We start from the raw sequence: 97,591 nt of genomic DNA, 5'->3' as shown, positions 1-97,591 counted from the left end.
CCCGTTTGCTTCGTCTGCTTTTGTCCGAATGGACTGGGCTTTTGAAGCGACTCCCTGAGTTTACATGGCCCGAACAGTGCTCGAACCGCGAGGCTCGAAAGTTCGTTCTGGTGAAAACCGGGGTTCCGGCACGGCCGCGAGTGCGTCCGTTTCGCCGGAGGGGAGTGCCGCCGCTCCTCGTGGCCTTGGGCCGGTCGGAGGCGACTCGGAGAACATTACCCTCGGACGAGGGGGCTGGCAACCTGACGGGGGCGTGTCCTGGGTCACATCAGTTGAGCAGGATGCCCGCGCCCGTTCCGGGCGCCGCGTAGAGCCACTCGACCTCCAGGTCCACGGCCGCGATCGTGCCGGGAGCGTAGGACACGAGGGCCTCGTTCCCCGCGAAGCCGGCGGCCACCTGGGCCACGGTGGGGTTGTGCGCCACGACCAGCAGGGTGCGCACTCCGGCGTCGACCCGGTTCACGAGTTCCAGGAGCGTGTCCACACCGGCCGAGTACGCCTCCTCCGAGTAGTCGACCTCGGGCCGGGGCCCCGGCTCCATCGCGCCGAGGACGCCGTCCAGGGTCTGCCTGGTGCGCCTGGCGCCGGAGCAGATGACATGGTCCGGCGCGTATCCCCGCCGGGAGAGCATCCGCCCGACCGCGTCCGCCTGAGCCCTGCCCAGATCGGTCAGGCCCCGCTCGTAGTCGGCGCCGTGCCCGTTCTCCGCCTCCGCGTGCCGCATCAGCAGCAGTGTGCGCGCCCCGCTCACGGCATCAGGCTGGTCGCGACGACGGCGAGAACGCCGATGAACCCCACCATGACCGCCAGGATGGCGAGCAGGCCCTTCAGCCCTGACATCACAGAACCCCTTTTCTGCCTCGTCCGCGCGGGCAGCACACCCGCGGAACCAGGTTAGGCGCCCTCCCGCACACGGCGGCGGCCGCCCGGGTTCCCGGGCGGCCGCCATCTGGGGATCGCGCTACTTGCCGTCTCCGGCGTGCGCCTCCTCCCTGCGGTCGGACTCCTTCTGGTCCGTCCCCTCGTCCTGTGCGGCTCCCTCCGTCGCCGGGGTCCCCTCTCCCGGAGCCGAGGCGCCGCCGCCCCCGGCCTCGGGGGCGTCCTTGGGGGCGGACTGCCCGCCCAGCTCCGCGAGCTGCGTCTCGGTCCCGGAGCCGCGGCTCTTGGACCAGAGGATCGCGCCGACGAGCACGCCCACGGCGAGCACGGTCACCACGGTCCGGAGGACCACATTGTCCGCGTAGATCACCACGCTGGGCGCCACGATCAGCGCGACGAGGTTCATGACCTTGAGCAGGGGGTTGATGGCCGGCCCCGCGGTGTCCTTGAACGGGTCGCCGACGGTGTCCCCGATGATCGTGGCCTCGTGGGCGGCCGAGCCCTTGCCGCCGTGGTGGCCGTCCTCGACGAGCTTCTTGGCGTTGTCCCAGGCCCCGCCGGAGTTGGACAGGAAGACGGCCATGAGCACGCCCGCGGCGATGGCGCCGCCGAGGAACGCGCCCAGGGGGGCGTAGCCGAAGGCGAACCCGACCGCGATCGGCGCCAGGACCGCGAGGAGGCCCGGGGTGACCAGTTCGCGCAGGGAGTCCTTGGTGCAGATGTCGACCACCCGCGCGTACTCCGGCAGCTCGGTGCCGTCCATGATCCCGGGGCGCGTGCGGAACTGGTCGCGCACCTCCATGACGACGCGGCCGGCGGCGCGGCCGACCGCCATGATGGCCAGGCCGGAGAAGAAGAACACCACGCTGGCGCCGATGATGACGCCGACGAGCACGTCCGGCTGGTCGATGGAGAGCGAGAACGCCTGCTCGCCTTCGCCGAGCTGCTCCTGGACGGAGGTGCGGAAGGCGCCGAACAGGGCGGTGGCGGCCAGCACGGCCGTCGCGATGGCGATGCCCTTGGTGATCGCCTTGGTCGTGTTGCCGACGGCGTCGAGCCCGGTGAGGATCTCGGCGCCCCTTCCCTCCACGTCGCCGGACATCTCGGCTATGCCCTGGGCGTTGTCGGAGACCGGGCCGAAGGTGTCCATCGCGACGATGATGCCGACGGTGGTGAGGAGCCCGGTGCCGGCGAGGGCGACGGCGAACAGGCTCAGCGTGATGGAGCCGCCGCCGAGGAGGAACGCCGCGTACACGGCCCCGGCGATGAGCAGGGCGGAGTAGACGGCGGACTCCAGGCCGACGGAGATGCCGGAGAGGATGACGGTGGCCGCGCCGGTCTCGGAGCTCGCGCCGATGTCCCGGACGGGGCGCTTGTCGGTCTCGGTGAAGTAGCCGGTGAGCAGCTGGATGGCCGCGGCGAGCACCAGGCCGATGAGGACCGCGGCGATCGCGACGAACCTCGGGTCGGGGGCGGTGCCCGCGGCCTCGATCTCGGCGAGGACCTGCGGACTGACCCCGGACAGCTCCTCGAAGCTGCCGGGCAGGTACCAGAGGGAGGTGCCGACGACGAGCAGGGCGGAGATGCCCGCGGAGATGAAGAAGCCGCGGTTGATCGCGGTCATCGCCGACCGGTCCCGCGCTCGGGGGGCGACCAGGAAGATGCCGATGATCGCCGTGATGACGCCGATCATGGGGACGAGGAGCGGGAACACCAGGCCCTCGGTGCCGAACGCCACCCGGCCGAGGATCAGCGAGGCGACGAGCACGACGGCGTAGGACTCGAAGAGGTCGGCGGCCATGCCGGCGCAGTCGCCGACGTTGTCGCCCACGTTGTCGGCGATGGTGGCGGCGTTGCGGGGGTCGTCCTCGGGGATGCCCTGCTCGACCTTGCCGACGAGGTCGGCGCCGACGTCGGCGGCCTTGGTGAAGATCCCGCCGCCGACACGCATGAACATGGCCAGGAGGGCGGCGCCGAAGCCGAAGCCCTCCAGGACGATGGGGGCGTCGCCCCGGTAGAGCACGACGACGAGGGCCGCGCCGAACAGGCCGAGGCCGACGGTGATCATGCCGGCCACGCCGCCGGTACGGAAGGCGATCCGCATGGCCCTGTGGTTGGACGCCTCGTCGCCGCCGCGGGCCGCCGCCGCGACCCGTACGTTGCCGCGCACGGCCAGCCACATGCCGATGAAGCCGGTGGCGGACGACAGCACGGCGCCCAGGGCGAAGAAGACCGACCGGCCGATCCGGATGTCCCACGAGTCGGCGGGCAGCAGGAGGAGCAGCAGCGGGATGACGACGACGAAGACCGCGAGGGTGCGGAACTGTCGTGTCAGGTACGCGCTCGCGCCCTCCTGCACTGCGAGCGCGATGTTGCGCATCCGCTCGGTGCCCTGTTCCGCGGCGAGGACCTCACGTACCAGCATCCCCGCGACGGCGAGGGCCAGAAGTGCCACCACCATGACGATGATGACGAGTGTGAAGTCGGTGCCTGCCAGCGATAGGGCCGTGCCGCTTGGCGCGGCGAGGTTGAGCCCAGACAATCCGTCCTCCTTGAGACGGGCACGACCTTTTCGGCCCCGTCCATGGGAAACGCGGGGGAACGGTTCGCCGCGTGGACGCCGGACCAGCGCGCCGCCGTGGACGTACCGCCGTCCGGAAGGAGCCTGAGCTGGCCCGACAGCACGCTTGGCGGGGTCGAAGCGGTGCCACCTTTGGTTGTGGTGCACACCGTCCGCGCTGCTCGCTCACGGGCGGTGATCCGGGGATTCTACGCACGATCCCGAATAAAGGTGAGTGTCGTTTCGGGATTTCCCCAAGACAAACCAAAGATGTGATCTTACGGTGATCCCAGAAGCGGGATAATTTTCCTTATCAGGGATTTTCAGCTTGGATAACATCGCATAATGCATTAATGCTATGTTAACGCTAAAACACACATAAAGGAATGAAACGGGAAGCAGCCTCATCAGCCACACTGGTTATCCCCAGCCACGAGAGAACACGGTTCTCCCTCGGAGGGCCTCCGTGCCGTCGTGCGCCGTCCGGGTCGGCGCGGTCCCGACCCGCAGCCCCCGGCGCCGCCCGCCTACTCCCCGAGCAGGCGCATCCCCGCCGGGTCGATCGCGTCGCCCCGCTCCGCCCGGCCGGCGTCCAGGTCGTCCGCCAGCCCCCGGGCGAAGGCCGCCACGCCGGCCGTGTCCACCCCGTGCGGGGCGTCCGGACCGAACCCCTCCACCCGGTCCGCGCCCCGCCTCAGCAGGCGCGCGGCGCCGACGCCGTTCCCGCGCTGGGCGTGGGTGACGCCCACGGCCACCTGGGCGAGGCCCCGCCACAGCTCCCTCTCGGGCTCGGGCGAGGACTTCCACACGGCTTCGAGAACCTCGTGTGCGGTGAAGGCGTACCCTCCGTCGAGCAGCCGCTGGGCCTCCGACAGGCCTTCGGCCGCGGAGAACACGGCGTCGTCGGGCACCCGGTCGACCTCGCCCGCGCTCCCGTGCGGCAGCGGCCGCCCGTAGCGGTCGCGGGGACGCTGGTTCTGCGCGCGCCCGGTCTCGTCGCGGTCCCGGCCGGACCTGTCCCGGCCCTCCGACGCGGATTCCGTCGCCATCACTGCCTCACCGCCGTTCCCCGTCGCCCTTCCGGGCTCCGTCGACCTGTCCGCCGCCGAGCCGCCCCAGCCACCCCACGAGCTCGCGGGAGACCTCCTCCGGGCGTTCCTCGTGCGGGAAGTGTCCCGCACCCGGGATCTGCGCCCAGCGGTGGGCCCCCGCGACGGCGCGACGGGAGGCGCGGGCCGCCTCGGGGGGGCACACCGGGTCGAGCTCGCCGTGGAGCTGGAGGACGGGGACGCGGACGGGCGACCGCATGCGCGCGTTGTAGCGGAGCCCGTCCGGGCGCCACCGCGAGCGGAAGATCCAGCGGTGGTACTCCAGGGAGCAGTGGGAGACCTTCGGGATGGCGAAGGCCTGCCGGTAGGCCTCCTCGGCCTCGGCGCCGGGCCAACCGGGGGCCGACCACTCGCGCAGGAGGTCGCCCACGCGGACGCACCCGTCGGCCAGGAGCCTGTGCTCCGGAAGGATCGGCACCTGCGCCCGGAGCATGTGCCGGACACCGGGTCCGCCCGAGGCGACGATCCGCGCGGTGCGCAACGGGTGCGGGGCGGAGACCGCCGCCAGGGCGCGTACCGCGCCGGGGTGGTAGGCCGTCATCGTCCAGCCGACGAGCCCGCCCACCCCGTGTCCCACCACCGCGGCGTCCTCGTACCCCAGGGCCCGCACCAGGCCGGCGGCGTCCTGGGCGAGGGTCACGAGGTCGTAGCCGCGGGGGGTCTTGTCACTGGCCCCGTAGCCGCGCATGTCGACGGCGACGGCGCGGAACCCGGCCTCGGCGAGCGGTCCCAGCTGGTGCCGCCACGCCCACCAGAACTGGGGGAAGCCGTGCAGGAGGAGCACGAGGGGGCCCTCACCGGCCTCCGCCACGTGGAAGCGCGCGCCCGCGGCCTTGACGGTCCGGTGCGTCCACGGGCCGGCGAGGTAGGCGGCGGAGTCGTCCAACACCGTGTGCGGCTAGCGCGGCGCCGCCGCGGTGGCCCCGGCCGTGTCGGCGCCCCCGGCGGTGTCGAGGTCGTCACCGGTCCTGGGCGGCCGGATCTCGCCGCGCAGGATGCCGGCGAGGCGGGAGGTGGTCAGCGCGGTGCGCTGGAGGCCCTGGCGCTTGCGGAAGTTGACGAGGCCGTACAGCCCGAAGACCACCGCGAGGAGCAGGTAGAACAGCGTGACGATGCCGAGGCACGCCCAGGCCGGGAGCGCGAACAGCTCGTAGAGCGCGAAGGCGATGGTCACCGAGAGCAGGATGACGAAGATGTGGGCCAGGACCGCGACGACCGCGAACCCGGCGACGCCCTTGCCGATCCTGGCCGCGTCGGCCTTGGCCTCCAGCTTGGCGAGCTGGATCTCCAGCCGCACCAGCCGGGAGAGGTTGTCGGTGGCGTCGGAGACCAGCGCGCCGATGGAACGGTCGGTGCCGGCGGCGTCGGGCTCGCCGGTACCCGGCTTGTCCACCATCGTGGGGGTTCCCTTCTCTCGGTCCGAACACGCGGATGATCCTCCGCATCCTCGCACATGCCCCGCCACCCATGTCCCTCACGGCACGCACAACGGCAGAGGTCCGTTTCGTCACGGGGGTGAGTGCGCGCCCGGCCGCGCCGCCGGGCAGTGCGACCGGAAGGCGGCGGCGCCCCGGCCCTCGTCCGGGCCGGGGCGCCGCGTCCGCCGGAGCGCCTCGCCGCAGGTCCTGTGACGGGCCTGCGGCACGTGTCCTAGTCGTCCCCGCGGGCGGACGGCAGCTGCTTGGCGATCACGTCCATGATGGAGGAGTCGGTCAGCGTCGAGGTGTCGCCGACCGCCCGCTCCTCGGCGATGTCGCGCAGGAGCCGCCGCATGATCTTGCCGGAGCGCGTCTTGGGCAGCTCCGGCACCGCCAGGAGCCGGGCGGGCTTGGCGATCGGGCCGAGCGAGGTGCCGACGTGGTTGCGGAGTTCCTTGACCAGCTCCTCCGGAACCTCCTCGCCCCCGTCGCGGAGGATCACGAAGCCCACGATCGCCTGGCCGGTGACCTTGTCCGCGGCGCCGACGACGGCGGCCTCGGCCACCCTCGGGTGGGAGACGAGCGCCGACTCGACCTCGGTGGTGGAGATGTTGTGGCCGGAGACGAGCATGACGTCGTCCACGCGGCCCAGCAGCCACAGGTCGCCGTCCTCGTCCTTCTTCGCACCGTCGCCGGGGAAGTACAGGCCCTCGAAGCGCGACCAGTAGGTGTCCTCGTAGCGCTGGGGGTCGCCCCAGATGCCGCGGAGCATCGCCGGCCACGGCTCACGGATGACGATGAAGCCGCCGTCACCGTCGGGAACGGACCGGCCCGCCTCGTCCACCACGTCGGCCACGATGCCGGGAAGGGCGCGCATGGCCGCGCCGGGCTTGCCGGAGGTCACGCCGGGCAGGGGGCTGACCATGATGGCGCCGGTCTCGGTCTGCCACCAGGTGTCCACGACCGGGGTGCGGTTGCCCCCGATGTTCTCCCGGTACCAGATGTAGGCCTCGGGGTTGATGGGCTCGCCCACCGAGCCGATGACGCGCAGGCTGGACAGGTCGAATTCGGCGGGGATGTCGTCGCCCCACTTCATGAAGGTGCGGATCGCCGTGGGCGCCATGTAGGCGATGGTGACCCCGTACTTCTGGATGATCTCCCAGAAGCGGCCCCGGTGCGGCGTGTCGGGGGTGCCCTCGTACAGCACGGTGGTCGCGGCGTTGGCGAGCGGCCCGTACACGATGTAGGAGTGGCCGGTCACCCACCCGATGTCGGCGGCGCACCAGTAGACGTCGGTCTCGGCCTTGAGGTCGAACACCGCCCAGTGGGTGTAGGCCGCCTGGGTGAGGTAGCCGCCCGTGGTGTGGAGGATGCCCTTCGGCTTCGCCGTGGTGCCGCTGGTGTACATGATGTACAGCGGGTCCTCGGCGTCGTGCGCCTCCGGGGTGTGCTCGGTGCTCTGGGACTCCACGGCGTCGTGCCACCACACGTCGCGGTCGGTCCACTCGACGTCCTGGCCGGTGCGGCGGACGACGAGGACGTTCTCCACGGCGGGCCGGTCGGCGACCGCGGCGTCCACGGCGGGCTTGAGGGCGCTGGCCTTGCCGCGCCGGTAGCCGCCGTCCGCGGTCACGACCAGCTTGGCCCTGCTGTCGTCCAGCCGCTGGCCGAGCGCGTCCACGGAGAAGCCGCCGAAGACGACCATGTGGACGGCCCCGATGCGGGCGCAGGCGAGCATCGCGACGACGGTCTCGGGGATCATCGGCATGTAGATGGCGACGCGGTCGCCCTTGCCGACCCCGAGGCCGGTCATCGCGTTGGCCGCCTGGGAGACCATGTCCTTCAGCTCCGCGTAGGTGATGCTGCGGGTGTCGCCCGGCTCGCCCTCCCAGTGGTAGGCGACCCGCTCGCCCAGCCCGTTGGCGACATGGCGGTCCACGCAGTTGACGGAGGCGTTGAGCTTGCCCCCGACGAACCACTTGGCGTAGGGCGGGTCCCAGTCCAGGACGGTGTCCCAGGGGTGTTCCCACTGCAACCGGCGGGCCTGCTCCTCCCAGAAGCCGAGGCGGTCCTCGGCGGCCCGCTCGTAGGCCTCGGCCTTCACGTTGGCCTCGGCCGCGAGTTCGGGCGGCGGGGGGAAGCTGCGCGTCTCGTGGAGAAGGTTGGACAGTGTCTCCTGGCTCGGGGGAGTGCTGTCGGCCACTGTGATTCTCCTTACGTCGACTGGTTCACACCCAATTAATCATGCGGTCCATACCGCGTGAACAGCCGGGGTGCAGCGCGTCGCCGGGGACCGGCGGGCGAGCGGCGAACGGCCGGTGAACGGTCGCCGGTCAGCGACGAGCGGTCGGTGCGCTCCTACCCGCCGGGGAGGGGGCGGCCGGTGTTACCGGCGCGTAGTGTTGTTCTCCGTGAGCGAATCGACTTCTGCCTCCCCTTCCGACCCCCTGGCCCGCGTCGCGGCCCTGCCCGGTGTGAGCGACGCGGTCGCCGAGACGCGGACCCTGGTCGACCGGCTGCTGGGGCACCGCATCCTGCGACGTCGCAGCAGCGACGTGTCCATGGAGTCCGCACTGCGCGGCGCGTGCGCGTCGGCGGCACTGGAGGGCGCCGAGGTCTCGATGGAGGAGATCCGCGAGGGGCACGTGTACGACACGCGCATCAAGGGGGCCCTGCGGGTGTCCGGCGAACTGGGGTCCCTCGTCGACACCTGGCCGAAGGCGCCGCGCCAGGCCCTCGCCCGTCTGCACACGCTCGCCGCGACCGAGGCGGTCTCCGAGGACGCCCTGGGGCGGCCCCGGCTGGCGGGGGAGCGCGTCGAGGACCCGCTCTCACTCGGTCCCGCCCCCGCGCCGGAGGCGGCGCTCGCCCGGCTGGAGGGCCTGTACGCGCTTCTGGGCGCGCGCACGTCCGTCCCGGCCCTGGTGACGTCGGCGCTGGTCCACGGCGAACTGATGGCGATCCGGCCGTTCGGGTGGGGCGACGGCCTGGTGGCGCGCGCGGCCGAGCGGCTGACCCTGGTCGAACGGGGCCTGGACCCGAAGTCGCTGGTGCCGTCCGAGCTGGGCCACCAGACCCTGCGGGACGAGTACGGACCGGCCCTGCGCGGCTACATGGGCGGCACCCCCGAGGGCGTCGCGGAATGGGTCGTCTACTGCTGCCGGGCGGTGCGGGCGGGGGCCCAGGACTCACTGGCGACCTGCGAGGCCCTCAAACGCGGGTGAGCCCCCGAAAAGGTTGAATCGTCGACCATTCCTTTATCGACCAACAGTGACACAATCGTTGTTGGCCACGGGCGACACGGCCGGGCGCGCATTTCCGCGGGTCGCCCGGCGCGTCCGGACGAGCACGTGGAACGGCGCCCCGCGTGACTCTCGGGGCGCCGTCTGCGACACGTTCCACCGGGTTAGCAAGCGACCATTTCCATAGTCTGGCCAGGCAGTACATCCGGTTGTCCGACCTAGACGGGCCACACGCGGCCGGGTGGTGCGTGGGTTCCCGGGTGCCGTGTCGGGGTGGTTCTCAGCCACCGTCTGCTTTCTTTGTACGCCCGCCACCCCTCTGGGAAAAGGTGGTTGACCCGACTTTTCCGCCTGGATTCCCGAACCAATACGCGGCACCGCGTGGTAGCGTCTGTTCCGTCGTCGACCAGGGGTTCCGCCGTACCGGAAGAACCCCGCCGCGAAACCCGCCCCGGTTCCCCGGTGCCCGGTTTCCGGGAGGCGCCGACGACAAAGGTCTTTCGGCGGTCGTGGGAGCACGTCTCTCCACAGGCCCTTCCGGAGGACGGGCCCGGTCCTCCCCCCAGGGCCGGAACTCGCGTGGCGGCCTTCGCTCCCCCTGCGGAGGCGGACCCCGCGCCCGCTCCTCACCGCCTGCCGGGCGGGCATGCGTATTCGCCCCCGTGTACGCACCCCGCCCGCCAGGTGGGCCTCCTCCGCCCCGCCGTGGCACCCCCGCACGCCCCGCTCGGGGCTTCTGCGCTCCGCGCCCCGACGACGTCGCACGCCGCCGTCGGCTCCCCCGCATCGCCCCGCTCGGGGCTTCTGCGCTCCGCGCGCCGCCGACGGCGTTGTCCACAGCTCCGGACCGGGGCTTCTCACGAGCGCTCCGGTCGGGGAGGGTCGAAGAAAGACCCCACCCCCCGGAGAGTCCGATGGACACCCGTCCCCTGCCGCTGATCGCGACCGCCGACCCCCTCCTCCTCGACGACCTGCTCAGGCTGGCCACCGCCGCCGCCACCGAGGTCGCCGTCGCCCGCACCCCCGACCGGGCGCTGAGCCTGTGGCGGCACGCCCCGCTCGTGGTGGTGGGCGCCGAGCTGCGCGCCTCCCTGCGCACCGCCGACCCTCCCCCGGGGCGCCACGTGTTCGTGTCGCGCACCGACGGGGGCGAGGACCCGCACGGCCGGGAGGGCCGCCCGTACGGTCAGGACCCGGTCCACGGAGGCGCAACGGCCACCGAAGGACCCGGCACGCTCCTCCTGCCCAGGGACGAGCCCGTGCTGGTGGACCTCCTCACCCGGGCGGCGTCGCCCACCTCCGCCCCGGCCCCCACCGTGTCGGTGATCGGAGGGCGCGGCGGAGCCGGTACCAGCCTCCTCGCGGTCGCCCTCGCCCTCGCGGGCGCCCGCGCCGACCGGGACACCGCCCTCCTCGACGCCGACCCCCTCGGATGCGGATCCGACCTCTACCTCGGCTGCGACGGCGCCCCGCCGCGCACGCCCGAGCGGCGCACCGGCTGGGGCGACCTCGTCCGGCGCCGCGGCCGCGTCCGCTGGCAGGACCTGCGGGCGGGGCTGCCCGGCACGCCCGGGGTCTCGGTGCTGACCTGGTCCCGCGAGCCGGGACCCGCCGCCCCTCTGCCCGTCGGCGCGGCCCGCTCCGCCCTGTCCAGCGCGCGGGACGGCGCCGACCTGGTGGTGGCCGACCTGCCGCGCTCGTTCGACCCCGCCACCGTCGTGTTCCTCAACCGCTCCGACCTCGTGCTCGTCGTGGTCCCGGCCGACGTGCCCTCGGTCGTGGCGGCGACCCGGGTGGTCTCCCGGCTGCGGGAGGAGGCCGCGGCCGTCCGGGTCGTGGTGCGCGGTGCCCGCGGCGACCTGAGCGCCGACGTGGTGGCGTCCACCCTCGGCCTCGACCTCGGCGCGGACCTGCCGCAGGAACCCAGGCTCGACCGGATCCTGGCGGCCGGAGACGTCCCCGCGCGCCACCCCAGGTCCCCCCTGGCCCGGTTCGCCGACCTCGTGGTGGCGTCCCTCCCGTTCCCGGAGCCCGTCCCGTGAGCCCGCTCGTGGAGGCGGTGCGCAACCGCCTCGTGGCTTCCGGGGCGCCGGTGAGCCCGGCCAACGTCGCGGCGGCACTGAGGGCCGAAGGCGGCCTGCTGGGCGACACCGAGGTGCTGTCCATGACCCGGCGGCTGGCGGCCGACCTGTCCGGGGCGGGGCCGCTGGAGGAGCTCATGTCCTCCTCCGGGGTCACCGACATCCTCGTCAACGGGCCCGACGAGGTGTGGGTGGACGACGGCGGCGGCCTGCGGCGGGCCGGGGTGCGGTTCGAGTCGGCGGACGCGGTCCGACGGCTGGCCCAGCGGCTGGCCGCGCAGGCGGGTCGGCGGCTGGACGCCGCCGTCCCCTACGTGGACGCCAGGCTCCCGAGCGGTGCCCGCCTGCACGCGGTGCTGCCCCCGGTGTCCCCCGCCGGAGCCTGCGTGTCCCTGCGCCTGCCGCCCCGGCGGGTGTTCTCCCTGGAGCGCCTCACCGAACACGGCACTGTCACCGGTCGCGGCGCGGCCCTGCTGCGGGCGCTCGTGGCGTCCCGTGCGGCCTTCCTCGTGAGCGGCGGAACGGGTACCGGCAAGACCACGCTGCTGTCGAGCCTCCTGTCCCTCGTGGACCCGGGTGAGCGCCTCGTGCTCGCCGAGGACTCCCCCGAGCTCCGCCCCGACCACCCGCACGTGGTGCGGCTCCAGACCCGCCCGGCCAACATCGAGGGGAGCGGAGAGGTGTCCCTGGAGGTCCTGGTGCGGCAGGCCCTGCGGATGCGGCCCGACCGGCTGGTGGTGGGCGAGGCGCGCGGGCCGGAGATCGTGTCCCTGCTGGGAGCCCTCAACACCGGTCACGAAGGCGGCGCCGGCACCCTCCACGCCAACGGCGCCGGGGACGTCCCCGCCCGGGTGGAGGCGCTCGGCTGCGGTGCCGGGCTCGACCGGGCCGCGGTGCACAGCCAGCTGGCCGCCACCAGGGTCATGGTCGTGCACCTGGTCCGGGACGCCGGAACCCGTCGCCTCGCCGAACTCCGGGTGCTGCGCCGCGACCCGGCCGGGCTCGTGCACGCGGTGCCCGCGGTGTCGTTCGGCCGGGACGGCTCCTGCCGGGAGCACCCCGGGGCCGAGGAGGTGGCGGCCCGGCTGGGCGACGGGTGGCGACAGCGGTGACCGCGCTGGCGGTGTGCGCGGCGTGCGCGGGGCTCCTGGTCCTGCTGTTCGCGGTCCCGGCGCCTCAGCGCATCCGCCTGGGCGCCGTACTGGACCGACCGCGGCGCCCTGTGCGCGGGGAGGGCCCGCGGTCCCTGGTGCCCCGTCCCGGGAAGGCCTCCGAACGCCGGCGGTCCGTGGTCGTGCTGTGCCGGGTCCTGGCCGCCGAACTGCGTGCCGGGCAGCCCCCGCAGGAGGCGCTGCGGATCGCCGCCGCCGAGGCCGGACCGCTGGTGGGCGCGGTGGACGACGCGGAGTCGCTGCGCCGCGAGGCCGCCCGTGATCCGGACCTGCGCGCGCTGGCCTACCTGGCCGTGTGCTGGGAGGTGGCGGCCGACACCGGCGCCGGGCCGGCCGAGGTGGTCGACGCGCTGGCCGCCAACCTCACCGAACAGGAGGAGCAGCGGGCCGAGGCGGAGGCGCGGACGAGCGGTCCGCGCACGACCGCGATCGTCCTGACGTGCCTCCCGGTGGCCGGGGTGCTGATGTCCTCCGGCCTCGGCGGGTCGCCGTTGGAGTTCCTGTTCACGACGCCGCTGGGGGTGGCCTGCCTGGTGTGCGGCGTGTTCCTCGACCTCCTGGGTTTCTGGTGGGCGCTGCGCATGCTGCGCTCCGCGACAGCTCCACCGTGACCGGGCGCGGAGAGGGGGAGGACGACCGCGACCGCCGGGGGCGGAGGCGGTGTGGGGGCCGGCTGAGGGGCGGGGCGGCCACGGCCCCGTACGGGAAACGGTGTGGAAGGGGAGTGGACGTGATGACGGTGGTGACCGCGGCACTGTTCGGCGCCGCCGCCGCGTGGGTGGCGACGGGCCGGGGAGGCGCCCCGGGGACACGGCTGGCGGGCGCCGGGCCGGAGGGCGGGCCGCCCCTCCGTACCGGTCTGCCTCTGCGGGCCCTGGCCCTGACGCTGGCGGGCGTGCTCGCGGTGGCCGCGTCGGCCACCCTGTTCGGCCCGGTCGGCGGCGTCGTCGCGGTCGGGGGGTGCGCCGTGCTGTGGGTGCGGGCCCGCCGTGCCGGGGAACGACCCGACCGGCTCCCGGTGACCTCCGATCTGCCCGTGGTGATCGGGCTCATCTCCTCGGGGATCCGAGCCGGGGCGACCCTGCCCGTCTGCCTCACGGCGGTCTCCGGGGCGGCGGGCGGAAGGCTGGGCGGGGAGCTGTCAGCGGTCGCCGAGCAGCTGCGGCTGGGGGCCGATCCGGCGTCGGCCTGGAGCCGCTCCTCCCTTCCCGCCCCGCTGGCCGCGGCGGGAAGGGACCTGGCCCGGGCCGCCGACACCGGCTCGCCGGTCGCCGACCTCCTGGACCGCCACGTGGTCGACCTGCGGCGGGCCCTGCGCACCCGCGCGACAGCGCGGGTGGAGCGGTTGGGGGTGCTGGTGGTCGCGCCGCTGGGCCTGTGCTTCCTTCCCGCCTTCGTGCTGATCGGCATCGTCCCGATGGCCGCCGAGCTGCTCTCCCGGGCACTGGGGGGCTGACTCTCCCCCGAGCGCGCTGCCGCCCCGGCAGGAAGCCCTCCCGGAAGCCCGGGGCGGACCACCGGGACCGCGCGTCCGAGGACGGCGGCCGCGCCGGACCCCGCTCGGGTCACCCGTCCCGGCCCCTCGTCCGGCGCCCCGCCGGGCCCCGTGAGGGTCCGCGGTCCCCACCTCAGGCCTCGTCCTCGCAGAGGCCGTCGATGACGTCGTCCAGGACGGACGCGCGGTCGGCCGTGGACATCAGCCGGAGTTCGCGGAGCGCGGGCACGGTGTCCACACTGCTCCCCCGTGCTCCCGCGACCGTGCACACCCTCATGCAGTGCTGGGTGGGCTCCCGCCAGAAGTCCCGTTCGTCGACGGGCGCGAGGCGGTACACCGTGGCCGGGTACCGGGGGGGTCGGCCGGGCACACGCCACTGCTGCACACGCGCGAGCACGAAACCGGTGAGCAGCGAGTCGAAGACGCCCTCCGAGGCCAGGTCGGCCAGCGCCTCCCGGTCGCCCTCCCCGCGGCACTCCTCGCACCCGGCAAGCTCGGCCCGCAGGAGCCAGCGGGCGCGCGCGTGGCCCACCTCGGAGTTCTTGAGCCTGCTCGGGTGTCGGTGTCCCATACACCGGAGGGTACGAGGGTTCCGCACCCGCTGTGCGGGGGGTGTGCGCAGGTCGTCCGGACGGGGGCGGCGGTGCGGGGCACACGCCCGGGCGGGACCCGACCCCAGGACCCGTCCGCGGGGTCCCGCCCGGGGCCGACCCGGACGGGACCCCGCGGTGTCAGTACTCCTCCCGGTCGAAGCGCCGCTGGCCGAGGTACGGGGTGGGGAAGCGGGGCCAGCCGACGGACAGGCGCATCGCCAGCACCGCGATGCCCAGCAGAACCAGGACCACGGTGGAGGTGTGTCCCACGGCACGCGCGAAGGTCGCGGCGGGGGGTGCGGCCTCCGCCGTGTAGTGGACGACGGGTTCGTGCACGGGCGGCGGAGCGGCCGCCGCCCGGCGGGCGGAACCGACCGAGGCCTCCGCCGGGCGGGCCCCGGCGGCGGGCGAGGGCGTGGGGCTCGCCGATGGGGAGGCGCAGGGGTCGGGGTCCTCGGCACCGCCGTCGCGCACGGCGGGTTCGGCGGGTTCGGCGGGTTCGGCGGGTTCGGCGGAGGCCGCGCAGGGCGGAGGGACGTGGTCGTCGGACTGGGGAGGAGCTCCCAGCAGGAGGGCGCACAGCAGTACGGAGACGGGGGCGGGGCTCATTCCACTTCCTCGCTGGAGACGGCTTCGTGGACCGGCCCGGCGCGGGCGCGCGCCAGGACGTCGCGGTCCGCCAGTGACGACGGGACCGAGACCACCACCTCTGCGGTGGAGCCGGTGATGACGCAGGATTCGAGGGAGGCCTCGTTGGCCTCTGCGGTGTCCCGGGCCTCCGCGCAGGCTCGTTCCGTGCCGTGGACGAGTCGGGCGGCGGCCGCGAGTGCGGCGAGATCGGCGGCGGTGGTGGCGCGGTCCCGGTCGAGTCGTGCCGCCGCCGTCACGAGGACGGCGAGGGTGACGAACCAGAGCAGGGCCCCCAGGCTCGCCCACCAGACGGTGGCTGAGCCGGAGTCGGAGTGCACGTGGTCAGCTCCCCGGTTCGAGGAGGACGGCGGCGCTGCCGTCCACCCCCAGGGGAGGCGCCAGTGGGCCGAGCCGCAGCTCGACCCGTACGGTGACGCGGGCTGTGTGCCCGTCATCGGCCAGGCCGACGTCCGCGCCCCGGGGCGCGGCGGTCAGCGCCAGGCTCCGGGCCCGGTCGTCGGGTTCGCCCCGGGCGAGGGCCCGCGCCCCCACCCGCGCGGCGTCCGCGCAGGCGAGCTGGGCCGAAGCGGCCTGGACGGCCCCGAAGGACACGGCCAGGACGAGCAGCAGGGAGGGCAGCGTGAGCGCCGCCTCCACGGTGACCGATCCGCGGTCAGAACCCCGAGCTGAGCGCATCGACCACGAGCGCGGTGAGGGCCTCCCTGACCTCACCGCTGGTGATGATGACGTAGAGGACGCCGGCGAACGCGGCGCCGATGACCGCGCACAGCGCGTACTCGGCGGTGGCCATCCCGTCGTCGCCTCCGGGCTGCGCGGTGCGAGCGGGTGGCGGGCCGGTGAGAGCGAACATGGAACCTCCCTGGTGAGGGGCGGACGGGGTGTCGGCGCCCGATTCCAGGTTCCGGTGGCGGAGTGCGGTCCCGAAAGCCCCTTTCCCAGCCTGTGGAAAACCCCGGGTGCCCCGCACCGGCTGCGGGAGCCCCATTCCCCGGCGCCCGGCCGCCCGTGGCCCCGCACCGGCGGGCGGCGCACGGCCCCCCGCCTGTGGCGTGCCCCTCGCCCCGGCACGCGGGATCCGCGGGCTGTCGGCACGGCGCTCCCCGGTCCCGTCTCGGACGGGCCGGTCCTGCGACCCGGTCCCCGGACGGCACCGCGGAGAACCCGGCGCCCTCAGCCCGCGGACGGCCCGCACCTCCTCCGGAAGGCGGCTCTCAGGCGCCCTCCGCGCCCGTGCCGCCGTCCCCTCCGAGGACCTCGTCGAGAAGCCTCAGCGCACCGGACTTGCTCAGGGGCTCGTTGCCGTTGCCGCACTTGGGCGACTGGATGCACGAGGGGCACCCGTGGTCGCACTCGCAGTCGGCGATCGCGGCCCGGGTCGCGGTGAGCCACTCGCGCGCCGCGGAGAAGCCCCGCTCGGCGAAGCCCGCGCCGCCCTCGTACCCGTCGTAGACGAACACCGTCAGCCTGCCCGTGTCGCCGTGGACGGCGGTGGACACCCCGCCGATGTCCGAGCGGTCGCAGGTCGCCAGCAGCGGGAGCATGCCGATCGCGGCGTGCTCGGCCGCGTGGGCGGCGCCCAGCAGGCCCACGTCCTCCTTGCGCAGCCGGGCCTCCCCCTCCGCGGGCAGGGTCCACCACACCGCGCGGGTGTGGAGCGTGCGCTCGGGGAGTTCGAGCGGCTGCTCCCCGAGGACGGAGCCGGTGCGCACGTCCCGCTTGAGGAAGCCCACCACCTGGCGGACCACCTCCACCTCGCCGAAGTACGCGGTCGCGCCGCTCGGCCACTCCTCCCGGCGCAGCACCGAGCGCACGGTGATGTCCGTGGTGTCGCGCGCCCAGGTGCTGTACGGCGGTTCGGCGCCGTGGACCAGTGCGACCCCCTCGTCCAGGTCGAGGTCGTCCACCAGGTACGTGGAGCCCTGGTGGAGGTACACCGCGCCCGGGTGCACGGTGCCGTGGGACGCGGCCTCGTCGATCTCGCCGAGGAGCTGCCCGCTCCCGGTGTCCACGATCTGCACGGGGGGACCGCCCGCCCCGCGGATATCGGCCAGGTCGCTGGCCCGTTCATTACTGGTCCAGAACCAGCCCCGTGGGCGCCTCCGCAAGAGTTTCCGCTCCACGAGATCGGCCAGGCGCTCCTCGGTGGTTTCTCCGAAGAGGGCGAAGTCGTCCTTCGTGATCGGTAGCTCCTGGGCGGCCGCACACAGGTGCGGACCCAGAATGTGGGGGTTTTCCGGGTCAAGGACGGTGGTCTCCACAGAGCGACCGAAAATCGCCTCCGGGTGGTGTGCGAGGTACGTGTCCAACGGGTCGTCCCGGGCGATGAACACCGCCAGGGCGTCGTCGCCGCGCCGCCCCGCCCGTCCCGCCTGCTGCCACAGGGACGCCAGGGTCCCCGGCCATCCGGCGATGAGGACGGCGTCGAGCCCGCTGATGTCCACGCCCAGTTCCAGGGCGTTGGTGCTCGCCAGCCCCAGGAGCTCCCCCGTCCTCAGGGCCTCCTCCAGCTCCCTCCGCTCCGAGGGCAGGTAGCCGCCCCGGTAGGCGGCAACCCGGGCGGCCAGGTCGTGGTCGCCCCGCTCCGACAGGAGCCGCTGAGCGGTCAGCGCGACCACCTCCGCGCCCTGCCGCGAACGCACGAACACGAGGGTCCGCACCCGGTCCCGCACCAGGTCGGCGAGCATCTCAGCGGCCTGGGACGGCGCCGTCCGCCTGATGGGCGCCCCCTGCTCCCCGGTCAGGTCGGTGAGCTCCGGCTCCACGAGGGCGACGGACAGCCCCGGGCGCGGGGACCCGTCCTCGCTGACCGCGGTGACGGGCACGCCGGTCAGCCGGGTCGCGCTCTGCGCGGGGCTGCCGGAAGTGGCCGAGGCCAGCACGAACACCGGTTCCGACCGGTAGCGGGCGCAGATCCTGCGCAGCCGCCGCAGGATCTGGGCGACGTGCGAGCCGAAGACACCGCGGTACCGGTGCGCCTCGTCGACCACCACGTAGCGCAGCCTGCGCAGGAAGCGCGACCACGCCCCGTGGCGGGGGAGGATCCCGTGGTGCAGCATGTCCGGGTTGGTGAGCACGTAGTTGCCGTGCTCGCGTACCCAGGACCGCTCCTCGACGCTCGTGTCGCCGTCGTATACGGCCGCACGCATGCCCGCGAGACCCAGGTCCGATATCCACCGCAACTGGTCCTGGGCGAGCGCCTTGGTCGGGGAGAGGTAGAGCACGGTCCCGCCCGCGTCGACGGCGTCCACAGCGGGTATGAGGAAGCCGAGTGACTTCCCCGAGGCGGTACCCGTGGCTATGATCACATCACGGCCCGAGCGTGCGAGGTCGGCGGCTTCAACCTGGTGGGACCACGGTCGTGTGATCCCCAGCTCGGAGAGCCGTCCGACCAGGTGGGGCGCGGCCCATTCCGGCCACTCCCCGCCCACTCCCTCGTTGCGGGCCACATGCTCGATGTGGGTCACCTGCGGGTACCGGGTATCGTCACGCCACACACCGGGGAGCACGGGCTCCGATCGCCTCATCCGAGACCCCTCCTCACAGGCGCGTGTTCGGTAGTCATGACGCCCTCAGACGAAGGGTGTCGCACTGGGACATCGGTTTCAGTGTGACATCCGGGGGAAGAGTGGCGCGGTGTCACGGTTTTTCTGTGCATCACAGGAAGACGCACTCGACACCCGTGGTTGAATGCGTGCTGGTGGGGTAACGCCCGGCAGAGATCATTCGCGATTTTTTCGCGGTTCGGCGCTGGAGGACTAGTGGACTTGAAGCTTGATCATTACACCGAGGGCGACACCGAGATCGTCGTCGTTGAGGGTGAGATCGATGTCTATACCGCGCCCCGGCTCCGCGAGCTGCTGATCGACCTGGTCAACAAGGGCAACTTCCACCTCGTGGTCAACATGGAGAAGGTGGAGTTCCTGGACTCGACAGGCCTCGGTGTGCTTGTGGGCGGGCTCAAGCGCGTCCGGGCCCACGACGGGACCCTCGACCTGGTCTGCACCCAGGAGCGCATCCTGAAGATCTTCCGGATCACCGGTCTGACCAAGGTCTTCGGTATCCACGGCTCTGTTCAGGAAGCCATCGACAAGCGTTCCGCGAAGTAGCCCAGAGCGAGCGATGGCAACCATCACGCTCACGATCAGCGCGCTTCCCGCCCACGTGCGCACGGCGCGGCTCATGGCCGCGACCGTGGCACGGCGGGCGGGTATCGCCGCCTCAGCGATCGACGAGATCAGGCTGGCGGTCGGTGAGGCGTGTTCCCGGGCGGTGGCCGCACACAAGCTGCACTGCCCCACACAGCCGATCCTGCTCCAGCTGATCGACGGCAACGGGCCTGACCCGGGGCCGGACTCCCGCACCGACGCCACGAGCCCCGCCTTGCGCGCCAACGGGAGCGCGACACAACGTTTCGAGGTCGTCGTCTCCGACCGTGCCCCCGCGAAGGACACGGTGGAGACCGTCAACCCGTCCATGCTGGACGGGCTCTTCCTCGACGGTGAGGACACCCCTCCCGGCGGAATCTCCGGGTTCTCCCCCGGCCTCGGCCTGGCGGTCATCACCGGTCTCGCCGACGAGGTGAAGATCGACCCCAGCGACAGGGGCACCGTCGTGCGCATGAGCTGGCCGTTGACGAACGAGCACACGCCGGACCCCAGCTCCAACTAGGGCCGGTCCACAGACGTCCGAACGGGCGCCCTCCCCGCGGGGAGGGCGCCCGTTCGCGTGCGGGGGCGCGGGCGCCGGAGCGAGTGACGGGTCGGGGCCCGGGGTCGCCCGCCCCGCGTGGCGCCTCCGCCGCGCGGGGCGGACGGCCCCGCGGACGGCCCTGGGGACGGCCCGCGGATCCGCGGACCCCGGGCAGCACCGTGCCGGCCGCCGCGGCGGTCCCCCTGTACATCCAGTGAACCGTGGGGGGCGGGTCCTGTGAAGGCCCGGCGTCCGCCTGTGGACGGGGGTCAGTCGCAGGTCTGGGAGGAGACCTCCGCCGCGGACTCCAGACCCGAACCCGCGTTCTCCGCCACCTCGTCGGCGGTGAGCACGTAGCCCGTCTCCGGCTCGTTCGTGGCCGCGGCGAACACGACCCCGTAGACGGTGCCGTCCGGGGCGAGGAGCGGGCCTCCGGAGTTGCCGGGGCGCACCACCGCGCGCACCTGGTAGATCTCCCGGCTCACCTGCTGCGAGTGGTAGAAGTCCGGCCCCTGCGCCGTCTGGCGGGCCCGTACGCGCGCGGGGACGGCCGTGAAGCCGCTGTTGCGGGGGAACCCGGCCACCACCGCGTCCCCGCCCTGCGGGGCCTCGTGCGTGAACTCCAGCGGCTCCAGGTCCAGCCCCGGGACGTGGAGGACCGCCAGGTCCTGCTGCGCGTCGAACAGCACCAGGGTGGCGTCGAGCTGGTAGCCCTCCCGGGTGACGATCCGCAGGTCGTCGGTCACCCCGGCGACGACGTGCGCGTTGGTCATGATCCGGTCTTCGGCGTAGGCGAAGCCGGTCCCCTCCACACGGCGCTGGCAGGACGGGGCGGTCCCCAGGACCTTGACCACGCTGCGGCTTGACTCGATCAGCTCCGGGGTGGTGAGAACGTCCGGGTCCGGCGGCTCGACCTCGGCCAGCTCACCGGTCCCGAGGCCGCTGAAGACCTGTGGGAACGCGCTCTGGTCCACGACCCTGCGGAACGTGGAGAAGCCGCTGTGGGCCGACTCCGGCATGAGCGCGTCCACCGACTGGAGGATGCGCGAGTCCTTGACCTGGCCGGCCACCAACGGCAGCGCCGAGTTCGCGACCGTGCTGCCGATGAACCAGGCGACGAGCAGTACCGAGAGCCCGCTGACCAGGGCTCCGCCCACGGCGTCCACGACGCGGGCGGAGTCCCACGTGACCCTGTTGCGGACGAGGGTGCCCAGGTAGGAGCACAGGAACTGGCCGAGCGCGGCGGCCAGGAAGACCACGGCGATGGCCAGGAGCGCCTGTCGGCCGGGATCCTCCACCCACGCCTGGATCAGGTCCGGGGCGGCCAGGGCGGCGAGGACGCCCCCGCCGATGAAGCCCACGAAACTGAAGACACCGACGATGAAACCCTGGCGGTACCCGGTCACCGCGAACAGCAGCAGCAGGACGATCAGGACCACGTCGAGCACAATGCCCTCCAAGAATGAGCGCTACCCGACCGGCCGCAGGCCCTGCGGGGTGGCTTCGAACACGTCGGTGAGACCCTCGTGGCGCCAAGGAAGTTCCCAGCCGCCCATGGTGAGCAGGCTGTCGATGATCGCACCGGTGAAACCCCACACGAGCATGCCGTCGACCCGGAAGCCCGGCCCCCACCGGGTCCCGCCCCCGTAGCGCACCATGACCCGGTTGGCCGGGTCGGCGAGGTCGGCGACCGGGACCCTGGAGACCGCGGCGACCTCGCCGAGGTCGGTGGGGCGCACCTCGGAGGGCTCGCGCCACCAGCCCAGGACGGGGGCCACCCGGAAGTTGCTGAAGCTCAGGTACAGCTCGGGGAGGCGTCCCACGACGTCGACGCCCGCGGGGACCACCCCGGTCTCCTCCTCCGCCTCCCGGAGGGCCGCGGCCTCGACGGAGGCGTCCGTGGGCTCGATCCGGCCGCCGGGGAAGGCCGGCTGCCCGGCGTGGCGGCGCAGTCCGGCGTTGCGCTGGATGAGGAGCAGGTCCGGCCCCTTGTGTCCGACGCCGAAGAGGATGAGGACGGCCGACTCGCGGCCGCCGTTCGCGGGGGGCCGCATGGGGCCCGGCACGGTCATCGTCTCGGCGGCGTCCGCGAGCGCGGCGAGCCAGAGCGGGATCGGGTTCATACGTGAAGCCTGTTCCGGGGGTTGTCGCGCCGTCGGTGGACCGGTGCGGCCGCTGGCGCGGGCCGCACCGGGATGTTCCCGGGATTTCCTGGGCGGGCCGGGAGCGCGGGGCCCGGGGCCCGCACCGCTCCCTCGGGTCGTCATGCGGTGGAACCGTGTCCGGCGGTCCCGTGCGGGGACTCCCTCGCGGGAACCGCTCCCGGGGGCGCCGCGTCCCCCGCGGGGCCCCGGTCTCCGGGTCCGCCGGCCGGCGCGGCGTCCCCGGAGGCGGTGGGACCGCCGGGGTCGTCCCGGCAGGGGGCCGCCGCCGCGTCGCGGCGGTACCGCGGAGCGGCGCGGCGGAGGCGTCCGCGCGGACGCGGCGGCCGTGTCGGGACGCCGGTGTCAACGATCACACCATCAGAGTACAAAGCGCCGCAGGCGCCCCCGCCGTCCGCCGCCTCCGGGCCGGCCGCCGCAGGGGCGGGGTCAGGCGAAGGAGCGCATCCGCAGCAGCCCGGCGGCCGTGTCCGGATCCGTCGGGCCCTCCCCGAACGAGGGGCACCAGCGGGCCAGGTCGCAGGCGCCGCAGGCGGGCTTGCGGGCGTGGCAGACCCGCCGCCCGTGCCAGACCACCCGGTGGGAGAGCATCGTCCAGTCCCTCGGGGGGAACAGGTCGCCCACCGCGTGCTCGACCTTCACCGGGTCGACCTCGTCCGTCCACTTGAAACGGCGGACCAACCGCCCGAAATGGGTGTCCACGGTGATCCCGGGCACATCGAAGGCATTACCGAGCAGTACATTTGCGGTTTTTCGTCCTACACCGGGTAGTTTGACCAGGTCGGAGAGGTTCCCCGGAACCTCTCCGCCATGCTGTTCGCACAGCGCCTGACCGAGCCCGATGAGACTGTTCGTCTTGGCGCGGAAGAAGCCGAGCGGACGGATGACCTCCTCCATCTCCTCCCGCCGGGCCGAGGCGTAGGCCTCGGCGTCGGGGTAGCGGGCGAAGAGCGCCGGAGTGACCTGGTTGACCCGTTTGTCCGTGCACTGCGCGGACAGGATGGTGGCGACCAGCAGTTCCAGCGGGGTCGTGAAGTTCAGTTCGCAGTGGGCGTCCGGGTAGAGCTCGACGAGTTCCCGGTACATCCTGCGCGCGCGGCGGACCAGCGCGAGTCGGCTCTCGCCGGTGGGCGTGGGGTTCTCCGCGGGCGCGGACGGCGCGTCTGGCGTGTCACGGGGCATCGTCACAGGGTAGGCGTCCCGACGGGGCGGGCCTCCGTGTTCACCGAAAGTTCGGCATGCTTCCGGGAGCCGGCCGTCGTTTCGGCCGGTGACCGGGATTATGTAACCAATGTCCGATGGCGCGGCGCGGACAGCCCTTGATACAGGCTGATTACGACTAAGATCGCATGGGCTGACGTCGGCTGTTGTGGGCACGTGGTCTCCCGGCGGCAAGCCGCGGTAACGACCTGGTTTCACACCCGGGTGCGATATACGTCACACTGTTGACGGTCAGGTTCTGAGGAGGACGTGTGGTGGACGAGATCAACGAGGTGCTGCGGAAGGCCCCTCTGTTCGAGGCTCTCGACGAGGAGGACACGGCGGCGCTCCGCTCATCGGTGAGCGAGGTACGCCTCGGACGCGGGCAGACCCTGTTCAGCGAGGGCGACGAGGGCGACCGCCTGTACGTGATCCTCAGCGGGAAGGTCAAGCTGACCCGTACGGCCGTGGACGGCCGCGAGAACCTGCTCGGGGTGCTCGGCCCCAGTGAGATGTTCGGTGAGCTGTCGCTGTTCGACCCGCGCCCGCGCACCGCGAGCGCCGTCGCCGTGACCGACTCGGTGCTCGCCGGGCTGGGCCACGACGACCTGCGCCCGTTCCTGTCGAGCCGTCCGCACGTCTCGCTCCAGCTGCTCAAGGCACTGGCGGCCAGGCTGCGCCGGACCAACGACGTGATGGCGGACCTCGTCTTCACCGACGTGCCGGGCCGTGTGGCCAAGGCGCTCCTGGAGCTCGCCGACAAGTTCGGCAAGGAGGGCGAGGACGGCCTGCACGTCCACCACGACCTCACCCAGGAGGAGCTCGCCCAGCTGGTCGGCGCCTCGCGCGAGACGGTCAACAAGGCGCTCGCCGAGTTCGCGCTGCGCGGCTGGCTGCGCATCGAGGCCAAGGCCGTCGTCCTGCTCGACGTCGAGCGGATGCGCCGCCGGGCCCGCTAGAACCTCCGGCGCCCGGACGGGCGCCCGGCGGACACGCTGTGTGGCCGCTCTCCCCCCGGGGTGGGCGGCCACAGCACTGTCCGGACCCCGCGGCGCGCCGCCCCTCGGCGGCGGCTCGGAAGGCCCCGTGCGCGCGCCTGCCGGGCGGTGCCCGTCCGCCCGGGGCTACGGCTCGTTGCCGGCCGGGAGCTCACCGCGCGAGGCCAGGTAGCGCAGCTGGGCGCGCACCGACGACTCCGCGGCGAACCGGATCTGCTCGTCGACGTCGGGGTAGACACGGTCCACGACGGCGCCGACCCCGGTCGCGCCGGCGTTCACGGCCTCCCGGACCTGCTCCAGGCGCGACTCGCGGTGCGCGATGTAGGAGGACAGCGCCTCCGCGGGCGCGGTCAGGATCGGTCCGTGCCCGGGCAGGAGTGTGCGCACACCCTGCTCCCGCACGAGGTCCCGCAGCCTGTACAGCGAGTCCATGTAGGGGCCGAGGCCGTCGTCGCCGTCGATCACGGTCGTGCCGTGCCCCAGGACCGTGTCCCCGGTCAGGACGGCGTTGTCCGCGCCGACCAGGAGGCACACCGAGTCGTCGGTGTGCCCGGGGGTGGCGACGACCGTCAGTACCAGGCCGTCGGCCTCCAGGGTGTCGCCGTCGGACAGGCCGTGGCCGCCGACCCGCGCCTCCGGGTCGACCGCGTGCACGGGGGCCCCGGTCAGCTCGGCGAAGTAGCGGGCGCCCTCGGCGTGGTCGGGGTGCCGGTGGGTGACCACCGCCATCTGTACCTGCGCGCCCTGCTCCTGCACGGTCCGCGCCACCCTCTCCAGGTGGCGCTCGTCGTGGGGGCCGGGGTCCACGACCACGACCCCGCGGGCGCCGGGCTCGCGCAGGATCCAGGTGTTGGTCCCCTCCAACGTCATCGGGCCAGGATTGGGGCACAGCACACAACTGGCGCGCAGCGTCCCGGAACCGTCGATCCTCATCGCACCTCGCTTCGATCGCCGAGACCGGACCGGTCCGGAGGACCGCGGGCGGCGAACCCCGGAACCCGTCCCGCGGCCACGCGGTCCGCACGGTGACGTGCGCACCCTCACGGGGCCGCACCGGGATTCGGCAGGGGGTACTCCACCCCGTCGGGGGCGACGACGCGGATCCGACCGTTGACTTCCCGAACTTCCGGTTCAAAGGGGACGATATCCCGTCGCGCCTTCCGTACACCCTCCAGGGTCCGGCACTCGGCGAGCTCGGCGCACGTGACCACCGTGGGCGGCAGCATGGGCATGCGCCCCGCCGCCCATTCCGGGGCGACCAGGGACGGATCGGTCCAGGCCGTGAGGTCGGCCTCGCCGCCGACGTCGCGCGAGGCCTGGCCCGGCGGAAGCTCCGCGGCGAAGAACCAGGTGTCGTAGCGGCGCGGCTGGGCGCGGGGCGTGATCCAGCGCGACCACGCCCGGAGCCACTCCGACCTGAGCACCAGCCCGCGCCGGGAGAGCACCCCCGTGAAGGAGCGGGAGCGGTCGATCAGCCCCAGCCGGTCCCGCTCCCACTCCTCGGACGCCGTGTCGAGGGTGATGGCCGGCTCCCCGGCGCGCTCCGGCGCGCTCGCCAGCAGCACGCCGGTCTCCTCGAAGGTCTCGCGGACGGCGGCGCACACCAGCGCACGCGCCATCCGCACGTCGGTGCCGAGTGTCCGCGCCCACTCCCGCGGGGACGGACCGGTCCAGGGAAGATCCCCGTCGGCGTCCCTCTCGTCCACTCCTCCGCCCGGGAAGACGTAGGCGCCCGGCGCGAAGCCCATGGAGCGGACCCTGCGCATGAGCAGGACCTCCATCGGCCCCTCCCCGCGCCCGCCCCGGGCCGGGCCGCCCCGCGCGGGGCGCAGCAGCATCACCGTGGCGGCCGGCCTGGGCCGGGCGGCCCCTCCCTGCTCCGGCATCGGCATACCCTCCCGGGTCTCGGGGCCGGAGGCCGCGCCGCCGACCGGCGCGGCCTGCCCGGCCTCACGGGGAACCGCTCAGCGGACCTCGACGATCATGTCGACCTCGACCGGGGAGTCGAGCGGCAGGGCCGCCACCCCGACCGCCGCGCGGGCGTGCACCCCGGCGTCGCCGAAGACCCGGGCGAGCAGGTCGCTGGCGCCGTTGATCACACCGGGCTGGCCGGTGAAGTCGGGGGTGCTGGCCACGAAGCCGCCCACCTTGACGATCCTGACCACGTCGGACAGCTCGCCGACCTCGGCGCGCACCGCGGCGATGGCGTTGAGCGCGCAGAGCGCGGCCAGATCGCGGGCGGCCTCCGGGGTGACCTCCGCGCCGACCTTGCCCGTGGCGGGCAGCTCGCCCTCCACGAACGGCAGCTGGCCGGACACGTACACGTGGGCCCCGCTGCGCACCGTCGGCGTGTAGGAGGCCACCGGGGCCGCCACCTCCGGCAGGGTCAGGCCCAGCTCCGCGATCCGCTCCTCGGGGGTGGCCATCAGAGCTGGCGCTTCATGTAGGCGACGTACTGCTGGTTGCGCGGGTCGGTGCCCTCCGGGAGCGGGGCGGGCACGACGGAGACGAGCTCCCACCCGTCGGAACCCCAGTTGTCGAGGATCTGCTTGGTGGCGTGCGACAGCAGCGCCACCGTCTGGTACTCCCACTTGCTCATGCGTCCAACCCCTATCGGTCACCGGCGTCCCGCCACCGAGGCGGGGCGCCGCACGTCAACGCCGCCACACTACTCACCCGTGCTCCTCCCCGCCCACACAGACGCCTCTTCCCACCCGCCCCCGGAGGCCCACATAGACTCCCTGGGGTGAGTGATCGTGAGCACGGACCACAGCATCCGGGGGATGCGTGCGCGGGAGCGCGACTGCACATCGTCACCGGGAAGGGCGGGACCGGCAAGACCACGATCGCCGCGGCGCTGGCCCAGGCGCTGGCCGCGGACGGTGGCCGCGTGCTCCTGGTCGAGGTGGAGGGGCGCCAGGGCGTCGCGACCCTCCTCGGCAGCCCGCCGCTCCCCTACGAGGAGCGCGAGATGCTCTCCGTCCCCGGCGGCGGGAGCGTGTCCGTCCTGGCGGCCGACGCCGAGGCGGCGCTCCTGGAGTACCTGGAGATGTTCTACGGCATGCGCCGGGCCGGGCAGGCGCTGAACAGGCTCGGGGCCGTGGACTTCGCCACCACCATCGCCCCCGGGCTGCGCGACGTCCTGCTCACCGGCAAGGCGACCGAGGCGGTGCGGCGCCGCCGGGGCGCGCGCCGCAGGCCCTCCGCCGCCGATCCGGCCGCGCCCTTCCACTACGACGCCGTGGTGATGGACGCCCCGCCGACGGGGCGGATCTCCCAGTTCCTCAACGTGAACTCCGAGGTGGCGGGGCTGGCCCGGGTGGGCCCGATCCGCAACCACGCCGACAAGGTCATGGAGGTCATCCGCTCCGACCGGACCCTGGTGCACTTCGTGACGCTCCTGGAGGAGATGCCCGCCCAGGAGACCCGGGACGGGATCGCGGAGATCTCCGAGCTGGGGCTCGCGGCGGGGATGGTGCTGGTGAACATGGCACGCCCCCCGCTCCTCGACGACGCGTCCCTGGAGGCCGCCGCGAGCGGCGGCCCGGACCTCAACGCACTCGCCGCCGGGTTCGGGGAGGCACGTGTGGAGAACCCGCGGGAGCTCGCCGCCTCCCTGGCCGGCGAGGTGCGCGGGCACGCCCTGCGGGTCCGGTTGGAGCGACGCGTGCGGTCGGACCTGGAGGACCTGGGCCGCCCCCTCCTCGAGCTCCCCCTCCTCACGGGGGGCGTGGACCGGGCGGCCCTGGACGAACTCACACGGCGGCTGGCCGAGCAGGGGGTGCGCCGGTGAACCCGGGACCGGAGGACGACGGCCGCGCGAACCGCGGGGGGACCGGTGCGGAGGCACTCGACACCGACGCGCTCCTGGACGACCCGGGGACGCGGATCATCGTGTGCTGCGGGGCCGGCGGGGTCGGCAAGACCACCACCGCCGCCGCACTGGGGCTGCGCGCCGCGGAGCGCGGGCGCCACCCCGTCGTGATCACCGTGGACCCGGCGCGGCGCCTGGCCCAGTCCATGGGAGTGGAGGCGCTGGACAACACCCCGCGCCCCGTCCCCCTGCCCGAGGGCGCCCGGGGCAGCATGCACGCGATGATGCTCGACATGAAGCGGACCTTCGACGAGGTCGTGGAGGAGCACGCGGACCCGGAGCGGGCCCGGCAGATCCTCGCCAACCCCTTCTACCAGACCCTCTCCACCAGCTTCTCCGGCACACAGGAGTACATGGCCATGGAGAAGCTGGGACAGCTGCGGCAGTCGGGGGACTGGGACCTGATCGTGGTGGACACCCCGCCCAGCAGGTCCGCGCTGGACTTCCTCGACGCGCCCGAGCGGCTGGGCCGGTTCCTGGACGGCAGGCTCATCAGGTTCCTGAGCGCCCCGGCGAGCACCGGCGCCTTCCGGCTGCTGGGGGCCGGGTTCAACCTGGTGACCTCGACGATCGGCAGGATCGTGGGGAAGCAGTTCCTCGACGACCTGCGGTCGTTCGTGTCCGCCTTCGACACGGTGTTCGGCGGGTTCCAGAAACGGGCGGAGCGCACCTACCGCCTGCTCCGGACACCGGGGACGGCGTTCGTGGTGGTCGCCGTCCCCGACACGGACGCGATGCGCGAGGCCTCCTACTTCGTGGACCGGCTGGCCGGCGACGCCATGCCGCTGGCCGGGGTCGTCGTCAACCGCACCCACCCCCTGCCGGAGGGCGCGGGCTCGTCGCTGGGCGCGGCGGACGCCGAGTCCGCCGCCGCCTCGCTGGAGGAGGGGGGCGTCCACCCGCTGGCGTCCGCCGCACTGCGCCTGCACGCGGAACGGGTCCGTGTGCGCGGGCGCGAGGTCGGGCTGCGCGACGCCCTGCTGTCCTCCCACCCGGACCTGCGCGTGGCCGAGGTGGCCGCCCTGCCGGAGGACGTGCACGATCTGGAGGGGCTGCGCCGGATCGGCGGCGCCCTCGCCGCCGCGGCAGGAGGACGCTAGCGCCGGGGTTCAGGCGGAGGGCTCGCCGACGCCCGCGCCGAGGGTGTCCGCGTAGTGGGAGAGGTCTCCCCCGCCCTCACGTCGGGCCTCCTCCAGGAGCGGCCCCCAGTCGGGGACGCCGGGGTGCTTGCGCAACAGGGCCCGCCGCTCGCGTTCGGTCATCCCGCCCCAGACACCGAACTCCACCCGGTTGTCGAGGGCGTCGGCCAGGCACTCGGTGCGCACCGGGCACTCCTGACAGATGAGCTTGGCCCGGTGCTGCGCCGCCCCCTGGACGAACAGAGCGTCCGGGTCGACCTCTCGGCAACGTGCCATCGTCGTCCACTGGTTGGTCCACATGTGCCCTACTCCCCTGTGTGCGCACCCGAATCGTGCGTCAGCGGGGTTCCCGGGGTTCCAGACACTCGCGTGCTCTGGTTGGGTGGGAAGAACACGGTACGCTCCCGCTGCCGCGTGGGGTGCGGTGGTTCCACGCCCACCCCTGCCGTCTAGAAATTACGGATCCGGACGCCGCACCAACAGAACCCACTCGACCCACTTCCCATCCCACTGAAGATGGCCCGCTCGGGCCATTGCGTAAGGACGCGGTAGCGCTCCGCGTCGGATGGGCGGCATCCCCTGCTGCGTCGAACCGCGCAACGAGTGGTCAGCGATAACCGTGAAAAGATGGCATGGGGGCACCGCTCGCACGACAGTGCGGGCATCTCAGCGCGCTCGCGCACAAACCGGTTCAGATCGCACCACTGTGCGCGTCCGTGGTCACTTAGTCTGATGGGGTGGGTCAGGGGACATTGCTTCAAAGAATCAGCCAACTGGTCGTCGTAGGCGTCATCGCGGGCCTCCTCGTCGCCGCGCTCGCCCTTCCTGCCGTCGGTGGTCTGGGCATCACCGCGCGCAACGTCGCCAGCGGCTTCCTGGACATGCCCAGCAACCTCGAGACTCCGCCGCCCCCTCAGCGGTCCACGATCTACGACAGCGAGGGCGGCGTCATCGCGGAGATCTTCGACCAGAACCGGGAGCTCGTCGAACTCGACGACGTCTCACCGCTCATGGTCGACGCCATCCTCGCCATCGAGGACGCCCGCTTCTACGAGCACGGCGGCCTCGACGTGTCCGGCACCCTGCGCGCGGCAGTGCGCACCATGGGCGGCAACACCGAGGGCGCGTCCTCCATCACACAGCAGTACGTCAAGAACGTGCAGATCGAGGCGGCCACCTCCCAGGAGGAGCTCGACCACGCGCGTGAGGAGTCCATCGCCCGCAAGATCCGGGAGCTGCGCTACGCCGTTGCCCTGGAGCAGAGGATGTCCAAGGACGAGATCCTCGAGGGCTACCTGAACATCGCCTACTTCAGCGACGGCGCGTACGGGGTCGAGTCCGCCGCCCAGCACTTCTTCCAGGTGCCCGCCAGCGACCTGGAGCTGCACCAGGCGGCGACCATCGCCGGCCTGGTCCGCTACCCCTACCTGTACAACCCCCGGTTCTTCCCCGACCAGACCATCGAGCGCCGCAACGTGGTCCTGGACCGCATGGTGGCGACCGGCGCCGTCACCGAGGCCGAGGCCGAGGAGGCCAAGGCCGAGGGCATGGACCTGGATCTGGACACCCCGCCCAACGGGTGCGTGCCCAGCGACCAGCCCTTCTTCTGCGACTACGTCGTCCAGGAGATCGAGCAGGACGAGCGCTTCGGCCCCAACGAGACCGAGCGGGCGCGCTGGCTGCGCACCGCGGGCCTGGAGATCCACACCACCCTGGACCCGCAGACCCAGGAGGCCGGGCAGGCCGCCGTCGACAAGTGGGTCCCCCGCGAGAACGAGTCGCGCAAGGTGGCCGCCGAGGTGGTCATCGAGCCCGGCACCGGACACATCCTCGGCATGGTCCAGAGCCGCAACTACGGGCCGGACGAGAGCAAGCTCGGCGAGACGTCCATCAACTTCGCGACCGACGCCGACCGGGGCGGCAGCAGCGGCTTCCAGGCCGGGTCGACCTTCAAGGCGATCACCCTCGCCGCGGCACTGGACGAGGGGCTCCCCTTCAGCACCTCGTTCAACTCGCCCACCAGCGTGTCCGTCTCCGGCCAGCGCAGCTGCAACGGCGGCACCCTGGCCACGTGGACACCGAGCAACTCGGGCGACACCAGGTCCAACACCACGCACAACATGGTCTCCGGGACCAAGGCGTCGTCCAACACCTACTTCGCCCAGCTCCAGAGGCAGGTGGGGATCTGCGACGTGATGGAGATGGCCGAGACGCTCGGACTCCAGCGCGCCGACGGCACCAAGTTCACGGAGAACGAGAACTCGCTCGCCAACAGCAGCTTCACGCTGGGCAGCGAGGAGGTCTCCCCGCTCCGGGTGTCCAACGCCTACGCGACCTTCGCCTCCGGAGGGATGTACTGCGAGCCGCAGGCCATCTCCCAGATCGAGGACCGCCAGTCGGGCACCACGATCGACATCGAGCCGGAGTGCTCGCGGGCGATCGACGAGGATGTCGCCGACGGCGTGGCCTACCTGCTGTCGCAGACCTTCAACGGCGGCACGGCGAGCTCGCTCGGCATCGGCCGTCCCACGGCGGGCAAGACCGGTACCACCGACGGTTCGGCGGCGGCCTGGTTCGCCGGGTTCACCCCGCAGATGGCCGGCGCCGTCTTCGTCGGCGACCCGCGCGGCCCGCAGCAGCACCCGCTGCGCAACGTCACCATCGGCGACCGGCACTTCGGCGTGGTGTACGGCGCCACGATCCCCGGGCCGATCTGGCAGGAGACCATGCGCGGCGCCCACGAGGGCGTCGAGGTGGAGCAGCTGCCCTCGGCTCCCGGCAGGTTCGGATCGACCTCCGGACCCAGGGCTCCCGAGCCGGACGACGAGGCCAGCCCCGCCAGCGACGACGGCGGGGTGCCCAACGTGGTCGGCCAGCCGGAGAACGACGCGGTGGCCGCCCTCCAGGCCGCGGGCTACTCGGTCAACGTGTCCCAGACCCGGGTCCGGTCCGGCGAGCCCGAGGGCTCGGTGGCCGCGGTCAACCCCGACCCGGGCACGCGGCTCCCGGAGGGGGCCACGGTCAACGTGTTCCTGAGCAACGGCGGCGGTACCGCCAGCGGCACGGGCCCCGACGAGGACTGGCTCCCCGTGCAGCCCGCGCACCTGCCCCACGGCAGGGACGGGGACTGACCCGGGCCTGTGACGGAACGAGGGGGCGGCGGTGGAGACACCGCCGCCCCCTCGCGCGTCCACGGGGCGGACGGACCCGGCCGCGGGGGCCCGCCCGCGTCGAGCGGGCCGCACCCCCGGCGGGGAACCGGTCAGCCGGCGAGCCGGCGCTTGACCTCGGCCGCCACGCGGGAGCCCTCGGCCCGGCCGGCGATCCTCGGGTTGAGGACCTTCATCACCTGGCCCATCGCACGGGGGTTGTCCGCGCCGGTCTCGGCGACGGCGTCCGCCACCAGCGCGGCGAGCTCGTCGTCCGTCAGCTGGCGGGGCAGGTACTCGGAGATGACCGCGCTCTCGACGCGCTCGGCCTCGGCCTGGTCGGGCCGACCGCCGGTGTCGAACGCCTCGGCCGCCTCCCGGCGCTTCTTCGCCTCGCGGGTCAGCAGCTTGATGATCTCGTCGTCGCCGAGGGAGCGCTGCGAGGAACCCGCGGCCTCCTCGGTCGAGATGGCCGCCAGGACCATGCGGAGGGTGCCGGTGCGCACCTTGTCACGCGCCTTCATGGCGGTGGTCAGGTCGTTCTTGAGGCGGTCTTTGAGTTCGGACATGCACCGATCCTACGGCGGTATCCGGCGGCGCCACCAACGGTTTGCGCGCGGGGGCGCCCCGGGTCTGCGACGATCGGTCCTACAACGAAGGAGGGCCGGATGGGCGTCGACAACAGACAACTCCTGCGCCGCGTGGGGCGCGCGGCGGCGATCACTGGCGCGGTGGGGGTCGCCGGCTTGACCTATGCCTCGGTGATCGAGCGCAATTGGTTCCGGCTGCGCCGCTACGAACTGCCCCTGCTCCCCCCGGGGAGCCCGCGCCTGCGCATCCTGCACCTGTCCGACGCGCACCTGACGCCGGGCCGCAGGATGCTCATCGACTGGATCCGCGGGCTGGACGCCTACGAGCCGGACCTGGTCGTCAACACGGGCGACTCACTGGCCCACCCGGACGCGGTGGGACCGTTCATCGACGCCCTGGGGCCGCTGCTGGACCGGCCCGGGGCATTCGTGTACGGGTCCAACGACCTGTTCTCCCCCCAGCTGAAGAACCCGGCCCGCTACCTCTGGCGGACCAGCAAGACCGACTACAACAAGCGCCGCGTGCCGGACCTGCCCTGGCGCGAGCTCGGCGCGGCCATGTCCGCGTCCGGCTGGCTGGACCTGAACAACCGCAAGGGCTCGCTGAAGGCGGGCGAACTCGACGTCGCCCTCGCCGGCGTGCACGACTCGCACATCAAGCTCGACCGCTACGAGAAGGTCGCCGGGGCGGCCGACCCGACGGCGCACCTGCGCCTGGGCGTGCTCCACTCCCCCGAACCGTCCAACCTCGACCGGTTCGCCGCCGACGGCTACCAGCTGCTCCTGGCCGGGCACACCCACGGCGGCCAGCTGTGCCTGCCGTTCTACGGGACGCTCGTCACCAACTGCGGGATCGACCGGCGGCGGGCGTGGGGCCTCCACGAGTACGCGGACGCGTGGCTGCACGTGTCCGGCGGCCTGGGCACCTCCCCGTACGCCCCCGTGCGGTTCTGCTGCCGCCCGGAGGCCTCCCTGCTGGACATCGTGGCCCCCTCCTGACCCACGGCGGGCCCCTCCCCCGTCCCGACCGCAACCCGTTCGCGCGCACTCCGTACGTCCGCTAGACTTGGGCTCGTTGCTTCGGGGTGTAGCGCAGCTTGGCAGCGCGCTTCGTTCGGGACGAAGAGGTCGTGGGTTCAAATCCCGCCACCCCGACAAAGGAACGGGTGTCCACGCAGGTGGGCACCCGTTCTTCGTTGTGTGGGCATGGAGCCATCAGAGCCGCAGTGCACATTCATTGCACATGGTGGGGGGCGGGGCCGAGTGGCCGGTCCGGCGATCAGGCGGCGAGCACCCGCAGTCGAGCCGCGTCCATGGCTTCGGCGACCTCGTCCAGGCGGTCGGGGAAGAGGTGCCCGTACCGATCCAGGGTCATGGTCGCGGTGGCGTGCCCAAGCATCGCTTGCACGACCTTGACGTCCGCGCCGGCCGCGATGGCGAGTGACGCGGCGGTGTGCCGGAGCTTGTGCGGAGTCAGGCCCTTCCCGTCGAGCCCAGCGGCCTTGAGCGCTTTGCTGAACTCTCGGTTGCGCCAGTTGCGTAGCCGCACCTCGGCCCCCCGCTTGGTAGTGAACACGAGCGACGAGTCCGGCCGCCCCTGCACGAGCGGAAGCAGCTCGGCGACGAGGGACCTGGGAATGGGCACGGTCCGGCTCTTGCCCGTCTTGGGCGACTGCTCGACCAGCTTGCCCTCCACCTCGGCGAAGGCGGTCGTGATCCGGATGCGCCGTGTCTCCAGATCCACCCTGCCGACCCGCAGCGCGGCGGCTTCGTTGAAGCGGAGTCCCGTGTAGGCCAGGAGGAGGATGAGCGGCCGGTTGATGTTCGCAGCGGCGGCGATCTGGCCGTACTTGGTGCGAAGCGATCCGGCCGCGTCCGCCAGCGCCTCCACCTGGAGGTGATCGAGGTAGACGTGTTCGGCCTCACTCGGCTTCGGAAGCGGCACCCCTCGTGCGGGATTGGCGGGGAGACGACGCGGCACACACCATTCCAGGACCATGGAGAGAACGCCGTAGGCGTGCCGAGTCTGGGAGGCGCCCAGGTTGGCCCCGCCCTCGTCCCGCGGCTTCTGGAGTTCGGCCACCCACACGGCGACGTCTTCGGAGTACACCCCCGAGATCGGAAGCTCTCCCCAGCGAGGCAACACGTGCGCGTCCAGGAGGCCCCGGTACTTCCACCAGGTCGACCGCTTGATGTCGGTCCGCGTGCTCAGCCACTTCTCGGCCATCTCGGCCACGGCGACCTTGGCGTCGTGGGGGTTGCGGTAGGAGCCTTCGTGAAGGCTGTTCTCGATCTCGGTCTGCTTCTTCTCTGCGTCCGGCTTCTTCTTGAACGTGCCCCCGCTCTTGATCCGGCCGGAGGGATCGTAATAGCGGACCATCCAGCGCGCGGGAGGCGTGCGCTTGGTCGCCTTGGCCTTCTTCACCGCCTCCACGTACGCCTTGTCCTTGGTGCGGTCGTAGACCCACGCGCGAGCCATAGGGAGTATTCCTCTCGGGGGTTGGAGGGTTACTGGGATCGGACCCAGGCATGGACCTCTGCGGGCACGTAGCGGACGTAGCGGCCCACCCGGTAGGAGGGAGGACCGTCGCCCTTGTAGCGCCATTCGTAGAGCGTCTTCGCGGGAACGCGGAGGTAGGCGGCGGCGTCCTTGACCGACCACAGAATGTCGGCCCGACGCTGTTCGGGGACGTCCACACTGGCCGTCGCTGCACTCATGCCACCCTCGTCTCTGGAGTTGCCGAAAGATCCGTCTGCCGAGCCGCGTCGAGCTGTGCACGGCGTTTGAGCGCTTCGCCTACGGCTCGGAGGAGGCGTTGTTCGCGGGGAGCGACGTCAGGGTCAGTGGGTCGGGCCAGCTCCCAGGCGAAAGAGCCGCTAGCCACGGACAGCAGCGGAGGGCGAGGGTTCTTCTCGTCGCCTTGGCCGTCGTCGGTGGGGTCGATACCGAGGGCGTCCAGGACCCAGGCCAGCCGGTCCGCCTTGTGATCGGCCAGGGTCTTGCCCGACCACTTCCGGGAGACGAGCACCCGGCGACCCGCGTAGCCCAGGTGTTCGCGTCGGTGTGCCTTGGACCGGCAGAATCCGGGACGCATCCCCGCCTTGGCGTTCTCGGGTTGGATGCCGTAACGGAGCCAGTTCGAGCAGCGGGGCGAGCACGGTTCGAAGCGGAGCGCGTCCAAGAGTCGGTCCACGTGCTGTTCTTGCCGGACCGTCTCGGCGGCATGGCAGTCGGCGATGTCCTTGGTCAGGTACTTGGCCAGGTACCGCACGCACCGGTCAGCATCAGCCGAACCAGCCACCACTCCCTTGGCATCGACTTGTCGACCGAACCGGACCACGTGATGGGGTTCGGCGTCGGGATCATCGTCGAGTTCATCCAACGCCTGATCCCAGGTGGGTAGGACTTCGCCTGTCGACGGGTCGACAAAGACACCTATCGCCTCGTCCCAGACGGGAAGGTGATCCCCCTCGAAGCGAACCGTGTCGGCACTCGGCCACCACACTTGGTGGTACGTCGCCGCAGCGATCTGCCGTAGCTCGGCCCGCGGAATCGTGCCCCGGGTGGCCATGTGCAGGTGCGGGGCCAGACGGCGTTGGGGTTCCACCGCCGCGAAGTACTGCACATCGAACCCGGCCACCCGTCGAAGGTTCTGCACGAACCGATCCACGAGCTTGGAGAAGTGCAGCGCGTCCCGAGCGGCGCGGCGGTAGTCGTAGGTCGAGAAGTCCACCGGGGTTCCGTCCGAGCGCACCCGCCCGTACGAGTCCAGGGTGAGTGTGATGAACAGGGAGGGCCGGAACACCTTGCCCGATGCCGGATCGGTGAACGCGCGTCCGACCGTCTTCCTGGTCATAGGCCGCTTGGGAAGGTCCGGGATGTCCTGCCGGCGCTTGGTGGAGCGGACCCGACGCGGTCCCGACGACGAGGAGGTATCGGCCGAGCGGGTCACCGACCCCCGCAACCCCGAAGCGGTGATCTCCTCGTCCAGGTCAGCGATCACTGCGTCGAGTCGTGCCAGGTCCTCAGCCGATGCCGCGCCCGTGGAGGCGAGGCGGTCCCGTTCGGCGGTCACCATGGCCCGCTGTTCCACCCAGCCGCGCTGTTCCTCGGAGGGAGGGTCAGGCTGCACGACGGGTTCGGTGGCGAGGTGCCATCCCTCTTCGCATTGTGTCCGCCGAAGCGACCTCTTCCGTTTGGCGCAGGCCGGGCACCGGGATTCGAGTGTGGAGCCGCACGGAACATCGATGACCTCGGTGGCACCGGTGGTGATGTCGGTGCGTCGAAGGGAGACCGGACGGATGCACACCCCGTGGTCGGCGGCGACCTGTTCGGCCACCTCACGCGCCAGGGGTTGCGCGAGCCGTTCAGCCCGTGTCGACTTACCGGTGAGCGTAGGCATCAGCCCACCCCCACAACCACAGAGCGGGAGTCCCCACCGCATGTACACCAAGCGCCCAAGTAGGAGGAACCTGTTCGTCAGCGGTGGCCTGATCGCCTTCGCCTGTGCCGAATTCGCGTACGGCCTCCTGTTCACCGTGTGGTTCGCGCTCTCGCTCGGAGTGGTCTTCCTGCCGTTCGCGGTCATCATGTTTCGCTATGACCTGGCTCAGTACCGTGCGCATCAGGCAGCCTCCCCATCTGAGGACGAGCCCGCGCCGTAGACGTCGGTCATGGCTGTGATGTCGTCGTCAGAGACGTAGGCAGCCCGGACCCGAACTGGGGCGGGTGAGCCTTCCACTCGGACGTAGGCCACTCCGGGAAGAGTGGGGTCGATCAGGTGCGCGTTCGCACCACGGTCCCGAGCCCCCTCCCCAAGGATCATGTCGACCTGGGACGCCTCGTCCAGCCGAAGCGCGACTTTGTCCGGGAACAGGTTCCGAAGGTTCATCACCTCCTTGCGCGGATCCTGCAAAGCGGCCAAGACGGCGAAGCCGACAGAGCGGCCCTGCGACGTCAGAGTGGCAATGGCGTTCTCTGCCCGACGCCGCACGTCCCGGTCCGGGTGGTAAGCGGTCAGAAACGCCACCTCATCGAGCACCACCAGGACGAACGGATCTTCCGTCGTGGGGATGTGGGAGCGCCGCTTGCCCGCATACCGGGCGGCCCGGTCCTGCATCTGGGACACGGCCAGTTCGAGCAGGGCCACCGCGGATTCACCGTCATCGGCATAGTGCGCGAACAGGTCCCACCCGTAGGCGAGTTCCATGCGCTTGGGGTCGATCGCCCACACCTGCGCGGTGTTGTCCGCGACGGCGGGGAGCATCGCCCGGACCGCCGACCAGATCACCGATCCTTTGCCCGCACCGGTCACCCCGGCGACCAGGACGTGCGTGCCGTGCAGGCGCAGCCGCCACGGCGAGCCGTCTTCCCTCTGGCCCACGTGGAGTGCGCCCAGTTCCGGGGCGTCAGGGATATCCAGGGCGTCGAGAGGTTCGGCCAGGGTGTCGCGCCGGGGGAACTCCAAGGTGATGTCCCTCGGCCCGTTCACGATCACCCGGCACGAGGGAGCGGCGAACCCGTGCGCCAGCTCGGCCACCCGAGTCTCGAAGTCCGCCGGAGACGTCCCGGCGACGAGGGAGACCCGGACGCGGTCGGCCCAGGTGTCGCAGGTGACGCGACGGATGCGCGGGAGGTAGCGGCGTTCCTGGTAGGACTCGGCCAGCCCGGAGATCACCAGGACCGGTTGCCAGTGGCGCCGGTAGACGAACACGTGCCGCCACCACGCCATGATGCGCAGGGTGACCCAGGTCCGGTAGGAGTTGGGCCAGGTCCGCCACCACACCAGGGAGGCGACCGCAGCCGTGGCCCAGAGTCCGGCCAGGCCGGGCCAGTCCAGCCACCACCAGGCGGCGAAGGACGCCGCGAGGCAGCCGACCATGACGGGGAAGCGGAACGGCAAGGTGACCAGGAACCGGACCAGCCGCCGGATCCAGGAGCCCAGGACTACGATGCCGGGGGTCTCCACGATCGGCGTCGTCCACCGCACACCCTGGGCCGGGGTCGGCAGCGTCGGAGGAGTCTGAGCAGCACCGATCTTGGCCATCACCGGTCACCACCCATCGCCTCTTCGATCCGCGCCAGGACCCGGTCACGGTCAGCGCGGGCACGAGCAGCGGCTTTGGACGCGTCCGGGTTGTCGTCCCGGTCCGCGAGCGTGGCGAACACACGCGCCTTGAAGTCGAAGAACTCGGCACGCTCGGCATCCGTGGCGGGCCGGGAGTCGACCGCGTCCAGAAACAGCCGGACCAACCGCGGACCCGTCAAGGTGGACAGGTCGGTGGGGTAATCGGACATACTGAAGACACCTCTTCACGAAGCTTTCGCAGGTAACGGGAGGGGTTCAGGGGCGGCCGACGGTGTTGCAGCACCAGGCCGCCCCGCTTACATGTCAGGAGGCGGTCAGGCCGCTTCCTTGGCCGGGGCACGACGACCGCCAGCAGCACCACTAGGTGCCTTCACACCACGGGCCCGGAGCGAGTACGCGACCCGGGGGCGGCGGCCGTTGTCGTCGACGTAGGGCATGACCGCCATCGCTTCGAACTCGATCGGGCGGAACGGCAGCCCAGGAACCTCGTCGGGCAGGGTCGGGCACACCTCGGCGGCGACTTTGACCTTCACCGACTTGGCCTTGCCCCGCGCTTCGGGGTCGGCGTCGATCACGTCCACCGCCCACAGCGGCAGCCCGGTCTCCTTGTCCATCTGCGGACGCTTGGTCTCAAAATCCGTGATCGCCTCCACGCCCAACGCGAACGCACCGTGCGGGAACACCGCCCCGAACGCCACCGGCAACGCACCCTGAATAGCCATCAATCAGCCTTCCACTTGATAATCACTCAACCACTTGTCCGGTCAAGTTGAGTTCAGGATAACCGGCCACACTTGATCGGACAAGTAGATAAGTGGCCGGTGTTCGCCCGCGACTACCCTGCCGGGTAGGAGTCCTCCAGTTCGTGCAGGTCACCGGGAAGAACCACCTCGGCGACCGCGATCACTTTCTCCGAGGCGTCCAGTATCCGAGCCGTGATGCCGAGCACGGGAGTCCCCTCGTCCAGGCCCAGGCGCTCGGACTCCTCGTCCGTGGCCAGCCGGGCGCACAGTCGCTCGGAGACCCGCGACGGCCGCACCTGCTTGACCATCTGCACGTGTTCGCGTGCGCCGATACTGATCGGTTGTTCGTCGCCCAGGTCCGTGCCGTCCGCGACGTCGAGGGGGAACCACAGGGTGACCAGCTCACTGGGTTGGCCGTCATCCAGGACCAGGCGTTGCCGCCTGATCGCCGGGGAACCCTCGGGCACACCGACCGCCTCAGCAACAGCAGCGGGCACGGGAGTGCGGCCCGCCTTGAGAATGCGGTTGCTCTTGGCCTCCTCGGAGGCGTCGAAGGCACTGGCGCCGGCATGGGAGCGCTCGGAGGTCTGTTGCGGAACGCCCCGCACGAACGACCCTCGCCCGTGTTCGCGTTCGATCCACCCCTGCATGCTCAGGATCTGCAAGGCCCGCACCACCGTGGAGCGTCCGGCCCCGAACTCGCGCACCATCCGGGATTCCGAGGGAAGCATCTCCCCCACGGGGTACGTACCGTCTTCGATGCGCTCTTGGATCGCCCGCACGATCTGTACGTACTTGGGCGGAGCGAACTCCAGACTCGACATGTTGTCCACCTGGCGACTCTAGTACTCGTATGGTCGAGTAGCTTACTTGCGTGGTCTGGCCCTGTCAGCAGGTGGGGGCACATTTGAGCCCCGCCCCGTGATCAGGAAGCACGGCGGCAAGCGCGCCGCTCGGACACGCACATCACCGTGTGAAGAAGAACGAGGCCCGCGTGCCCTGGTCCCCGTGGTCTCGGAGAGACGGCAGGGCACGCGGGTGTCTTTAGAAGGGCCGCCAGTGCACGGCCCGTTCGACGGTGTAGACCCGAAGGTTGTCCACCGTCGCCCCGCACACCGCCCGGCGTTCGGCCTCCACCAGGGCGGCGGCGACCAGGGCCACGTCATGCCGGGCAGCCTCGTCCGCCGAGGAGAGCACCGGGGGCACGATGCGCCGGACATGGTTGCACTCAGCCCCGTCGGTCTCGTGGCACAGCCCCACCACGTAGGTCATCATCAGCCGTCGCTGTGTGATGGGTTCAGGCAGCACACACCGATGCCGCTGGATCAGAGACGTCCCGTCCGGTTGTCGGCACAGGGTCTCGTAGGTGATGGACTCCCAGTCTTCACAGGCCACACGCACCCGCACCCCCTGGGCACGAGCCCACTTCATCAGGGTTTCGCGGTCGATCACCGTGCCGCGTCCATCGCCCCTCATCGCCGCACCGCCCCCACGGCTATGGCCGTGCGCACCAGGTCACGCAGCTCGGCCATGTCGTCCAGAGCAGGGGAAGGGCGCGCGATCTGCATCAGGAGGTCAATCCCCCGCCGGTCGTTCTCGGCCCGCTGAACGGAGCGACGACGCTCCACGTGCGCGTAGGGGCCGCGAACGAGGGAGTAGGCGCGGGGGTCGTCGCCGTCCATCACGATGGGGTCCGGAGCGGGCCAGACCTCCACCCGTTTGGGAGTCGGCACGCGGAACGGCGGAGGGCCGGCACGGTGGTGCCTGCCGTGTCGGGTCGGTCGTATCAGAGTCACCAGCGCCCGAATCAGGGCGATAAGGTCTCTCACGTCAGCCTGCTTTCCTCAGGTTGGCCGTGCCCCCGGACGCCTTCCACCGCGTCGCGGGGGTCTGTCGTGTCATGGATCAGCAGGCGAGACCGCTGCCAGTGGAGGGCTCCGCCGTGACGGTGCGCTCTCCCGTCCCCTTGCAGAAGGGACAGACCGCTGTACGCGTCGCCTGCTTCTCACCAGGCACAGATCGAACGACGACCAGTCGTCGCGGTCGGACGGACTTCCAGCCCCGCCCACGGCATGACCTGCACTTCATTCCGTTCCTGGCATCCATGAGGCCAACCATCCCGGGTTGGGAATCCGAAACCCATTCCTCCTCGGGATGACAAAGAGGGATACTGGCCGTCCCCGTACTCGCAGCGCCGAGGAGTCAGGATGCAGGGACACCCGACGAGCCGGATCACCATCCCGTCGTGGGCATGGGAGCGAGAACACACGGCCGAGTTCCTGCGCAGGCGCGATGTCCAGGCGCTCTTCCAGTTCGTGCGCCAGTACGGCGGTGCGAGCCAGATGGCGATCTCAGCGGCGACCGGCCTGTCTCAGGGGCGGGTCAGCGAGATCCTGAACGGCCGCAAGACCGTTACTGCCTTCGAGGTGTACGAGCGGATCGCAGAGGGCATCAGCATGCCCGACACGCCCCGGATGCTGTTCGGCCTTGCCCCGAGGAACCCGGGCGCGTTCACTGGACACCAGAGTGCGGCGCCCTCGGTAGTCCCGAGCTTGCCCGCGCAGAGGAGCCCAGGCCCGGGGGAGGTCTCGAACGTGCGCCGCCGCGAATTCGTCGGACTGGCCGGAACGGCCCTCTTCCAAGCCACAGGTGGTTCGATGCTGGACATGGACGAGATCGCAGCGGCACTCACGAGGTACGCGGGCGCCAGCCGAACCACCACCCGACCAGCGAGCAGTCTGAAAGAGCTCGCCCAGCGGACGCACTCCGCCAAGGTCGGATACCAGGCGTGCCACTACACGGCCGTGGCCAAGCAGCTTCCTGAGTTGCTGCGGAACCTGGATGATGCCGCCAGCGGAGTCGACGGGGACGATGTCGCCAAGGTCCACGCATTCCGTGCGGAGGCGTATCACGTCGCGGCGAGCTTGCTACTCAAGTGCGAGGAGCGGGGATTGTCCTACCTCGCGGCCGACCGGAGCATGCGAGCCGCTGAGGACAGCGAGAATCCCGCGGTCGTGGGAGCCAGCGCCCGAGCGTTCACCCGCGCGCTCATGCGCGAACGGCACTACAAGGCCGCGACCGAACTGGCGACAAGCACGGCCGAACGTGTGGACAGTGCCATGGACGAGCCCACGCCGGAATCCCTGTCGGTATACGGGTCGCTTCTATTGAGCGGAGCGGTATCAGCGGCCAAGCGCGAGGACCGAGGCCAAGCGCTCAGCCTGCTTGATGAGGCCGGCCACGCAGGCGAACGTCTGGGCGGCGATTTCAACTACCAGTGGACGGCGTTCGGCCCCACCAACGTTCTCCTCCACCGGGTCAGCGCAGCCGTCGAACTGGGCGACGCGGGCAGCGCCATCGACTACGCGCATCAGGTGCAGTTGGACAACATTGAGGTCATGGAGCGCAGGGTAACCCTGTTCATCGACGCGGCCCGTGCCTACCAGCAGTGGGGGAAGACCGAGCACGCCTACCACGCGTTGCGCAACGCAGAGGAGATGGCGAGCGAAGAACTGACCGCACGCCCGGTTGTGCATCAGTTGATCAACGACATCCGTACCCGCGCCAGCGGGCACCTGTACGGGAACGTCAGCGAACTCGCGGAAAGGGTCGGTGCCTGAGTCAGTGAGCGAGCAGAAGACGCTTTACGTGGTGGTGTGCGCGGCCGGACCAGCTTCGGAAGTCGGGACCCTGGTCGGCTTGGCCCAGGACCGAGGCTGGACAGTCCAAATCATGGCCACCCCAGCCGCTGTTAGCTTCATCGACGTCGAGGCGCTGGGGAAGCAGACCGGCCGACCAGTCCGGAGCCAGCACCGCGCTCCGGGAGACCCCCGCTCTCCGAAAGCGGATGCCATCGTCATCGCCCCGGCCACCTTCAACACCATCAACAAACTGGCCAACGGGATCGCCGACAACTACGTCTTAGACGTGGTGAACGAGGCAGTCGGCATGGGTATTCCCACCATAATTCTTCCTTTCGTTAACTCCGCATACGCCAATCGAATCTCATTCAATACTAGCGTTGAAAAACTCCGAATAGAAGGCATTGACGTGCTGATCGGCCCGGGCAAGTTTGAACCACATGAGAGTGGATTCGGATCAAATGCAATTGAGGAATTTCCTTGGGAGCTTGCATTGGATCGAACAGTGAATTTCAATGCAGAGAAATGAGAATAGAATACGCTCGAAAAGCAAACTTTCACACTCTTGATACCTTAGGCCACATCCAGCGTGCACCTCATAGAACAAGGATATGAATACATCCAATATAAACGATAAAGAAGCTCTCCCCAGAGCACCTCAGTCCTTGGATGAATTTAAAGATATTCTTCTAGAAAGTTCAGCTGAAGATTACGTTAGCAACTACATTTTGGAGCGCGTCCCCTGGATATTCAACTCAAGAGGACAGTATAATAAATGGAAAAGAAAAGTAGCAGAAAATCTTGACGTAGATCCCTTCTCTATCGTCGTTGTTGGGAGCTCTTGCACGGAATACAGCCTTTCTCCCAGCAAGGACTTCTCGCGATTCTCGACTGGTTCAGATATCGACATGGCAGTTGTCAGCCCTGATCATTTCAATCAGGCATGGAAGTGGCTTCGCAGTCCAGAAACAAAAATAAAGTTCGCCGAAAACAGCAAGAAGATCATGCTCCGAAGCCACGAGGAAGGTCTCGTCTTTAACGGAACAATTGCCACTAATAGGATTTTGTCACACCTCCCTTACGGCGCCCGGTGGTCAAGGGGACTGAGAATCGCTTCAAACACGGAACCTACGATAGGCAGATCCATCAAGACGCGAGTGTACAAAGACTACGAGGCCCTTAGAGAATACCATGAGAAAAACGTAATGGACATAAAGGATAAGCTTCTCCAAGAGCAGTGAAGCAGGAAGACTACACAGGAAGGAACTTCACCATAATGACTGAATCATCAAGAAACTTTTTGCAAGTTGAGACCCAGTCACTTGCCTGGTTTAACAGCCGCGCAAAAGATAACGAGATTCAGCTGCAGGCCCCTTTCCAGAGGAATCCTGTATGGCAGATAAAGCAGAAATCATCTCTGATAGACACGATCATCCTAGGTTACCCAATTCCGGAACTCTACCTGCAGACAAACGTAGACGAGGAGGGATCCGAAACTTACATCGTAGTCGATGGGCAGCAGCGGATCAGAGCATGCCTAGAATTCGTCAGTAACCAGTTTTCTCTGCAGGCTGATTCCGTCTATCCCGGATCCAGGTTCGAAGACCTGGAAGTTCCTGTCCAGAAAAAGATTTACTCGTATAAATTCGTAGTCCGCTCGCTCCCAGAACTACCCGACACAGAAATTCGCGAAATATTCGGCAGGCTCAACAGGAACAACGTTGCGCTCAATCGGCAAGAACTCCGCCAAGCTGCCTATTGGGGAGAGTTCATCAGCACCATGAACTCACTGAGCGAAAAAGAGTTCTGGGTGAACTGCGGGATCTTCACGCCAAACGACTTTCGCAGAATGCTTGATGTCGAGTATATCAGTGAACTCACGGCCGGACTTCTGTTTGGCCCACAAAACAAGAAAAACATACTCGACTCGTTGTACGCTGATTTCGAGGAAGAGTTCCCAGACAAGGAGTGGACCATTGAAACATTCAACAAAACTATTGTTGAATTGCAAGGACTCTTTACGTGGCCGACAAAACTCCGATGGTCGCGCAAGGTTGATTTCTACACTCTTTTCCTCGTGCTGGCGGAGAAATTGGACACTTTCCCTCTCACAAGAGAAAGCAGGGAAACTCTCTCCAGAAGGCTGGAAGACTTCTCCAGGAAGGTTGACTCTCTGGCGAGAAGCGGAGAGCCGGCCAGCATCGAAGAAGAACACCGGCCCAAAATAGCTGCTTACACACGAGGAATTCGAAATTCTAGTGATCTCAGCAGCAGAAGGATGCGCATCTCCGCCCTCAAGGCCTTCATAGACAACACGGAGTACAAGAGGCCAAGTTCTACAGACATCGGCACTGACCCGCTAGCCGGTCTTGCCAATTACCCGGAAAACGAGTGAGGCGAGGGTTCAAACTAACATAAATTGGGCTCCGGCCACAACGGAAGCCGGTTTTTATCAATTAGGTGATGGCTGCCGAATTGAGCTGTATGGGATCAAGGCGACGGCGCGAGCGCCGTCACGGCGGCTCGCCGCCCGGCTCGGGCTGCGGGCTGACGCCCGGTCCCGAGCCAGCGGCAGCCGGCTCAAGGGCGAAGCCAGGGCTGATCAAACAGCGACAGCCCCCGTCTTGAAAGACCCGGGTCATGGTCGATGGCGTGTTCGGATCCCGAGGCACCCGACAGCGGAAGCGTCTGGCTTGGGTGTCTGGCTCCAGCGCTGTCGGGCACCTCGGATCGAAACAGTGGTGACCCAAGCGCCGACCTCAGGCGCTTCCAGCCGCGGCGGAGGACAGAACGGACACATTCGCCCGTACGTGTCCTCAGCCGCTTCTAGGCTTACGCCATGAGTCTGGCGGACATCACACAGGATGCGGTTCTCAAGGCGATCGCCGAGTACGACGAACTCGGCCAAGACGTCTTCCTCAACACCTACGGGTTCAAGCTCGCACGCTCGTACACGCTGCTCTACGAAGGCAGGGAGTACGACTCCAAGGCCATCTGCGGGGTTGCACACAAGTACGTCAGCGATCACGCCCTTAACTCCTTGGACTTCTCAGGCGGGGAGGCCACCGTCGGCAGGAAGCTGCGTTCGCTCGACTTCAACGTCCGATCACCCCGCAATCCCAACTGGGCTTGGGACGAACTGATACTGGCGTGCGACCTCCTGGCCAGGCACGGATGGAAGACACTGGACACCTCCAGGCCCGAGGTGATCGAACTGTCCGAACTCCTCCAGCAACTTCCTCTGCATTCGGCCGAGGAGCGTCCACCGGACTTCCGTACTCCGGCCAGCGTCAGGCTGAAGATGGCGAACATCCTCAACTGGCACCCGTCGCACACGACGAGGAAGACCAACGGTGGCGTCCTGGACCGCAAGATCGTCGAGGCATTCCTCGGAGATCCCGAGCGCATGCACGCCGCGGCCAGGAGCATCCGTGCAGGTGTCCTCTCGGGCGAACTCGCTGATCTTCCTGCGTTCGAGGAGGAGGAAACGGACGAGGAGATCAGCGCTCCCGAAGGCCGGCTACTCGTCCGCAAGCACTACGCCCGCGAGCGCAGTCGCAAGCTCCGCACTCAGAAGATCGCCAGGACCCGTGCCCAGGGCAAGCCCATCGCCTGTCAGGCGTGCAGCTTCGACTTCGCCACGGCCTACGGCGACCGTGGAAGCAACTACATCGAGGTGCACCACATCGTCCCCCTTCACCACATCGGGGAGAGCGAGACACGACTCGAAGACCTCGCGCTCCTGTGTGCCAACTGCCACCGCATGGTCCACGTCTCCAAGCCTTGGCTGACCGTCGACCAGCTTCGCTCGCTTGTGGAAGAACAGCGCCAAACCCAGGTCTAACGGGGGCCGCGGGTGCCCCGTTGTCCGTGCACATTCAGTGCACATGGCTCCGAGAGGGGTCCGGAAGCGGTGAGAACCGACCGGGACGAAGGACGAGGTCAAGGCCGGTTTCCGGGGTCTACTCACAGGCCACCTCAGGCCCCCGGTACGGGAAGAGGTCGTGGGTTCAAATCCCGCCACCCCGACAAGTGACCAGGGAGCGTTCTCCATGGTCAAAGGTGGTCACCTAGTAGATAGTCGCTACTGGGTGGCCACTCTTTTTTGTCTCGCGTGCACTGTTGTGCACTGTCGCGCCGTGGTTGCCATGAGTCGACGTTTCAGCCGGCCGCCCGTCGGCGCGCCCGCGCCCCGGACCACCCGGGCCCGGACACGGGGCGGGCCCCGGTCCGGCCGTGGGCCGGGCCCGGGGCCCCGGTGCAGCCGCTCGGGCTAGCTGCGGATGTTGACGTCGACGCAGGAGTAGAAGGCCATGGGGGTGTCGGCGACGTTCCACACGGCGAGGACCTTCTGGCGTCCGTTGTAGCCGGACAGGTCCACGTTGTGGCGGACGGTCGACGGCGGGCGGGCGCCGTTGTCGTTGAAGCTGGCGACGCGCTGGCCGCCGACGAAGTACTCCCACGTGGCGGTGGAGTGCATGGCGGTGAGGGTCCAGGTGAAGGTCAGGTTGGTACCGACCTCGGTGACGTTCCAGCCGAGGCTGTCGTCCCTGAGCTCGGCGAACCTGCTGTTGCCGCCCGCACAGTCGGTGAGGCCCTTGGGGCCCTCGACGCTCTGCGGCTCCCACTGAATGTCACCGCACTCGACGACGCCGGCGGCGCACTGCGCCTGGCGGCTGGCGGGGGCGGAGACGTAACCGTGTGCGCTGGCGGTGCCGGCGGGCATGAGGGTGAAGATCATCGCGGTGGCGGCGGCGACGGCCGAGGCGGAGCGGATTCTGTTGCGGGTCTTCATGGGGGCCCTTCTGTTCGGGTCACGATCCCCTGCCGGCCCTGCGGCCCGGTCGGGTCTCGTAGCGGGGGTGACCCGGACCGTCTCCGGTCCAGGGGGGCGGAGGGCGTCCACGAGGGCTCGGATATTCCCTGCGAACGTCGGACAGCTCTGTCCTGGAGACTCCGGGCGTCCCCGGAATGTCCTCTCCAACCGTTGCGGAAGACGGTAAGCACCCCGTAACCGGACGTCAAGACTCCTGTTACGAGGGGGTACCGCGTCCCACCCGTACCGCTGGGACCGCCCATTCGGCCCGGTCGCGGGCTGGTCCTGCCGTCGCCTCCGCGGTACAAGAGCCATGAACTGGAAAGATACTTAACAGAATGGGGCCGCGGTCTGCCGCGTCACTGCTATACCAATGCCCCCAGGTGGGACGTTCAGCACCAGACCTGTCCTTGAAGACATAATTTTCTTACCCCGCCCCACGGGCCCCTCTCGCCCCGCACCGGGACGGGACCGCGTCGGTCTGCGGGCGGTGGACCCGGTCGAACCCCGTCGCCCTCACGGCAGCGCCCGTCTAGGCTCACCGGCATGCCGCAAGACTTCCTTCCCGGCCTCGACCTGTCCCGCGCCCTGTACTCGGAGGCGGTCGCCCCGCTCCTCCGGGCGGAGCACCCGGACCTCCCGTACGCCGCGGCGCTGGTGGGTCCCGGCTCGGAGGTCCTCGGACTGGACACCGAGCGCTCCACCGACCACGGCTGGGGACCGCGCCTCCAGCTCTTCGTCTCCGACCCCGGCGCCAGGTCCCGGGTGCTGGAGCTGCTCGAGGAGCGCCTCCCCGAGCGGGTGCGCGGCTGGCCCGTCCGGTTCGCCCCCGGCGACGGCCCTCCGCAGACATGGCTCCCGGACGCCGACCACCCCGGCGGGCGCCACCGGGTGGAGGTCGTCGACCCCGGCGCCTGGTTCGGCGCCCACCTGGGCTTCGACCCCCGGTCCGGGGTGTCCGTCCGCGACTGGCTCGCCACCCCCACACAGCGGTTGGCGGAGGCGGTGGGCGGCGCCGTCTTCCACGACTCGGCGGGCGACCTCACACGGTCCCGGCAGGCCCTGGACTGGTACCCGGACGACGTGTGGAGGTACGTGCTGGCCTGCCAGTGGCAGCGGATCGCCCAGGAGGAGGCGTTCGTCGGCCGCTGCGCCGAGGTGGGCGACGTGCTCGGCGCGCGGGTGGTGGCCGCACGCCTGGTCCGCGACCTCATGCGGCTGGCCCTGCTGCTCGCCCGGAACTACCCGCCGTACCCGAAGTGGCTGGGCAGCGCCTTCTCCCGGCTTCCCGGGACGGACGGGCTCGCCCCGCTCCTGGCCGGGGCGCTGGACGCGGACCCCGCTGCGCTCGCCGACGCCTGCGCCCTGGTCGGCGAGAGGCAGAACCGGACAGGTCTCGCCGAGCGCCTGGACACCCGTCCCCGCCCCTTCCACGACCGCCCCTGGCCCGTGCTCGACGCCGCCCGGTTCGCCACCGCGCTGTCGGCGCGGGTGGCGGACCCGGAGCTCGCGGGGCGGCCGCCGGTGGGGGCGGTCGACCAGTTCACGGACAACACCGACGCCCTGACCAGCCCCGGGGTGTTCCGCTCGCTCGGCCCCTGAACAGCGTGCGCCCGCCCTGCCACCCCGGCCGCGGACCGGGCGTACCGCCGGGCGGACGGACGCGCGTCCCGCGCAGGGCACGGCCCGCACGGCCCGTTGTCGTACCATCCGAGACATGGGCCGATCATCCGATGAGACACCCCTGCGCCGGGCCGGCGGGGAGGCGTGCGCGCTCGGCGGCGCGGGCTACGCCGTGCTGCTCCAGATCGCCCACCCCAGCGTCGCCCGAGGGGTCCACGACCACAGCTCCTTCGCGTCCCGGCCGTTCGCCCGCCTGCTCGGCACGCTCTACTTCGTGTATGGCACGATCTACGGCACCGAGGAGGAGAAGCGGCGCCTGCACGCCATCGTGCGAGCCATGCACCAGAAGGTGACCGGCCCCGGCTACCGGGCTCTCGACCACGACCTGCTGCTGTGGGTGGCCGCCACCCTGTTCCACTCCTCGTCCCGGCTGAACGCGATGGTGTTCGGGGAGCTCGGTGCGGAGGAGTACGCCGCCTTCCTCCGCGAGGCGTCGGCGTTCGCCACCGCGCTGGGCCTGCCGGAGGAGGAGTGGCCCGCCACCCCGGCGGAGTTCGACGCCTACTGGGAGGCGGGCATGCGCGCTCTCCGCGTGGGAGAGGAGGCACGGAGCATCACCCGGGAGCTCTTCCACCCCGCCTCCGCGCCCCTGCGCCCGCTGATGAGGGCCCAGCTGCTGCTGACCGGCGGGCTGCTCCCCCCGGACCTGCGCGAGCAGTTCCGCATCCCGTGGTCGGACGCGCGGCAGCGCCGCTTCGACCGGGTCGTGCGGGTGACCCGGGCGGTGTACCCCCGGGTGCCCCGGCCCGTGCGCTTCCTGCCCGTCACCCTGTCCCTGTGGTCCATGCGCCGCAGCGGCGGGTGGCTGGGACCGCGCCGTGCGCGGAAGCTCCGGAGGATCGTCAGCTGAGGGTCTCGGAGAGGGCCGCGAGGGCCTCCCGCGCCTGCTCCGCCTCGGGCAGGCCCAGCTGCGTGAAGATCTCCTCGGCCTCCCGGAGGAGCGTGTGGGCACGGTCCGGGGCCACCGCGGGTGCGGGCAGCCCGCCCAGGGCGAGCGCGGCGCAGGCGATCGTGTGCGTCTCGTTCCTGTCGACGGCGACGGCCCGCGACCTCTCCAGCTCGACGGCCGCCTCCTCCGGCCGGCCCGCGACCGCGTAGGTGACACCGAGGTCGTGGAGGATCTCGGCGTCGCCGCTGTGGTCGCCGGACTTCTCCGCGAGGGCCAGGGCCTCCGTGTGGGACGCGATCGCCTCGTCCCAGCACTCCGCCGCCCGGTACGCCCGGCCGAGGGAGTTGCGGACGAAGATCTGGTGGGCGACCAGGCGCAGCCGCAGGGAGAGTTCGAGCGCCTCGTTGAGGTCCCGGAAGGCGAGCTCCAGTTCTCCCAGGCCGGTCCTGGCCTCCCCGATCACGCGCTTGGCCACCACCCGCGTCTCGGCCTGGTCCTCCTCCACCGACTTGAGGATCGCCTGCTCGGCGCAGCGGATCGCCTCCCGGTGGTCCCCGAGCGTCTGGCGCAGTACGGCCAGGTTTCCCCACTGGAGGGCCTCGATCCGGTCGTTGCCGAGCTCCGAGGCGTAGTCCAGGACCCCCTGGATGGCCGCGGCCGAGTCCGCGAAGCGGCCCATCCTCTCGTAGACCATGCCGAGGTTTCCCAGGGCGCGGATGATGCCCCTCCGGTCCCCCACCGACTCCAGCAGGCCGTGCGCCTCGGTGAGGTAGGCCATGGCCTCCTCGAAGCGACCGGAGATGTAGTGGGCGATCCCCAGGCCGATGAGGGTCACGGCACGGCCGCGCTGGTTGCCCTGCTTGCTGTTGATCTGGAGAGCGCGCTCGTGCGAGCTGACCAGCAGGCCCATCTCACCGTGGAGGGCGTAGAAGCGCCACACGGCCTCGGCCATCTTCCAGGCGCGGTCCTCGTTGTCCTTGGAGGCGAAGTACTCGATGGTGTCGGCGAGGTTCTCCTGGTGGAGGGAGAACCAGCCCTCCGCGTCCTCCCTGCCGCCGAGGTCCGTGCGGTATCCGGGGCGCTCGTCCTCGGCCGCGTCCCGCACGCGCGGACCCAGGAGGGAGGCCGCGTGCTGCGCCGTCACCAGGTAGTACTCGGCCAGGCGGGCCCTGGACCGGTCCGCCGTGGCCCCGTCGAACTCCGACGTCGCCCTGTCCAGGGCGAACTCCCTGATCAGGTCGTGCATCCGGTAGACGTCGCCCTGGGGCTCGTCGAGCAGGCACATCCCGACGAGTTCCTGGAGGATGTCGTCGGCGTCCTCCACCGTCATGTCCAGGAGCGCGGAGGCCCCGGCCAGGTCGATGGTGCTCCCGATCATCAGGCCCAGGGTGAGGAAGGCGTGGCGCTGCCCGGGGTTGAGGCTCTGGTAGGAGAGGTCGATGGCGGCCTCGACGCTCTGGCCCTCGACCTGGAGCTCACGGAACTTGCGGTTCTGCTCGCCCAGCCTCCTGGCCACGTGCAAGAAGGACCACTTCGGCCGGCTGAGCATCCGGCCGGCGATGACCCTGAGCGCCAGGGGGAGGCCTCCGCAGATGCGGACGATCTCCCGGGCCTGCTCCGGCTCGCGCCGGACGCGCTCCTCGCCCAGGATGCGGCCGAAGAGTTCCAGCGACGACTCCTCGTCGAACATGCCGAGGGAGAGGAACCGGGCGCCGCTGAGACCGGAGAGCTCGTTGCGGGTGGTGATCAGCGTGAGGGCCCCCGGCGAGGACAGCAGCAGGGGGCTGACCTGCGCGTAGCTCGCCGCGTTGTCCAGGATGAGCAGCGCCTTGCGGCCCATGAGGGTCGCCCGCCAGAGGGCCGACCGCTCGTCGAGCGACTCGGGCACCGCCTCGGGCTCGACGCCGACCGCGCGCAGGAGGGCCCCGAGGGCCGAGGAGGGGTCCAGGGGCTCCTTGTTCGAGGTGTAGCCGTACAGGTCGAGGAACAGCTGGCCGTCGGTATAACGTTTCGCGGCTTCGTAACCGAAACGGACCGCGGTGGTGGTCTTCCCCTCGCCGCCGGCTCCGGTGATGACGCAGACCTTGGCCCTTCCGTCGCCGGTGACGGCCATCTCCTCGAGCTGGCGCAGGGGACCCTGCCGCCCGGTGAAGTCGGGGAGGTCGCGGGGGAGGTCGTTGCGGACCAGGTAACGAAACCCTGATTCCGTTGGCGCTCCGGCCGCCGGCTCCTCCCGGTCGGCGTCCTCCTGGAGGATCCGGGCGTGGAGGGCGGTGAGCTCGGGGCCCGGGTCGACCCCCAGTTCGTCGGCGAGCCGGGAGCGGAACTCCTCGTAGACGGCGAGCGCCCTGGCCCGCTCGTTGTCCCGCCACAGGGCGGTGATGAGCAGGTGGTGCAGGCGCTCGCGGAACGGCTCCTCGCTGACCAGGGGGGTCAGGCGGGAGGCCACCTCCGCGTGGCGGCCGAGCTCCAGGGAGCAGGTGGCCCAGCCGACGACGGCCGACCACCGCTCCTCGCGCAGGGGGGCGACCACGGAGTAGTCGAGGTATTCGGAACCGACCCCGGAGAAGGGCACCCCGCGCCAGCACGAGAGCGCGCGGTCGAGCAGGTCGGCCCTCTCCTGCGGCTCGGCCTTGGCCGCGGCGTCCCGGAGGCCCCGGAACCGGTGCAGGTCGACCGTGTCGGGGGCCACGTCCAGGGCGTAACCGCCCGAGGTGGTGGCGATGCTGTCGGGGAGGATGCGGCGGAGGTGGGAGATCTGGACCTGGATGACCGAACGCGCGGTACGCGGCGGGTCGTCGCTCCACAGGTAGCCGATCAGCTGGTCGACGGTGACCTCACGCCCGAGGTGGACCAGCAGGGCGCCCAGTACACAGCGCTGGCGCGGACCGCCGACCGGTATCGGTCGGCCTCCGGACCAGACGGTGATGGGGCCAAGCACGCCGAATTCCACAAGCAGCAACCCTAGCAAGCGACATTGCGGAAAAACGGGATGCGGACATGCCAACGGCTCCGAGTACCCCCCTCCACCCAGGTACTCGGAGTGACCGCTGGACCACCCTGCCGGACGCTACTCGTCCTGGCTGGGCTTTTCCTGCTCGGGAGCACTCTCGACAGGCTTCTGCTCGGCCGGGGGCCTCTGCTCGGGGTCCGGCTCGCGCAGCGGATTCATCCTCGCCACAGGAGTCGCGTCGGCGATGATCGCCTCGAACCGCTCATCCACGGTCAACATCTCCGGCACACGAACTCCTCTTCTCACCGCACTCGTGTAGAGCCGCAATGTGGCCCTACGTCGCCTGTGAAGCATCAAACGGACTCACCGCCCTCCGGCGGACCGGCCACCCGCGGCGAGTCCCGCCTCAGAACACACCACGGGTGGCATGTGTCCAACGAACGTCGCGCTGGTAGGCGACCATGAGCCGTCCTCTCATGGAGGCCTTCGCGTCGAACGAGTTCCACACTAGAGAGATCTTCTTCCACCGCGCTTTCAGTCTTCTTTCAGCGCCGGAATCGGTGTGGCGTCGGCCGTTGTTCGCATGCCGTTCACTCTTACCCCGTTCCACCGGCTCCTCACCACCGCTTGGCCGGTTGCGGACCGCCGACGCAGGGCGAAGACCCCCACACCGTGGCGTCATGGCAGGTGGGAGCCCCTCGACCCGGGACCGGAAGGGGCTCGCCTTCCCACGGGAAACCCCGCGACTTCCGCGACGCGCCCGCGTCCCCGCACCCGTGCCGAAAAGCACGAAAAAGCAAAAATCCCCACGGGGAAGGCGATACCGCTTCCGTATATGCTCCCGGTATCCCGATAACGGCACCGCCTCCATTCGTCTCCTCCGGGTCCGGCGCCGGCCTTCGCGCCCGCGCCTCGCGGTCCGCCGCGGCCGTGCCCCCGGGACCCCCGGCTCCCCTCCCCCGCACGAGCCGCCCGTCCGGGCGGCGGCACGCGGTATCCGCCCCGTACAACGGAGAAGTGCTGCGGAGGCCTCCGGGCGGGCCATAGGTTCGGAGGAGCACGGGCATGATCGCCCGTGTCCGATCGTTGTGCACGGGAGGACGGACGTCACCCGTGGTCCGGAAGGGAAGCCGATGTGGAGGACGTGATGCTGGAGGGCGACGGAAACGGCTGGGTCAGTCTGCCCGACGGTTCCCGGCGGTGGGGGGTGTACGGCGCGGCCGGCCTGCTGCTGTACACCACCGACGTGGCCGGAACCGGCCACGTGCTGCTCCAGCACCGGGCCGGGTGGACGCACATGGGCGGGACCTGGGGCATCCCCGGAGGCGCCAGGAACAGGGACGAGACGCCGCTGGAGGCCGCCGTCCGGGAATTCCGGGAGGAGATCGCCGGCGACCTGGGCGAGTACACCCTCGTGGGCGTCCACGAACAGGACCTCCAGGTGTGGCGCTACGACACGTTCCTGGCCAGGGTCGCGGAGATGACGCCGTTCCGGCCGGGCAACACCGAGAGCAAGGAGGTCCGGTGGGTCCCGGTGGACCGCCTGGAGGCGCTGCCCCTGCTGCCCGCGTTCCGCACCGCCTGGCCCCGTTTGTCCGCGGACCTGTCGGCGTCCTCCGACGGGAACCCCGGTGGTCCGGGCACTTCCGCGACCGGCTGATCGTTGCCCCTCCGAGGGCTCCCGTCACCCGGTGCCCTCGCTGCCGCGGATCCGGCGATGTGCCGGGGCGCGGACTCGGGGGTAAGTCAGGGACGGGCCCTGATGCGCGTGGAGCCCCGAGACTGCATGCTGGAGCGGACGGCCCGTCGAAGAGCGGTCGTCACGCGATTCGACTGGAGCAGTGGACATGACGCTGGAGCGCGGTAACGCATTCACTCCCGTCGCCTCGGCGACGATGATCTGGCCCTGGACCACCTCGGTCCTGGGGGGCGCGGCCGGTGGTGCCCTCTTCTTCCTGCTGAACCTGGGCGCCGGCGCCCTCTCGTCCGGGCTGACCGCCGCGGTGATCTTCTTCGCACTGATCGGCGGCGTCGGCGGTGTGATGCGCCAGAAGGCCGACCGCCGGGGCAGGCGCTACGCGGCCACCTACCCCTTCCGCTACGCCGCTGTGCCCGCCGCGGTCGGCGGTGCGGGCTACGCGATCGTCAGCTACGCGACCTCGATCCTGGCCGCCCCGATCGCCGGGCTGTTCGGCGCCCTGTTCGGCGGGTTGCTCGTCGCGGCGGCGATCTGGGTCACCGTCGGGCTCATCGCGATGGTGGTCGGGAACAAGAACGCCTAGGCTCGGTGTTTCCCGCCGGTGGCGGGAACTGGACACTCACCGACGGGAGACAACCGGGCGCCGATGACTGAAGCTGCTCGTCAGAAAATGGTCGAGCGGGTCCGAGGGCTCCTCCGCATGGCGGAGGACCCCTCGGTGACTGACGCCGAGAGCCAGGCGTTCACCGCCAAGGCCGCCGAGCTGATGACCCGCCACGCGATCGCGGAGGCCGAGGCCCGCGCCGAGAGGGGCGAGGAACCGGACGCGATCAGCCGCATGGACTACACCGTCGCAGGGGTGGGCGGCCACGGAAAGGCCCGGGTCCGGGCACTGGCCGACATCGCCGCCGCCTACGGCTGCCAGTCGGCGGTCAGAGGCAACAACTCCGAGAACACCGACCGCGTCATCATCCTGGTGGGGACGGTGAGCGCGCTGGACGCGCTGCGGATGCTGATGCCGTCGATCTCCATGCAGATGGAGTCGTCGGCCAAGTTCATGAGTTCGTCGCACGTGGCGGACATCCGCGAACTGCGCAACTACACCAGGTCGGAGCTGGAGACCGAACGCAAGCGCTACTACCGGTCGTTCGTGCGCGCCTACGGGCGTGCGGTCGCGGAACGCATTCGGGAGTTCCGGGCGCGGTTGCAGGAAATGGCCGCTCCGGGGGGTTCCGACGGGTCCAGTGAGAGCGTCGACGCGGCCCGCGGAGCGGAACTGGTCCTGCTCAACGACGTGAACCGCGTGCGTGAGGAGTTCCAGAAGCAGTTCCCCCAGTTGCGCAAGCACCGGCCGGAGCGTACGCACAGCGCGGCGGGCTACCGCGCGGGGTACAGACGGGGGCGCCAGGCCGAACTCGGGCTGGACACCCCGGTGAGCCGCGGGGGGACGTCCACCCTGGCAGAGGGCGAATAGGGCTCACCGCCCCGCGTTGTCCACAGGCTGTGCACAGAACCGCCCCTCGTGATGTTTTCGCATGTCAAAGCAGAAATGCGAGAGTCCACCAGGGGTGGTTCGGGTGTTCTCTGCAGACGATTACCCCGGGTTATCCACAGGAAGTTCGCCTTCCTGTGGATAACTCTGTGGATAAGGCGCGGCCGACGTGGGAAAAGGCCTCAATCCCTGTTCAGGACACCCGCAACGGTTGCACCAGATAGCGGAAGGACGGGTTCTCCCCCTCCTCGGCGGGAACGTCGGTGAACACGGCGGGTTTCGTCTGCTCGGTGAAGTTGAGGTACGCGGTGTCGGTCTCCACCGCCGTCAGACCGTCCATCAGGTAGTCGGGCCGGAAGGCCATGCGCAGCGGCTCCCCCTCGTAGGAGACCTCGATCGCCTCCACCGCCTGGGCGTCGTCCCCCGAACCCGCCTCCAGGAGGACCTCCCCCTCGGTGAACGCCAGCCTCAGCGGGGTGTTGCGGTCCGCGACCAGCGCCACCCGCTTGACCGCCTCCGCCAGAGGGCCGACCGCCACCTCGGCGCGGGCCGAGAACTCCTGCGGGAACCACGAGGCGTACTTGACGAACTCGCTGTCGATCAGCCGGGTGGTGGTGCGGCGCTCACCGTTCCCGAAGCCGATCATCCCCTCCCCCGGCGACAGGCCCGCACCCCCGCCCGGCGTCCCCGAGGACAGGGCGATGTCCACGTCGGAGCGGTTGACCAGTCCGCGCACGGTGTCGTACAGGGTGCGCGCCGGCACCAGGGCCGCGGTGTCCACGCCCTGGTCGGAGGGGTTCCACCGCAGGTCGCGCACGGCGATGCGGTAGCGGTCGGTCGCGACCACGCTGAGGGAGTCGCCCGTGAAGTCGAGGTAGGCGCCCGTGAGCATGGGAAGCGTGTCGTCCCGGCTCGCGGCCGGGGCCACCTGGCGCACGGCCGTGGTGAAGGCGTCCGCGGACACGGAGCCGATCAGGCCGGGCATGCCGGGCAGGGAGGGGTAGTCCTCCAGCGGCATGGTGATGAGGGTGAAGCGGGCGGCGCCGCCGACGACCCGCAGTTTGGCGCCGTCGGTGTCGATGTGCACCGAGCCCGGGGGGAGGTTGCGCACGATCTCGGCCAGGAGGCGGCCCGGGACGAGGGCGGCTCCGGACTCCTCGGAGAGGACGTCCACGGACGCGCGCGTGGAGACCTCGTAGTCGAACCCGGACAGGTGCAGCGCCGAGCCGTCCCCGGAGACCTCCATCCGGATCCCCGCGAGCACGGGCACCGCGGGACGGGTGGGCAGTGCCCTCGCGGTCCAGGCGACCGCCTCGGCGAACGCGTCGCGATCCACTCGCAGTTTCACGGGTCGGCCTCCTCGTAGGTGTCGTACAGCGTCAACCTACCCAGGGGCTCCGACAAGCGACCTGCCCCGTCACCGGGGGCGGACCTGTGGAGACCCCGGTCGGACCGTGCGGAAGGGGTGGTGCGACCGGGCCCGGACCGGGGGCGCCTCCGCCGTAACGGCGTTCGTGTCCGCCATGCCCCCGCAGTCGCTGGCGGGCGGCCCCCGGGCCCCGCCCTCCCGCGCCGCCGACCACCCCGGAACCGGAGCGGGAGATCCCCGCGAAGCCGCCCGTCCCCGTGGGCTACCATGACTGGCGGAGAGTCACTCTCCCGGGAGGGTTCGCATAGCGGCCGAGTGCAGTGCTCTTGAAAAGCACCAAGTCCTTGACGGGGCTTCATGGGTTCAAATCCCATACCCTCCGCAGAACCCGCAGGTCAGCAGCTTGCGGGAGAGACACAGAAGGCCGGTGGTTCCGGACCGGTGCGCACACGGCGCACACGCCCCGGGGCCACCGGCCTTCCGCGTGTCCGGGTCCGGTCACCGCGCCCGCCTCAGGGCGGAGCGGGCCCGCAAGGCCCCCGTCGACGTGTCGACAGGTCGACGGGGCCCGACCTCCGGAAGGGGGCCCTCCCTCCGCGCAGACAACGACACCTCCGGACAAATCCGTGGACAGTCCGCGGGGCGGTCGATCATGCTGCTTCACGGACGGCGCACCCGGCCGACCGCCCCCGACCCGCGGAGGACTCATGGCATTGGTACGCAAGGGCTCACGCCGTATCAGCGTGGACGGCACGGACTACCGCTGGCGCGTACGCCGCAGGCCGACCTACGCACAGGGGGTGGGTGAGAGCCCCATGACCTTCGCGGCGGAGCTCGCGGACTCCCCCGGACGGGTGCTCGTCGTCGCGACGCCGCACCCGCACCCGGGCCACTACCGGGTGGGACCCGGCGCGGCCGTCCCCGTCACCCCGGCCGTGGTCGCGACCGCCATCCGCCGGGCCCGGGACGAGGGGTGGAGCCCTTCCTCGCCCGGCTCTCCCCACCACCTGACCCTCTGAGGCCGACCCCGTCGGAGCACCGGAACCGGGGGCGGCGGCGTCACGGGCCCCGGGCCGGTCCTCGGGCGCCGGCCCCGGGGCCCGCCGCCCTACTCGTCCTCGTCGGCGTGCCTGGGGAGGACGACCACGGGGATCCTGGAACGGTGCAGCACGCCCTGGCTGACCGAGCCCAGGAGCAGGCCGCGCACGGTGCCCCTGCCCCGCGAGCCCACCACGACGGCGTCCGCGCCCTCGGCGGCCTCCAGGATCGCGCTCACCGGGCTGTTCTGGGTCCGCACCACGCTGACCTCGACGTCGAGGTCCTCGCGCCTCTCGTCGACGACCTCGGCGAGCAGGCCGGCCACCAGTTCCTCGGACTGCCTCTCGAACAGCTCCTCCTGCGGCTGGTACCCGGCGGCGGTCATCGCGACCGGGTCGTAGGGGTAGGGAACCTCCCAGCTGTGGACCACGACCAGTTCGGCACCGCTCTCGGCCGCCAGGTCGTAGGCGAGGCCGAGGGCGCGGCGCGCGGTCTCGGAGCCGTCGACACCGACCACGATCCGGTCCATCGACGTGGTCGCGGGCTTGCCCTTGCGCGAGGGGACGACCACGACCGGGCACGGCGCGTGGGCGGCCACCCGGACGCTGACCGAGCCCACGAACACCGACTTGAACGTGCCCATCCCTCGGGTGCCGACCACGATCAGGTCGTGGGGGTGGCTCTGCCGGATGACGGCCAGCGGCGCCTCCTCCATCGCGGTCACGGCCTCCGTGACCACGGTCGGCCGGAGCTCGCGGACGTGTGCCTCCGCCTCGCCCAGCACACCGGTGGCCTGGCCGTGGATCTCCGGCGTGGGCTCGAACCGCGCGGCGCCCCCGTGGGCCGACACGATCAGCGGCATCCCCAGGGCGTGCACGATGCGGAGCGGGGCGTCCCGCCGGGCGGCCTCCGCCGCCGCCCACTCCAACGCCGCCCGTGAGCCGTCCGATCCGTCGATCCCCACGACGACCCGGGCCGGGCGCACCTCTTTGCCTGCCATAGTTCCCCCTTAGCACTGCGACAGCACTGCGGACCATCTTCGTCGAGTAGACCAGCGCCCCGCCGGAACGGCGCAGGCCGAAGGTCGCCGTTCCGTCCGACCTACGGCCCCGGCGCGCATGCCCGGGACCGGCCCGGGACGGCGGCCGACGGCCCGGCGCGGTACCGCGGAGCACCTGGTGCCCGGATTCCCTCCCCACCATTGTCCGGAAGCGGGTCCCGTAAACCGGAGAGGTGCCCTCCGCGCGTTGTGTCCCGTCCCGACCGTCCTCACCCGCGCCAGGCGAACGCCTCCCCGACCGACGCCGCCAACTGGAGGTAGGCGTCCCGCGTCCCCGGGGCGAGCTGGTCGAGGTCGACCTCGGCGCCCTCCTCGAGGTGGCCGTCCCAGGGCACCCGGACCACGTCGCGGCACCTGCTCGCGAAATGGCCCTCCAGCCGGTTGAGGTCGACGCTGCTCTTGCTGTTGGACCGCACCATCGACAGCACCACGACGGCGCCGCGCACGAGCGGCCCGTGGCCGTGCGCCTCCAGCCAGTCCAGGGTGGCGCTGGCGCTGCGGGCCCCGTCCACGGAGGCGGAGCTGACCAGGACCACCTGGTCGGCGAGCCCGAGTACCCCGCGCATCGCCGAGTGCAGGAGGCCGGTGCCGCAGTCGGTGATGCAGATGGAGTAGAAGTGCTCGACTATCCGGGCCACCTCGCGGTAGTCGCCGTCGCTGAACGCCTCGGAGACGGCGGGGTCGCGGTCGGAGGCGAGGATCTCCAAGCGGCTGGGCGACTGGGACGTGAACCCGCGGATGTCGGCGTAGCGCGACACGAGGTGGCGCTCGTTGAGCAGGTCGCGGATGGTCGCGGCGGTCTCCAACCGCACCTTGTCCGACAGCGTGCCGCGGTCGGGGTTGGCGTCCACGGCGAGGACCCGGTCGCCGCGCAGCGAGGCCAGGGTCGCGCCCAGCGCGACCGTGGTGGTGGTCTTTCCCACCCCTCCCTTGAGGCTGAGCACCGCCACCCGGTGGTGCCCGGTCGCGACGGGGGTGCAGGCGCGGGCCACCAGTTCGCGCCGGCGCAGGACCTTGGCGGACTCCCCCGGGTTGACGAGGCCGAGGGTGGCGGAGTGCACGGCGCGGCGCCAGCCGCCGCTCGGCCCCTGGCGCCGGTTGCGCACCAGCGTGGCCGCGTTGAGGGCGTCGGCGGTCTCCCCCTCCTGGTCGGGGCGCCTCTGGGCCTGCTGCCCGGAGGGGCGCGCGGGCGCGGGCGCGAGTCCGGCCCGCGGGCCGGTGAGGGTGGGCGGGGGTTCGGGGCCGCGGCGCGGCAGCGGCTCGGACCGCACCGGGCCGGGGTCGGAGGGCCCCGCCCCCGCGGGACGGAGGGGGTCGGTGCGCTCGTCGTCCGCCCACGGGCCCGCCACCGGCCCGGGTTCGGGGGCCGGCTCCGGGGTCCGTGTCGGGGTCCGCGTCGGCCCCGACCCGGCTCCGAATCCGTCGGCCCCGTGGCCCGGCGCCGGTCGCGCGTCCGGTGCGGAGTCCGGTCCCGGGGTCCCGTCCGCCCCCGGGACCGGGCCCGCACCGGTTTCCGTGCCGTCCGCCCCGGAGGGGTCCGGGCGTTCGGTGTCGAGCGGCGGTAGCTGCTCGGGCTCGGGGACGTCGGAGTCGCCCCGGAGCCTGCGCGGTGCGAGGGGGTCCGGCCCCCCTCCGCCCGGTCGGGCGGGCCTCTGGGGTCGCTGGGGGCGCTGCGGCCGCCGGACCGCGCCCGGCAGGAGCCGGACCGTGGAGCTCCGCGTCTCGTCGTCGGAGTCCGCGGTGTCCTCCGGGGCCTCGGGGCGTTCCGGGGCCCCGGGCCCGCCCGGACCGTCGTCCGCGTCCGGCGGCGGCGCCTGGTAGCCGGTCCCCGGCAGCGGGGGAGGCGCGTCCTCGGGCAGCCGGGCGTAGGGGGGCGGGGGCGGGGCCGCCCCCTCGAACCCGCCGAACCACTGCTCCCTCGGCGTGGGTGCGGGCGGCTCCGGAGCGGCTTCGGCGGACGGTTCGCCGGTCCCCTCGGCGCCCTCGTCCGTACCCTCCCAGAGGGACTCGGGCCTCTCCTCGGCCTCCGAACCCGTGCCCGCCTCGGAGCTGCGACCCGTCCCATGCTGTTCCTGGTGTGCCACCGGAGTTCTCCTGCGTGAAGGGGGTGTGCTGTGGAGGAAGGGACACTCCACAAGGGAGAGGCGGGATCCGCTTCCTGGTGTCACTCATACCCGCCCCACCCCAGGGAAGCATCCCCCGGGGGTCGGTGGAGAGGGCAATCCGTAGCACCGTCCCTGAACCTCCCCGGGTACTGTCTGGCTCATGCACGCGATCCGTATCACCGCACCGGGAGGACCCGAGGTCCTCGCCTGGTCAGAGGTTCCCGACCCCGTCGCAGGAGAGGGGGAGGTCCTGGTGGACGTGGCCGCCGGCGCGGTCAACCGCGCCGACGTCGCGCAACGGCAGGGCACCTACCCGCCCCCACCCGGCGCCTCCGAGTACCCGGGCCTGGAGTGCTCGGGCACCGTGGCCGCGCTCGGCCCCGGCACCGAGGACTCCGGATGGTCCGTGGGCGACCCCGTGTGCGCCCTCCTGTCCGGGGGCGGCTACGCGGAGAAGGTGGCCGTCCCCGTGGGGCAGCTGCTCCCCGTGCCCGAGGGCGTCGGCCTGGCCGAGGCCGCCGCCCTGCCCGAGGTGGCCGCCACGGTGTGGTCCAACCTCGTGATGGTCGGCGGACTGCGCGCGGGGGAGACCGTCCTCGTGCACGGCGGGGGCAGCGGCATCGGCACCTTCGCCATCCAGTTCGCCCGGGCCCTGGGCGCCCGCGTGGCGGTCACCGCGGGCAGCGAGGAGAAGCTGGCCCGCTGCCGCGAGCTGGGCGCCGAGATCACCGTCAACTACCGGACCGAGGACTTCGCCGAGCGCATGCGCGAGGAGGGCGGCGCCGACCTCATCCTCGACATCATGGGCGGCTCCTACCTCGACGCGAACCTGCGTTCGCTGGCGACGAACGGCCGCATCACGATGATCGCCCTGATGGGAGGCCGCCGCGCCGAGGCCGATCTGGGGCGTATGCTCGCGAAAAGGCTCTCCGTACACGCGACGACGCTCCGCTCCCGTCCCCTGGACGAGAAGGCGGCCATCGTCGCGGGAGTACTGGAGCAGGTGTGGCCGTTGGTAGAACAAGGAGCCATCCGCCCCGTCGTGGACCGTTCTGTACCGATGCGGAACGCGGCGGAGGCGCATCGCGTCATGGAATCGAGCGCGCACACCGGAAAGATTCTCCTCACCCTCTGACGGCGTGCCGGTACATCCACGTAAGGGAACTGATGAGCAGCGCAGACGACCAGAAGGACGAGCCCCAGGTACTGGTCATGGGGGTCGACCAGCACGACGGGGCCGACGACGACGGCGCGGAGGAGCCCCGCTCCCTCGCCGACATGGTGGAGCAGCCCGCCAAGGTGATGCGGATCGGCAGCATGATCCGCCAGCTCCTGGACGAGGTGAAGGCCGCTCCGCTGGACGAGGCCAGCCGCACCCGCCTCAAGGAGATCCACACCTCCTCGATCAAGGAGCTCGAGGACGGCCTCGCCCCCGAGCTCATCGAGGAGCTGGACCGGCTGACCCTGCCGTTCGCGGACGGGTCGGCGCCCAGCGACGCGGAGCTGCGCATCGCCCAGGCGCAGCTGGTGGGCTGGCTCGAGGGCCTGTTCCACGGCATCCAGACGACCCTGTTCGCCCAGCAGATGGCGGCCAGGGCCCAGCTGGAGAACATGCGCAAGGCGCTGCCGCCCGGCCTCTCCGGCCTCCAGGCCCAGGACGGCCCGTCCGTGGCCGGCGACGAGCCGCACGGATCCGGCCCCTACCTGTAGCCAGGGCCCCGAACGCGAGGAGCCCCCGCCCTTTGTGGGCGGGGGCTCCTCGCGTACACGGGTGCTACTTGGCGTTCACCGGCTCCAGGACGTCGAGGCCCAGGAAGGGGCGCAGTGCCTCGGGGACGACCACGGAGCCGTCCGCGCGCTGGTGGTTCTCCAGGATGGCGACGATCCACCGTGTGGTGGCCAGCGTCCCGTTCAGGGTGGCGGCGAAGCGGGGCTTGCCGTCCTCCCCCCGGAACCGCACGTTGAGGCGCCGGGTCTGGAAGTCGGTGCAGTTCGAGGTGGAGGTCAGCTCGCGGTAGGTCTCCTGGGTGGGGACCCACGCCTCGCAGTCGAACTTGCGGGCGGCGCTGGTGCCCAGGTCGCCCCCGGCGATGTCCACCACGCGGTAGGGCAGCTCCAGCTTGTCGAGCATCTCCCGCTCCCAGGCGAGGAGCCGCTCGTGCTCCTCGTGCGCCCGGTCCGGGTGGGCGTACACGAACATCTCCACCTTGTTGAACTGGTGGACCCGGATGATGCCCCTGGTGTCCTTGCCGTAGGAGCCGGCCTCGCGGCGGAAGCACGTCGACCAGCCCACGTACCGGTTGGGCAGGTCGTCGGCGGCCAGGATCTCCCCGGCGTGGTACCCGGCCAGCGGCACCTCGGAGGTGCCCACGAGGTACAGGTCGTCCGCGGCCAGCCGGTACACCTCGTCGGCGTGCTCGCCGAGGAAGCCGGTGCCCTCCATGGTCTCGGGCTTGACCAGGACCGGCGGAATCATCGCGGTGAAGCCCGCGGCCACGGCCTGGTTCATCGCCATGTTGAGCAGTGCCAGCTCCAGCTGGGCGCCCACGCCGGTGAGGAAGTAGAAGCGGGATCCCGAGACCTTGGCGCCGCGCTCCATGTCGATGGCGCCGAGCATCTCGCCCAGCTCCAGGTGGTCGCGCGGGGTGAAGTCGAACTCGCGCGGCGTCCCGACGGTCTCCAGGACCCGGAAGTCGTCCACGCCGCCCTCGGGCGCGTCCGCCTCCACGATGTTGGGGACGCGGGCCAGGACGGCGGCGAGCTCCTCGGCGAGGCGGCCGGCCTCGGCCTCGGCCTCCTTGACCTCGGCCGCGAGCGACTTGGCCTTGGTCAGGAGCTCCTCGCGGTCCTCCGCGGAGGCCTTGGAGACGGACTTGCCCACACTCTTCTGCTCGGCGCGCAGCGTCTCGAACCGGGTCAGCGCGGCGCGGCGGCCGGAGTCGAGTTCGAGCAGCCGGTCCGCGACGGAGGGGTCCTCCCCGCGGGCGCGCTGCGAGGCGCGGAGTCGTTCGGGGTCTTCTCGAAGAGCGCGAAGGTCGATCACGTCTTGCAGGTTACCGCCCGGGCTCGGCGGCGGTCACATCGTTTCCCCGGACCGCGCCGCCGACGCACGGCGGCGGCTTCCCCGCCCGCGTGCGGGGGGGACCTCGTTCTTCGGCATCCTGGTGGGGAACATCGCCCGGCCTCCCCGCCCTCGTGCGGGGGGACCGCTGTGGAGGAGGCCGCCGCGGGGCCGCCGGCCGGGACGGCCGGCGCGGTCGTCAGTCGACGTGTCCGGCACGGATGCGCGCCAGCCACTGCTCCGCCTCCGCGAACTCCGCGTCGGTGGCCGGACGGGGCCGGAGCGGGGGGTCGGTCTCGACGGCCTCGCCGCCCCGCGGGTAGCTGCCGAGGAAGCGCACGTCCCGGCAGACCCTCCGGATGCCCATGAGGGCCTCGCCGACGCGGGCCTCGGCCACGTGGCCCTCCGCGTCGATGCAGAAGCAGTAGCTGCCGAGCTTGTCCCCGGTGGGGCGCGACTCCAGCCGGGTGAGGTTGACCCCGCGGACGGAGAACTGGCTGAGCACCTCGATCAGGGCGCCGGGGTGGTCGTCGGAGATGAAGGCGACCAGCGAGGTCCGGTCGGCCCCGGTGGGCGCGGAGACCGCGCCGGGCCTGGACAGGTAGATGAACCGGGTGGCGGCCCCGCCGCGGTCGCCGATCCCGACGGCGAGCGCGTGCAGCCCGTACCGCTCGCCCGCGATCACCGCGCAGATCGCCGCGTCGTAGGGAGCGCCGGGTTCGGAGACCGTGCGGGCGGCGGCGGCGGTGGAGGAGACCGTGTGCGTTTCCGCGTCGGGCAGCCGTCGGGCGAGCCAGCCTCGGCACTGGGCGAGGGCGTGGGGGTGGGTGGCCACCCGCTTGACGTCCTCCAGGACGGTGCCGGGCCGGGCGAACAGCGCGAACTCGACCGGGATCGCCGTCTCACCGGTGATGAGGAGCGGCTCCCCGTTGACGAGCTCGGCGATGGTGGCGGTGACGCCGCCCTCCACCGAGTTCTCCAGCGGGACGACGCCGCCGTCCACCGTGCCGGTCCGGACGGCGTCGAAGACCGCGGCGACGCCGTCGCACGGAACGCGCGCCCCGTCGGGCGCCTCGGGGCGCAGCGCGCGCAGCGCGGCCTCGGTGAAGGTGCCCTCGGGGCCGAGGTAGGCGTAGCGGTTGGGCATGGTGCCAGGCTATACGGACCGGTGGGCGGCGCGTGGCCCCTGGGGACACGCACGTCGGCCGGGCGGCGGGTCACCCGCGGGCGGAGGTGCTCCCGTCCACCTTCTCCTTCAGGGAGCCCGCGCCCCCGGACGTGCGGCCGGCGCGCGCCGCGGCCTCCGGAACGCCGTCCCCCGCGTCCCCGACCGAGGCGCGGATCCCGGCTCCGTCCTCCTGCCCGGAGCCCTCCCCGTCCCCGGAGCGGTCGTCCGCGTCGCAGCCCTCCGCGTCGTCCAGGTGGTCCGTGTCGTCCATGTCCTCCACGGCTGACAGCACCGTGACCAGGGAGTCCGCCTCGGGCTCCGCGCCGCTGCCGTCGGAGCCGGCCACCGCGGCCCCGGCAGCCGCGGTCCCGACCGGGTCCACCGGAGCCGAGGGCGCGGGCACGAGGGCGCCGACGCCGTTGCCCAGCCGGGCCGACCGGACCACGCGGTCCTCCTCCGGGCTGAGCAGGACGCGGCCCTCGCCGCGCACGACGGCCTTGGCGTAGGTGCGCGACTCGGTGCGGCCGTTGATGGAGGTGAGGACGACCCCGTCGCCCTGGCCGTTGAGCAGTGCGAGGGAGAAGGAGCGGGCGCCCGACATCTCCTCCAGGGCGTCGTAGTGCAGTACGGCCACGTCACGGACGGCGAACGGGTCGACGCCCGAGGCGCCCACCGCGGCCGTGCGGGTGGCCAGGACCTGGGTTTCGTCGCCGAGCGCGCGGGCCCTGTTCAGGGCGTATCCGCCGAGGGCGAGTCCGCCCAGGCCGGCGATCAGACCCAGCGAGGCAATGAGCGTAGTGAACACAGCGCGAGCGTATCGCTACGCAACGCACCTATGGTGTCACTCCTGGCTATTTCCCCGATCCCTGTGCCCGAATTTTCGCGACATTTGCCGTCGCGTGAACGTCGTGCGCCCCAGGGCCCTGTCCCATCCGCGCCGGACCGCGGGCCGGAACCCCCTGGCCATCAGGGCCCTCGCCACGTCCGTGAACTGGTGCGCGCGGTGCATCTGCGCCCTGAGGTCGGTGCCGGTGGCCCGGTGCTCCAGCGGCACCTCCACCTCCTCCACGCGGAACCCCGCCCGGAGCACGTCGATGGTGAGGCCGGTCTCCACCCCGAAACCGGGCGCCAGCGGCCTGGCCGCCTCGAAGGCCGCGCGCGTCAGGCAGCGCTGGCCGTTGAGCGGCTGCTCGGGCTCCCAGCCCGTGGCCCGGCTGACCCCGCCCCGGGCGAGGCGCACCACGAAACCGTGGCCGCCCAGGCGCATGCGGGTGGCGGGGAAGAGCGCGATGGTCATGTCGGCCTTCCCCGTGCCGACCGGTTCGATCAGCGGGGCGGCCCCCGAGGCCGTGCCCTCCAGGTCGGCGTCGAGGAACAGCAGGTGCCGGGGCGGGCGGCGCGTACCGGCTTCCGCCTCGTCCTCCTCGATGAGCCGGACGCCCTCGGCGCCCGTCTCCATCGCCGCTCCCTTGCCCCGGTTGCGGCTGTGCCTGAACACGCGCGCGCCGGCCCGGAGCGCGACGTCCGCCGTCGTGTCCGCGGAACCGTCGTCGACCACGACGACCAGGTCGACACCGGGCAGGTCGCGGGCGGCGCGCACGGTGCAGCCGACCCGTTCGGCCTCGTCCTTGGCGGCGATCACCACGGCGACCCCGGTCTCCTCCGGGCCGCCGGCCTCCCCCTCGCGCACCTCGCCCCGTCTACTGGGCCTTGCCGGTCCCCGCGGCCACCGGCAACGCGTCGAGATCGGCGTGGATGACGAACACCTCGACCAGTCCGGTGACCTCCAGGACCTTCATGACGGCCGGTTTGGGCGCCACGAGCTCCAGTTCACCGCCCTTGTCACGGGCGCGCTTCATGGCGGAGAGCAGCACGCTGATGCCCGTCGAGTCGCAGAACTCCGTCCGCGACATGTCGATGACCAGCCGCCGCGCCCCGTCCTCCAGGGCTCCGACGAGCTCGCTGCGCAGCTGGGGCGCCGTGTACAGGTCGATCTCACCGCCCACGGTTACCACCGCGACGTCTTCTTGAGATCGGCTTGATATCTTCAACTCCACGGACGTGACTGTAGCGCCCCGTCCACCCCCGGGCCACTTCGGTGACGGTGTGTTGACGGTGTTTCGCTACATCGGTCACGTTCCTCCGGGTGCCGACGCCGGAGTCCCCTCGCGGGGCGCCTCAGAGCAGCGCGCTCCGGGCCCGCTGGTCGTCACGGAGGTGGAGGCGCAGCTCGACGACGTCGGCGGCCCTCCGGTCCACGAGCTGGTCGACGACACCGCAGCCGCGGTCCGTGTCCGTCCCCCGCTCCGCGCGGCCGACGTCGTCCGCGGAGAGCTCCAGGACCGCCCACACCGTGGTGGTCGTCGCGTCCATCTCGGTGCCCCAGCGGCCCGACAGGGTCTGGACGATGCCCAGGCCCCGGCCGCCCAGCCCGGACACGGAGGGCATCGCCACCCGGGGCATCGTGCTGGACCCGCCGTCGCGCACCGAGATCTCCACCCAGCCCCCGGGGCGCGGACCGCGGTCCACCTCGACCCTCCAGGACACGCCGACGGAGTTCTCGGGGTTGCCCGGTGTGGGCAGGGGGCTGGCGTGGCGGAGGGCGTTGCTGACGAGTTCGCTCAGAACGAGGGCGGCGTCGTCGACGCGGTCCTCACCGAGTTCCATCGCGTGCAGGTCCCCGCACAGCCGCTGCCGGGCTCCCGCCACGCTCGCGGGGTCGTAGGGGAGTACGACGCTCCGCTCGACCTTCTGCGGGCGGTCCCCGGAATCACCTGGGGTGCTGTCACCTGACACGTTCTGTCCCTGCGCGTTCGTGCTCTCTCGGGCGGACCGGAACCCGCCCGAAGTGTGGCAGCGAATTCCACCAGGGGTGGAAATGCCCCGATCACCTCGGAAGGAAACCCACGTCGAGATGAATCACGGGGTGGGGCTGGCGCTCCGGCGCACGGATCGCTGTCGTGACAGGGATTCGGGGGTTGAAGAGGTTTTTGTAGTTTTTTGGGACGCAGGTGGCTGGTGGGAGATGTCTGTCACCCGTGCCCCACCAGTGACGCCCGTGCGCACCGCGGCCGCCACAGGGGACTCCTCCGCCCCGGCGTCCTCTCCCTCCTCGGGATCCGGCGCCTCGCCACGGTGCAGCGGCACCGTGAAGCGCATCCTGGTCCCCCGCTCCAACCGCTGGGCGGTCACGTCCCCGCCCTGGTCGCGGGCCAGCTGCCGCACGATGTACAGACCCAGCCCCAGCCCGCCGAAACCGGTCTCCCCGTCCCCGCGCGCCCCCGCCTGCACGAAGCGGTCGAAGATCCGCTCCTCGTCCCCCGGGCGCAGCCCCACGCCCTCGTCGTCCACGGTGACCGCGACGGCCTCCTCCTCCGCCCGGGCGGTCACGTGCACGTGGCCGCCCTCCGGCGAGAACTTGAGGGCGTTGTCCAGCAGCTGGTCCATGATCATGCCCGTGGCCAGGGAGTCCCCCGCCGTCGCGGGGAGCTCGTCGGGCCCGTCCAGGGAGACCTCGTGCCGGTCCGAGAGCGGCCGGAACGCGCTGACCGCCTGCCTCAGCACGTCGAGCAGGTCGAACCTGTCCCGGCTGACCCGGATCTCCCCGCGCGAGACGTCCGATCCCAGCTGGAGCCGGTCCACGAGGGTCACCAGTGCCGAGGACCGGTCCGCGATGGTGCCGACCGCCTCGTACTGGGAGTCCGGGGTGAGCCGCGCCCACTTGCGCATGAGGGTGGTCGCGTAGCCGTGGATCACCGTGATGGGGGTCCGCAGCTCGTGGCCGCTGGTGGCCAGGAAGTCCTCGCGCTCCTCCTCCATGGCCTTCTGCGCGGTGATGTCGCGGAAGTCCACCACCCACTCGTGGGTGCGGGGGATCCTCGCCATGAGGATCTCCAGCCAGCGGCCGTCCTTGAGCTTGTGCTTGACGGGCTGGCCGTGGCACGCGGGCAGGGGGAAGGGCGGGTGCCGGCCCTCGACCGCCTCCAACGGGTAGCCGGTCAGCTCCACCGCCGAGCGGTTCCACTTGCGCACCCGGCCGCCGAAGTCCAGCACGGCGATCCCGTCGGCGCTGGAGTCGGCCACGGCCTGTTCGTGGACGCGCTGGAGGTTGAGCTCCTCGTAGGCCAGGGCGTTGCCGATCGCCACCCCGGCGTGCGCGGCGAGGAGTTCGAGCAGTTCCAGCTCGATGTGCCCCACCTTGCGCTGGCTGTAGAGCGCGTAGAGGGCGCCGTACGGGCGGCCGTGCACGTTGGTCACGCACAGGGCGATGGTGTGGAGGCCGGGGAGGTCGGCCCAGACCAGGTCCTGGAGGCCGCGGGTGTCCTCGTTGGCCAGCAGGACGGACTTGCCGCTGCGCAGCAGCTCCCCGAACAGGCTGTCCTCCAGCGGGGCGGTGAACCCCTGGAGCTCGTCGGACAGGGCCGAGATGCTCACCAGCTCCACGCGGTCCTCGTCGAGGAGGACGAACCCTCCCGCGTCCGCGCCGGTCAGCTCGGTGATGCCCCGGGAGATCCGGTCGAGCACCGACTTGAGGCTGAGGTCCGCGTTGATGTCCACGACCACGTCGGTGAGCCGGCGCACCAGCCTGGCCCGCTCCATGGCCGAGCGCTGCGCCTGCACGTCGTTGTCGGAGGGGTGGAGGTTGAGCACCCAGCCGAGGAACCGGCCGTCGGCCCCGGCCACCCGGTTGGCGCCGATCCGGACGTCGAGGACCGTGCCGTCCCTGCGCACCCGGCGCGTGTACACCGCCAGCGGGTTCCCGGCGCGCACCTGTTCGAGCACCGCGCCGTGCTCGCCCTTCAGCTCGGCGGGGACGATCGGCAGCTCGCCGCCGAGCACCTCGTCCGCGCTCCAGCCGAACATGCGCTCGGCGGCCGGATTCCACACGGTGACCCGGAGCTCGCTGTCGAGACCGACCACCGCGTCCGCTGACGAGGCCAGCACGGCTTCGGCGCTGAGGGGCGCGCGCTCGGAACTCACGACGTCATAGTGCCACCCGAAAGCCGCCGAGTGGCAGGGCTTTGCACAATCCGATCAAATTCCGCCCCGAAGGAGACTCACAGGACCCTCGGCTCCTCGCCGGAGCCCGCCTCCATGGCGCGCCCGGCGTGCTCCCAGGCCCGCATCCCGCCGGACACGTTGACCGAGTCCCAGCCGGCCTGGTTCAGCGCCGCGACGGCCTGGGCGGAGCGGCCGCCGACACGGCAGACCACGTAGACCCTCCTGTCCTGCGGGACCTCGGAGGCCCGCTGCCCCAGCTCCCCGAGCGGGATGTGGACGGCCCCGGGCGCGCGGCCCGCGTTCCACTCGTCGTCCTCGCGGACGTCGAGCAGGTAGGCGCCCTCGGGCACCTCGGTGGCGCCGGTCTCCGGAACACCGTTCCCGAACATTGTGACCCCCTGTGTCGTGATGATGCGAAAAATGTGAGGAACCGGGGAACCCGGCACGGGCGCGCCACGTCGAAGCGGTATGTCACTGCACACCCTCGCGACGGCTCTGCCGACCCGCCTCGCCGCTCTCGCAGCCCTCGGCCTGCTTATCACGGCCTGCGGCAACGATCCCGCAGAGGTGAACGCTCCGGCACCCGAGTCCGACCAGACCACCGAACCCTCCTCCCCCGGCGACGGGGAGGAACAGGGAGACGACGGCGCGACCGGCGGCGGCGACGCCGAGGTCGAGCTGACGATCGAGCGCTCCCTGAACGACGAGGAGTCGCTGTCGCCCGAGTCCGGCTACGAGGAGGGGACCTGGACCCTCACCTGTGCGCCGGCCGGCGGCGACCACCCCGACCCCGAGGCGGCGTGCGCCCGGATCGACGAGGTCGGCGCGGAGCCGTTCGTCCTCGACACCAGCGACATGATGTGCACGATGATCATGGGCGGCCCCGAGGTCGTCCGCGTCACCGGGCACGTCGAGGACACCGAGGTCGACACCGAGTTCAACAAGGTCGGCGGCTGCGAGGTCGACCGTTTCGAGTCCGTGGACACGGTCCTCAACCCCTGACCGGGGCGCCGGCGCGCGGGGGCCCGGCCCCGGGGCCCCGGCTCCCGCGCGCCGTCAGGGTGTCCACGGGGTGGCCCAGAAGGCGACCTCGTGGCGCATGCCCTCCAGGAAGAAGCGCTCCGCGCGCTCCGGGTCGGGGCGGGCCTCCTCCAGCATGCGCCCGTACCGCTCCGTCAGCCGCGTGAAGCCGGGATCGGCGTAGGTGTCGACCCACCGCCGGTAGCGCGGCTCCTCCGGGCGGTTCCCGGCGAGCGCCAGCCCCAGCTGGTTGTAGCCCCACATGCAGGGGTAGACGGCGGCGAGGCCGTCCCGGTAGTCGGCGGCGGCGTCGAGGAGCCACGACGTGTACGCGGCGCAGGCCGGGCCCTTGTCCTTCACGGTCAGGTCCGCGCCGAACTCCCCGGAGAGGGAGCGGTGCAGCTCCAGCTCCTCGTTGAGGGTGCTGTGCGCGATGCCGACCAGGTCGGCGAGGTGACCGTCGGGCGCCTGCCAGGCCAGGCGGGAGAAGGCGCGCGCGTAGTCGAGCAGGTAGAGGTGGTCCTGCTCCAGCCAGTAGCGGAAGGCGCGGTCGTCGAGGTCCCCCCGGGAGATGCCCGCGACGGTCGGGTGCGCCAGCTGCTCGGCGACCAGCGGTCGCCCGATCTCGTGAAGTCGTTCGGTGATTCCCACGCCCGAAGTGTCCCATCCGGGCGTATCCGTCCGTGCGGCGGCCGTCCCCGGCGCCACACCGTCCGATCGGACTCCCGGTGACGATCGGTTCACGATCTCCCCGCACGGGACCGCAGCCCCGGCGGAGCTGTGCCGGGGACGGAAGGCACGCCGACAGCGAAGCGGCCCTGGTCACCAGGTCTACTGGTGGCCAGGGCCGCTTCGGATAAAGTGGGCGAGGAGGGATTTGAACCCTCACATCCTTTCGGACACACGGACCTGAACCGTGCGCGTCTACCGTTCCGCCACCCGCCCGGATGACTCGCATTCAGTTGTGTGGCCAGGTGATCCGGGCTTTTCGTCCGTTTCCCCTGGCGACATGGATAAGGCTAGCACGGTCTGAACGTGGGTCGCACACCGATTTCGGCCCCTCCTCCGGGGCCTTCCCGGACCCCCTCCCGGGGGTGCGCCTGAAACCAGGGACACCCGGGCCCGGTTACGATCGTCTACACATACGAAGTGGAGTACAAAAGGGAGGTACCTCGTGGGAGTGCTCCAACGCTTCGAGCGCAGGCTTGAGGGCATGATCGAAGGCACCTTCGCGATGGCCTTCAAGTCCGAGCTCCAGCCGGTCGAGGTGGCGAGCGCCGTCCAGCGTGAGATGGACGAGCGGGCAGCCATCGTCGCCCAGGGCCGCACCCTGGTCCCGAACGACTTCATCGTCGAGCTCGCGGCCAGCGACAAGGAACGGCTCGAAGTCTACGCCGACAGCCTCGGCCAGGAACTGTCCAAGCTCGCCCGTGACTACGCGACGGAGCAGGGCTACTCCTTCGTCGGTCCGGTCCGGGTCCACTTCAGGTCCGACGAGGGCCTCAAGACCGGCCGCTTCCGCATCCGCTCCGGCGTCGTGCGCGGCACCATGGTCGGTCCGGAGGGAGAGGTCCGACAGCCCGTCGGCGACCCCGGCCAGCCCGCCGGCCAGCAGCAGAGCGGGCGTCCGCGCCTGCTGATCTCCCCGGGCGGCGCCACCGCGGAGGGCAGCATCGCCAGCCACGGCATGCAGCAGTCCTTCGAGCTGACGACCCCGGTGACCCTTCTGGGCCGCGGCACCGACTGCGACCTCCGACTGGTCGACAACGGTGTCTCCCGTCACCACGTCGAGATCCGCCTGGACGGGGACGAGGCCGTCCTCGTGGACAAGGGGTCCACGAACGGGACCTTCGTCAACGGCCAGCAGGTCAGGCAGGCCCGTCTGGTGGACGGCAGCAGGATCAGCCTCGGCCGCACCACCATGACGTTCCGACGCGACTGAGAACCCCGCCACAATCGACCGATCAGGCCCGGCGCGAACCGCAACCAACACCGTTCCGTCGGCGTCTGACAGGTCGTACCCGGGGCGGGTCGAATACGGACCTGCTGTCGGATATCCGGTCGGGAAGGTAGTCTCCGCGAAGACCTGACCGATCGGGCACACGGACCGCGGCCGCAGGCCGCGACCAGCGACCTCGACACTCACCGACCCGAAGGTGGGGAAGACACGGTGGCGGCGCCGATGACCGCTACCCCGGCCGAAGCACGACAGGGGCTGAAGAGCAGTTCGATGTCCAACTTGACCCTCATATTGATCAAGATCGCGTATCTCGCGGTGCTTTGGCTGTTCGTCCTCACGGCGGTCGGCGTCATTCGCACGGACCTCTTCGGCCCGTCCAAGAAGAAACCGCGGAAGAAGCCCCGGCCCGGCCCGCGCCCCGCCCAGCGCAGGGAGGCGCCCGCCCCCTCCCACTCCCAGGCCCGGCCGCAGCGCAAGCGCCGCAACGAGCCGACCGTGCTGGCCGTGACCCAGGGGTCCCTCTCCGGCACCACCGTCGACCTGGGGTCCCAACCCATCACCATCGGACGCGCCCCCGACTCGACGCTCGTCATCACCGACGACTACGCCTCGGGCCGGCACGCGCGCGTCTACTCCGAGAACGGCCGCTGGTTCGTCGAAGACCTCAACTCGACCAACGGCACCTACCTCGGCCAGCAGAAGCTGAACCGCCCCCAGCCCATCACGGTGGGTCAGCCCATCCGTATCGGCAAAACCGTCCTGGAACTGCGCAAATGACAATCGCTCTCCGATACGCGGCGTACTCCGATGTTGGATGCCTCCGCGAAGGCAACGAAGACTCCGGCTACGCCGGCCAGCACCTCCTCGCTGTGGCCGACGGCATGGGCGGTTACGCGGGCGGTGAGGTGGCCAGCTCCATCGCGATCTCCTCGATCCGCCGCCTCGACTCCGAGACCCACACGTCGGACGAGATGCCCGAGGTCCTCCAGCGCGCCGTCGAGCAGGCGAACGCCTCCCTCTCCCGCCGGATCATGGAGGAGCCGCAGCTGGAGAACATGGGCACCACCCTGACGGCCATGCTGTGGTCCGGCGCCCGCGTCGCGCTCATCCACATCGGCGACTCGCGCGCCTACCTGCTGCGCGGCCCCCGCTTCGAGCAGATCACCCACGACCACACCCTGGTGCAGACCCTGGTGGACGAGGGCAAGATCACCGAGGAGGAGGTCGCCACGCACCCGCAGCGGTCCCTCATCCTGCGCGCCCTGGACGGCAAGAGCCCGGTCGACCCCGACATCTCCATCAACGACGCCAAGGTCGGCGACCGCTACATGCTCTGCTCCGACGGGCTCTCCGGGGTGGTCAGCAAGAAGACCATCCACGAGACCCTCGCGACCGAGTCCGACCCGCGCGGGGCGTCCAAGAAGCTCATCGAGCTGGCCATCCGCGGGGGCGGCCCGGACAACATCACCGTGGTCGTCGCCGACGTCATCGAGACCGACACCGACCGCGAGGGCCCCACGCCCGCCGCCCAGGTCGTCGGCGCCGCCGACCAGCAGCCCGACGCCGCGGAGCAGGGCAACGACTCGCCCGCGAGACGGGCGCAGGAACTGCGCGGCACCGGCGGGGACACCGCCGAGATGGACCCCGTGCGGGACGACGCCCCGGGCGAGTCCGCCTTCCAGGAGCAGTACGACGGCTACGACGACTACGAGGCGCCGCCGGCCGACCGGCGGGGCCGCTCCGAGCCCGACGCCGAGTACCGCACCAGGCGCTGGTGGCCGATGGTGCTGGTGTTCGTGGTCGTGGTCGCGGTCGTCGCCGGGGCCACCTACTACTTCGGCCGCCAGTACGTGGACAGCCAGTACTACGTCGGCCCGTCCTCCAGCGGCAACGTCGCGATCTACCAGGGCATCAACACCGACATCGCCGGCTTCAGCCTGTCGGACGAGCTGGAGGACACCGAGATCGCCCTCGACTCCCTGGCGGACGCGGACCGCGACGCCGTGGAGAACACGATCCCCGCGGAGAGCCTCGAGGCCGCGCGGGAGAGCGTCGAGAGGCTGAACCAGGGCTCGGGCCCCGCCGGCGGCGACCGGGGGACCGGCTCCGAGGAAGGGACCGGGTGAGTCCGGCTTGAGCAGCACGTCAGCACCGGAGGCGCCGACCGCGCTGCCCCCGGTCAAACGGCGCAACGCCGAACTGGTCCTCACCGTCATCGCGATCCTCATCACGATGGCGGGCATCGCGATCGCCGGACTCAACCTCAACGGCCAGGTCCCCTCCGCGATGTGGACCGTGGGCCTGACCTTCGGCGCCCTCTCCGCCGTCGCCCACGTGGCGATGCGCTTCCTCGCCCCCTACGCGGACCCGCTGATCATGCCGTGCGCCCTGTTCCTGAACGGGATCGGCGTGGCGATGATCTGGCGCCTGAACGCCTCCCACGAGGAGAACATCGAGGGCGCCGGCGTCGGCATGCAGCTTGTCTGGACCGCGGTCGGCCTGATCTGCTGCTTCCTGATCATCGTCTTCCTGAAGGACCCCCGGATCCTTCAGCGCTACACCTACATCAGCGCCCTGGTCGCGATCGTGCTGCTGATGCTCCCGATCATCCCGGGCCTGGGCCACGCCGTCTACGGCGCCCAGCTGTGGATCAAGATCGGCCCGTTCACCATGCAGCCGTCGGAGTTCGCCAAGATCGCCCTGGTGATCTTCCTGGCGTCCTACCTGATGAGCAAGCGCCAGGTGCTGCAGATCGTCGGCAAGCCGATCAAGGTCGGCCGCTTCACCCTCATCGAGCTGCCCCGCGCCCGCGACCTGGCCCCGATCCTGGTCGGCTGGCTGCTGGCGATCGGCATGCTGGTGGTCCTGCGCGACCTGGGCACCTCCCTGCTGCTCTTCGGCACGTTCCTGGCGATGCTGTACGTGGCCACGCAGCGCTCCTCGTGGGTGACCATCGGCCTGGTCATGTTCGCCGGCGGCGCGACGCTCGCCTACTTCCTCTTCTGGCACGTCCGGGCCCGCGTCAACATCTGGATCAACACGTTCGACCAGGAGGTCTACGAGGCGGTCGGCGGCAGCCAGCAGCTCGTGGAGGGCCTGGTCGGCATGGCCTACGGCGGGCTCTTCGGCACGGGCATCGGCGGCGGCCAGGCCCACAACACCTTCGCCGCGGACAGCGACTTCATCCTCGCGTCCATCGGGGAGGAGCTCGGTCTGACCGGCCTGCTCGCCGTGCTCATGGTCCTCGGCCTCCTGGTGGAGCGCGGCATGCGCATCGCGCTCGCGGCGACCGGACCGTTCAACAAGCTTCTGACGAGCGGTATCGCGTTCGTCCTCGCATACCAGGTGTTCATCGTGCTCGGCGGCATCTCCCGCGTCATCCCGCTCACCGGTTCCACCACGCCGTTCATGGCCGCCGGCGGTTCGGCGCTGATGGCGAGCTGGATCATGATGGGCATCCTGCTCCGCATCAGTGACAACGCGCGCCGCCCGGCACCGCAGTCGATCCAGGACGAGGGCGCGACCCAGGTGATCCGACGATGAACACACCCATCCGCAGGCTGAGCGTCTTCGCCCTGATCCTCATCGGGATCCTGATGCTCAACATCACCTGGATCCAGGGCTTCCAGGCGGACTCCATCCGCGCCGACCCGCTCAACCGGCGCACGTACAGCGAGCGCCTCAGCGAACCGCGCGGCCCCATCCAGGTCGCGGGGGAGAACGTCGCCTTCTCGGAGAACGTCTCCCCGGAGGGCGAGCCCGCCCGCTACCAGCGCGAGTACACCGGCGGCGGCCTGTACACGCCGATCGTCGGCTCCTTCCGCACGTACGGCGCCTCCGGTGTCGAGGACACCGAGAACACCCTGCTCGACGGCTCCGACGACCGCCTGGCCGTGCGCAACTTCCGCGACATCATCACCGGCCGCGAGCCCGAGGGGGCGCAGGTCCAGCTGACCCTCGACCCCGAGGTGCAGGAGGCCGGCTACGAGGCCTTCGCGGGCCTGGGCGGCAAGAACGGCGCGGCCGTCGCGATCGACCCCAACACCGGGGCGGTCCTGGGCGCGGTGTCCTACCCGTCCTACGACGCCAACGAGGTCGTCAGCATCACCGACCTCGAGGACGCCACCAACAACTACGTGGCGCTGGAGAACGACCCGGCCAAGCCGCTGCTCAACCGGGCCCTCAACGAGCGCTACCCCCCGGGGTCGACGTTCAAGGTGGTGACCGCCGCGGCGGCCATCGAGACCCTCGACGCGGGCCCGGACAGCACCATGGACGCGCCCGACCGGCTGTCGCTGGGGCACGACCTGCCCAACGCCACCCCCGGCGGGACCTGCAACGGCGGCCAGCCCGACACCCTGGCCCACTCCATCCAGATCTCGTGCAACACCTCGATGGCCAACTGGGCGATCGAGATGGGCGGCGACGCCCTGGCCGAGCAGGCCACCAAGTTCGGGTTCAATCCGCCGGAGGGCGAGGAGCTCGAGATCCCCCTCGGCGTGACCCCGAGCTTCGCGCCCCCGGAGGAGGACCGCAACATCCTCGGCCGCGCCGGCATCGGCCAGTCCAACGTCGAGGCGACCCCGCTCCAGATGGCGATGGTGGCCGCGGGTGTGGCCAACGACGGCGAGGTCATGCGACCCTACGTGGTGGACTCGGTACGCGACTCGGACCTGTCCGTGATCACGCAGACCAGTCCGGAGAGCTACTCCCAGGCCGTCAGCGCCAGTACCGCCCAGGACCTGACCGAGATGATGGTCCTGGTCACGGGCGAGGGCGGTTCGGGTACCAACGCGGCGATCCCCAACGTCCAGGTGGCCGGCAAGACCGGCACCGCCGAGACGGGCACGGAGAGCACACACAACTGGTTCATCGGTTTCGCCCCCGCCGACGACCCGCAGGTCGCCGTCGCGGTCGTCGTCGAGTTCGGCGGCGGCAGCGGAAACGAGCTCGCCGCTCCGATCGCCCGTCAGATGATGGAGGCAGTGGTTCAGTAGTGAGTGCCTACGAGCCGTCTTCCCGGAACGGTCCCGGTGATCTCACCGGGACCGTTCTGAGCGACCGTTACCGCCTGGAGGAACAGGTGGGTTCGGGAGGCATGGGTACGGTATGGAAGGCCACCGACACCCTGCTCAACCGGCCCGTCGCCGTGAAGCTCCTCCACCCCTCGCAGATGGCCGAGCCCACCGCGCGGGAGCGGTTCCGCACCGAGGGCCGGATCACCGCCGGCCTCTCGCACCCCGGGATCGCGCAGGTCTTCGACTACGGCGAGGAGGACGGCCGCGCCTTCCTGATCATGGAGCTGGTGGTCGGCAACCCCCTCTCCCAGGTCCTGCGCGAACGGGGCCACCTCAGCCCGGACCAGACCCTCGACTTCGTCTGCCAGGCGGCCAAGGCGCTCGCGGCGGCGCACGCACGCGGTGTGGTGCACCGCGACATCAAGCCGGGCAACCTGCTGGTCACCCCGGACGGGCAGCTCAAGCTGACCGACTTCGGCATCGCCCGCGGCGACATGTCGGTGACCCTCACCCAGACCGGCATGGTCATGGGGACCGCCCAGTACATCTCGCCCGAGCAGGCGTCGGGCCGCCCGGCGACCTCCTCGTCGGACCTGTACGCGCTCGGCGTGGTGGCCTACGAGTGCCTGGCCGGGACCCCGCCGTTCACCGGCGACAGCCCGGTCGCGCTGGCGCTCGCGCACACCCGCGACGAACCGCCGGAACTCCCCGACGACATCCCGGCCGACATCGACGACCTGGTGACCTCCCTGCTCCTCAAGGAGCCCGAGGAGCGGCCGGCCTCGGCGAGCGAGGTCGCCCACCTGGCCGCGGTCATCCGCTCCAACGCGGGCACCGGGCCGCCGACCCCCTCCGCGGGGTTCAACGGCATGGCCCAGACCATGGTGGTGGGCGCGGTCCCCGACCCCGGGACGGGGCCGGTGTCCCGGCGAACCGCCGGTCAGGCGGCTGTGACCCCGGTGGGGGAAGAGGACTCCGCTAGGCTTGCAGGGTCCTCCGAGCGCCGGATCAGCGCCTCCGTGGTGCTCGCCGCGGTCGCGGCGACGGTCCTGATCGTCGCCGCGGTGGTGGCTGGCTTCCTCTACGGGGGCAACCGCGAGGTGGACCCCATGCGTGACGCGGTGGAGCCGCCGGCCACGAGTCCTTCGCCGTCCTCCTCACCTTCGGAGGAGCCGGAGGAGTCCGCCCCGGTGGACGTCCCCGTCGTGCCGGACAACCAGCCGGACTGGTCGCCGGAGACCGAGTCGTCCCCGACGGCGGAGTCACCCCTCCCGGAGGAGGACGAAGAGGAGAGCAGTCCTCCCGAGGACGGCGAGGACGACGGGTCGGAGGAGGAGACACCGGGCGAGGAGGAACCCCCGCCCCCGGACCCGGGTGGCGAGGACAACGGCGGAGGACCTCCCCCCGACAGCATCTCGATACCGAGGCAATGAGCGAGAGACGCTCAGGGTAGGCGGCGGCCCACGGGCGGCTTCCGGAAGACACAAGGATCAGTGCACGACATGTCCCAGCCCCGGCTCCTTGGCGGACGCTACGAGCTCGACGTCGTCGTCGGGCGCGGTGGCATGGCCGAGGTCTACCGCGCGCGCGACCTGCGGCTCGACCGGCTCGTCGCCATCAAGACCCTCCGACACGACCTGGCACGCGACCACGTGTTCCAGGCGAGGTTCCGGCGTGAGGCCCAGTCGGCCGCCTCGCTGAACCACCCGGCCATCATCGCCGTCTACGACACCGGCGAGGACATGGTCGAGGGGGTGTCCATCCCCTACATCGTCATGGAGTACGTGGACGGGCGCACCCTCAAGGAGCTCCTGGACGACGACCGCAGACTCCTGCCGGAACGCTCCGCCGAACTGGTCGACGGCATCCTCAAGGCGCTGGAGTACAGCCACGACAACGGGATCGTCCACCGCGACATCAAGCCCGCGAACGTGATGCTGACCCGCAACGCCGAGGTCAAGGTGATGGACTTCGGCATCGCCCGGTCGATGAACGACGACCAGGCGACCATGACCCAGGCCTCGCAGGTCATCGGCACCGCCCAGTACCTGTCGCCCGAGCAGGCGCGCGGTGAGCGGGTGGACCCCCGCAGCGACATCTACTCGACGGGCTGCGTGCTCTACGAGCTCCTCACGAGCCGGCCGCCGTTCACCGGCGACTCCCCCGTGTCGATCGCCTACCAGCACGTGCGCGAGGACCCGGTGCCGCCGACCGAGGTGGACCCGCAGATCCCCGACTGGCTGGAGGACATCACCCTCCGGGCCATGACCAAGGACCGCGAGGAGCGCTACCAGAACGCCGCCGAGATGCGGGCGGACATCCAGCGCGGCCTGGCGGGGATGCCCACCCAGGCGGGCACCATGGCGATGGCCACCGCCGGGGCGACGACGGCGATGCCCCCCGCGAACGACCGGTACGACGACTACGACGACCGGTACGACGACGACCGCTACGACGACGAGCGGTACGACGACGACCGGAAGAAGGGCGGCGCCGGCAAGGCCGCCCTCTGGGTCCTCCTCGCCGTCGGCGTGATCGCCTCCCTGATCCTGGTGTTCGTCCTGTTCAACCGGGGTCCCTCCGAACCGGAGACGGTGCCGGTGCCGTCGGTCGCCGGATCCACCGAGGAGGCGGCCCGGGCGACCCTCACCGAGGCGGGCTTCGAGGACGTCACCTCCGAGCCCCGGGCCGACGACGAGGTCGAGGAGGGCACGGTCATCGAGACCGACCCGCCCGCCGAGAGCGAGACCGCGGTGACGGAGGAGATCGTCCTCTTCGTCTCCTCCGGGCCGGGCGACGTGGCGATCCCCTCCGTGGAGGGCCAGAGCGAGGCCGACGCCGTCAGCACCCTGAACGAGGCGGGCTTCGAGAACGTCACCCCGGAGCAGAGGTCGGACGACAGCGTCGCCGAGGGCAGCGCCATCGGCACCGACCCGCCCGCGGGCGACGACGCCTCCCCGGACACGGCGATCACCCTGTACATCTCCTCCGGACCCGACCAGGTGGCGGTGCCCGACCTCCGCGGCATGACCCGCGGGGGAGCCGAGTCCGCCCTGGGCCAGGTGGGCCTGACCGCCTCCTTCCAGGAGCAGGAGACGTCGGACCAGCCGGAGGGCACGGTCATCTCGCAGTCGCCCGAGGCGGCGCAGATGGTCGCGCCGAACACCACGGTGACCGTCACGATCGCGACGGCCCCCGCGGAGGAGGAGCCGCCGACGGAATCCGAGGAGCCCCCTCCGGGCGGGGGGGAGACCCCGCCGGGCGAAGGGGGGACGCCGCCGGGGCAGGAGGGGCCGGACGGCTTCGTCTTCCGCCCGCAGGACTTCCGTCCGCAGGAGTGGCACCCGGCCTGGCAGTAGGGGCTCCGCAGAGCGGGACGGCGGGCCGCACCCCGAGGGGTACGGCCCGTCCGCCGTTCCGGACCCGTGTGGCCTGGGGCGTTCCGGGGCCGGCGGCCGCGCCCGGGATCCCGGGCGTCCCACCGGTGACGGGGGCTCCCCCCTGGGCGTAGACTGTGTTCTCGTTCCGAACCGCCCCACCGTACTGGAGCAGCGACCGTGCCCAAGTCCCGCAACGATCGCAAGAAGAAGGCTGTCTACACTCCGCCTCCTTCCAAAGAGAAGCCGAAGGTCAGTCCGCGTTGGCTCGTGCCGACGATGCTGGGCTTCTTCGCCCTCGGCATTCTCTGGATCGCGGTCTACTACATCGCGGGCGACCACGTCCCGTACATGCAGGACTGGCACAACTGGAACCTGCTGATCGGCTTCAGCGGGATCATCGTGGCCGTCGTCCTCTCCACGCGCTGGCACTGACCCCCGCCGAGCGAACGCCCGACCGACCCGACGCCCCCCGGGGCGAGCGGTGTCTCGGACGTGCGCGGAACGCAGCCGCCAACGGTGGTGCGAGCAGCGCCCCTTATAGGGCCTGAACAGCCCATATCCATGTTTTCCACAGGGTTATCCACAGGCTGTGGGTAGCTCTGTTCGCCATGCCCGCACCGGGGTGGACCCACGGAACGACGTCGGCCCCGGAGGAGAACCCCCGGGGCCGACGAGGCACCGGCCCTCAGCCGAGGACGATCACCGGCGCAGCGGCCACCAGGACCGCGAGCAGGGCGACGAGCGCGGCGACCAGGAGGGCGTGCGTCAGCGTCCGGGACGACGCCTTGGCCTGCCTGCCCGGCAGGTAGGCGAACACGGCGCCGACGGCGAGCCCGGCCACCAGCCCTCCGATGTGCGCGGTCCAGGAGATGTTCGGGACCACGAAGGTCAACACGAGGTTGACCCCCATCAGCACGAGCACCATCCGCAGGTCCAGGCCGAGCCTCTTGCCGATCACGAGCACCGCGCCGAAGAGGGCGAAGATCGCGCCGGAGGCGCCGACGGACAGCTGCGTGGGCGCCGCCAGGAGGCTCAGCACCGAACCGGAGAGCGCGCCGACCACCCACAGGGCGAGGAACCGCCCGTGGCCCAGCCAGCGTTCCAGCTGCGTCCCGAGGACGTACAGGGCGTACCCGTTGAACAGCAGGTGGAAGATGCTGCCGTGCAGGAACGCCGCGGTGATCAGCCGGTACCACTCGCCCGTCATCACACCGCGGAGCGTCCCGTCCTCCCACCGGCCGAAGCCGAGCATGGCGAACTCCCGGATCAGCCCGGAGTAACCCGCCTGACCGATGGGGTCGGACGTGCCCAGCTGGGCGATGAACCCGGCCGCCATCAGGCCCAGGAGCGTCCAGGTCACGTAGGGCTTGGCGACGGTCCGGCCCCCGAAGGGCGTCCGGGCCCGGCGCACGCCCCGGTTCCCCTCCGCGACACACCGGGGGCACTGGAAGCCCACCGACGCCTCCACCATGCAGTCCGGGCAGATGGGCCGTTCGCACCTGGTGCAGCTGACCCCGGTCTCCCTGTCGGGGTGCCGGTAACAGGTGCGCGGGGCCGTCGGCCCCGGTTCCGGTGCCGCACCGGACGGAGGCGGGGGCGCGGTCATGGTCTGTCTCTCACTCCTCGGTGTCCTGGCCTGCTCGTCGGTCGGCTAGCGGGTGATCTCGATGCTGTTGATCACCACGTCCTCGCGGGGACGGTCCTGGGAGTCGGTGTCGACCTTGGAGATCGCGGTGACCACGTCGTCCCCCTCGACGACCTCACCGAAGATGGTGTGGCGGCCGTCGAGCCAGTACGGCTTCTCCACGGTGACGAAGAACTGCGAGCCGTTCGTGCCGGGGCCGGCGTTGGCCATGGCCAGCAGGAACGGGCGGTCGAAGCGCAGCTTCGGGTGGATCTCGTCCTTGAAGGTGTAGCCGGGGCCGCCACGGCCGGTGCCGAGCGGGTCCCCGCCCTGGATCATGAAGCCGTCGATGACGCGGTGGAAGATCGTGCCGTTGTACAGGCTGCTGTTGGACGGCTTGCCCGTGGTGGGGTCCATCCACTGCTTGGTGCCCTCAGCCAGGCCGATGAAGTTGGCGACCGTCTCCGGAGCCTCCTCCTCGAACAGCTTGACGACGATGGTTCCCTTGGAGGTGTTCAGCCGCGCAGTGGGCTGACCGTTGGAGTCCGACACCTACGTGCCTTTCGGTCGACTTCGTTTACGTGCTCACGTTACCCGTCCGCTTCCCGGGCTCGTCCGAAACCCGGCGGACCGTCCCGGAGCCGGGCAGTGTGGGGCGGAGCATGCCGGTGTGGTGTGAGGGACGGCGATACGTGGGAAGGAGGGGACGGAGAAGAATCCGTCCGTTGGTGTCGAAACTCCGATCGCCGACGGAGAGGACGTATGTTGAGATAACACCCGGATAACGGGGAAGGACGACGAGGAGCCGCCCATCGTGGCTCGACGCGTCGGCCACGCCGGGTGGGGACCGTAGGAACCGGTGAACGATCGAAGGAGCTGACGACGTGCCTAACACTGCCAAGCGTCGCAAGGAGGCCGAGGCGACCCTCGCCCGTCTGCAGGACCTTGCCAAGGAGCAGGCCGACCGGCTCGGCCCGTATGCCGACCAGGCACGGGACCAGGCTTCCCTGAGGCTCCTCCAGGCGCGTGGCTGGACCGCCCCCCGACTGGAGACCGCCGCGCTGCGCGTGGAGGACACCGTGGCGCCCCGCGTGGCCGGGCTCCTCAGCGCCGCGGCACAACGCGTCGACCCGAACCCGGGTCGCAGAGGGCTGCGGCTGCTGAGCCGCGGAGGCCGCCGGATCCCCCGCGGGCTCCTGATCGGCGGCGCCGCCGTGGTCGGCGGCGTGGTGGTGTACTCGCTGATCCGCCTGCGGCAGGCGTCGCAGGACGCGGAGTGGCAGGAGCACCTGGACCAGGCCCGCGACCAGGTCCGCGAGACCCGCGAGAACCTGGAGGAGAAGGCCTCCGACGCGGCCGACAAGGCCACGGAGACCGCCAAGGCCGCCAAGGGCAAGGCCAAGGAGACCGTCCGCGCCGCCTCGGGCGACAACCGCGCCAAGGAGAACGGGCGCCCCGGCCGGTAGAGGCCGACCGACGGGTGCCCGGCAGGACGACGACACGACGACAGACGGACCACCGCGTCCGGCGGCGAGGGCGACCGGCCCCCGCCGACGCGGCGGTTTCATCCCCTCCGGCCGGGGCGGGTCCTCCCGCCCCGGCCCCGTCGTGCCGGGACCGGGGACGTGGGCCGGCTCAGTCGTCCTTGAGGAAGCGGTAGGGCGTCGGGTAGCGCCAGTTCCGCCCCGTGAGGCTGGCCACGGACGCGATGACCGGCAGGACGGCCCAGCCCAGGGCGATGGCGACGACCACGACGATCGGCAGGACCAGCCAGGCGAGCAGGAGGCTCGCGATGCCTCCGACGAGGCAGAAGAGCTGGAAGTTGAGGGACTCCATGGCCTGGCGCCGGACGTACGGCGAGATCTTGTCGCTGGCCAGGAACAGCACCAGGGGCGCCACCACGGGGAAGAGGTAGTTGCCGCCGTGCCCGACCGCGGCCACCACGCGTTCGACGGGGGTACTGGGCAGGGGCTCCCTGGGTCCGGGCCTCTGCCCGCCGCCTCCGCCGGGCGAGCCGAACGGGGACGCCCCCGATCCGGCGGTGGAGCCCTGAGGCGCCACCCCGAGGTCCTCGGTCAGAGGGGCCAGGTCGGCGCCGAACTTGGCCTTCATGGCCTTGCCGGTCCGCTCGTCGAGTTCCTCCTCGTCGAGCTGGCCCTGGCTGAAGGCCTCCTGCAACACCTGGATGACGGAGTCGCGTTGCGCGTCGGTGAGGCGAATCTGCGGCTGGGCCTGCGGTTCCCAGGGGCGTCTCGCCGGATACTGAGGGTCCTGCACAGCCACTCCCACTCCCAACGACGACGGGAGCACGGCCCAGTTCAGCCGTACTCCCACCATCATGCGTCACAGGTTCGGCCACCGCCATCGGGGCCGTCCCTGATCCTCCCCTGATCCTGCCCTCCCCCCTGGGGTGGAGGCGGACCACGACTTTCGTCTGCCCGACCGGGTCCGGGGACGCCCCTTCCCCGGAGGCCGGTCCGGCTCAGCCGCCCGCGCCGCGGATCAGGCCCGCACCACGACCGGGACCGGAGCCGCCTCCGCCACGTGGACCGAAACGGCCACGGGGGCGGCATCGGCCTCCGCGGCAGGGGTCTCCGCGGCGGTGCCGACCGGCGCGACGGCCCCCGAGCGGAGGTCGTCCTGCCTGGCCTGCTCCGCCTCGTAGCGGCGTTCGGCACTGGTCAGCAGCTCGTACCAGTTGACCACGTCCTTGCGGCGACGCAGGAGGGCACGGCGCTCGCGTTCGGTCATGCCTCCCCAGACACCGAACTCGATACGGCTGTCCAGCGCCTCCGCCAGGCACTGGGTACGCACCGGGCATCCCCGGCAGATCAGCTTGGCGCGGTTCTGCGCCGCACCCTGCACGAACAGGGCGTCAGGATCGATCTCCCGGCATTTGGCACGGGCTGCCATCTTCTCATTCCACATGTTGCCCCACTCCCAAGATCAGCATGTGTGGTGATCGGAAATCCGCCGACCGGCGCGACCGTCGGCGGTGAGGAGAAGCGGACCGATCCGATGACGGGGCCGGAGCACGTACGGGGGGCCGTACGGGCCGTCTTCGGCGGTCGATCGTTTCGGCGCGGTGTCTTCCTCGTTGTCGCTGGTGTCGAAACTACGGATCGTCCCAGTTCACCAACAGACCCCAAGAGGCCTATTTCTCATATGGCCCAGTAGGACCATTGCACTGAGAGGGAGTGTCATCATACACACACGCAGAGTCACCGCATGTGGTACGGGCGGGTCCACGTAACCGGAATGAAAGGTCATGGGCAGACCATTCACCGACAAGCCCTATGACCTGCGACTTCATGCCATCCCATGAGTGACTGGCCCCACCCGGACGCGCACGGCCGAAGTGGACTCTCCGTCATCCTTCTCACCCGAACGGACTATAGGCACTCCGGGGTCGCACGCGGGCCGCCTCCCCAGGGCCCCCCTTTTCACATCACGGACGACCGAACTTTACGCTACTCATTGGTAACCGAACACAATTCCTACTTTCGAACCCCAGGTCCCCTTGAATACGGGCACATGTCCCCATTCGGGTTTTTCTCCTTATAGAACTCATAGGGCGAACACCGGTCGACGGAACCGGCGGCTGGTCGGCCGGTCCGGCGGGCGCGCCCGCACCGCGCCGTCCGTTCCCGCACCACGAGGTGAGCACCGTGACCAGCCCCGACCCTGACGACGCACCGCTCACCGACCAGGGAGAGGAAGCCGTCGACCACCAGGGCGACCACATGCACCGGCAGGACGGACAGGGGGAGAACCGGTGAAGACCGACCAGATGCCCTATCCCGGCCCCCTGCTCACCCCGGTGGAGGTCGCCCGCCTGTTCCGGGTGGATCCCGAGACGGTCACCAGGTGGGCGCTCGCCGGGCGGATCGGCAGCCTCATGACCCCGGGCGGTCACCGCCGGTTCCGCGAGTCCGAGGTACAGGCGCCCTCGCAGGAGCACCGCACGTGACCCCCACACGGTCGGAAGAACCCCGCACAACCCGGCAGGCGGGACCGGACGGTCCGCTCCTGCGCCGGGCGGGACGCCGGCGTTCGCGTCTACATGAGGCCGGCGCGCCGGGCCAGGATGTGGGCCGCAGGGGCCAGCCGCGCCGACGTCGGCGCGGCTCTCGGCGTGAGCAAGGGACGCGCCCAGCAGATCGCCGAGGGGCGCACCAGCTGACCCGGGACCCTTCCGAGGGCATGACGAAATCCCCGCCCCAAAGCGCTTGGCCCCCGTTCCGGCGGTGCCTGTCCACGGCTACCACCGCGCACGCGGGGCACGCCGGGAACACGTCCCCGGACGCCATCCCGAGAGAGGGCTCCCCACCTCACTGCGGGACGGACACCGTGGGCGCCGACTTCCAGAACGGAGGGAGCACCGGTTCGAGGCCGGTACCCCCTCCACCATTTCGTCACGATCCGTGACCCGGGTCGGACCTTTGATCCTGACGGACTTTTTCCGGCCCTCCCCAGCGTTCCCCCGCCCTACCCCTCCAGGGGGTCCACCCCCAGGTCAGAGCATTGCCGAGTCACAGGTGCGGGATCGGGTGCGACGGCCGCTCGGCAGGCCACCCGTCCATGAACTGAACACCGTCTGTGCCCAGGTCGCGCACCATGTCAGCGGCCATCTGATGAGTCACCGTCATCACGCGGCCATCGCTGACTCGCCTGACCCGGCGCTGCTGGGGACGCGTCCTCTCAGAGAGTCCCGCCAGCCGCTGGGCGATGTCGCTCACGCCCCGGCGGGCGTGCAGGAAGGACGGCGCGACGGGGTGGACGTCGTGGCGGAACACCGGCTTTCCGGTGTCCAGGGCCTCGACGATGCCGAGCAGGGACAGGTGAGGCGTGAGCGCCGCCGCCGCGCGACCGACGGTTTCCTCGGCGTCGACCAGAACCTGCCGGTAGACCTCCAGGGCGGGGCGCAGGGACGCGGCGACGCGCTCGGCGACGTAGGCGCGGGAGGTGTCGGTGCGGAGCTGCACGACGAGTTCCCGGGCAAGCCGGGTCTGTTCAGCGCGCGCGTGGGGGATGCGCGGTGTGATGTCGGCCAGGTCGGCCTTGGCGTCCTCGACGGACTCGCCCCCCGGGAGGGGGCCGTCCGCCACAGCAGCGGACCTGAGGGCGGTCGCGTAGGCGTGCTCGGCGGTCCGCACGGCCTCCCTGCCCTCTGCCTGGCGGCGTTCCAGGTCAGCCACGCGCCGCACGGCCTCGCGCCACTTGTCGGCGAGCTGGTGGACGTTGTCGGGCAGGTAGGCGTTGTCGGGCAGGTAGGTGATCGGGTCCCGGGTCATGGTCACGCCTCCTTGGTGGCGTCGCAGGATCGGCACTGGTAGACGACCGGGTCTCCCTGGCGGACGGCCCCCCTGCGGGGGAGCCGGGCGACCGCCGGGCTCTCGCACGTGGGGGCGTGGTCGACCTGGGCGTCGGGGCCGCTGCCGGCCAGCATGTCGGCGAGGTGGCCGGCGTGCTTGGCGTCGACGATCTCGTGGGGGGTCATCTGCGCGATGTCGGCGGACCCGTACTGCTCGGGCTTCTCACGCTTGAATCGGGTGGCCATCGTGTCCTCCTCGGGTCGGGGCGCCCGCCGGGTGCGGGCGCCCGGGGGTCATGCGGCGCCGTGGTGGGGCCGGCAGTCGAAGCAGCTGGGGGAGCCCCCGGCATTGCGCTGGGGCTTGCCACACTCTCGGCAGGGGGTCTTGTCGTTTCCCCGGGGGGAACCAGTCCCGTCAGCCACACCCCTGGAGGGGTGGGGGACCTGGGACCGGTCTCCGGTACTCCCGTGGGACTGGTTGGAACCGGTTGGGACTGCGGTTGGTCCGGTGCTTCCCGCGAGCGTGTAGAACGGGCGTTTGTCGGTACCGGTGTTGATCAGAAGACCCCTGGTGACCAGCACGTTCAACGAGCGGTAGAAGCTGGACTTGGCCACGGCGGCAGCGTCCTTGAGCTGTGCGCTGGTGGCGCCGGTGGTCCCAAAGGAGTCCCGCATGGCGGACAGGAGCTTGTCGTCGCTGGGGGCGAGTTCTCTCCCTGGTCCCACGCCCGAATGGGACTCCAGAACGGCACCCGCGCCCCGGGGGACCAGTCGCAGCAGCAGGGGTGGGAACGGCTCCGCGTCCTTCTGCTTGGTGCAGTCGATGCGCACCGCGACCCCGTCCTTGGTGACCCGGATCAGTGTGGTCGCCGCACCCTCCAGCGCGGTGGAGCCCCGGAGAGTGTCACCGGAGCGCGCCTCGTGGTGGACCAGGAGCACACACGCGCTGGTCGCGTCCCGGATGGCGTCGGCGGCGGCGACGAGGCGCCCCATGTCCTGGGCGCTGTTCTCGTCGGCGCCGACCGTGACCCGGGCCTGGGTGTCGATGACGACCAGAGCGGGGGTCAGCTCGGCGACCAGGGCGACGAAGGCGTCCCGGTCGGTGGGGGAGAGCAGCTGGACGGCGACGGGCAGGAACCGCACGCCCGCCATGGGGGCGCCGGCGGCGTCCTCCCACGCGCGCACCCGCTGTCGGACCCCGGTGACTCCTTCGGCGACGAGGTAGACGACTCCCCCGGGGCGGGTGATGGCGTTGCCGTGCCAGGTGCGGCCGGTGGCGACCGATCCCGCCCAGTCCAGGGCGACGAAGCTCTTGCCGTGTCCCGGCTTGCCGTGGAGCCAGGCGAGGCTGTCCCGGAACAGGACGCTGTCGATGATCGGTTCGGGGTCGGGGATCGAGTCGAGGCCGGTGGAGTCGACCAGCAGGGAGCGCAGCACGGACAACCGGTCGGCGACCGGTTCGTCGGTCACCTCTTGGCCGTGCTCCTGGGCGAGGTCGGTTCCGGCGTCGTAACGGTCGAACACGTCCTTGAGCGTGGCGACCGACTCCGCCCAGGTGCGTTCGTCCCCGGGGGGCTGCTCACACCGCTCCCAGCGGGCGCGGAAGAGAGCTTCGGCTTCCTCGTAGTCGAGGCCGCTGCGCCGTAGACGCCCGGCGTAGGACAACAGGGTCTGGTAGCGCTCTCCGGCCGGGACCGGCCGCGTGTGGTCGCGGGTGCGTGGCTGGTCGAGCACCGGGAGGTCCAGGCGAGCGGCCGGGGTGCCCGGTACGGGTGCCGGCACCTCGGCGGGGTGTCCGCCCAAGGCGTCGATGAGCCAGTCGGGGCACTCGGCGACCTGCGCGTCCGGGTGGTCGGGGGTGTAGATGACGCCGGTGGAGTGAAGCGAACCAGGCCCGATCACGTACCCGCCGTCACGGCCTCCGCCGCCTCGGATGTCGATGCCGTGGCCCTTGAACTCCTTGGGTGCGTTACCGAGGTTGGCGGGGTTGGTGAAGTAGTAGTGCCGACCGCGCCCGGTGGAGACGGTGAACGTCTCTGGGACGGTCACACCCTTGGCCGCGGCGAACCGCGCGAACGCCCCGGGGGTGTCCTCGTCGACGACCAGGAGCCCGGACGGCTTGCACGCGATGGCGACATTGCGGGGGTCGGTGGTGAACCACCGGGTGACCTCGTCGAGGTCGTCGCCGTACTGGGCGGCCATGCGCCCCCACGCCAACGCGGGGTGCTTACCGCGCTTCTTGCCGTTGCCGAGGTCGCAGGCGCGGGGGTCGTGGTGGGCGCCGACGCCCACGCAGTGGGGGAGAGCGGGGTGGTCGGTGGGGAAGACGTGCCACCCGCGCCGGACCGCCCACAGTGCGGCATGGAGCTGGTCGGTTCCGTCGAACGCGGGTGTCATGCCGTCACCCCCGTCCGGGTGGTCTCGGAGTATTCGGTCACCGGGGCGGCTCCGCCCCGTGGTCGCACCGGATGGCGAGGGCGACGTCCCCGGCGGCCAGGACCTCCACGGTCTTCGCCAGCCGGAGAGCGGCGACGGTGCACAAGGTGCACAGGTCGTCGAAGTGGAGGTCAGCTACGACGGGCCCAGCTCGGTTCACATGAGCTTGTTCGCGACCCTCGTCCAGGCCCGGCCGGGGGTCGCTCGTGCTGGTACCGGTGCTCATGCGGCAGCGCCACCCTGGGCCTTGGACTCCTCGTATGCCTTGACGTCAGCGAGGCGGTACCGCACGAGACGTCCGCACTTGATCCAGCGCGGACCGTCACCGCGGTAGCGCATGTTCGCCAGGGTCTGAACCTTGCTCCGCCAACGCTCCGCCAACTCCTCGGGCGTGAGGTGTCGTGATTCCATCCCATCCCCTTTCTGCGTTTTAAGCAGCAAGTTGCTTGCCAGCCAGTTAATCTGGAGGTGATCCTAGGCGTTCCCATTGATTCCTGTCAACGAGCATGTAAACTGCTTGCGTGACAGAAAACAGGAACTCACGTACCCATGGGGGAGTCGGGCCGAACGGGTCCTACGTCGCGAGGAACATCCGTGCCTTGCGGACCAAACGAGGAAAGACCACAGAAGCCCTGGCGAACGAACTAACCGATCGAGGCGTCCCGCTGCAGGCCAGCGCCATTACGCGCATCGAAAAGGGTCAGCGGCGCGTCACGGTGGATGAGCTGGTCGCCTTCGCAGTGCTACTCGACGCGACCCCGAACGCGCTGCTCCTTCCCGTGGAAGTCGACCGAGAACTACCGATAGCAGTCACCGGGCACGGGGAGCTCGCCGCTGCTGACGCCTGGGATTGGCTGGACGGCGACTCGCCCCTACCCAGCAGAGGACCTTCCGAGGACGGCGACTCAGAGGACTTCGAGGACACCGTGCGGCCGTGGTGGAAGCGTGCCCCAGTACGACTTCCGCGAGGACTACGCGGCTTCGAGAAGGGCGTGGATCAGAAGCGTCGGATGGCTGACCGAGCCCGAGCCCACCAGGAGAGTACGGACCTCCGCCACGAGGACCAGGGCGGCGAGGACACGTGACCCGTGTGTGGATCGAGGACATGGTCAGGCGTACCAGCTACCGCGAACCGCGTGGCAGCGGCCCGGAAGGCCAAGCGCGCCCCGCCCGGCCGGTGCAAGGTGCGCTACTACGACCTGCGCGGCAAGGAGCTCGCCGAGACCTTCTCAGCGCGTCGTCGGTGCGGAAGATCTACGGCGTGCTGTCGATGATCCTCGACTCGGCGGTGGCGTCGTCAAGGGTCGCCGTAAACGTGGCGACGGACGCCAAGCTCCCTCGACTGCCCGCCTCCGAGCACGTCTACCTCAACCATCGGCAGGTTGAGGACCTTGCCTCGGCGGCGGGGGAGTTCCGGACCTTCCTCGCCCCCAAGGCGGCATGCTCCGGTACGACAACTTCCGGCGCCGGGTGTTCGACCCTGCCGTGGTTGCCGCGTCCCTTGCCGACCTCGGCATCACGGCGCACAAGCTGCGGCACCGCGGCGTCTCTCGCCATCGCGTCGGGCGCGGACGTGAAGGTCGTGCAGATGATGCTGGGGCACACGACGGCGACCATGGCCCTCGACCACTACGGGCACCTGTTCCCGGACCGTCTTGACGAGGTGGCCGAGCAGATGGCGGCAGGGCGTGCCGCTGCTCTCGCCAAGGCGGCATGACCGTGCCAACCTGTACTGAATGTGTTCCAGGCCCCGGAAACAGAGAACGGGGACCCCCGGTAGGGAGTCCCCGTCACAACGTCTGGTCTGCGCGTTCTCGCTGTGGAGCCAAGGGGAGTCGAACCCCTGACCTCCGGTATGCAAAACCGGCGCTCTGCCAGCTGAGCTATGGCCCCGCGGAACCCGGACTCAGGCCCGGGCCGCTATGCAGAGCATACCGTCCTCGGAGGCGTCTGCGATCATGCGGTCGCCGGGGAGGACCCGTGACAGCACAAAGCCGTGGGTCGCGCCACAGGATTGTCGGCCCACCCACGTCTTCGTGTCACTGATGAGCGGGATCCGGGACGGCGCGCGCCGCGCCCACCCCCGGTTCGCCCGATGGCGCCCACCCGGCCGCTCGCGGCTGCCGGGCGGCCCGGTGGTCAGCTCTCGCTGGCCGCCGTGGCCTCGGTCCACAGGTCGAGCTCGGCGCGGTCCGCCTGGATCTTGCGGTAGACGGCGAAAGCCCCGAGGGCCACCAGCGCCAGAACGATGATCTTCTTCACTGTCTGGACCCTTTCGTTGATCCGGTGCGTGCACACGGGCTCCCGTCAGGGGACGGGGGCTCCGTGGAGAACTTTATGAGGTTGTCACCTAGCAGACTAGCAAGCCATCGGGGGCGGTCCCTGCCACGGTGGACCGATTCGCACCAACTTCTGGCGTCGATCCCCCTGCCGGGGCGCCGGCGGGGTCAGGTCAGCAGCGCCATCCTCCGCAGGATCCCGATGGTGGCCTGCGGAGACGCCGCTGTGCCGGTGAGTTCGGACCATACCTGTTTGCAGGCGCGGACGGATTCGTCCGACTCCACGATCGACCCTCCCTGGGTCGCGTCGACGTAGGCGAGCGCCGACTCGTCCTCGTCGAACTCCAGGACGGAGAAGGGACCCGCCACCCCGCGGTGGGGTCCGGCCGAGGTGGGCAGCAGCTGCACCGTCACCCGGTCGGACCCGGTCGCCAGCTCGACGATCCGGGAGGTCTGCGCCCGCAACAGCTCCAGGTCGGAACCGATCCTGTGGAGGGCGTCCTCCTCGAGGACGGCGTGGTAGCGCTCGAGTCCGCCGTGGTCGAGGACCTCCTGGCGCTTGAGGTAGGCCGCGACCATGCGGTCGGCCCCCCGGTCCCCGTGCCCCAGGGCGCGGGCCACCGAGGCGGTGTAGTCGGGCACCTGGAGGAGGTCGGGGACGAGGATGCCCGCGTACGTCTGGACGGACACGGCCCCGGCCTCGTTGCCGACGTAGGCGGAGGAGAGGACGTCCTCGTACTCGGTCCACCAGGGTCGGAGCCGGGACTCCCGGACCAGGGTCAGGATGGCCTCGCGCTGGCCTCCCGTCACCCCGTACAGGCGGAGGAGGGCCGCGATCTCCATGACGGAGGGCCACTTGCGGATACCCGTCTCGATGTGTCCGAGCTTGGCCGGGGACCACTCCAGCTCCTCTGCGACATCGCTGAGGGTCAGGCCGGCCTGGACTCGGCGGCGGCGGAGTTCGGCGGACAGTCGCCGACGACGAACCGTGGGGCTGGTCATGAGGCTCATCCAATGACGCAGAGCGAAGATGGTAGGACACCAGCGAAACACGGCGCCTAGCATCTAGCAATGCGTTTCTAGAAAAGAGCAGCAGATTCTATGCATTACAGGTTCCCTCCTTCCACCCTCATGGGCGGCAAACCTGCCTTTTGTCACATTAAGTAGCCAGGTTGAAGAACTGAGAGGCGCATGTTCACCATCGAACACTCCAGGTTTTGTCCTTCTCCTCAGTCACAGTGACAACATGGACCACTCAGGGTCGAACAACACGGACCGACGGAGGCAGCCGAGGAGAACACCGGCACGAAGGGACGGGAGACCGCTGGAGGGCGACCCGGGCGGAGACGGGGTTCGGCATCGCCTGTCACCTATGTCTCACCCCGATACCAGCGGGAAGAAACCGCGTACGATGCTTGAGGTGCCTGCTGCGGCAGGCGTACCCGCACACATAGAGGAAACCCATGAGCTACCCCATTGACGACGCCGAGCAGCTGATCGCGAACGCGGAGGCCCAGATGCCGCCGAGTACCCGGTCCCGTCTCATCGCGAAACTCCGCATGGGGAGGCACATCGACGAAGCGGCGACCGAACTGGGCATCACCCCGAAGCAGGTCTTCTCGACCGCGCGGGTCCTCACAGCCTTCGGCGACCAGCTCGACTTCACGCTCACCGAGCAGCGGGACCCCTCCCTGCCGCACGGCACCGTCACCGGGTACAACAAGCGGTGCCGCTGCCCCGAGTGCCGGAGCGCCCTCCAGCAGCGCGTCTGAGACGTGGCGGGGGAGGAACCCGGAAAAGGTCCGCGAGGGGCTCAGCCCCGCTTGTCCACGGTTCCTCCACCTGCGCCAACGCGGTGTTAACCCAGTCTTCTCAAAGCAATTCGGCCACCGCAGGCTTATTGGTCCGCAGGCTGGGAAAACCGCAGAGCATGAACGAGCACGTGGACTGGTCGGCGATGAGCGAAGAAGACTTCGTTGCGCTGCTGCGGCAGCTCATCGACTCCCCCGAAGCCGACGAGGACTGAGAAAAAGCGGCTCCCCAATTCCGGCCGCCTCCCCCGCGTACTTCCGAGCGCCCCACCCAGGCGCTGTCTGTGCGGGACCCCGCCCCCTGGTGCATCCGGTCCCGCTGCGACGGGCGCCTCCTCCCGGTGCCCGCGGCCGGGTCCGGGGATGAGGCGCTTCCTGTGGTGCCCGTGCCGAGATCCCGGGCACGGCAGGCACGGTCACCCCGTGCGGCGCCCCCGCCGGCCGAGGTCGGCCCGGCACCGCTCCGGGAGCGCCCGCGGGACGCGGAGGAGGGCCGGTGGCGCGTCCTGCCCCCCGAAGGCTCACGTCCCCCCGAGGGGCACGGGCGGGGTCGTCGGGCGTGCGGCCCCGGCGACGCGCACGGAAAGCCCTCACCCGTCTCCTGGAGGCCGTGAGTGCCTGCGGGGTCGTGTCGTCCACAGGCGGCATCCTCCCCTGGCGCGGCACACCCCCACTCCGCTTTCCTGGAAACAGGGGGGCCACCCCACCCCCCACCACCACTCCTGCCCACCATCCGATTCACAAACGCACAAGCACAGGCACAAAAAAGAGGGCCAAGACAGCCCCCAAAGAACCACCCCACCCCACACAAAAAAGGAGGGGGCCGCCCACAAGGCAACCCCCTCCCCACAAAAAACCGTGGCAGCGACCTACTCTCCCACCCCACCACAGGGCAGTACCATCAGCGCAAGGAGACTTAACGACCGGGTTCGGAAAGAGAC

At 70.8% G+C, this 97,591-nt stretch carries 95 protein-coding genes, 4 tRNA genes, 1 rRNA gene and 1 pseudogene; 42 read left to right on the top strand and 59 right to left on the bottom strand.

Annotated elements, in window-relative coordinates; all coding sequences use genetic code 11:
- Positions 1–268: 268 nt before the first annotated feature.
- The 6 genes from ACFQBR_RS30370 to acs form a co-directional block, all read right to left on the bottom strand.
- Positions 269–751: a SixA phosphatase family protein gene (locus ACFQBR_RS30370; RefSeq protein ID WP_344179094.1), complete on the bottom strand. Its 483-nt coding sequence runs from the start codon at positions 749–751 to the stop codon at positions 269–271.
- A gap of 210 nt (positions 752–961) precedes the next feature.
- Positions 962–3,421 carry a sodium-translocating pyrophosphatase gene (locus tag ACFQBR_RS30365; RefSeq protein WP_344179092.1) on the bottom strand — a complete coding sequence of 820 codons (2,460 nt, stop codon included), beginning with the start codon at positions 3,419–3,421 and terminating at the stop codon, positions 962–964.
- Positions 3,422–3,966: 545 nt separating this feature from the next.
- Positions 3,967–4,488 carry a DUF309 domain-containing protein gene (locus ACFQBR_RS30360; RefSeq protein ID WP_344179090.1) on the bottom strand — a complete coding sequence of 174 codons (522 nt, stop codon included), beginning with the start codon at positions 4,486–4,488 and terminating at the stop codon, positions 3,967–3,969.
- Between the two features lie 7 nt (positions 4,489–4,495).
- The gene (locus ACFQBR_RS30355; RefSeq protein WP_344179088.1) at positions 4,496–5,437 is read right to left on the bottom strand and encodes an alpha/beta fold hydrolase; all 942 of its coding nucleotides are present in this window, start codon (positions 5,435–5,437) and stop codon (positions 4,496–4,498) included.
- 9 nt (positions 5,438–5,446) lie between these two features.
- Complete coding sequence (locus ACFQBR_RS30350; RefSeq protein WP_267947475.1) at positions 5,447–5,944, bottom strand: phage holin family protein; 498 nt, start codon at positions 5,942–5,944, stop codon at positions 5,447–5,449.
- Between the two features lie 254 nt (positions 5,945–6,198).
- Complete coding sequence (gene acs, locus ACFQBR_RS30345; protein ID WP_267947474.1) at positions 6,199–8,169, bottom strand: acetate--CoA ligase; 1,971 nt, start codon at positions 8,167–8,169, stop codon at positions 6,199–6,201.
- A 208-nt stretch (positions 8,170–8,377) separates the two neighbouring features.
- Between acs and ACFQBR_RS30340 the strand changes: the two genes are divergently transcribed.
- The 5 genes from ACFQBR_RS30340 (at position 8,378) to ACFQBR_RS30320 (ending at position 13,917) form a co-directional block, all read left to right on the top strand.
- Complete coding sequence (locus ACFQBR_RS30340; protein WP_267947473.1) at positions 8,378–9,190, top strand: Fic family protein; 813 nt, start codon at positions 8,378–8,380, stop codon at positions 9,188–9,190.
- A 932-nt stretch (positions 9,191–10,122) separates the two neighbouring features.
- Entirely contained in the window at positions 10,123–11,250 is a 1,128-nt protein-coding gene (gene ssd, locus ACFQBR_RS30335) for a septum site-determining protein Ssd (RefSeq protein WP_344179084.1), read from the top strand.
- Entirely contained in the window at positions 11,247–12,401 is a 1,155-nt protein-coding gene (locus ACFQBR_RS30330) for a TadA family conjugal transfer-associated ATPase (protein ID WP_267947471.1), read from the top strand. The genes ssd and ACFQBR_RS30330 overlap by 4 nt, the downstream gene beginning before the upstream one ends.
- Positions 12,386–13,072, top strand: coding sequence for a type II secretion system F family protein (locus ACFQBR_RS30325; protein ID WP_344179081.1), 687 nt, complete (start codon positions 12,386–12,388; stop codon positions 13,070–13,072). The genes ACFQBR_RS30330 and ACFQBR_RS30325 overlap by 16 nt, the downstream gene beginning before the upstream one ends.
- Before the next feature lie 122 nt (positions 13,073–13,194).
- Entirely contained in the window at positions 13,195–13,917 is a 723-nt protein-coding gene (locus tag ACFQBR_RS30320) for a type II secretion system F family protein (RefSeq protein ID WP_344179078.1), read from the top strand.
- Positions 13,918–14,089: 172 nt separating this feature from the next.
- Here the strand turns inward: ACFQBR_RS30320 and ACFQBR_RS30315 are convergent, their stop codons facing one another.
- The 6 genes from ACFQBR_RS30315 to ACFQBR_RS30290 all read right to left on the bottom strand — a co-directional run bounded on the left by ACFQBR_RS30315 (position 14,090) and on the right by ACFQBR_RS30290 (position 18,724).
- Entirely contained in the window at positions 14,090–14,527 is a 438-nt protein-coding gene (locus ACFQBR_RS30315) for a hypothetical protein (RefSeq protein WP_344179076.1), read from the bottom strand.
- A 160-nt stretch (positions 14,528–14,687) separates the two neighbouring features.
- Positions 14,688–15,158: a hypothetical protein gene (locus ACFQBR_RS30310; RefSeq protein WP_344179073.1), complete on the bottom strand. Its 471-nt coding sequence runs from the start codon at positions 15,156–15,158 to the stop codon at positions 14,688–14,690.
- Positions 15,155–15,517, bottom strand: coding sequence for an Rv3654c family TadE-like protein (locus ACFQBR_RS30305; protein ID WP_267947467.1), 363 nt, complete (start codon positions 15,515–15,517; stop codon positions 15,155–15,157). The genes ACFQBR_RS30310 and ACFQBR_RS30305 overlap by 4 nt, the downstream gene beginning before the upstream one ends.
- Positions 15,518–15,521: 4 nt before the next feature.
- The gene (locus ACFQBR_RS30300) at positions 15,522–15,875 is read right to left on the bottom strand and encodes a TadE family type IV pilus minor pilin (protein ID WP_267947466.1); all 354 of its coding nucleotides are present in this window, start codon (positions 15,873–15,875) and stop codon (positions 15,522–15,524) included.
- Positions 15,853–16,050, bottom strand: a complete 198-nt coding sequence (locus tag ACFQBR_RS30295) for a DUF4244 domain-containing protein (protein ID WP_330157978.1) — start codon at positions 16,048–16,050, stop codon at positions 15,853–15,855. Before ACFQBR_RS30295 ends, ACFQBR_RS30300 begins: the two co-directional genes overlap by 23 nt.
- A gap of 361 nt (positions 16,051–16,411) precedes the next feature.
- Entirely contained in the window at positions 16,412–18,724 is a 2,313-nt protein-coding gene (locus ACFQBR_RS30290; protein WP_344179070.1) for a DEAD/DEAH box helicase, read from the bottom strand.
- Positions 18,725–18,958: 234 nt separating this feature from the next.
- Here ACFQBR_RS30290 and ACFQBR_RS30285 point away from each other — a divergent pair, with 234 nt between their 5' ends.
- Positions 18,959–19,306, top strand: coding sequence for an STAS domain-containing protein (locus tag ACFQBR_RS30285; RefSeq protein ID WP_159944311.1), 348 nt, complete (start codon positions 18,959–18,961; stop codon positions 19,304–19,306).
- Between the two features lie 13 nt (positions 19,307–19,319).
- On the top strand, positions 19,320–19,868 hold the full coding sequence (locus ACFQBR_RS30280) for an ATP-binding protein (RefSeq protein ID WP_344179067.1): 549 nt from the start codon (positions 19,320–19,322) through the stop codon (positions 19,866–19,868).
- Between the two features lie 290 nt (positions 19,869–20,158).
- On the opposite strand, the gene ACFQBR_RS30275 is transcribed toward ACFQBR_RS30280, so the two are convergent.
- The 3 genes from ACFQBR_RS30275 to nth all read right to left on the bottom strand — a co-directional run bounded on the left by ACFQBR_RS30275 (position 20,159) and on the right by nth (position 23,233).
- Positions 20,159–21,337, bottom strand: coding sequence for a MarP family serine protease (locus tag ACFQBR_RS30275; protein ID WP_344179101.1), 1,179 nt, complete (start codon positions 21,335–21,337; stop codon positions 20,159–20,161).
- 21 nt (positions 21,338–21,358) lie between these two features.
- Positions 21,359–22,012, bottom strand: coding sequence for an NUDIX hydrolase (locus tag ACFQBR_RS30270; RefSeq protein WP_344179064.1), 654 nt, complete (start codon positions 22,010–22,012; stop codon positions 21,359–21,361).
- Between the two features lie 468 nt (positions 22,013–22,480).
- Positions 22,481–23,233, bottom strand: coding sequence for an endonuclease III (gene nth, locus ACFQBR_RS30265; RefSeq protein ID WP_267947461.1), 753 nt, complete (start codon positions 23,231–23,233; stop codon positions 22,481–22,483).
- Between the two features lie 290 nt (positions 23,234–23,523).
- On the opposite strand from nth, the gene ACFQBR_RS30260 reads away from it, so the two are divergent.
- Positions 23,524–24,210 (top strand): Crp/Fnr family transcriptional regulator, encoded by a 687-nt coding sequence (locus tag ACFQBR_RS30260; RefSeq protein WP_267947460.1) that lies wholly within the window; start codon positions 23,524–23,526, stop codon positions 24,208–24,210.
- A gap of 165 nt (positions 24,211–24,375) precedes the next feature.
- On the opposite strand, the gene ACFQBR_RS30255 is transcribed toward ACFQBR_RS30260, so the two are convergent.
- The 4 genes from ACFQBR_RS30255 to ACFQBR_RS30240 form a co-directional block, all read right to left on the bottom strand.
- Positions 24,376–25,182: an MBL fold metallo-hydrolase gene (locus ACFQBR_RS30255; protein WP_344179060.1), complete on the bottom strand. Its 807-nt coding sequence runs from the start codon at positions 25,180–25,182 to the stop codon at positions 24,376–24,378.
- 107 nt (positions 25,183–25,289) lie between these two features.
- A complete protein-coding gene (locus ACFQBR_RS30250; RefSeq protein WP_344179058.1) occupies positions 25,290–26,135 on the bottom strand; it encodes an NUDIX hydrolase in 846 nt (281 codons plus the stop codon).
- A 78-nt stretch (positions 26,136–26,213) separates the two neighbouring features.
- Positions 26,214–26,675: a RidA family protein gene (locus ACFQBR_RS30245; RefSeq protein ID WP_267947457.1), complete on the bottom strand. Its 462-nt coding sequence runs from the start codon at positions 26,673–26,675 to the stop codon at positions 26,214–26,216.
- Complete coding sequence (locus ACFQBR_RS30240) at positions 26,675–26,848, bottom strand: DUF4177 domain-containing protein (protein WP_267947456.1); 174 nt, start codon at positions 26,846–26,848, stop codon at positions 26,675–26,677. The genes ACFQBR_RS30245 and ACFQBR_RS30240 overlap by 1 nt, the downstream gene beginning before the upstream one ends.
- Positions 26,849–26,995: 147 nt before the next feature.
- On the opposite strand from ACFQBR_RS30240, the gene bagA reads away from it, so the two are divergent.
- Positions 26,996–28,042 (top strand): ATPase BagA, encoded by a 1,047-nt coding sequence (gene bagA, locus ACFQBR_RS30235; RefSeq protein ID WP_344179056.1) that lies wholly within the window; start codon positions 26,996–26,998, stop codon positions 28,040–28,042.
- Positions 28,039–29,223: an ArsA family ATPase gene (gene bagB, locus ACFQBR_RS30230; protein WP_344179054.1), complete on the top strand. Its 1,185-nt coding sequence runs from the start codon at positions 28,039–28,041 to the stop codon at positions 29,221–29,223. Before bagA ends, bagB begins: the two co-directional genes overlap by 4 nt.
- Before the next feature lie 9 nt (positions 29,224–29,232).
- On the opposite strand, the gene ACFQBR_RS30225 is transcribed toward bagB, so the two are convergent.
- Positions 29,233–29,562 carry a WhiB family transcriptional regulator gene (locus tag ACFQBR_RS30225; RefSeq protein ID WP_267947453.1) on the bottom strand — a complete coding sequence of 110 codons (330 nt, stop codon included), beginning with the start codon at positions 29,560–29,562 and terminating at the stop codon, positions 29,233–29,235.
- Positions 29,563–30,014: 452 nt separating this feature from the next.
- On the opposite strand from ACFQBR_RS30225, the gene ACFQBR_RS30220 reads away from it, so the two are divergent.
- Positions 30,015–32,393: a penicillin-binding protein gene (locus tag ACFQBR_RS30220; protein WP_344179098.1), complete on the top strand. Its 2,379-nt coding sequence runs from the start codon at positions 30,015–30,017 to the stop codon at positions 32,391–32,393.
- A 131-nt stretch (positions 32,394–32,524) separates the two neighbouring features.
- Here the strand turns inward: ACFQBR_RS30220 and ACFQBR_RS30215 are convergent, their stop codons facing one another.
- Positions 32,525–32,980 (bottom strand): GatB/YqeY domain-containing protein, encoded by a 456-nt coding sequence (locus ACFQBR_RS30215; protein WP_267947452.1) that lies wholly within the window; start codon positions 32,978–32,980, stop codon positions 32,525–32,527.
- Positions 32,981–33,079: 99 nt separating this feature from the next.
- On the opposite strand from ACFQBR_RS30215, the gene ACFQBR_RS30210 reads away from it, so the two are divergent.
- The gene (locus ACFQBR_RS30210) at positions 33,080–34,000 is read left to right on the top strand and encodes a metallophosphoesterase (RefSeq protein WP_267947451.1); all 921 of its coding nucleotides are present in this window, start codon (positions 33,080–33,082) and stop codon (positions 33,998–34,000) included.
- A gap of 82 nt (positions 34,001–34,082) precedes the next feature.
- A tRNA-Pro gene (locus ACFQBR_RS30205) sits at positions 34,083–34,156 on the top strand.
- Positions 34,157–34,280: 124 nt separating this feature from the next.
- Here ACFQBR_RS30205 and ACFQBR_RS30200 read toward each other — a convergent pair.
- The 3 genes from ACFQBR_RS30200 to ACFQBR_RS30190 are packed head-to-tail and all read right to left on the bottom strand — an operon-like array spanning position 34,281 to position 37,404.
- A complete protein-coding gene (locus ACFQBR_RS30200; RefSeq protein WP_344179049.1) occupies positions 34,281–35,480 on the bottom strand; it encodes a tyrosine-type recombinase/integrase in 1,200 nt (399 codons plus the stop codon).
- Between the two features lie 29 nt (positions 35,481–35,509).
- Complete coding sequence (locus ACFQBR_RS30195) at positions 35,510–35,719, bottom strand: helix-turn-helix transcriptional regulator (protein WP_344179047.1); 210 nt, start codon at positions 35,717–35,719, stop codon at positions 35,510–35,512.
- The gene (locus ACFQBR_RS30190) at positions 35,716–37,404 is read right to left on the bottom strand and encodes a replication initiator (RefSeq protein WP_344179043.1); all 1,689 of its coding nucleotides are present in this window, start codon (positions 37,402–37,404) and stop codon (positions 35,716–35,718) included. Before ACFQBR_RS30190 ends, ACFQBR_RS30195 begins: the two co-directional genes overlap by 4 nt.
- Positions 37,405–37,444: 40 nt before the next feature.
- On the opposite strand from ACFQBR_RS30190, the gene ACFQBR_RS30185 reads away from it, so the two are divergent.
- A complete protein-coding gene (locus tag ACFQBR_RS30185) occupies positions 37,445–37,666 on the top strand; it encodes a hypothetical protein (protein WP_344179040.1) in 222 nt (73 codons plus the stop codon).
- Here the strand turns inward: ACFQBR_RS30185 and ACFQBR_RS30180 are convergent.
- The 6 genes from ACFQBR_RS30180 to ACFQBR_RS30155 form a co-directional block, all read right to left on the bottom strand.
- Positions 37,627–39,048: a cell division protein FtsK gene (locus tag ACFQBR_RS30180; protein WP_344179037.1), complete on the bottom strand. Its 1,422-nt coding sequence runs from the start codon at positions 39,046–39,048 to the stop codon at positions 37,627–37,629. The genes ACFQBR_RS30185 and ACFQBR_RS30180 overlap by 40 nt on opposite strands.
- Positions 39,048–39,299: a hypothetical protein gene (locus ACFQBR_RS30175; protein ID WP_344179034.1), complete on the bottom strand. Its 252-nt coding sequence runs from the start codon at positions 39,297–39,299 to the stop codon at positions 39,048–39,050. Before ACFQBR_RS30175 ends, ACFQBR_RS30180 begins: the two co-directional genes overlap by 1 nt.
- A gap of 105 nt (positions 39,300–39,404) precedes the next feature.
- Positions 39,405–39,812, bottom strand: coding sequence for a plasmid replication, integration and excision activator (locus ACFQBR_RS30170; RefSeq protein ID WP_344179032.1), 408 nt, complete (start codon positions 39,810–39,812; stop codon positions 39,405–39,407).
- Positions 39,813–39,925: 113 nt separating this feature from the next.
- Positions 39,926–40,666 (bottom strand): GntR family transcriptional regulator, encoded by a 741-nt coding sequence (locus ACFQBR_RS30165; RefSeq protein ID WP_344179030.1) that lies wholly within the window; start codon positions 40,664–40,666, stop codon positions 39,926–39,928.
- Positions 40,667–40,877: 211 nt separating this feature from the next.
- On the bottom strand, positions 40,878–41,285 hold the full coding sequence (locus ACFQBR_RS30160; protein ID WP_378554917.1) for a hypothetical protein: 408 nt from the start codon (positions 41,283–41,285) through the stop codon (positions 40,878–40,880).
- Between the two features lie 20 nt (positions 41,286–41,305).
- Complete coding sequence (locus ACFQBR_RS30155) at positions 41,306–41,566, bottom strand: hypothetical protein (RefSeq protein WP_344179026.1); 261 nt, start codon at positions 41,564–41,566, stop codon at positions 41,306–41,308.
- Positions 41,567–42,040: 474 nt separating this feature from the next.
- Between ACFQBR_RS30155 and ACFQBR_RS30150 the strand changes: the two genes are divergently transcribed.
- The 5 genes from ACFQBR_RS30150 (at position 42,041) to ACFQBR_RS30130 (ending at position 47,318) form a co-directional block, all read left to right on the top strand.
- Positions 42,041–43,453, top strand: a complete 1,413-nt coding sequence (locus tag ACFQBR_RS30150; protein ID WP_344179024.1) for an XRE family transcriptional regulator — start codon at positions 42,041–42,043, stop codon at positions 43,451–43,453.
- A complete protein-coding gene (locus ACFQBR_RS30145; RefSeq protein WP_344179022.1) occupies positions 43,446–44,003 on the top strand; it encodes a flavoprotein in 558 nt (185 codons plus the stop codon). Before ACFQBR_RS30150 ends, ACFQBR_RS30145 begins: the two co-directional genes overlap by 8 nt.
- Before the next feature lie 82 nt (positions 44,004–44,085).
- A complete protein-coding gene (locus ACFQBR_RS30140; protein WP_344179020.1) occupies positions 44,086–44,715 on the top strand; it encodes a hypothetical protein in 630 nt (209 codons plus the stop codon).
- Entirely contained in the window at positions 44,712–45,869 is a 1,158-nt protein-coding gene (locus ACFQBR_RS30135; RefSeq protein ID WP_344179018.1) for a DUF262 domain-containing protein, read from the top strand. Before ACFQBR_RS30140 ends, ACFQBR_RS30135 begins: the two co-directional genes overlap by 4 nt.
- A gap of 444 nt (positions 45,870–46,313) precedes the next feature.
- Complete coding sequence (locus ACFQBR_RS30130) at positions 46,314–47,318, top strand: HNH endonuclease (protein ID WP_344179016.1); 1,005 nt, start codon at positions 46,314–46,316, stop codon at positions 47,316–47,318.
- Positions 47,319–47,747: 429 nt separating this feature from the next.
- Here ACFQBR_RS30130 and ACFQBR_RS30125 read toward each other — a convergent pair whose 3' ends face one another.
- Complete coding sequence (locus tag ACFQBR_RS30125) at positions 47,748–48,269, bottom strand: lytic polysaccharide monooxygenase auxiliary activity family 9 protein (protein WP_267947450.1); 522 nt, start codon at positions 48,267–48,269, stop codon at positions 47,748–47,750.
- Between the two features lie 567 nt (positions 48,270–48,836).
- Here ACFQBR_RS30125 and ACFQBR_RS30120 point away from each other — a divergent pair.
- Positions 48,837–49,892, top strand: coding sequence for a DUF4037 domain-containing protein (locus tag ACFQBR_RS30120; protein WP_344179013.1), 1,056 nt, complete (start codon positions 48,837–48,839; stop codon positions 49,890–49,892).
- A gap of 115 nt (positions 49,893–50,007) precedes the next feature.
- Positions 50,008–50,823, top strand: coding sequence for an oxygenase MpaB family protein (locus ACFQBR_RS30115; RefSeq protein ID WP_344179011.1), 816 nt, complete (start codon positions 50,008–50,010; stop codon positions 50,821–50,823).
- Here ACFQBR_RS30115 and ACFQBR_RS30110 read toward each other — a convergent pair.
- The gene (locus ACFQBR_RS30110; protein ID WP_344179008.1) at positions 50,816–53,803 is read right to left on the bottom strand and encodes an AfsR/SARP family transcriptional regulator; all 2,988 of its coding nucleotides are present in this window, start codon (positions 53,801–53,803) and stop codon (positions 50,816–50,818) included. The two genes, ACFQBR_RS30115 and ACFQBR_RS30110, sit on opposite strands and share 8 nt — an antisense overlap.
- A 129-nt stretch (positions 53,804–53,932) precedes the next feature.
- Positions 53,933–54,094: a hypothetical protein gene (locus ACFQBR_RS30105; RefSeq protein WP_267950590.1), complete on the bottom strand. Its 162-nt coding sequence runs from the start codon at positions 54,092–54,094 to the stop codon at positions 53,933–53,935.
- A gap of 868 nt (positions 54,095–54,962) precedes the next feature.
- On the opposite strand from ACFQBR_RS30105, the gene ACFQBR_RS30100 reads away from it, so the two are divergent.
- The 3 genes from ACFQBR_RS30100 (at position 54,963) to ACFQBR_RS30090 (ending at position 56,988) form a co-directional block, all read left to right on the top strand.
- A complete protein-coding gene (locus ACFQBR_RS30100; RefSeq protein ID WP_267950204.1) occupies positions 54,963–55,475 on the top strand; it encodes an NUDIX hydrolase in 513 nt (170 codons plus the stop codon).
- A gap of 187 nt (positions 55,476–55,662) precedes the next feature.
- Positions 55,663–56,097: a hypothetical protein gene (locus ACFQBR_RS30095; RefSeq protein ID WP_267950203.1), complete on the top strand. Its 435-nt coding sequence runs from the start codon at positions 55,663–55,665 to the stop codon at positions 56,095–56,097.
- An 87-nt stretch (positions 56,098–56,184) separates the two neighbouring features.
- On the top strand, positions 56,185–56,988 hold the full coding sequence (locus tag ACFQBR_RS30090) for a DUF2786 domain-containing protein (RefSeq protein ID WP_267950202.1): 804 nt from the start codon (positions 56,185–56,187) through the stop codon (positions 56,986–56,988).
- A gap of 211 nt (positions 56,989–57,199) precedes the next feature.
- On the opposite strand, the gene dnaN is transcribed toward ACFQBR_RS30090, so the two are convergent.
- Positions 57,200–58,342 carry a DNA polymerase III subunit beta gene (dnaN, locus tag ACFQBR_RS30085; protein ID WP_267950201.1) on the bottom strand — a complete coding sequence of 381 codons (1,143 nt, stop codon included), beginning with the start codon at positions 58,340–58,342 and terminating at the stop codon, positions 57,200–57,202.
- A gap of 326 nt (positions 58,343–58,668) precedes the next feature.
- Here dnaN and ACFQBR_RS30080 point away from each other — a divergent pair.
- Together ACFQBR_RS30080 and ACFQBR_RS30075 are read left to right on the top strand one after the other, a co-directional pair.
- Positions 58,669–58,757, top strand: a tRNA-Ser gene (locus ACFQBR_RS30080).
- A 325-nt stretch (positions 58,758–59,082) separates the two neighbouring features.
- Positions 59,083–59,394 (top strand): hypothetical protein, encoded by a 312-nt coding sequence (locus ACFQBR_RS30075; protein WP_344179004.1) that lies wholly within the window; start codon positions 59,083–59,085, stop codon positions 59,392–59,394.
- 89 nt (positions 59,395–59,483) lie between these two features.
- On the opposite strand, the gene ACFQBR_RS30070 is transcribed toward ACFQBR_RS30075, so the two are convergent.
- Both ACFQBR_RS30070 and ACFQBR_RS30065 read right to left on the bottom strand, forming a co-directional pair.
- Complete coding sequence (locus ACFQBR_RS30070; RefSeq protein ID WP_267947429.1) at positions 59,484–60,413, bottom strand: universal stress protein; 930 nt, start codon at positions 60,411–60,413, stop codon at positions 59,484–59,486.
- A gap of 269 nt (positions 60,414–60,682) precedes the next feature.
- Positions 60,683–62,557: a MinD/ParA family ATP-binding protein gene (locus tag ACFQBR_RS30065; protein WP_344179000.1), complete on the bottom strand. Its 1,875-nt coding sequence runs from the start codon at positions 62,555–62,557 to the stop codon at positions 60,683–60,685.
- Positions 62,558–62,738: 181 nt separating this feature from the next.
- Between ACFQBR_RS30065 and ACFQBR_RS30060 the strand changes: the two genes are divergently transcribed.
- Complete coding sequence (locus ACFQBR_RS30060; protein WP_344178998.1) at positions 62,739–63,713, top strand: NAD(P)H-quinone oxidoreductase; 975 nt, start codon at positions 62,739–62,741, stop codon at positions 63,711–63,713.
- Positions 63,714–63,745: 32 nt separating this feature from the next.
- The gene (locus ACFQBR_RS30055) at positions 63,746–64,288 is read left to right on the top strand and encodes a bacterial proteasome activator family protein (RefSeq protein ID WP_276567181.1); all 543 of its coding nucleotides are present in this window, start codon (positions 63,746–63,748) and stop codon (positions 64,286–64,288) included.
- A 64-nt stretch (positions 64,289–64,352) separates the two neighbouring features.
- Here ACFQBR_RS30055 and serS read toward each other — a convergent pair whose 3' ends face one another.
- From serS to ACFQBR_RS30015, 8 genes are all read right to left on the bottom strand, one after another.
- On the bottom strand, positions 64,353–65,621 hold the full coding sequence (gene serS / locus ACFQBR_RS30050; protein ID WP_267947426.1) for a serine--tRNA ligase: 1,269 nt from the start codon (positions 65,619–65,621) through the stop codon (positions 64,353–64,355).
- Between the two features lie 217 nt (positions 65,622–65,838).
- Entirely contained in the window at positions 65,839–66,786 is a 948-nt protein-coding gene (gene pheA / locus ACFQBR_RS30045) for a prephenate dehydratase (protein ID WP_267947425.1), read from the bottom strand.
- A gap of 70 nt (positions 66,787–66,856) precedes the next feature.
- Complete coding sequence (locus tag ACFQBR_RS30040; RefSeq protein ID WP_378554916.1) at positions 66,857–67,612, bottom strand: DUF4446 family protein; 756 nt, start codon at positions 67,610–67,612, stop codon at positions 66,857–66,859.
- Between the two features lie 36 nt (positions 67,613–67,648).
- Positions 67,649–68,497 carry a glycosyltransferase family 2 protein gene (locus tag ACFQBR_RS30035; RefSeq protein ID WP_344178995.1) on the bottom strand — a complete coding sequence of 283 codons (849 nt, stop codon included), beginning with the start codon at positions 68,495–68,497 and terminating at the stop codon, positions 67,649–67,651.
- A gap of 10 nt (positions 68,498–68,507) precedes the next feature.
- A complete protein-coding gene (locus ACFQBR_RS30030) occupies positions 68,508–68,864 on the bottom strand; it encodes an STAS domain-containing protein (RefSeq protein WP_267947423.1) in 357 nt (118 codons plus the stop codon).
- 121 nt (positions 68,865–68,985) lie between these two features.
- Positions 68,986–69,603 (bottom strand): ATP-binding protein, encoded by a 618-nt coding sequence (locus ACFQBR_RS30025; RefSeq protein WP_344178993.1) that lies wholly within the window; start codon positions 69,601–69,603, stop codon positions 68,986–68,988.
- Positions 69,604–69,726: 123 nt separating this feature from the next.
- On the bottom strand, positions 69,727–71,787 hold the full coding sequence (locus ACFQBR_RS30020) for a PAS domain S-box protein (RefSeq protein WP_344178991.1): 2,061 nt from the start codon (positions 71,785–71,787) through the stop codon (positions 69,727–69,729).
- A 77-nt stretch (positions 71,788–71,864) separates the two neighbouring features.
- Complete coding sequence (locus ACFQBR_RS30015) at positions 71,865–72,197, bottom strand: rhodanese-like domain-containing protein (protein ID WP_267947420.1); 333 nt, start codon at positions 72,195–72,197, stop codon at positions 71,865–71,867.
- A gap of 79 nt (positions 72,198–72,276) precedes the next feature.
- On the opposite strand from ACFQBR_RS30015, the gene ACFQBR_RS30010 reads away from it, so the two are divergent.
- On the top strand, positions 72,277–72,810 hold the full coding sequence (locus ACFQBR_RS30010; protein ID WP_344178988.1) for an SSI family serine proteinase inhibitor: 534 nt from the start codon (positions 72,277–72,279) through the stop codon (positions 72,808–72,810).
- A gap of 54 nt (positions 72,811–72,864) precedes the next feature.
- Here ACFQBR_RS30010 and ACFQBR_RS30005 read toward each other — a convergent pair whose 3' ends face one another.
- A complete protein-coding gene (locus ACFQBR_RS30005) occupies positions 72,865–73,479 on the bottom strand; it encodes a TenA family protein (RefSeq protein ID WP_267947418.1) in 615 nt (204 codons plus the stop codon).
- Between the two features lie 211 nt (positions 73,480–73,690).
- Positions 73,691–73,773, bottom strand: a tRNA-Leu gene (locus tag ACFQBR_RS30000).
- Between the two features lie 229 nt (positions 73,774–74,002).
- Here ACFQBR_RS30000 and ACFQBR_RS29995 point away from each other — a divergent pair.
- The 8 genes from ACFQBR_RS29995 to ACFQBR_RS29960 all read left to right on the top strand — a co-directional run bounded on the left by ACFQBR_RS29995 (position 74,003) and on the right by ACFQBR_RS29960 (position 83,618).
- Positions 74,003–74,770, top strand: coding sequence for an FhaA domain-containing protein (locus tag ACFQBR_RS29995; RefSeq protein WP_431061473.1), 768 nt, complete (start codon positions 74,003–74,005; stop codon positions 74,768–74,770).
- Between the two features lie 288 nt (positions 74,771–75,058).
- On the top strand, positions 75,059–75,565 hold the full coding sequence (locus ACFQBR_RS29990) for an FHA domain-containing protein FhaB/FipA (RefSeq protein WP_267947417.1): 507 nt from the start codon (positions 75,059–75,061) through the stop codon (positions 75,563–75,565).
- Positions 75,562–76,914 (top strand): Stp1/IreP family PP2C-type Ser/Thr phosphatase, encoded by a 1,353-nt coding sequence (locus ACFQBR_RS29985; protein ID WP_344178986.1) that lies wholly within the window; start codon positions 75,562–75,564, stop codon positions 76,912–76,914. Before ACFQBR_RS29990 ends, ACFQBR_RS29985 begins: the two co-directional genes overlap by 4 nt.
- A 7-nt stretch (positions 76,915–76,921) precedes the next feature.
- Complete coding sequence (locus tag ACFQBR_RS29980) at positions 76,922–78,331, top strand: FtsW/RodA/SpoVE family cell cycle protein (RefSeq protein ID WP_344178984.1); 1,410 nt, start codon at positions 76,922–76,924, stop codon at positions 78,329–78,331.
- Positions 78,328–79,785 (top strand): peptidoglycan D,D-transpeptidase FtsI family protein, encoded by a 1,458-nt coding sequence (locus ACFQBR_RS29975; protein WP_344178982.1) that lies wholly within the window; start codon positions 78,328–78,330, stop codon positions 79,783–79,785. The genes ACFQBR_RS29980 and ACFQBR_RS29975 overlap by 4 nt, the downstream gene beginning before the upstream one ends.
- Positions 79,785–81,239: a serine/threonine-protein kinase gene (locus tag ACFQBR_RS29970; protein WP_344178980.1), complete on the top strand. Its 1,455-nt coding sequence runs from the start codon at positions 79,785–79,787 to the stop codon at positions 81,237–81,239. Before ACFQBR_RS29975 ends, ACFQBR_RS29970 begins: the two co-directional genes overlap by 1 nt.
- 69 nt (positions 81,240–81,308) lie before the next feature.
- Positions 81,309–83,165 carry a Stk1 family PASTA domain-containing Ser/Thr kinase gene (gene pknB / locus ACFQBR_RS29965; RefSeq protein WP_344178977.1) on the top strand — a complete coding sequence of 619 codons (1,857 nt, stop codon included), beginning with the start codon at positions 81,309–81,311 and terminating at the stop codon, positions 83,163–83,165.
- Between the two features lie 198 nt (positions 83,166–83,363).
- On the top strand, positions 83,364–83,618 hold the full coding sequence (locus ACFQBR_RS29960; RefSeq protein WP_267947411.1) for a cell division protein CrgA: 255 nt from the start codon (positions 83,364–83,366) through the stop codon (positions 83,616–83,618).
- Positions 83,619–83,871: 253 nt separating this feature from the next.
- Here the strand turns inward: ACFQBR_RS29960 and ACFQBR_RS29955 are convergent, their stop codons facing one another.
- Positions 83,872–84,792 carry a rhomboid family intramembrane serine protease gene (locus ACFQBR_RS29955; RefSeq protein WP_267947410.1) on the bottom strand — a complete coding sequence of 307 codons (921 nt, stop codon included), beginning with the start codon at positions 84,790–84,792 and terminating at the stop codon, positions 83,872–83,874.
- Positions 84,793–84,837: 45 nt separating this feature from the next.
- Positions 84,838–85,362, bottom strand: coding sequence for a peptidylprolyl isomerase (locus tag ACFQBR_RS29950; RefSeq protein ID WP_267947409.1), 525 nt, complete (start codon positions 85,360–85,362; stop codon positions 84,838–84,840).
- 332 nt (positions 85,363–85,694) lie between these two features.
- Between ACFQBR_RS29950 and ACFQBR_RS29945 the strand changes: the two genes are divergently transcribed.
- On the top strand, positions 85,695–86,276 hold the full coding sequence (locus ACFQBR_RS29945; protein ID WP_267947408.1) for a hypothetical protein: 582 nt from the start codon (positions 85,695–85,697) through the stop codon (positions 86,274–86,276).
- A 169-nt stretch (positions 86,277–86,445) separates the two neighbouring features.
- Here the strand turns inward: ACFQBR_RS29945 and ACFQBR_RS29940 are convergent, their stop codons facing one another.
- Together ACFQBR_RS29940 and ACFQBR_RS29935 are read right to left on the bottom strand one after the other, a co-directional pair.
- A complete protein-coding gene (locus tag ACFQBR_RS29940; RefSeq protein WP_267947407.1) occupies positions 86,446–87,087 on the bottom strand; it encodes a DUF1707 and DUF4870 domain-containing protein in 642 nt (213 codons plus the stop codon).
- Positions 87,088–87,429: 342 nt separating this feature from the next.
- Positions 87,430–87,738: pseudogene (locus tag ACFQBR_RS29935) on the bottom strand (WhiB family transcriptional regulator); the annotation flags it as partial.
- Positions 87,739–88,600: 862 nt separating this feature from the next.
- Here ACFQBR_RS29935 and ACFQBR_RS29930 point away from each other — a divergent pair.
- On the top strand, positions 88,601–88,780 hold the full coding sequence (locus tag ACFQBR_RS29930) for a BldC family transcriptional regulator (RefSeq protein ID WP_344179096.1): 180 nt from the start codon (positions 88,601–88,603) through the stop codon (positions 88,778–88,780).
- Positions 88,781–89,342: 562 nt separating this feature from the next.
- On the opposite strand, the gene ACFQBR_RS29925 is transcribed toward ACFQBR_RS29930, so the two are convergent.
- Genes ACFQBR_RS29925 through ACFQBR_RS29905 form a run of 5 tightly spaced genes read right to left on the bottom strand, consistent with a single transcriptional unit; the run spans position 89,343 to position 92,971 of the window.
- Positions 89,343–90,104 carry a hypothetical protein gene (locus ACFQBR_RS29925; RefSeq protein ID WP_344178971.1) on the bottom strand — a complete coding sequence of 254 codons (762 nt, stop codon included), beginning with the start codon at positions 90,102–90,104 and terminating at the stop codon, positions 89,343–89,345.
- 2 nt (positions 90,105–90,106) lie between these two features.
- A complete protein-coding gene (locus tag ACFQBR_RS29920) occupies positions 90,107–90,370 on the bottom strand; it encodes a hypothetical protein (RefSeq protein ID WP_344178969.1) in 264 nt (87 codons plus the stop codon).
- Positions 90,371–90,418: 48 nt separating this feature from the next.
- Entirely contained in the window at positions 90,419–92,521 is a 2,103-nt protein-coding gene (locus ACFQBR_RS29915) for an AAA family ATPase (RefSeq protein ID WP_344178967.1), read from the bottom strand.
- 37 nt (positions 92,522–92,558) lie between these two features.
- Positions 92,559–92,786 carry a hypothetical protein gene (locus ACFQBR_RS29910; protein ID WP_344178964.1) on the bottom strand — a complete coding sequence of 76 codons (228 nt, stop codon included), beginning with the start codon at positions 92,784–92,786 and terminating at the stop codon, positions 92,559–92,561.
- Complete coding sequence (locus ACFQBR_RS29905) at positions 92,783–92,971, bottom strand: helix-turn-helix transcriptional regulator (RefSeq protein ID WP_344178961.1); 189 nt, start codon at positions 92,969–92,971, stop codon at positions 92,783–92,785. The genes ACFQBR_RS29910 and ACFQBR_RS29905 overlap by 4 nt, the downstream gene beginning before the upstream one ends.
- Before the next feature lie 110 nt (positions 92,972–93,081).
- Between ACFQBR_RS29905 and ACFQBR_RS29900 the strand changes: the two genes are divergently transcribed.
- Together ACFQBR_RS29900 and ACFQBR_RS29895 are read left to right on the top strand one after the other, a co-directional pair.
- A complete protein-coding gene (locus ACFQBR_RS29900; RefSeq protein ID WP_344178959.1) occupies positions 93,082–93,645 on the top strand; it encodes a helix-turn-helix domain-containing protein in 564 nt (187 codons plus the stop codon).
- 158 nt (positions 93,646–93,803) lie between these two features.
- Complete coding sequence (locus ACFQBR_RS29895; RefSeq protein ID WP_344178957.1) at positions 93,804–94,277, top strand: hypothetical protein; 474 nt, start codon at positions 93,804–93,806, stop codon at positions 94,275–94,277.
- Between the two features lie 103 nt (positions 94,278–94,380).
- Here ACFQBR_RS29895 and ACFQBR_RS29890 read toward each other — a convergent pair.
- The 3 genes from ACFQBR_RS29890 to ACFQBR_RS29880 all read right to left on the bottom strand — a co-directional run bounded on the left by ACFQBR_RS29890 (position 94,381) and on the right by ACFQBR_RS29880 (position 95,841).
- Positions 94,381–94,453: transfer RNA gene (locus ACFQBR_RS29890), tRNA-Ala, on the bottom strand.
- Between the two features lie 246 nt (positions 94,454–94,699).
- Positions 94,700–94,822, bottom strand: a complete 123-nt coding sequence (locus ACFQBR_RS29885) for a DLW-39 family protein (RefSeq protein ID WP_014912962.1) — start codon at positions 94,820–94,822, stop codon at positions 94,700–94,702.
- Between the two features lie 185 nt (positions 94,823–95,007).
- Complete coding sequence (locus tag ACFQBR_RS29880; RefSeq protein ID WP_267947405.1) at positions 95,008–95,841, bottom strand: helix-turn-helix domain-containing protein; 834 nt, start codon at positions 95,839–95,841, stop codon at positions 95,008–95,010.
- A gap of 461 nt (positions 95,842–96,302) precedes the next feature.
- Between ACFQBR_RS29880 and ACFQBR_RS29875 the strand changes: the two genes are divergently transcribed.
- Positions 96,303–96,611, top strand: coding sequence for a hypothetical protein (locus ACFQBR_RS29875; protein WP_267947404.1), 309 nt, complete (start codon positions 96,303–96,305; stop codon positions 96,609–96,611).
- A gap of 895 nt (positions 96,612–97,506) precedes the next feature.
- Here the strand turns inward: ACFQBR_RS29875 and rrf are convergent.
- A 5S ribosomal RNA gene (gene rrf, locus ACFQBR_RS33680) occupies positions 97,507–97,591 on the bottom strand; the annotation flags it as partial.

The organism is Nocardiopsis tropica (assembly GCF_042660575.1).
GTDB lineage: Bacteria > Actinomycetota > Actinomycetes > Streptosporangiales > Streptosporangiaceae > Nocardiopsis > Nocardiopsis tropica.
Note: the sequence above shows the minus strand (reverse complement) of the source record. Positions and strands in the feature narration are given on the sequence as shown.

Bases quoted from the DNA above. Each gene is read 5' to 3' on its own strand.
- ACFQBR_RS30360 (WP_344179090.1), bottom strand. From the start codon at position 4,488: ATGGCGACGGAATCCGCGTCGGAGGGCCGGGACAGGTCCGGCCGGGAC.
- ACFQBR_RS30350 (WP_267947475.1), bottom strand. From the start codon at position 5,944: ATGGTGGACAAGCCGGGTACCGGCGAGCCCGACGCCGCCGGCACCGAC.
- ssd (WP_344179084.1), top strand. From the start codon at position 10,123: ATGGACACCCGTCCCCTGCCGCTGATCGCGACCGCCGACCCCCTCCTC.
- ACFQBR_RS30320 (WP_344179078.1), top strand. From the start codon at position 13,195: ATGACGGTGGTGACCGCGGCACTGTTCGGCGCCGCCGCCGCGTGGGTG.
- ACFQBR_RS30315 (WP_344179076.1), bottom strand. From the start codon at position 14,527: ATGGGACACCGACACCCGAGCAGGCTCAAGAACTCCGAGGTGGGCCAC.
- ACFQBR_RS30310 (WP_344179073.1), bottom strand. From the start codon at position 15,158: ATGAGCCCCGCCCCCGTCTCCGTACTGCTGTGCGCCCTCCTGCTGGGA.
- ACFQBR_RS30300 (WP_267947466.1), bottom strand. From the start codon at position 15,875: ATGCGCTCAGCTCGGGGTTCTGACCGCGGATCGGTCACCGTGGAGGCG.
- ACFQBR_RS30295 (WP_330157978.1), bottom strand. From the start codon at position 16,050: ATGTTCGCTCTCACCGGCCCGCCACCCGCTCGCACCGCGCAGCCCGGA.
- ACFQBR_RS30290 (WP_344179070.1), bottom strand. From the start codon at position 18,724: ATGAGGCGATCGGAGCCCGTGCTCCCCGGTGTGTGGCGTGACGATACC.
- ACFQBR_RS30280 (WP_344179067.1), top strand. From the start codon at position 19,320: ATGGCAACCATCACGCTCACGATCAGCGCGCTTCCCGCCCACGTGCGC.
- ACFQBR_RS30270 (WP_344179064.1), bottom strand. From the start codon at position 22,012: ATGAACCCGATCCCGCTCTGGCTCGCCGCGCTCGCGGACGCCGCCGAG.
- nth (WP_267947461.1), bottom strand. From the start codon at position 23,233: ATGCCCCGTGACACGCCAGACGCGCCGTCCGCGCCCGCGGAGAACCCC.
- ACFQBR_RS30255 (WP_344179060.1), bottom strand. From the start codon at position 25,182: ATGAGGATCGACGGTTCCGGGACGCTGCGCGCCAGTTGTGTGCTGTGC.
- ACFQBR_RS30250 (WP_344179058.1), bottom strand. From the start codon at position 26,135: ATGCCGGAGCAGGGAGGGGCCGCCCGGCCCAGGCCGGCCGCCACGGTG.
- ACFQBR_RS30245 (WP_267947457.1), bottom strand. From the start codon at position 26,675: ATGGCCACCCCCGAGGAGCGGATCGCGGAGCTGGGCCTGACCCTGCCG.
- ACFQBR_RS30240 (WP_267947456.1), bottom strand. From the start codon at position 26,848: ATGAGCAAGTGGGAGTACCAGACGGTGGCGCTGCTGTCGCACGCCACC.
- ACFQBR_RS30225 (WP_267947453.1), bottom strand. From the start codon at position 29,562: ATGTGGACCAACCAGTGGACGACGATGGCACGTTGCCGAGAGGTCGAC.
- ACFQBR_RS30215 (WP_267947452.1), bottom strand. From the start codon at position 32,980: ATGTCCGAACTCAAAGACCGCCTCAAGAACGACCTGACCACCGCCATG.
- ACFQBR_RS30210 (WP_267947451.1), top strand. From the start codon at position 33,080: ATGGGCGTCGACAACAGACAACTCCTGCGCCGCGTGGGGCGCGCGGCG.
- ACFQBR_RS30200 (WP_344179049.1), bottom strand. From the start codon at position 35,480: ATGGCTCGCGCGTGGGTCTACGACCGCACCAAGGACAAGGCGTACGTG.
- ACFQBR_RS30195 (WP_344179047.1), bottom strand. From the start codon at position 35,719: ATGAGTGCAGCGACGGCCAGTGTGGACGTCCCCGAACAGCGTCGGGCC.
- ACFQBR_RS30190 (WP_344179043.1), bottom strand. From the start codon at position 37,404: ATGCCTACGCTCACCGGTAAGTCGACACGGGCTGAACGGCTCGCGCAA.
- ACFQBR_RS30185 (WP_344179040.1), top strand. From the start codon at position 37,445: ATGTACACCAAGCGCCCAAGTAGGAGGAACCTGTTCGTCAGCGGTGGC.
- ACFQBR_RS30180 (WP_344179037.1), bottom strand. From the start codon at position 39,048: ATGGCCAAGATCGGTGCTGCTCAGACTCCTCCGACGCTGCCGACCCCG.
- ACFQBR_RS30175 (WP_344179034.1), bottom strand. From the start codon at position 39,299: ATGTCCGATTACCCCACCGACCTGTCCACCTTGACGGGTCCGCGGTTG.
- ACFQBR_RS30170 (WP_344179032.1), bottom strand. From the start codon at position 39,812: ATGGCTATTCAGGGTGCGTTGCCGGTGGCGTTCGGGGCGGTGTTCCCG.
- ACFQBR_RS30150 (WP_344179024.1), top strand. From the start codon at position 42,041: ATGCAGGGACACCCGACGAGCCGGATCACCATCCCGTCGTGGGCATGG.
- ACFQBR_RS30140 (WP_344179020.1), top strand. From the start codon at position 44,086: ATGAATACATCCAATATAAACGATAAAGAAGCTCTCCCCAGAGCACCT.
- ACFQBR_RS30130 (WP_344179016.1), top strand. From the start codon at position 46,314: ATGAGTCTGGCGGACATCACACAGGATGCGGTTCTCAAGGCGATCGCC.
- ACFQBR_RS30125 (WP_267947450.1), bottom strand. From the start codon at position 48,269: ATGAAGACCCGCAACAGAATCCGCTCCGCCTCGGCCGTCGCCGCCGCC.
- ACFQBR_RS30120 (WP_344179013.1), top strand. From the start codon at position 48,837: ATGCCGCAAGACTTCCTTCCCGGCCTCGACCTGTCCCGCGCCCTGTAC.
- ACFQBR_RS30115 (WP_344179011.1), top strand. From the start codon at position 50,008: ATGGGCCGATCATCCGATGAGACACCCCTGCGCCGGGCCGGCGGGGAG.
- ACFQBR_RS30105 (WP_267950590.1), bottom strand. From the start codon at position 54,094: ATGTTGACCGTGGATGAGCGGTTCGAGGCGATCATCGCCGACGCGACT.
- ACFQBR_RS30100 (WP_267950204.1), top strand. From the start codon at position 54,963: ATGCTGGAGGGCGACGGAAACGGCTGGGTCAGTCTGCCCGACGGTTCC.
- ACFQBR_RS30095 (WP_267950203.1), top strand. From the start codon at position 55,663: ATGACGCTGGAGCGCGGTAACGCATTCACTCCCGTCGCCTCGGCGACG.
- ACFQBR_RS30090 (WP_267950202.1), top strand. From the start codon at position 56,185: ATGGTCGAGCGGGTCCGAGGGCTCCTCCGCATGGCGGAGGACCCCTCG.
- ACFQBR_RS30075 (WP_344179004.1), top strand. From the start codon at position 59,083: ATGGCATTGGTACGCAAGGGCTCACGCCGTATCAGCGTGGACGGCACG.
- ACFQBR_RS30070 (WP_267947429.1), bottom strand. From the start codon at position 60,413: ATGGCAGGCAAAGAGGTGCGCCCGGCCCGGGTCGTCGTGGGGATCGAC.
- ACFQBR_RS30060 (WP_344178998.1), top strand. From the start codon at position 62,739: ATGCACGCGATCCGTATCACCGCACCGGGAGGACCCGAGGTCCTCGCC.
- ACFQBR_RS30055 (WP_276567181.1), top strand. From the start codon at position 63,746: ATGAGCAGCGCAGACGACCAGAAGGACGAGCCCCAGGTACTGGTCATG.
- pheA (WP_267947425.1), bottom strand. From the start codon at position 66,786: ATGCCCAACCGCTACGCCTACCTCGGCCCCGAGGGCACCTTCACCGAG.
- ACFQBR_RS30015 (WP_267947420.1), bottom strand. From the start codon at position 72,197: ATGTTCGGGAACGGTGTTCCGGAGACCGGCGCCACCGAGGTGCCCGAG.
- ACFQBR_RS30010 (WP_344178988.1), top strand. From the start codon at position 72,277: ATGTCACTGCACACCCTCGCGACGGCTCTGCCGACCCGCCTCGCCGCT.
- ACFQBR_RS29990 (WP_267947417.1), top strand. From the start codon at position 75,059: ATGTCCAACTTGACCCTCATATTGATCAAGATCGCGTATCTCGCGGTG.
- ACFQBR_RS29985 (WP_344178986.1), top strand. From the start codon at position 75,562: ATGACAATCGCTCTCCGATACGCGGCGTACTCCGATGTTGGATGCCTC.
- ACFQBR_RS29975 (WP_344178982.1), top strand. From the start codon at position 78,328: ATGAACACACCCATCCGCAGGCTGAGCGTCTTCGCCCTGATCCTCATC.
- pknB (WP_344178977.1), top strand. From the start codon at position 81,309: ATGTCCCAGCCCCGGCTCCTTGGCGGACGCTACGAGCTCGACGTCGTC.
- ACFQBR_RS29955 (WP_267947410.1), bottom strand. From the start codon at position 84,792: ATGACCGCGCCCCCGCCTCCGTCCGGTGCGGCACCGGAACCGGGGCCG.
- ACFQBR_RS29930 (WP_344179096.1), top strand. From the start codon at position 88,601: ATGCCCTATCCCGGCCCCCTGCTCACCCCGGTGGAGGTCGCCCGCCTG.
- ACFQBR_RS29925 (WP_344178971.1), bottom strand. From the start codon at position 90,104: ATGACCCGGGACCCGATCACCTACCTGCCCGACAACGCCTACCTGCCC.
- ACFQBR_RS29920 (WP_344178969.1), bottom strand. From the start codon at position 90,370: ATGGCCACCCGATTCAAGCGTGAGAAGCCCGAGCAGTACGGGTCCGCC.
- ACFQBR_RS29915 (WP_344178967.1), bottom strand. From the start codon at position 92,521: ATGACACCCGCGTTCGACGGAACCGACCAGCTCCATGCCGCACTGTGG.
- ACFQBR_RS29910 (WP_344178964.1), bottom strand. From the start codon at position 92,786: ATGAGCACCGGTACCAGCACGAGCGACCCCCGGCCGGGCCTGGACGAG.
- ACFQBR_RS29905 (WP_344178961.1), bottom strand. From the start codon at position 92,971: ATGGAATCACGACACCTCACGCCCGAGGAGTTGGCGGAGCGTTGGCGG.
- ACFQBR_RS29880 (WP_267947405.1), bottom strand. From the start codon at position 95,841: ATGACCAGCCCCACGGTTCGTCGTCGGCGACTGTCCGCCGAACTCCGC.
- ACFQBR_RS29875 (WP_267947404.1), top strand. From the start codon at position 96,303: ATGAGCTACCCCATTGACGACGCCGAGCAGCTGATCGCGAACGCGGAG.